90 protein-coding genes, 1 tRNA gene and 3 pseudogenes (1 of these 94 running past the window's edge) are annotated in these 93,734 nt (G+C 70.7%); 52 read left to right on the plus strand and 42 right to left on the minus strand.

All coding sequences use genetic code 11. From position 1 onward, the window contains the following. The 5 genes from MTDSW087_RS04250 to MTDSW087_RS04270 form a co-directional block, all read left to right on the plus strand. On the plus strand, positions 1-104 hold the 3' end of the coding sequence (locus MTDSW087_RS04250; RefSeq protein ID WP_144760550.1) for an aspartate kinase. 1,132 nt of this gene lie to the left of the window's left edge; 104 of the gene's 1,236 nt are visible here — the last part of the coding sequence; its start codon lies beyond the left edge, outside the window; its stop codon occupies positions 102-104. Positions 105-201: 97 nt separating this feature from the next. Further along, positions 202-2,466, plus strand: a complete 2,265-nt coding sequence (gene ptsP, locus MTDSW087_RS04255) for a phosphoenolpyruvate--protein phosphotransferase (RefSeq protein WP_144760553.1) — start codon at positions 202-204, stop codon at positions 2,464-2,466. 107 nt (positions 2,467-2,573) lie between these two features. Beyond that, positions 2,574-3,659: a peptide chain release factor 1 gene (gene prfA / locus MTDSW087_RS04260; RefSeq protein WP_144760556.1), complete on the plus strand. Its 1,086-nt coding sequence runs from the start codon at positions 2,574-2,576 to the stop codon at positions 3,657-3,659. A gap of 245 nt (positions 3,660-3,904) precedes the next feature. Further along, on the plus strand, positions 3,905-4,822 hold the full coding sequence (prmC, locus tag MTDSW087_RS04265; RefSeq protein ID WP_144760559.1) for a peptide chain release factor N(5)-glutamine methyltransferase: 918 nt from the start codon (positions 3,905-3,907) through the stop codon (positions 4,820-4,822). Positions 4,823-5,210: 388 nt separating this feature from the next. After that, positions 5,211-6,257: a DUF4167 domain-containing protein gene (locus MTDSW087_RS04270; protein ID WP_144760562.1), complete on the plus strand. Its 1,047-nt coding sequence runs from the start codon at positions 5,211-5,213 to the stop codon at positions 6,255-6,257. A gap of 51 nt (positions 6,258-6,308) precedes the next feature. On the opposite strand, the gene MTDSW087_RS04275 is transcribed toward MTDSW087_RS04270, so the two are convergent. From MTDSW087_RS04275 to MTDSW087_RS04290, 4 genes are all read right to left on the minus strand, one after another. Beyond that, positions 6,309-7,058, minus strand: coding sequence for a hypothetical protein (locus MTDSW087_RS04275; protein WP_144760565.1), 750 nt, complete (start codon positions 7,056-7,058; stop codon positions 6,309-6,311). A gap of 134 nt (positions 7,059-7,192) precedes the next feature. Continuing rightward, positions 7,193-7,921 carry an RlmE family RNA methyltransferase gene (locus MTDSW087_RS04280; RefSeq protein WP_144760567.1) on the minus strand — a complete coding sequence of 243 codons (729 nt, stop codon included), beginning with the start codon at positions 7,919-7,921 and terminating at the stop codon, positions 7,193-7,195. Then, positions 7,918-8,994 carry a Ppx/GppA phosphatase family protein gene (locus tag MTDSW087_RS04285; RefSeq protein WP_144760570.1) on the minus strand — a complete coding sequence of 359 codons (1,077 nt, stop codon included), beginning with the start codon at positions 8,992-8,994 and terminating at the stop codon, positions 7,918-7,920. Before MTDSW087_RS04285 ends, MTDSW087_RS04280 begins: the two co-directional genes overlap by 4 nt. Positions 8,995-9,161: 167 nt before the next feature. Continuing rightward, positions 9,162-9,635 (minus strand): response regulator, encoded by a 474-nt coding sequence (locus tag MTDSW087_RS04290; protein ID WP_144760573.1) that lies wholly within the window; start codon positions 9,633-9,635, stop codon positions 9,162-9,164. Between the two features lie 350 nt (positions 9,636-9,985). Here MTDSW087_RS04290 and MTDSW087_RS31175 point away from each other — a divergent pair, with 350 nt between their 5' ends. From MTDSW087_RS31175 to MTDSW087_RS04310, 4 genes are all read left to right on the plus strand, one after another. Then, positions 9,986-10,768 (plus strand): cold-shock protein, encoded by a 783-nt coding sequence (locus MTDSW087_RS31175; RefSeq protein ID WP_144760576.1) that lies wholly within the window; start codon positions 9,986-9,988, stop codon positions 10,766-10,768. A gap of 101 nt (positions 10,769-10,869) precedes the next feature. Beyond that, complete coding sequence (locus tag MTDSW087_RS04300) at positions 10,870-11,136, plus strand: hypothetical protein (RefSeq protein ID WP_186383726.1); 267 nt, start codon at positions 10,870-10,872, stop codon at positions 11,134-11,136. A 224-nt stretch (positions 11,137-11,360) separates the two neighbouring features. Then, positions 11,361-12,539 carry a L,D-transpeptidase family protein gene (locus tag MTDSW087_RS04305; RefSeq protein ID WP_144760578.1) on the plus strand — a complete coding sequence of 393 codons (1,179 nt, stop codon included), beginning with the start codon at positions 11,361-11,363 and terminating at the stop codon, positions 12,537-12,539. 229 nt (positions 12,540-12,768) lie between these two features. Further along, positions 12,769-13,665, plus strand: a complete 897-nt coding sequence (locus MTDSW087_RS04310) for an MBL fold metallo-hydrolase (protein WP_144760581.1) — start codon at positions 12,769-12,771, stop codon at positions 13,663-13,665. 13 nt (positions 13,666-13,678) lie between these two features. Here the strand turns inward: MTDSW087_RS04310 and MTDSW087_RS04315 are convergent, their stop codons facing one another. The 4 genes from MTDSW087_RS04315 to MTDSW087_RS04330 form a co-directional block, all read right to left on the minus strand. Beyond that, positions 13,679-15,148, minus strand: coding sequence for an amino acid permease (locus MTDSW087_RS04315; RefSeq protein ID WP_144760584.1), 1,470 nt, complete (start codon positions 15,146-15,148; stop codon positions 13,679-13,681). 112 nt (positions 15,149-15,260) lie between these two features. Next, entirely contained in the window at positions 15,261-15,941 is a 681-nt protein-coding gene (locus tag MTDSW087_RS04320) for a TenA family protein (protein WP_144760587.1), read from the minus strand. A gap of 148 nt (positions 15,942-16,089) precedes the next feature. Then, complete coding sequence (locus MTDSW087_RS04325) at positions 16,090-16,764, minus strand: response regulator (protein ID WP_144760590.1); 675 nt, start codon at positions 16,762-16,764, stop codon at positions 16,090-16,092. Continuing rightward, on the minus strand, positions 16,761-18,164 hold the full coding sequence (locus MTDSW087_RS04330) for an ATP-binding protein (RefSeq protein ID WP_144760792.1): 1,404 nt from the start codon (positions 18,162-18,164) through the stop codon (positions 16,761-16,763). Before MTDSW087_RS04330 ends, MTDSW087_RS04325 begins: the two co-directional genes overlap by 4 nt. A 115-nt stretch (positions 18,165-18,279) precedes the next feature. On the opposite strand from MTDSW087_RS04330, the gene MTDSW087_RS04335 reads away from it, so the two are divergent. After that, positions 18,280-19,203, plus strand: a complete 924-nt coding sequence (locus MTDSW087_RS04335; RefSeq protein WP_186383727.1) for a DUF6925 family protein — start codon at positions 18,280-18,282, stop codon at positions 19,201-19,203. 280 nt (positions 19,204-19,483) lie between these two features. Then, positions 19,484-20,428, plus strand: coding sequence for a hypothetical protein (locus MTDSW087_RS04340; protein WP_238179054.1), 945 nt, complete (start codon positions 19,484-19,486; stop codon positions 20,426-20,428). An 850-nt stretch (positions 20,429-21,278) separates the two neighbouring features. Here the strand turns inward: MTDSW087_RS04340 and MTDSW087_RS04345 are convergent. The 3 genes from MTDSW087_RS04345 to MTDSW087_RS04355 form a co-directional block, all read right to left on the minus strand. Beyond that, positions 21,279-23,036 (minus strand): DEAD/DEAH box helicase, encoded by a 1,758-nt coding sequence (locus tag MTDSW087_RS04345; RefSeq protein ID WP_144760596.1) that lies wholly within the window; start codon positions 23,034-23,036, stop codon positions 21,279-21,281. Between the two features lie 162 nt (positions 23,037-23,198). After that, positions 23,199-23,582, minus strand: coding sequence for a type II toxin-antitoxin system VapC family toxin (locus MTDSW087_RS04350; RefSeq protein ID WP_144760599.1), 384 nt, complete (start codon positions 23,580-23,582; stop codon positions 23,199-23,201). Further along, the gene (locus tag MTDSW087_RS04355) at positions 23,579-23,836 is read right to left on the minus strand and encodes a type II toxin-antitoxin system Phd/YefM family antitoxin (protein WP_186383732.1); all 258 of its coding nucleotides are present in this window, start codon (positions 23,834-23,836) and stop codon (positions 23,579-23,581) included. The genes MTDSW087_RS04350 and MTDSW087_RS04355 overlap by 4 nt, the downstream gene beginning before the upstream one ends. A gap of 128 nt (positions 23,837-23,964) precedes the next feature. Between MTDSW087_RS04355 and MTDSW087_RS04360 the strand changes: the two genes are divergently transcribed. Beyond that, positions 23,965-25,077, plus strand: a complete 1,113-nt coding sequence (locus MTDSW087_RS04360) for a calcium:cation antiporter (RefSeq protein WP_144760604.1) — start codon at positions 23,965-23,967, stop codon at positions 25,075-25,077. A 117-nt stretch (positions 25,078-25,194) separates the two neighbouring features. Here the strand turns inward: MTDSW087_RS04360 and MTDSW087_RS04365 are convergent, their stop codons facing one another. From MTDSW087_RS04365 to MTDSW087_RS31180, 4 genes are all read right to left on the minus strand, one after another. Continuing rightward, complete coding sequence (locus MTDSW087_RS04365) at positions 25,195-26,442, minus strand: glutamate carboxypeptidase (protein ID WP_144760607.1); 1,248 nt, start codon at positions 26,440-26,442, stop codon at positions 25,195-25,197. A gap of 98 nt (positions 26,443-26,540) precedes the next feature. Next, positions 26,541-27,257 (minus strand): FAD-binding oxidoreductase, encoded by a 717-nt coding sequence (locus MTDSW087_RS04370; protein ID WP_144760610.1) that lies wholly within the window; start codon positions 27,255-27,257, stop codon positions 26,541-26,543. A 6-nt stretch (positions 27,258-27,263) separates the two neighbouring features. After that, positions 27,264-27,869 carry a sulfite oxidase-like oxidoreductase gene (locus MTDSW087_RS04375; protein ID WP_144760613.1) on the minus strand — a complete coding sequence of 202 codons (606 nt, stop codon included), beginning with the start codon at positions 27,867-27,869 and terminating at the stop codon, positions 27,264-27,266. Positions 27,870-27,926: 57 nt separating this feature from the next. Further along, entirely contained in the window at positions 27,927-28,448 is a 522-nt protein-coding gene (locus MTDSW087_RS31180) for a TetR/AcrR family transcriptional regulator (protein ID WP_280525251.1), read from the minus strand. Positions 28,449-28,622: 174 nt separating this feature from the next. Here MTDSW087_RS31180 and MTDSW087_RS04385 point away from each other — a divergent pair, with 174 nt between their 5' ends. Both MTDSW087_RS04385 and MTDSW087_RS04395 read left to right on the plus strand, forming a co-directional pair. Then, a complete protein-coding gene (locus MTDSW087_RS04385) occupies positions 28,623-28,985 on the plus strand; it encodes a darcynin family protein (protein ID WP_238179057.1) in 363 nt (120 codons plus the stop codon). Positions 28,986-29,242: 257 nt separating this feature from the next. Beyond that, positions 29,243-29,548 carry a hypothetical protein gene (locus tag MTDSW087_RS04395; RefSeq protein WP_144760616.1) on the plus strand — a complete coding sequence of 102 codons (306 nt, stop codon included), beginning with the start codon at positions 29,243-29,245 and terminating at the stop codon, positions 29,546-29,548. 20 nt (positions 29,549-29,568) lie between these two features. Here the strand turns inward: MTDSW087_RS04395 and MTDSW087_RS04400 are convergent, their stop codons facing one another. From MTDSW087_RS04400 to MTDSW087_RS04425, 6 genes are all read right to left on the minus strand, one after another. Beyond that, positions 29,569-30,534, minus strand: a complete 966-nt coding sequence (locus tag MTDSW087_RS04400; protein WP_238179062.1) for a DMT family transporter — start codon at positions 30,532-30,534, stop codon at positions 29,569-29,571. Further along, positions 30,531-30,806 (minus strand): translation initiation factor IF-1, encoded by a 276-nt coding sequence (gene infA, locus MTDSW087_RS04405; protein WP_066922146.1) that lies wholly within the window; start codon positions 30,804-30,806, stop codon positions 30,531-30,533. Before infA ends, MTDSW087_RS04400 begins: the two co-directional genes overlap by 4 nt. A 286-nt stretch (positions 30,807-31,092) precedes the next feature. Beyond that, the gene (locus tag MTDSW087_RS04410; RefSeq protein ID WP_144760623.1) at positions 31,093-32,202 is read right to left on the minus strand and encodes a branched-chain amino acid ABC transporter substrate-binding protein; all 1,110 of its coding nucleotides are present in this window, start codon (positions 32,200-32,202) and stop codon (positions 31,093-31,095) included. After that, positions 32,199-33,545 carry a glycolate oxidase subunit GlcF gene (gene glcF / locus MTDSW087_RS04415; RefSeq protein WP_144760626.1) on the minus strand — a complete coding sequence of 449 codons (1,347 nt, stop codon included), beginning with the start codon at positions 33,543-33,545 and terminating at the stop codon, positions 32,199-32,201. The genes MTDSW087_RS04410 and glcF overlap by 4 nt, the downstream gene beginning before the upstream one ends. Before the next feature lie 47 nt (positions 33,546-33,592). Further along, positions 33,593-34,768 carry an FAD-binding protein gene (locus tag MTDSW087_RS04420; protein ID WP_144760629.1) on the minus strand — a complete coding sequence of 392 codons (1,176 nt, stop codon included), beginning with the start codon at positions 34,766-34,768 and terminating at the stop codon, positions 33,593-33,595. A 124-nt stretch (positions 34,769-34,892) separates the two neighbouring features. Next, positions 34,893-36,335, minus strand: coding sequence for a lipopolysaccharide biosynthesis protein (locus MTDSW087_RS04425; protein WP_144760632.1), 1,443 nt, complete (start codon positions 36,333-36,335; stop codon positions 34,893-34,895). Positions 36,336-36,594: 259 nt separating this feature from the next. Between MTDSW087_RS04425 and MTDSW087_RS04430 the strand changes: the two genes are divergently transcribed. Then, on the plus strand, positions 36,595-36,834 hold the full coding sequence (locus tag MTDSW087_RS04430; RefSeq protein WP_144760635.1) for a hypothetical protein: 240 nt from the start codon (positions 36,595-36,597) through the stop codon (positions 36,832-36,834). A 113-nt stretch (positions 36,835-36,947) separates the two neighbouring features. Here the strand turns inward: MTDSW087_RS04430 and MTDSW087_RS04435 are convergent, their stop codons facing one another. Further along, complete coding sequence (locus MTDSW087_RS04435; protein WP_144760638.1) at positions 36,948-37,514, minus strand: GNAT family N-acetyltransferase; 567 nt, start codon at positions 37,512-37,514, stop codon at positions 36,948-36,950. A gap of 706 nt (positions 37,515-38,220) precedes the next feature. Between MTDSW087_RS04435 and MTDSW087_RS04440 the strand changes: the two genes are divergently transcribed. The 4 genes from MTDSW087_RS04440 (at position 38,221) to MTDSW087_RS04455 (ending at position 44,753) form a co-directional block, all read left to right on the plus strand. Next, positions 38,221-39,387 carry a type III PLP-dependent enzyme gene (locus tag MTDSW087_RS04440; RefSeq protein ID WP_144760641.1) on the plus strand — a complete coding sequence of 389 codons (1,167 nt, stop codon included), beginning with the start codon at positions 38,221-38,223 and terminating at the stop codon, positions 39,385-39,387. Between the two features lie 94 nt (positions 39,388-39,481). Further along, positions 39,482-40,030: a GNAT family N-acetyltransferase gene (locus MTDSW087_RS04445; protein ID WP_144760644.1), complete on the plus strand. Its 549-nt coding sequence runs from the start codon at positions 39,482-39,484 to the stop codon at positions 40,028-40,030. 154 nt (positions 40,031-40,184) lie between these two features. Next, positions 40,185-41,153, plus strand: coding sequence for a CgeB family protein (locus MTDSW087_RS04450; protein ID WP_144760647.1), 969 nt, complete (start codon positions 40,185-40,187; stop codon positions 41,151-41,153). A 3-nt stretch (positions 41,154-41,156) separates the two neighbouring features. Continuing rightward, positions 41,157-44,753: a glycosyltransferase family protein gene (locus tag MTDSW087_RS04455; protein WP_238178751.1), complete on the plus strand. Its 3,597-nt coding sequence runs from the start codon at positions 41,157-41,159 to the stop codon at positions 44,751-44,753. A gap of 12 nt (positions 44,754-44,765) precedes the next feature. Here MTDSW087_RS04455 and MTDSW087_RS04460 read toward each other — a convergent pair whose 3' ends face one another. Then, positions 44,766-48,326: an AsmA family protein gene (locus MTDSW087_RS04460; RefSeq protein ID WP_144760650.1), complete on the minus strand. Its 3,561-nt coding sequence runs from the start codon at positions 48,324-48,326 to the stop codon at positions 44,766-44,768. Positions 48,327-48,603: 277 nt separating this feature from the next. Here MTDSW087_RS04460 and tmpT point away from each other — a divergent pair, with 277 nt between their 5' ends. Next, positions 48,604-49,248 (plus strand): thiopurine S-methyltransferase, encoded by a 645-nt coding sequence (gene tmpT, locus MTDSW087_RS04465; RefSeq protein WP_144760653.1) that lies wholly within the window; start codon positions 48,604-48,606, stop codon positions 49,246-49,248. 165 nt (positions 49,249-49,413) lie between these two features. On the opposite strand, the gene MTDSW087_RS04470 is transcribed toward tmpT, so the two are convergent. Next, a complete protein-coding gene (locus MTDSW087_RS04470) occupies positions 49,414-49,656 on the minus strand; it encodes a hypothetical protein (RefSeq protein ID WP_144760656.1) in 243 nt (80 codons plus the stop codon). A 165-nt stretch (positions 49,657-49,821) separates the two neighbouring features. On the opposite strand from MTDSW087_RS04470, the gene MTDSW087_RS04475 reads away from it, so the two are divergent. From MTDSW087_RS04475 to proC, 6 genes are all read left to right on the plus strand, one after another. Beyond that, positions 49,822-52,194 carry an ATP-dependent helicase gene (locus tag MTDSW087_RS04475; protein WP_144760658.1) on the plus strand — a complete coding sequence of 791 codons (2,373 nt, stop codon included), beginning with the start codon at positions 49,822-49,824 and terminating at the stop codon, positions 52,192-52,194. Between the two features lie 466 nt (positions 52,195-52,660). After that, entirely contained in the window at positions 52,661-53,377 is a 717-nt protein-coding gene (locus MTDSW087_RS04480; protein WP_144760661.1) for a PhoH family protein, read from the plus strand. A 134-nt stretch (positions 53,378-53,511) separates the two neighbouring features. Next, positions 53,512-53,751, plus strand: coding sequence for a hypothetical protein (locus MTDSW087_RS04485; protein WP_144760664.1), 240 nt, complete (start codon positions 53,512-53,514; stop codon positions 53,749-53,751). Positions 53,752-53,904: 153 nt separating this feature from the next. Next, on the plus strand, positions 53,905-54,198 hold the full coding sequence (locus tag MTDSW087_RS04490; protein WP_144760667.1) for an accessory factor UbiK family protein: 294 nt from the start codon (positions 53,905-53,907) through the stop codon (positions 54,196-54,198). A gap of 283 nt (positions 54,199-54,481) precedes the next feature. Beyond that, the gene (locus tag MTDSW087_RS04495) at positions 54,482-54,991 is read left to right on the plus strand and encodes a type III secretion system chaperone family protein (protein WP_144760670.1); all 510 of its coding nucleotides are present in this window, start codon (positions 54,482-54,484) and stop codon (positions 54,989-54,991) included. 4 nt (positions 54,992-54,995) lie between these two features. Then, a complete protein-coding gene (gene proC / locus MTDSW087_RS04500; protein ID WP_280525249.1) occupies positions 54,996-55,817 on the plus strand; it encodes a pyrroline-5-carboxylate reductase in 822 nt (273 codons plus the stop codon). 119 nt (positions 55,818-55,936) lie between these two features. On the opposite strand, the gene MTDSW087_RS29955 is transcribed toward proC, so the two are convergent. The 4 genes from MTDSW087_RS29955 to cysK form a co-directional block, all read right to left on the minus strand. After that, entirely contained in the window at positions 55,937-56,101 is a 165-nt protein-coding gene (locus MTDSW087_RS29955) for a hypothetical protein (protein WP_186383728.1), read from the minus strand. Further along, complete coding sequence (locus MTDSW087_RS04505; RefSeq protein ID WP_144760673.1) at positions 56,098-56,403, minus strand: hypothetical protein; 306 nt, start codon at positions 56,401-56,403, stop codon at positions 56,098-56,100. The genes MTDSW087_RS29955 and MTDSW087_RS04505 overlap by 4 nt, the downstream gene beginning before the upstream one ends. Continuing rightward, entirely contained in the window at positions 56,403-56,726 is a 324-nt protein-coding gene (locus tag MTDSW087_RS04510; RefSeq protein ID WP_144760676.1) for a hypothetical protein, read from the minus strand. Before MTDSW087_RS04510 ends, MTDSW087_RS04505 begins: the two co-directional genes overlap by 1 nt. Before the next feature lie 174 nt (positions 56,727-56,900). Then, complete coding sequence (gene cysK, locus MTDSW087_RS04515; RefSeq protein WP_144760679.1) at positions 56,901-57,878, minus strand: cysteine synthase A; 978 nt, start codon at positions 57,876-57,878, stop codon at positions 56,901-56,903. 345 nt (positions 57,879-58,223) lie between these two features. Between cysK and MTDSW087_RS04520 the strand changes: the two genes are divergently transcribed. The 7 genes from MTDSW087_RS04520 to MTDSW087_RS04550 all read left to right on the plus strand — a co-directional run bounded on the left by MTDSW087_RS04520 (position 58,224) and on the right by MTDSW087_RS04550 (position 64,033). Beyond that, entirely contained in the window at positions 58,224-59,117 is an 894-nt protein-coding gene (locus tag MTDSW087_RS04520; RefSeq protein WP_144760682.1) for a LysR family transcriptional regulator, read from the plus strand. Positions 59,118-59,205: 88 nt separating this feature from the next. Next, complete coding sequence (locus MTDSW087_RS04525) at positions 59,206-59,940, plus strand: succinate dehydrogenase/fumarate reductase iron-sulfur subunit (RefSeq protein ID WP_144760685.1); 735 nt, start codon at positions 59,206-59,208, stop codon at positions 59,938-59,940. Continuing rightward, positions 59,937-60,266 (plus strand): succinate dehydrogenase, encoded by a 330-nt coding sequence (locus tag MTDSW087_RS04530; protein ID WP_144760687.1) that lies wholly within the window; start codon positions 59,937-59,939, stop codon positions 60,264-60,266. Before MTDSW087_RS04525 ends, MTDSW087_RS04530 begins: the two co-directional genes overlap by 4 nt. Continuing rightward, a complete protein-coding gene (locus tag MTDSW087_RS04535; protein WP_238178749.1) occupies positions 60,263-60,646 on the plus strand; it encodes a succinate dehydrogenase/fumarate reductase transmembrane subunit in 384 nt (127 codons plus the stop codon). Before MTDSW087_RS04530 ends, MTDSW087_RS04535 begins: the two co-directional genes overlap by 4 nt. A gap of 6 nt (positions 60,647-60,652) precedes the next feature. Further along, entirely contained in the window at positions 60,653-62,389 is a 1,737-nt protein-coding gene (locus tag MTDSW087_RS04540) for an L-aspartate oxidase (protein WP_144760693.1), read from the plus strand. Between the two features lie 11 nt (positions 62,390-62,400). Continuing rightward, complete coding sequence (locus MTDSW087_RS04545) at positions 62,401-63,360, plus strand: fumarate hydratase (protein ID WP_144760696.1); 960 nt, start codon at positions 62,401-62,403, stop codon at positions 63,358-63,360. A gap of 4 nt (positions 63,361-63,364) precedes the next feature. After that, positions 63,365-64,033, plus strand: a complete 669-nt coding sequence (locus tag MTDSW087_RS04550; RefSeq protein ID WP_142584924.1) for a fumarate hydratase C-terminal domain-containing protein — start codon at positions 63,365-63,367, stop codon at positions 64,031-64,033. A gap of 242 nt (positions 64,034-64,275) precedes the next feature. Here MTDSW087_RS04550 and MTDSW087_RS29960 read toward each other — a convergent pair whose 3' ends face one another. Together MTDSW087_RS29960 and MTDSW087_RS04555 are read right to left on the minus strand one after the other, a co-directional pair. Continuing rightward, complete coding sequence (locus tag MTDSW087_RS29960; RefSeq protein WP_186383729.1) at positions 64,276-64,443, minus strand: hypothetical protein; 168 nt, start codon at positions 64,441-64,443, stop codon at positions 64,276-64,278. A 98-nt stretch (positions 64,444-64,541) separates the two neighbouring features. Continuing rightward, complete coding sequence (locus MTDSW087_RS04555) at positions 64,542-65,054, minus strand: META domain-containing protein (RefSeq protein ID WP_144760699.1); 513 nt, start codon at positions 65,052-65,054, stop codon at positions 64,542-64,544. A gap of 356 nt (positions 65,055-65,410) precedes the next feature. Between MTDSW087_RS04555 and MTDSW087_RS04560 the strand changes: the two genes are divergently transcribed. From MTDSW087_RS04560 to MTDSW087_RS04570, 3 genes are all read left to right on the plus strand, one after another. Then, the gene (locus MTDSW087_RS04560) at positions 65,411-65,683 is read left to right on the plus strand and encodes a helix-turn-helix domain-containing protein (protein ID WP_144760800.1); all 273 of its coding nucleotides are present in this window, start codon (positions 65,411-65,413) and stop codon (positions 65,681-65,683) included. Positions 65,684-65,765: 82 nt separating this feature from the next. Then, on the plus strand, positions 65,766-66,497 hold the full coding sequence (locus tag MTDSW087_RS04565; RefSeq protein ID WP_144760702.1) for a PIG-L deacetylase family protein: 732 nt from the start codon (positions 65,766-65,768) through the stop codon (positions 66,495-66,497). A gap of 6 nt (positions 66,498-66,503) precedes the next feature. After that, entirely contained in the window at positions 66,504-67,352 is an 849-nt protein-coding gene (locus MTDSW087_RS04570) for a glycosyltransferase family 2 protein (RefSeq protein ID WP_144760705.1), read from the plus strand. Between the two features lie 699 nt (positions 67,353-68,051). On the opposite strand, the gene MTDSW087_RS04575 is transcribed toward MTDSW087_RS04570, so the two are convergent. Then, positions 68,052-70,751: a bifunctional acetate--CoA ligase family protein/GNAT family N-acetyltransferase gene (locus MTDSW087_RS04575; protein ID WP_144760709.1), complete on the minus strand. Its 2,700-nt coding sequence runs from the start codon at positions 70,749-70,751 to the stop codon at positions 68,052-68,054. 322 nt (positions 70,752-71,073) lie between these two features. Between MTDSW087_RS04575 and MTDSW087_RS04580 the strand changes: the two genes are divergently transcribed. Both MTDSW087_RS04580 and MTDSW087_RS04585 read left to right on the plus strand, forming a co-directional pair. Next, positions 71,074-71,502, plus strand: a complete 429-nt coding sequence (locus MTDSW087_RS04580; RefSeq protein ID WP_144760712.1) for a Ros/MucR family transcriptional regulator — start codon at positions 71,074-71,076, stop codon at positions 71,500-71,502. Positions 71,503-71,712: 210 nt separating this feature from the next. Beyond that, positions 71,713-72,486: a restriction endonuclease gene (locus tag MTDSW087_RS04585; RefSeq protein ID WP_144760715.1), complete on the plus strand. Its 774-nt coding sequence runs from the start codon at positions 71,713-71,715 to the stop codon at positions 72,484-72,486. Positions 72,487-72,605: 119 nt separating this feature from the next. On the opposite strand, the gene MTDSW087_RS04590 is transcribed toward MTDSW087_RS04585, so the two are convergent. Next, positions 72,606-74,102: a D-alanyl-D-alanine carboxypeptidase family protein gene (locus tag MTDSW087_RS04590; RefSeq protein WP_144760718.1), complete on the minus strand. Its 1,497-nt coding sequence runs from the start codon at positions 74,100-74,102 to the stop codon at positions 72,606-72,608. A 246-nt stretch (positions 74,103-74,348) separates the two neighbouring features. On the opposite strand from MTDSW087_RS04590, the gene queE reads away from it, so the two are divergent. Further along, complete coding sequence (gene queE, locus MTDSW087_RS04595) at positions 74,349-74,981, plus strand: 7-carboxy-7-deazaguanine synthase (RefSeq protein ID WP_144760721.1); 633 nt, start codon at positions 74,349-74,351, stop codon at positions 74,979-74,981. A 14-nt stretch (positions 74,982-74,995) separates the two neighbouring features. Here queE and MTDSW087_RS04600 read toward each other — a convergent pair whose 3' ends face one another. Further along, positions 74,996-75,883, minus strand: coding sequence for a LysR family transcriptional regulator (locus tag MTDSW087_RS04600; RefSeq protein WP_144760724.1), 888 nt, complete (start codon positions 75,881-75,883; stop codon positions 74,996-74,998). A gap of 110 nt (positions 75,884-75,993) precedes the next feature. On the opposite strand from MTDSW087_RS04600, the gene MTDSW087_RS04605 reads away from it, so the two are divergent. Further along, positions 75,994-76,440: a DMT family transporter gene (locus tag MTDSW087_RS04605; RefSeq protein ID WP_144760727.1), complete on the plus strand. Its 447-nt coding sequence runs from the start codon at positions 75,994-75,996 to the stop codon at positions 76,438-76,440. A gap of 117 nt (positions 76,441-76,557) precedes the next feature. Here the strand turns inward: MTDSW087_RS04605 and MTDSW087_RS04610 are convergent, their stop codons facing one another. After that, positions 76,558-78,702 (minus strand): S9 family peptidase, encoded by a 2,145-nt coding sequence (locus tag MTDSW087_RS04610; RefSeq protein ID WP_144760730.1) that lies wholly within the window; start codon positions 78,700-78,702, stop codon positions 76,558-76,560. A 553-nt stretch (positions 78,703-79,255) separates the two neighbouring features. On the opposite strand from MTDSW087_RS04610, the gene MTDSW087_RS04615 reads away from it, so the two are divergent. Both MTDSW087_RS04615 and MTDSW087_RS04620 read left to right on the plus strand, forming a co-directional pair. Further along, positions 79,256-79,690 (plus strand): Ros/MucR family transcriptional regulator, encoded by a 435-nt coding sequence (locus tag MTDSW087_RS04615; protein WP_144760733.1) that lies wholly within the window; start codon positions 79,256-79,258, stop codon positions 79,688-79,690. Between the two features lie 185 nt (positions 79,691-79,875). Then, positions 79,876-80,712: a DUF6456 domain-containing protein gene (locus tag MTDSW087_RS04620; protein WP_144760736.1), complete on the plus strand. Its 837-nt coding sequence runs from the start codon at positions 79,876-79,878 to the stop codon at positions 80,710-80,712. Positions 80,713-80,715: 3 nt separating this feature from the next. Here the strand turns inward: MTDSW087_RS04620 and MTDSW087_RS04625 are convergent, their stop codons facing one another. After that, positions 80,716-81,138: a SufE family protein gene (locus MTDSW087_RS04625; protein WP_144760739.1), complete on the minus strand. Its 423-nt coding sequence runs from the start codon at positions 81,136-81,138 to the stop codon at positions 80,716-80,718. A 122-nt stretch (positions 81,139-81,260) separates the two neighbouring features. Between MTDSW087_RS04625 and MTDSW087_RS04630 the strand changes: the two genes are divergently transcribed. Continuing rightward, a tRNA-Arg gene (locus tag MTDSW087_RS04630) sits at positions 81,261-81,337 on the plus strand. Between the two features lie 95 nt (positions 81,338-81,432). Here MTDSW087_RS04630 and MTDSW087_RS04635 read toward each other — a convergent pair. Further along, a complete protein-coding gene (locus MTDSW087_RS04635; protein ID WP_280525250.1) occupies positions 81,433-81,810 on the minus strand; it encodes a pyocin activator PrtN family protein in 378 nt (125 codons plus the stop codon). Further along, complete coding sequence (locus tag MTDSW087_RS04640; protein ID WP_144760742.1) at positions 81,807-82,070, minus strand: pyocin activator PrtN family protein; 264 nt, start codon at positions 82,068-82,070, stop codon at positions 81,807-81,809. Before MTDSW087_RS04640 ends, MTDSW087_RS04635 begins: the two co-directional genes overlap by 4 nt. Before the next feature lie 367 nt (positions 82,071-82,437). On the opposite strand from MTDSW087_RS04640, the gene MTDSW087_RS04645 reads away from it, so the two are divergent. The 3 genes from MTDSW087_RS04645 to MTDSW087_RS04660 all read left to right on the plus strand — a co-directional run bounded on the left by MTDSW087_RS04645 (position 82,438) and on the right by MTDSW087_RS04660 (position 85,245). Further along, on the plus strand, positions 82,438-82,758 hold the full coding sequence (locus tag MTDSW087_RS04645; protein ID WP_144760745.1) for a hypothetical protein: 321 nt from the start codon (positions 82,438-82,440) through the stop codon (positions 82,756-82,758). Between the two features lie 73 nt (positions 82,759-82,831). Then, entirely contained in the window at positions 82,832-83,065 is a 234-nt protein-coding gene (locus tag MTDSW087_RS04650) for a hypothetical protein (RefSeq protein ID WP_144760748.1), read from the plus strand. A 1,466-nt stretch (positions 83,066-84,531) separates the two neighbouring features. Next, on the plus strand, positions 84,532-85,245 hold the full coding sequence (locus MTDSW087_RS04660; protein ID WP_144760755.1) for a hypothetical protein: 714 nt from the start codon (positions 84,532-84,534) through the stop codon (positions 85,243-85,245). 83 nt (positions 85,246-85,328) lie between these two features. Here the strand turns inward: MTDSW087_RS04660 and MTDSW087_RS29965 are convergent, their stop codons facing one another. Next, positions 85,329-85,493 carry a hypothetical protein gene (locus MTDSW087_RS29965; protein WP_186383730.1) on the minus strand — a complete coding sequence of 55 codons (165 nt, stop codon included), beginning with the start codon at positions 85,491-85,493 and terminating at the stop codon, positions 85,329-85,331. Between the two features lie 41 nt (positions 85,494-85,534). On the opposite strand from MTDSW087_RS29965, the gene MTDSW087_RS04665 reads away from it, so the two are divergent. From MTDSW087_RS04665 to MTDSW087_RS04680, 4 genes are all read left to right on the plus strand, one after another. After that, positions 85,535-85,912, plus strand: a complete 378-nt coding sequence (locus tag MTDSW087_RS04665; RefSeq protein WP_144760758.1) for a DUF4440 domain-containing protein — start codon at positions 85,535-85,537, stop codon at positions 85,910-85,912. A gap of 138 nt (positions 85,913-86,050) precedes the next feature. Continuing rightward, positions 86,051-86,479: a Ros/MucR family transcriptional regulator gene (locus MTDSW087_RS04670; RefSeq protein WP_144760806.1), complete on the plus strand. Its 429-nt coding sequence runs from the start codon at positions 86,051-86,053 to the stop codon at positions 86,477-86,479. A gap of 476 nt (positions 86,480-86,955) precedes the next feature. Further along, positions 86,956-87,459: a DUF6894 family protein gene (locus MTDSW087_RS04675; protein ID WP_144760761.1), complete on the plus strand. Its 504-nt coding sequence runs from the start codon at positions 86,956-86,958 to the stop codon at positions 87,457-87,459. Positions 87,460-87,621: 162 nt separating this feature from the next. Beyond that, positions 87,622-88,338, plus strand: coding sequence for a Crp/Fnr family transcriptional regulator (locus MTDSW087_RS04680; protein WP_144760809.1), 717 nt, complete (start codon positions 87,622-87,624; stop codon positions 88,336-88,338). Here the strand turns inward: MTDSW087_RS04680 and MTDSW087_RS31390 are convergent. After that, positions 88,280-88,570 carry a DUF6894 family protein gene (locus tag MTDSW087_RS31390; RefSeq protein WP_373321990.1) on the minus strand — a complete coding sequence of 97 codons (291 nt, stop codon included), beginning with the start codon at positions 88,568-88,570 and terminating at the stop codon, positions 88,280-88,282. The genes MTDSW087_RS04680 and MTDSW087_RS31390 overlap by 59 nt on opposite strands. A gap of 512 nt (positions 88,571-89,082) precedes the next feature. Here MTDSW087_RS31390 and MTDSW087_RS04685 point away from each other — a divergent pair. Then, entirely contained in the window at positions 89,083-89,346 is a 264-nt protein-coding gene (locus MTDSW087_RS04685; protein ID WP_144760764.1) for a hypothetical protein, read from the plus strand. 28 nt (positions 89,347-89,374) lie between these two features. Here MTDSW087_RS04685 and MTDSW087_RS04690 read toward each other — a convergent pair. The 3 genes and pseudogenes from MTDSW087_RS04690 to MTDSW087_RS04700 all read right to left on the minus strand — a co-directional run. Next, a pseudogene (locus tag MTDSW087_RS04690) lies at positions 89,375-89,827 on the minus strand (DUF4113 domain-containing protein); the annotation flags it as partial. A gap of 116 nt (positions 89,828-89,943) precedes the next feature. Continuing rightward, a pseudogene (locus tag MTDSW087_RS04695) lies at positions 89,944-90,338 on the minus strand (transposase); the annotation flags it as partial. A 510-nt stretch (positions 90,339-90,848) separates the two neighbouring features. Further along, on the minus strand, positions 90,849-92,963 hold the full coding sequence (locus MTDSW087_RS04700) for a caspase family protein (protein ID WP_144760767.1): 2,115 nt from the start codon (positions 92,961-92,963) through the stop codon (positions 90,849-90,851). Between the two features lie 265 nt (positions 92,964-93,228). On the opposite strand from MTDSW087_RS04700, the pseudogene MTDSW087_RS04705 reads away from it, so the two are divergent. Continuing rightward, positions 93,229-93,734 (plus strand): annotated as a pseudogene (locus tag MTDSW087_RS04705) (transposase); the annotation flags it as partial.

A 93,734-nucleotide genomic window follows, 5' to 3' on the forward strand; every position in this document is an offset into this window, starting at 1 on the left:
CCATCACCACCTCGGAGATCAAGTTCTCCGTCCTCATCGACGCGGCCTATACGGAGCTTGCCGTTCGCACGCTCCACTCGCTATACGGCCTCGATCAGGCCTGACCCTCGGGGAGGGCGCCAGGGGGCGAAGGCCGTCTGGCGTCAAGGTTGCAGGACTGACCGACGCCGCACCGGCCCCTGACGCTGGAATGACGAGACCATGCCCGCTGCGCCCGGAGGCCCGCGCCTGCTGCTGCGCCGCCTTCGCGAAGCGATGGCGGAGCCGGTCAGCCCCCAGGCGCGCCTCGACCGCATCGTCGTCCTGATCGCGGCCAACGTCGTCGCCGAGGTCTGCTCGGTCTACGTGCTGCGCGACGACAACGTCCTCGAGCTGTTCGCCACCGAAGGCCTGAACCGCGAGGCGGTCCACCTCACCCGCATGCGCGCGGACGAGGGCCTCGTCGGCCTGATCGCCAAGACGGCCGAGCCTTTGGCCCTCTCCGACGCGCAGCAGCACCCGGCCTTCTCCTACCGTCCGGAGACGGGGGAAGAGGCCTTCCACGCCTTCCTCGGCGTGCCGCTGCTGCGGGCCGGCAACACGCTCGGCGTGCTCACCGTCCAGAACAAGACCTACCGGGTCTATTCCGAGGAGGAGATCGAGGCGCTCCAGACCACCGCGATGGTGCTCTCGGAGATGATCGCCTCGGGCGAGCTGCAGGGCCTCGCCCCCGATGCCGGCACCGCGGCGCGGCGCGCCATCAGCGTGCGCGGCACCGTGCTCGCCGAGGGGATCGGCCTCGGCTACGTGGTGCTGCACGAGCCGCGCATCGTCGTGAAGACGCTGATCGCCGAGAACAGCGAGCGCGAGATGACGCGGCTGGAGACGGCGATCGAGAACGTGCGCTCGGCCATCGACGCCCTGGTCGAGCGCGGCGACAAGATGGGCACGGCCGAGTCCCGCGAGGTGCTGGAGACCGTGCGCATGTTCGCCCACGACAAGGGCTGGCTGCGCCGGATGCGCGAGGCGGTGGGCTCGGGCCTCACCGCCGAGGCCGCGGTGGAGCGGGTTCAGTCCGACAACCGCGCCCGGATGGTGCGCCAGAGCGACCCCTATCTGCGCGACCGCCTGCACGACCTCGACGACCTCGCCAACCGCGTGATGCGCGAGCTCGTCGGCCACGAGGCCGTGGGCCTGCCCGGGATGCTGCCCGAGAACGCGATCCTCGTCGCCCGCTCGATGGGCCCGGCCGCGCTGCTCGACTACGAGCCGGGCCGCCTGCGCGGCCTCGTGCTGGAGGAAGGCGGGCCGACGAGCCACGTCGCCATCGTCGCCCGGGCGCTCGGCATCCCGGCGGTGAGCGAGATCGAGAACGCGGCCGCGCTCTGCGATTCCGGCGACGCCATCATCGTGGACGGCGTGGGGGGCGAGGTGCATGTCCGCCCCGGCCCCGAGGTCGAGGCCTCCTATGCCGAGATGGTGCGCCTGCGCGCCCGCCGGCAGGAGCAGTACCGGGCGCTGCGCGACGTGCCGGCGATCACCCGGGACGGGGTGCGCATCGGCCTCCACCTCAATGCGGGGCTCCTCGTCGATCTCGGCCATCTCGTCGAGACGGGGGCGGAGGGCGTCGGCCTGTTCCGCACCGAATTGCAGTTCATGGTGGCGCAGCGCATGCCGTCGGCGGCCGAGCAGCAGGCGCTCTACCGCGCCGTGCTCACCGCCTCCGGCGACAAGCCCGTCACCATCCGGACGCTCGACATCGGCGGCGACAAGATCCTGCCCTACATGCCCAAGCTCGAGGAGGAGAACCCGGCCCTGGGCTGGCGGGCGATCCGGATCGGGCTCGACCGGCCGGCGCTCCTGCGCGTGCAGCTGCGCGCCCTGCTCAAGGCCTCGGACGGGCACCCGCTCAAGATCATGTTCCCCATGGTCGCCACGGTCGACGAGTTCGTGCGGGCGCGGGCCATCGTCGACCGCGAGAAGGCGCATCTGCGCCGCCACGGCTACACCCTGCCGGTGGATTGCCAGCTCGGCGCCATGGTCGAGGTGCCCTCGCTCCTGTTCCAGATCGACGAGATCGCCCGCGAGGCGGACTTCCTCTCGGTCGGCTCGAACGACCTGATGCAGTTCCTGTTCGCGGTCGACCGCGAGAACCGGCGCGTGGCCGACCGCTTCGACCCGCTCTCCGTGGCCGCGATGCGCGCCTTCCGGCTGATCGCCGAGCGGGGCGCGGCGGCCAATTGCCCGGTCACGGTCTGCGGCGAGATCGGCGGCCGCCCGCTCGACGCGATGGCCCTGGTCGGCCTGGGCTTCCGCAACTTCTCGATGTCGCCGGCCGCGATCGGCCCGGTGAAGGCGATGGTGCTCTCCATCGAGGCCGCGGCGGTCGCCGAGCTGATCGACACCGAGATGGCGCGGATGCACGACGGCGACAGCCTGCGCCCGGCGCTGGCGGCCTTCGCGAAGGCGCGCGGCGTCCCCATCTAGAGCCCCTGGTTCGACGCGCTCCCGCGCCGAAGAGGAGCGCCGACCGCACAGGGGCGGCATGCGGCGAAGCCCTTGCGCCGGAACACCTCTCGGAACACAGCACGGCGATGATCCCGATACCTCCCGAGCGCCTCGACGCGATCCTGACGCGCCACGACATCGTGACCGCGACGCTCGCCGCCGGCACCGTCGATTCCGAGAGCGTGGTGCAGCTCTCCCGCGAGCTCTCCGACCTCGACCCCGTGGTCGCCGCGATCCACGCCTACCGGGCGGCAGCGGCCAACCTCGCCGGCATCGAGGCGATGATCGACGAGCCGGGCTCCGACGCCGAGATGCGGGCGCTCGCCGCCGAGGAGAAGCCGGAGGCGGAAGGTGCCCTGCTCAAGGCCCATCGCGAGCTCCAGCTCATACTCCTGCCCAAGGACGCGGCCGACGAGAAGAGCGCGATCCTCGAGGTCCGCGCCGGCACCGGCGGCGACGAGGCGGCGCTCTTCGCGGGCGACCTGTTCCGGATGTACGCCAAATATGCCGAGTCGAAGGGCTGGCGCGTCGAGGTGATCTCGGAGAGCGAGGGCACGATGGGCGGCTACCGCGAGGTGGTGGCCGAGGTGAAGGGCCGCGGCGTGTTCGCGCGCCTCAAGTTCGAGAGCGGGGCGCACCGCGTCCAGCGCGTGCCCGAGACCGAGACGCAGGGGCGCATCCACACTTCCGCCGCCACCGTCGCGGTGCTGCCCGAGGCCGAGGAGGTCGACATCGCGGTCAACGAGGCCGACCTGAAGATCGACACCATGCGGGCACAGGGCGCGGGCGGCCAGCACGTCAACAAGACGGAATCGGCCATCCGCATCACGCACATGCCCTCCGGGATCGTAGTCTTCGTCCAGGAGGAGCGCTCGCAGCACAAGAACCGGGCCCGCGCCATGGCGCTGCTCCGGTCCAAGCTCTACGACGCCGAGCGCTCGGCCAAGGATTCCGCCCGCGCCGCCGACCGCAAGGCGCAGGTCGGCTCCGGCGACCGCTCGGAGCGCATCCGCACCTACAACTTCCCGCAGGGGCGCGTCACCGACCACCGCATCAACCTGACGCTGTACAAGCTGGAGGAGGTGCTCGCCGGCCCGGCCCTCGACGACCTCGTCGATGCCCTGGTGACCGAGCACCAGGCGGAGCTGCTGGCCGCCGAGGGGATGGCGTGAGCGGGGATCGGGAGCGAGGTGCGACGCTGCCGAACGAGGCGCGGGTCCCCTCTCCCGAGCGGGAGAGGGACAGGGTGAGGGTCGAGAACGGCCCGGATGAGACTCTCTATGAGCCGCCGCACCGTCGCGCCCACTCCGTAGAGTTCTCGACCCTCACCCCAGCCCTCTCCCGAACGGGAGAGGGGGCGCGTCACGGTTCCTGCGCGCATCCGGAAGCTGGGCCACCCTCCTCCGCGGAGCGGCGCATGCTGGAGCCCACCACATCCCGCCGCGCGGCCTTGCGCCACCTCACCGAAGCCCTCCAGGCCGCCGGCATCGACAATGCCGCGGGCGAGGCGCGCTTCCTCCTGCTGGACCTGCTCGCTCTCGAGCCCTTCGACCTCGTCGGCGGGGGCGAAAAGGCGGTCGGCGAGGCGGGCGCGGACCGCCTCGCCAGGGCGCTCGACCGGCGCCGGGCGGGCGAGCCGGTGGCGCGCATCCTCGGCGCCTGGGAGTTCTGGGGCCTGCCGTTCCGCCTCTCGCCCGAGACCCTGGTGCCGCGCCCGGACACCGAGACCCTGGTGGAGGCCGCCCTGCGCCTGCTGCCGGACAAGGCGGCCCCGGCGCGCATCCTCGACCTCGGCACCGGCAGCGGCTGCATCCTGGTGGCGCTGCTGAGCGAGCGCCCCGCCGCCTTCGGCCTCGGCATCGACCGCTCCGAGGGGGCGCTGCGCACCGCGCGGGAGAACGCGCGGCGGAACGGCGTCGGCGACCGCGCCGCCTTCCTGGCGGGCGATTGGTGCGATGGGCTGTCCGGCCCCCCTTTCGATCTGGTTGTGTCGAACCCACCTTACATCGCGAGCGGGGTGATCCCGGCTCTCGCCCGCGAGGTCCGGGAGCACGATCCGGCCGCCGCCCTCGATGGCGGCGCCGACGGCCTCGACGCCTATCGCCGGATCCTGGCCGGGCTCGGGCCGCATCTCGCGCCCGGCGCGCCGGTGCTGTTCGAGATCGGTTTCGATCAGGCCGGGGATCTGCGAAGACTTGGCCCGGAAGCGGGTTTCGCCCTGCACGAAGTCGTGCGCGACCTGGCCGGCCATGAACGCGTCACGATCCTGGCTCAGGACGTGAGCGAGCGCGGCCCGGCCGTCCATTCGCAGGGGACTGGGAAAAATGCTTGTTGAGTTTGGCGATCGCAGTTAAAGTCGGCTTGCAGATCGCGAACGTTTCGTTAAGACGGACGTCCGTAGGATCGTCGGCGTACATTCCGCCGAGCTGTTCGCCGATCTCTACACCACCGGACAAGCACGTGATCGACCCCGTGCAGAGGTCCGGTGCCACTCGAACCTGACAATCGAGCGGTGTTGCGACGCCGGCAACGGGCCCGGGCGATCGAGACAGGCAACCGACAGGTAGGCGCAGTGCCCGGATCGTCGCGGCGCGAGCTGCCGGACCGGGCCGCCGGAGCAAGCCGGGCCGGGACCAGGCTCGACCGGCCGATGCCGCAGACCAGACGCCTTTCGCGTGAACGAGGGTCATCTGAGACCGATGAGACCAAACCAGAATCGACGGATGCGCGGCCGCAACCGGCCGAAGGGACCCAACCCGCTAACCCGTTCGTACGAATCCAACGGCCCCGACGTTAAGATCCGCGGCACTGCTCAGCATATCGCCGACAAGTACGCCCAGCTCGCGCGCGACGCGCTGGCGGCTGGCGATCCTGTCGCCGCCGAGAACTACTTCCAGCACGGCGAGCACTATTTCCGCATCATTTCGAGCGCCCAGGACCAGAACCGGCCGCAGCCAGGTGCCGGCTATGCCCGCCAGCCCTTCGAGGACGAGCTCGAGGACGGCGAGGACGAGGGTCAGGGTCCCGGCCAGAACGGCCAGGGCTACGGCGCCTACGGCGACGAGTACGATCCCGGCCAGCAGCCGCAGCCCTACGAGAACCGCGGCGAGCCGCAGGACGGCCGCCGCAACGACCGGCGCGACCGCTTCCAGAACCGGAACGACCGCCCGCGCTTCGACAACCAGGGGCGCCAGGACAATCGTCAGGACGGCCGCCAGGAGAACCGGCAGGACCGGTTCGAGGGCCGGCAGGACTACCAGCCGCGCCAGGATTACCGCTCCGACAACCGCCAGGAGCGGGGCGACTACCCCCGGCAGGACCGGCAGGACCGCGGCGACCGGCCGGAGCGCCAGGATCGCGTCGAGCGCCAAGACCGCGTCGAGCGGCAAGATCGCGCTGAGCGGCAAGATCGCCCCGAACGCCAGGATCGTGTCGAGCGGCAGGAGCGCGCCGAGCGCCCGGACCGTCAGGAGCGGGCCGAGCAGCCGCGCCAGGAGCGAGAGAGCGGCTTCCGCCGCGAGCGCCGCCGCGAGGAGCGCCAGCCCGTCGAGGAGGCTCCTGCCGGCCTTCCCGCCTTCCTGATGACGCCGCCGCGCCCGGCCCCCGCGCCGGAGCCCGCCGCCCCGGCCGAGCCGGCCCCGCCGCCGGCCGAGGCCGCGGAGGAGGCACCCGCGCCGAAGCCGCGCCGCCGCCGCCGCCCGCGCTACGAGGGCCCCGAGGGTGAGGGCGGCGAGAAGGCAACCGCCGACACCGCCTCCTCGGCGGAGTAACGGCCTCCCAAGGATCACGAGCCGCCCCGGGAGCCTCCCGGGGCGGCTTTTTCATGCCCGGTCCACTGCCCGCCGCGCCGCCGCCCAGTCCGGATAGGCGCGGACGCGGTGGATCAGCCGCCGGTTCGCCGCGGCCTCGCCGAAGGGCGCGATTTCCCACTCCCAGGCGCGGAACGGCGCGGGCAGGCGCACCCCGTGCAGCAGGTCGAGCGTGTCGGTGATCCGGCCCGCCCGGTCCTCCTCGCGCTGGTCGGTATCGGTGATCAGGCAGACCCGGCCGGGCAGCGCGTCGAGGGCGGCGAGATGGGCGGAGACGATCTGGCCGCCGAGCCCCTCCGGTACGGCCGAGCCGCGCGCCTCGCAGCGGTCGAGCGGAACGATCGGCAGCTGCGAGAGGAGGTTCGCCGAGATCGTGAGGTCGGCCGGGCCGCAGAGCGCGGCGACCGCCTCCGCGACGAGGTCCACGGTGACGAGACGGACGTTTCCGTGGCGCCGCGCCGCGAGGCGGGCGCCGAGCGGATGCACCGCGTCGGCGAGGACCACGCTGCGGAACCGGGCCGCGAGTTCGGCGAGCGGCACGTCGGCGAGGCCGCCGGAGCCGAGCACTATCACGCTCTCGCGCCGGGGCAGGTCCGCGGCGGCCGCAAGCATCGCGGTCCGCGCCGCCGCGCAATGGGGCGCCCAGGCCCGGCGGCAGCGCCGGGCGCGGCTCGTCAGCAGGATGCTCTCGCGCACGTAGCCGAGGCGGCGGTGCCGCCAGGGCGCGGGCGTGACGAGATAGAGGGCGAGGTCGAGGAGCACGGACGTGTCGTCGGGTTCCGGGTTTCCAAAGGCCTCAGGCCTTTGGCGGGTCCAGGGCAGAGCCCTGGGGCTTCAGGCCAGGGCTCCGCCCCGGCCCCCCGCCAAAGGGATGATCCCTTCGGGATCCCGGACCTTCAGTCTTCGTCGGATTCCGCCACGGCGCGGCCGGCCGGGCCGCGATAGCCGGTGGCGAGCACGTAGAGCTCGCTCGAGTCGGCCCGGCTCGCCGGCGGCTTGATGTGCCGCACGGTCGCGAAATCGCGCTTGAGGTCGGTGAGGAGCGCGCCCTCGGTGCCGCCCTGCAGCACCTTGGCGAGGTAGGCGCCGCCGGGCGCGAGCACCTCGCGGGCGAACTCGGCCGCGGTCTCGGCGAGCCCGATGATGCGCAGGTGGTCGGTCTTCTTGTGGCCGGTGGCGTTGGCGGCCATGTCGGACATCACGAGGTCGGCCGGCCCGCCAAGCATCTCGGTCAGCCGGGCGGGCGCCGCGGGATCGAGGAAGTCGAGGGTGATGAACTCGACGCCGGCCATCGGCTCGATCTCGAGGAGGTCGATGCCGACGATGCGGCCCTCCGGCCCGACCGTGCGGGCGGCCACCTGCGACCAGCCGCCGGGGGCCGCGCCAAGATCCACGATGCGCTGGCCCGGCTTCAGGAGCTTGCAGCGCTCGTCGATCTCGATGAGCTTGTAGGCCGCGCGCGAGCGATAGCCCTCGCGCTTGGCCCGGGCCACGTAGGGGTCGTTGAGCTGGCGCTCCAGCCAGCGCTTCTGCGAGACGGTGCGCCCGCGGGCGGTCTTCACCCGCTGCTTCAGGTCGGCCCGCACGCCGCCGGTGGAATTCGAGCCGCCGCGTCGATCGCTCACCGCCAGCCCCCGCGGCGCCAGACGCCGTCCTCACGCATCATGTTCATCAGAAGGCCCTCGCGCAGGCCGCGGTCGGCGATGCGCAGGCGGTCGGACGGGAAGGCCCGGCGGATCGCCTCCAGGATGGCGCAGCCCGCGAGCACGAGGTCGGCCCGGTCGCGGCCGATGCAGGGGTTGTCGGCCCGCTGCTCGAGCCGCGTGTCGAGGAGGTCGCCGATGGCGCTCTCGACCTCGGCATCGCTCATCCACAGGCCATCGACCCGGCGCCGTTCGTAGCGCACGAGGCGCAGATGCATCGCCGCGATGGTGGTGACGGTGCCGGAGGTGCCGAGCAGGTGGAAATGCGGCGCGGTGGCGGCCGGGGCCGCGCGCAGGGCGAAGGCGGCGAGCTTGTCGACCACCTCCTCCACCATGCCCTCGAAGGAGAGCCGCGTGACCTCGCTGCCACCGTGGCGCTCGGCCAGCGTCACCACGCCGACGGGCAGCGAATCCCAGGCCCGGATCCGCCGGGTCGGGTCGGCGGAGGGGTTGGCCGCCGCACCGTCGAGCCAGGCGATCTCGGTGGAGCCGCCGCCGATGTCGAAGATCACCACCGATTCGGCGCGCGGGTCGGCGAGCGCCGCGCAGCCCGTGACCGCGAGATAGGCCTCGGTCTGCCGGTCCACGATCTCGAGGTCGAGGCCGACCTCCTCGCGCACCCGCTCGACGAAGGCGGCGCCGTTCACCGCGAGGCGGCAGGCCTCGGTGGCGATGATCTTGGCCCGGCGCACGCCGCGGGCCTGCATCTTGGCGCGGCAGACCCGCAGCGCCTCGACGGTGCGCTCGATCGCCGCCTCGCTGAGCCGGTCGGAGCTGCCGAGCCCCTCGCCGAGCCGCACGATCCGCGAGAAGGCGTCCACCACGCGGAAGCCGGCCCCCGTCGGCTCGGCGACGAGCAGGCGGCAATTGTTGGTGCCGAGATCCAGCGCCGCGTAGACGTTGCGCCGGCCGTCGCGGCCCGCCGCCCGCTCGCGCAGGCCCTCTGCACCGGCTGCGGGGCGGGCCGGCGCGGCAAAGGCGCTCTCGTCCCTCATCGGCGCAGTCGAACTCTCTCACTCGGACCGGGGTTCGGGCGCCCGGCCATCCATTCAGGGTTGAACCTACAGGGTCGGCCGCGAACTGCAAACGGCGGATATGGGGATGGAACGCCGCTGCCCGGGCGGATCCGGACGGCGCGGCGGCGCTCCGCCAGCGGCCGGTATCAGGCGATCGCCTTGCCGAGGCTCGCGGCGCGGGGCGTCGGGCGCAGCAGGCTCTTCACCTGCCCGTAGGGACGGGGCCGGTTGATCACCTCGTCGAGGCGCGACCACAGAGTCTTGGGCGAGAAGGGCTTTGCGATGATCTCGTTGACGCCGAGCGAGATCGCCCGGTCGACCACGTTGCGGCGGGGCTGGGCCAGCATGAGAATGATGGGGATCGTCGGGCAGGGCGAGGTCGTCGGGGTGCGGGCGAGGCGGATGAACTCCTCGCCCGAGAGGATGGCGAGGTCCCAGTCGATGATGCTGATGTCCGGCTTGCTCTCGGCGAGGACGCCGAGCGCCTCGGCCCCGTCCGGCGCCTCCAGGATGCGCTTGATGCCGACGCGCATGAGCATGTCGCGCACGATTCGGCGGATGTAGAGGCTCTCGTCCACGATGAGGGCCGAAAGGTCCGGGAATGTCGGGGTCGCGATCATCGGGGCGCGGCGGCGTCGTCTCGGCGGCGTGGCAGGCGGGGAAAGCCTAGCAAGCCACTGTTTGCACTTCGCTAACGCGCTCGCGCAGAGCGCAGGAACGGGTGGGGGGACCCGCCGGAGGCCCGGCTTCCAGCCCAGTTCGGCTCTAAAGTGCTGACGGAATTTTAATCGCCCCGTGCCCGGAACGCCACAAGGTCCTTGCAGTCAAAGCGGTATTGCGTCAGGACTGAGGCGTTGTTCTTGGTTACCGCGACCGGGAGTGATGCGAGAGTGCGGAGCGTGGGCTGTCCCGAGATGGCGCGCACGCGGTATTCGAGACGTGGGCGGCGGACGGTTTTTGCGAGCTTTCTATGGGACGTGGTCGTGATTTCAGGGGGCCGCAGAAGCGCGGCTTCGATGATGCAGGCGAGCCGCGGTGGCCGGATCAGGCCCCGCCGAGCGGGTACGGTGGTGGCGGCGACCGCTTCGGCGGCGGCGGTGGCTTCGGTGGGGGCGGCGGCGGTTTCGACCGTTCGGCGCGCGCGCCGGTTGCGCCCTCGGGCCCGGAGCGTGATGCCACGGTGAAGTGGTTCAACAAGGAGAAGGGCTTCGGTTTCGTCGAGCTCGGTGACGGCTCGGGCGATGCCTTCCTCCACATCCGCGCCGTCGAGGCCGCGGGCCATGACGACCTTCAGCCGGGCACCCGGCTGACGGTCCAGACCGCCCAGGGCCAGAAGGGTCCGCAGGTCACCAACGTGACCAGCGTCGACACCTCCACGGCCGAGGCCGCTCCTCCGCGTCGCGAGATGCGTCCCCGCTTCGGCGGCGGCGGTGATCGCTTCGGTGGTGGCGGCGACCGCTTCGGCGGTGGTGGCGATCGCTTCGGCGGCGGCGACCGCTTCGGCGGTGGCGGCGGCGGTGGCCGCTTCGCCTCCGGCCCGTCGGTCGAGATGAGCGGCACCGTGAAGTGGTACGACCCGGCCAAGGGCTTCGGCTTCGTCTCCGTCAACGACGGCGGCAAGGACGTGTTCGTGCACCGCTCCGCTCTGTCCCGCGCGGGCCTCGACTCGCTGGCCGAGGGCCAGCAGGTCACGCTCGGCGTGGTCGAGGGCCAGAAGGGCCGCGAGGCCCAGAGCATCACGGTCCACGACTGATCGGGAGCCGCGGCGGCCTCGCTTCCGCCGCGTTTCTCCAGCGACATCGAACGGCGGTCCGGGCACCCGGGCCGCCGTTCCCGTTTCGAGGCTTCCGCCCCATGCACCCCGTCGCGACCGCGTCCCTGCTGAGCCTCGCGCTCCTGGCGGCCGTGCCGGCCCGGGCCGAGGATTTCACCGGCTTCTATGCCGGGCTCAATGCCGGCTACGCCTTCGGCCGCGGCGGCGAGAGCCGCAGGGCCGCGCCCGGCCCGGGTTCTGCGACGGCTGCGGGCAGGACGGGCCCCGACCTGCCGCCCAGCGCCGCCGAGGCCGCGCGCCAGATGCGGGGCTCCGGCCGCGCGGAGCGCTGGGCGCTGCCGCGCTGACGGTCAGCCCCGCACAAGCCTCGGATGGGAGCCTAACCTCCGCCGCATTGCCGGGTATGAATCGGATCCCGTGCCCGCCCGACGACGCGCGGGCACCGCGACGCGCGTCGTGGTTCCACTCTCGCGGGCTCTTCATGCCGCCACCCTCCAGAGCGCCCTCTGCCGAGACGGCCGCCGCTTCGGCGAGCGCGCATGCGTCCCGGTACGGGCTGGAAGCGCTCCAGATGGCGATGCGGCCAGTATCTCCTCTGAGAGGCGCCCCCGCCTGCGCCGGCCTGCTGCTGCTGCTCGCCATAGCGCCCGCCCGCGCCCAGAACGCCAAGGCGGAGGCGCCGATCCCGGCGGCGACGCTTGCGCAGATGACGGCCAAGGGCACCGGCGCGGCGAGCCCGGTCCTGTTCCGCGCCTACAAGAAGGAATCGGAGATCGAGGTCTGGAAGCGGGGCCCGGCCGGCTACGTCCACATCAAGACCTTCCCGATCTGCCGCTGGTCCGGCCAGCTCGGCCCCAAGCGCGCGAACGGCGACCGACAGACGCCGGAAGGGTTCTACGCCGTCCCCAAGCGCCAGATGAACCCGAACTCGCGCTACTACCTGTCCTTCGACATCGGCTATCCGAACGCCTTCGACCGGGCGCATGGCGGCACCGGCTCGGCGGTGATGGTGCACGGCGTCTGCTCCTCCATGGGCTGCTTCGCCATGACCGACCGCGCGGCCGGCGAGCTCTACGCCATCGCCCGCGACGCCTTGAACGGCGGCCAGGCCGCCTTCCAGTTCCAGTCCTACCCGTTCCGGATGAGCGCCGAGAACATGGCCCGGCACCGGGCCGACCCGAACTACGCCTTCTGGCGCCAGCTCAAGGAGGGCTCGGACCGGTTCGAGGCGACGGGCGAGGAGTTGCAGGTCTCGGTCACGGGCGGGCGCTACGTCTTCGCCCCCTCGAAGGACCCGGTGAAGGAGGCGGCCGCGACCACCCGCCGGGCGGCCGAGGAGGCGCGCATCGCCGGCCTCGTCGAGGACGGCTCGCCGGCCGTGCGCACCACCTATTCGGATGGCGGCCAGCACGCCTTCTGGGCCTCGCTGATCACCAAGGGCGTGCCGGTGGGCGAGATCAGCCGGCCGGAGGCGCTGGCCTATGCCGGCCAGGAGGTGGTGGTGATCGCCGGCCATCGCCGCCCGGCCCCGATCCCGGAGGCGGTCTGGACCGCCTTCCTCGCGCCAGGCATGCCGATGGCGGACTGGCGGGTGGCCGGCTTCGTCCCCACCTACGCTCGTGCGCCGGACCGCTTCGGCTGGGCCGCCGCCTATGCCGACAGCCTGCCGCGCCTCGTCGCGGCCGAGCTGGCGAAGCGGGGCCGGACCGCGTCCGCGCCGGGCCTCCTCGCGGCCGCGGAGGGGCTCTGAGATGCCCGCGCCGCGGCGAAGCCACGATACCCGGGAAAACGCCAGCGTGGCCGGAGACCGTGTGCGGGCACGCACATCGCATGCAAGGTGGCCCCACCACCTAATTGCACATCACAGAGTGGCGGAGTGTCCGCCCGCTCCCCGTGGCCGGCCCGGGCGCATTGACGCCGGCCTGATGAAAGCGTCCTGATCCATGGATGGCCGGGACGGATGCCTGATTGACGATCCGATGACCCTATTGAACAGTCCTGCCTCGGATAATGCCCTGACCCTGCGTTTCTGGGGTGTGCGCGGCTCCACGCCGGTCTGCGGCCCCGATTACGCCGAGTTCGGCGGCTGCACCCCGTGCCTGGAGGTCCGCTGCGGCCAGCGCCTGTTCCTGATCGACGCGGGCTCGGGCCTGTTCAATTGCGGCCAGCATCACCGGACGGACCTGCCCAAGGAGATCGATCTCCTGTTCAGCCATCTCCATCTCGACCATGTCGGCGGGCTGCCCTTCTTCAAGCCGGCGGTGTTCGACGCGGAGCGCACCATCAACACCTATTGCGGAAACCTCGACGGCGAGTCCGCCGCGGCGGCCCTCGAGCGTCTCTACGCGCCGCCCCTGTTCCCGGTTACCCTCGACATCCTGCCCTGCCGCCTGCAGCATCACGGCTTCAAGGCCGGCGAGAGCCTGACCTTCCCGGACGGGATCCGCGTCGACACGGTGCTCCTCAACCATCCGCAGGGCTCGGTGGGCTATCGCTTCGACCATGGCGGCAAACGGCTCTGCGTGATCAGCGACGTCGAGCACACCGATCCCTGGCCGAGCCCGGAGCTGATGGACTTCGTCGCGGGCGCCGACCTCCTCGTCTACGACGGCATGTTCACGGATTGCGAGTATCCCGCCTGCCGCGGCTGGGGCCATTCCACCTGGCAGAAGGGCGTCGAGCTCGCCCACGCCGCCGGCGTGAAGGCGCTGGCGATCATCCACCTGCACCCGGCCCATACCGATGCGGTGCTGCGCGCGGCCGAGGCCGAGATGCAGGCCGAGATGCCCACCGCCTTCATCGCCCGCGAGCGCGCGCTGATCGATGTCGGCACGGTGGGCACCCCCCGCCCCCGGGTGGTCGCCCGGTTCGCCTGATCGGTTTGAGGTCTCACGCCCCCTGCTCGCGGCCGACGCGGCTGTGGCGGCGGCTCCAGCCGAAATAGATCGCCATGCCGATGGCGAGCCAGATCACGAGGCGCAGCCAGGTCTCGCCGTCGAGGGAGACCATCATCGCCGTGCAGGTGAGGATGCCGAGGATCGGCACCAGCGGCACCAGCGGCGCGCGATAGGCCCGCGGCGCGTCGGGATGGGTCCGGCGCAGGATGATCACGCCCAGGCAGACCAGCACGAAGGCCAGCAGCGTGCCGATGCTCGTCATGTGGCCGAGCTGGGTGATCGGCAGGAAGCCGCCGAGCGCGCCGGTGAAGACCATGAAGAACAGGTTCGAGCGGTAGGGCGTCTTCCAGGTCGGATGCACCCGCGAGAACAGGCCGGGCAGCAGCCGGTCCTGCGACATGGTGAAGAACACCCGGCTCTGGCCGAGCAGCAGCACCAGGATCACGGTGGAGAAGCCGGCGATGACGCCGAGCGTCACCAGCGATTTCAGCCAGGGGAAGGGCGTCTGGCCGATCGCGGTGTTCACCGGCGCGCCGTCGCCGCGCATGGCGTCGTAGTGGACGAGGCCGGTGAGCACGCCGGCGAAGAGGATGTAGATGACCGTGCAGATGGCGAGCGAGCCGAGGATGCCGATCATCATGTTGCGCTGGGGGTTCTTGGCCTCCTGCGCCGCGGTGGAGACCGCGTCGAAGCCGATATAGGCGAAGAAGACCACGCCCGCCGCGCGCATGATGCCGCTCCAGCCGTACTCGCCGAAGGTGCCGGTATTCTCGGGGATGAAGGGCACGTAGTTCTGTGCCTTCACGTAGAAGGCGCCGAGCCCGATCACGACCGCGACGACCGCGAGCTTGATCGCCACCACGATCGCGTTGACCCGGGCCGATTCGCGGATGCCGATCATCAGGAGCCAGGAGGCGGCGACGATGATGACGATGGCCGGCAGGTTGACGAGGCCGGTGCCCGTGCTGCCGTCGGCCAGCGTGTAGGTCTCGAAGGGCGAGTGCACGAGCCGCGCCGGCAGGTCGATGCCGAACTGGTGCAGGAAGCGCACCACGTATTGCGACCAGCTCACCGAGACGGTGGCCGCGCCGACCGCGTATTCGAGCACGAGGTCCCAGCCGATGATCCAGGCCACGAACTCGCCCATCGTGGCGTAGGCGTAGGTATAGGCCGAGCCCGCCACCGGGATCATGCCGGCGAGCTCGCTGTAGCACATGCCGGCGAAGCAGCAGCCGAGCGCCGCGATGGCGAAGGAGATGACGACGGCGGGCCCCGCATGCTGGGCGGCGGCGATGCCGGTGAGGGAGAACAGGCCGGCGCCGATCACCGCGCCGATGCCGAGCCCGATCAGGCTCCAGGGGCCGAGGGTGCGCTGGAGCGTGTGCTCGCCGGCCTCGGCATCGGCGTTGAGCCGCTCCAGCGATTTCGTGCGGAGCAGCGCGCTCCCGGCCCCTGCCGCCATGCCCGTCCCCGACCGTGTCACGAAACCGTCTTCGTCCGGGCAAAGCTAGGGGTAGAGGTTCTCCGCGCCAGGGGCGCCGCGCGAGAATTTTCCCAACGCCCCGGCCGGCGGATCAGACCGGCCAGCCGGCCTCGCGCCACGCGCCGTCCCAGAACATCCATTCGAGGCGCGTGGCATGGGTGAAGGCCCGGTGCATGCGCGCCACGAGCGTTGGCGAGGCCCCCGCCGCGGCCGCATCCGTCGCCGCGATCACCCGGTCGACGGCCGCCGCGAAATCCTCGCCGCCATAGGTGTCGATCCAGGCGCGGTAGGGGTTGTCCGGGGCGGCGCGGCCGAGGATGTCGCGGCCGACCTCGCGGTAGACCCAGAAGCAGGGCAGCAGCGCGGCGACCACGACCTCGTAGGGCTCGGCATAAGCCGTGGCGAGGAGATAGCTCAGATAGTGGTCGCAGGCCGGCGACAGGGGCGTGGCGGCGAAGGTCTCCGGCCCGATGCCGTAATTGCGGAAGAAACCCTCATGGAGGGCGCGCTCGACCACCACAGCCTCCTCGGCGGCGCGGGCGAAGAGCACGATCCCGTCCGGATCCGGCGCCTTGGCCGCGGCGAGCCCGAGCGCCCGGCCGAAGCCGACGAGGTAATGCGCGTCCTGCACGATGTAGTGGCGGAAGCGCGCGGCGCTCAGCGTGCCGGCGGCGAGCCCCGCGTTGAAGGGCATGGTGCGGATGGTCTCGTAGAGATCCGCGTTGGCCGCCCAGGCGTCGCCCGAGAACCGCTTCTCGACATCGTCGCTCATCGCCGCATCCGTCCTCGACCTCATCCTGAAGCGCCCCGGGCCAACGAGCCTCGCTCCGACGCCTCAGGATGAGGTCGAGGACGGGAGCAGCGTTGGCAGGGCCCGAATGTGTCCTTCGAGCAGGATCCGGAGCCGCGTCTTCCGCTCCTCACCCCTGCCGCTGCGCCTGCGTCACCGCAACGTGGATGAGTTCGGCCAGCGTGCGCACGCCGAGCTTCTGGCGCATCTGCGAGCAGGCGTTGGTCACCGTCTTGTAGCTCACCGAGAGGTCGGCCGCGATGGCGCCGTAGGACTTGCCCTGGGCGAGCCGCGACAGGATCTGCTGCTCGCGGGGGGTGAGCTGGGTCTCGGGGGTGCGGCGCGCGTCGCTGCGCAGCATCGCCACCTCGGTGGCGAGGCGCCGGTCGAGATAGACCTCGCCCGCGCGCACCCGTTCGAAGGCCTCGTAGAGCTCGGCCGAGGCGTGGTCCTTCAGCACGTAGCCGAGCGCCCCCGCCTCCAGCGCCCGCGAGACGATCACGGGGTCGTTGTGCATGCTGAAGACGAGGATGCGCGTCTCCGGCGCCACCGCGCGCATGCGGCGGATCAGGCCGAGGCCGGCGAGCCCGCTGCCCTGGAAGGTGAGGTCGCAGATCACGATCGGCGGGCGCAGCCGGTGGAAGATGCGGTAGCCGCCGACCACGGTGGTCGCCTCGGCCACCGTCTCGACGCCGGCATCCTCCAGCACGCGGCGACAGCCCTGCAGCACGATCGGGTGGTCGTCGATGACGAGGACCGGAAGACGCGTGCCGGCGATCCCGGACTTGGTGGCGATGGCGTTCATGGCGCTGCGACCGTGCTGGCGTCCTCGGATCCCTCGGAAACCGGGATGCTGATCCGGACAACAGCGCCCGGCCCGGCATTGTCAAGGGCAAAGCTTCCATCGAGGGCGCCGACCCGCTCGCGCATCCCCGAGAGACCGAGCCCGGTGCCGTGCCCGGGATCGAGCCCGGTGCCGTCGTCGCGCACCGAGAGGTGGAGCGCCCCGTCCGTCTCGCGCAAGTGGATGCGCACCGCGGATGCGGCACCGTGGCGCACGGCGTTGGTCATGCTCTCCTGCACGCAGCGGAACACGGTGAGATCGACGAGGTCGCCGTAGCCCCGCGCGAGGCCCTCGATATCGGCGGAGAACTGCGTAGCGGGGTGCCGCCGGGCGAAGTCGCGCAGCAGCAGGTTCAGGCAATCGGCGAGCGGCACCTGCCCGAGCCCGTGCGGGCGCAGGCGGTTGAGCAGGTCGCGGTTGCGGCCCTGGACCTGGCCGACGATCGCCGCGATGTCGGAGGCCCGCGTGGCGAGCTTGGTCCGGTCGGGCTCGGCCTCGCCCGCCGCGATGCGGGCGATCGAGGCGGCGTTGGCCTCGAGCGCGAACAGGCAGGGGCCGAACTCGTCGTGCAGCTCAAGGGCGATGCGGCGCCCCTCGTCGTCCTGGGCGGTGAGCAATTGCCGGTTGAGGCGGGCATTGGCGGCGCGCGCCTCGCCGAGCGCCTCCGCCACCTTGTTGAAGCGGGCAGCGATCACCGCCAGTTCCCGCGTATCCGGGGGCGTCAGGCGGGCGGTGTAGTCGTGCCGCTCGAGCTGGGTCAGGCCCTCGGCGAGTTCGGCGAGCGGCGCCAGCACCCGGCCGAGCACGAGCCAGAGGGCGGCCAGCATCGCGAGGTTGATGCAGAGGGTGGTGATCGAGAGCGCCCGGGCGTAGGTCCAGATCTCGTCGATCTCGTCCATCGGCTGCGTGGTGATGCGGGCCTGCCCGATCGTGTGGCCGCCGACGACGAGGGGCAGCGTGTGCTGCTGGATCGGCGGCGCGATCAGCTCGGCGAACCAGGCCGGCGCCGAGCGCTCGGTCCGGGGCCGGCCGGAGGGCGCGGCGATCACGTCGCCGTCCTCGTCGACCACGCTGACGCGGACATGGCGCAGCGCCTGGAAGCGCAGGTCGAGGGTCTGGAGCAGGGCGTCGGGCGAGGCGCCCTCGGCGAGCCGGATCGTGTCGGCCACGAGCGATTCGACGGTGGCCAGCGAGGCCCGGGTCTCGACCTTCACCGCATTGCGCGCGTTGAGCACGATCACGGCGCAGGAGACCAGGGCGGCGAGCAGGTCGATGGCGATCACCGCCGCGATCAGGCGCTGGCGCGTCGACCAGCCCGCCCAGGGCATGAGGCGGCGCGGCACGGGCGGCACCTCGGGCATCGGCGCGACGGTCGGCGGATGGGCGTTCACCCGCTGAGGGATGATCGAGGCGGCCCCGCGAGTCCAGGGCGCGCCGCCCTTGCCGCCCCGCTGGCCTGTGCGTAGCCAGGGGCCGATGCAGCCGCTGCGCGACCTCGTCAGCTCCGCCCTCGCCGACCCGGAGACGGGCTGGAGCCTCGGCACCTTCGGCGCTGCGGCCGAGTTCCGGCGCCGGCCCGACGAGCCGGCCGAGCCGCTGCGCGACGGCCGGCTCGGCCTCGCGACGCGGCGCGGCGGCATCGCCCTCGGCCTCCGTCCCGATCTCGTGCCGGTGGCCTACGAAACCGCGCTGCCCGGCGGCTGGAGCCACGCGGTCGCCCTGTGCCTGCCGGCCGATTCCCTGCGCGGGCCCGCCCGCCGGACCTGCACCGAGCTCGGGCCCGACCGGGCGGCCCTGCGCCCGGAGGCCTCGGGCCGGATCCTGTTCGATCTCGGCCTCGGCCTCGCACAGGTGGATGTCTGCCTGCGCAGCGACGCGCCCGAGGTGCTGGCCCGGATACGGCGGGCCGGCGGGCCGGTCGCGCTCGACGAAGGCATCCTCGCGGACTTGCGGGCCGGCCGGCTCGGCCTCGTCTTCGCCGGCTCCCTCGGGCGCATCGAGGTCGAGGCCCTCGGCGCACCGCCGGGGCCGCGCGCCTATGCGCCGGAAGCGGTGCTGCGGCTCGGGCGCAGCCACGCCGCGACCGCGCCGATCCCGCCGGGGCTCGTGCCCGTCGCCCATATCCATCCCGCCCATCCGCTGCGCGACGCGCTCGGGCGCCCGCGGCCCTTCGAGGCCCGGCACCATGCGGGCTTCCAGGCCCTGCTGGAGCGCTGGGGAGATCCCGACCTCCTCGCCTGGAAGCGGCACCGGCTCGGCCTCGGCCCGCGCCCCGGCCGCCCGCCCGACCGCCGGAGCCGGGGCGCCGAGCGGGTCGCCGCGATCCAGGCCGCCTGCGGGGCGTATCCCGAGGCGGCTCAGCAAGGAGAGGCGCCCGCAGCATCAGTCACCGATTCTTAATGCTGCGACCGCTACGACAGGGACACTGGCACGGATAGCTCGGCGAGGATGTCGATCCCGCCCGAACCGTCGCGGAACCTGCCGGCCGACATCTTTGTGCCGCATTATCCGCGATGAAATCTTCGGTACGATCCGCCTCGAACAACAGAGGCCGTCGGCCGGGTTCGGGGGAGCGGCCGTTTCGATCGGCGTCGCGTCGGAGTCCCCGTCCATGAACGACCTCGTCCTCGATCCGTCAGAGACCCGCCAGCCCCGCAGGGCCGCGCCCGGGGATGCCCCCATGGCCGCACCCGCGAAGGGCGGCGTCGGCCGGATCGCGCTCGTCGCGGGCCTCGGCCTCGCCGGGCTCGGCGCCTTCGCCGGGGCCACCAGCCTGATGTCGAGCCTCGTCGCCCCGAAGCCCGTCTCCGCGGTGGCGAGCCGGCTCAAGGCGGCCGATTGGCCGGACCTGAAGGACGGGCTGCCGTCGCTCGCCGGGACCCCGAGCTCCACGGGAACCGCGCAGGCGCGATTCTCCCTGCCCCCGGCCGAGCCGCCCGCGGCGGAGCCCCCTGCGGCGCTGGCCGCCGTCCCCGAGCCGCTCGCCCGTGGAACGGCAGACCTCAAGCCCGCCGAGATCAAGCCTGCCGCGGCTGCCCAGATCTCCGTGCCCCAAGCCGCTCCAATTCAAGCCGCCGCCCCCCAGGTCTCCACGCCCGCTCAGGCGGCGGCGCGGCCCGCGCCGCCCATCGAGAACGCGCCGGTGATCGGCCCCGTCCGGCAGGCCAGCACCCTCCCGCCGAGCCGCACCGCGGCGGTGCTGCCCGCGCGGGCCGCCGAGACCATGCGAGCCCGGACCGCCAGCACCACCTTCGCCGCCCTGCCGCCGGAGCACGCGGCCAAGCCGGAGCTGCCCAAGGCGGACCTGCCCAAGCCGGACCTGCCCAAAGCGGATCCGGTCAAGCCGGAGGCGGCGGCCCCCGCGGTGGAGCAGACGGCCGCGCCGGAGGCAAAGCCCGCCGCGCGCGGCGAGAAGCCGGACGCGAAACCGAAGGCGAAGCCCGTCCAGGCCCGCAAGCCCGCGGCAGCGCCGACGGCAGTCGCCGCCGCCACGGCGCCGGAGGAATCCGACGAGACCGAGGTGTTCGGCATCCGGATGCCGACCCTCTCCGCCACCGGCCGCAAGATCGGCGCCGGCGTCGAGGCCCTCGGCGACGCGGTGAAGAGCCTGCCCGACAAGTTCTGAGGACACGCGTCCGAGAAGATGCGCGATCGCGCGGGATCGCATGTCTCGCGCGCTTGACAATGTTCCTGTTTTGTGCTCATTTGCCGGGGCCTGCCGCGACGCGTCGTGAGATGCCTCGGGGCGCCGCCCCGGTCAGCCGCCGGGACAGCGTGCGACAGGCCGGTGCCTGCGTCTGCCGTCGGCTGCGGCAGCCCCGGGCGCGAGGACGCGCCACGACCCCCGGCTCGGGCTGGGCGACTTGCCCGGGGAGGAAATGCCCCGGGCCCGACCTTGTGGGCTTCGGCCCTGGACCTGGGCGGTGCGGAGGGAAGCTGCGGCGCCATCCACTACGGGATGGCGTGCGACGAAGGCTCGCTCGGAAGCGCCGAGGGCTCTGACCTCGGGACTGTCTTAGCGCCAGCGCGCGACCTCGCGTGACGGACACCGGACGCAAAATCGGATGATCGGCCGGGCGATCCGGCTCTCATCCGCGGGACGCCGGGGAGCCGGCTTTGTGCAACGTTGCGTCTTCGGGCTTCGCGGCGTCCCGCGTCACCCCGACTTTGGGCCATGCCCCCGGCGCACCAGCGCGCGGGGCCGAAAGCACGTGTGCTCTCCTCCGATGCCTGGATCCTCGCTTCCGGATGCTCACCGGACCCGCGACGCGCCCCCTCTCCCGATCGGGAGAGGGACAGGGTGAGGGATGAGAATGTTCCGGAGAGGTCGCGACGGCGATGCGGCTCGTGCTGAGCCCTGTCCGGACAGTTCTCGACCTTCACCCTGTCGCTCTCCCGATTGGGAGAGGGGATCCGCGCCTCAGCCGGAACCGTCGATCCCCGCTGCCGACCGCCTCATCGGCGCGCGCGTGCCCTCACTGGGCGGCTTGGTGCGGCTTGCCCTTGCGGTGGCCGCCCTTGGCGGGCTCCTTCGGCCCGTCGCCGATCCGGCGGGCATGCTTCATCCCGCGGGGGTTCTTCGGCTTCGGTCCGTGCGGCGGGGGCGCCTCGCCGACCAGGGCCTCGACCTGGATCTCGGGGGAACCGTTGCGCGCGAAGGCGGCGGCGAAGGCCTGGGCGGCGCCGCCGCGGATCTCGAACTTGGTCTCGCGCTCGAAGATGCGGATCGCGCCGATCATCTCGCGGTCGACCTTGCCGCGGCGGGTCAGCAGCGGCAGCAGGCGGCGGGGATCGGCGTTGTCGCGCCGGCCGAGATTGAGCCGGAACCACACCGCCGGGCCCATCGCGGCGATGCGCTCGGCATCCATCGGGTCGTAGGGCGCGCGGCTCGTGGCCGCCCCGCGCTTCTCGCCCGGATCGGTCACGTCCTCGGGCGCCGGCAGGCGGGAGCGGTAGACGCGGGCGAGGAGCGCCGCGAGATCGGCGGGCGAGCGCTCGGCCAGCAGCGTCTCGGCCAGCGTCACGTCCTCCTCCGCCAGCGGCTCGGTGAAGAGCGGGTCGGAGAGCATGCGCTCGCCGTCGAGACGGCGGATCTCGTCGGCCGAGGGTGGGCCCATCCATTCGGGCGTCACCTTGGCGATGGCCAGCATCTGCTCGGCCCGGCGGCGGCGGGCATTCGGCACGAGGAGCACGCTCACGCCCTTGCGGCCCGCGCGGCCGGTGCGGCCGGAGCGGTGCTGCATCACCTCGGCGTCGTGCGGCAGGTCGGCATGGATGACGAGGCTGAGCGTCGGCAGGTCGATGCCGCGGGCGGCGACGTCCGTGGCGACGCAGACCCGGGCGCGCCCGTCGCGGAGCGCCTGGAGCGCGGCGTTGCGCTCACCCTGGCCGAGCTCGCCCGATAGGGCGACCACCGAGAAGCCGCGCTCGGTCAGGCTCGCCTGGAGGTGGCGCACGGCGTTGCGGGTGTTGCAGAATACGATCGCGGTCGGCGCATCGGCCTCGCGCAGCACGTTGAGCACCACGTGCTCGATCTCGCGCGGCACCACCCGGATCGCCCGGTAGGCGATGTCGGCATGGCCCCGGGTCTCGCCCTTGATCGCGAGGCGCAGGGCGTCGCGCTGGTAGCGCTCGGCGAGCGCCTCGATGTCCCGCGGCAGGGTCGCGGAGAACAGCAGCGTCGAACGCTCGGCGGGCGTGGCCGAGAGGATGAACTCGATGTCCTCGCGGAAGCCCAGGTCGAGCATCTCGTCGGCCTCGTCGAGAACGACGGCGCGCAGCGCGTCCGGCACAAGGTTGCCGCGCTCCAGATGGTCGCGCAGGCGCCCCGGCGTGCCGACGACGATGTGCACGCCGTCATAGAGCATCCGGGCCTCGCGGCGCGGATCCATGCCGCCCACGCAGGAGACGATCCGGCCGCCGGCCGGGGCGTAGAGCCAGGACAATTCGCGCTGCACCTGCAGGGCGAGCTCACGCGTCGGCGCGATCACCAGGGCGAGCGGCGCGCCGGGCGGGGGCAGCGCCTCGGCCTCCCCCATGAGGGTGCCGGCCATGGCGAGGCCGTAGGCCACGGTCTTGCCGGAGCCGGTCTGGGCGGAGACGAGGAGGTCCCGGCCGGTGCCGGCCACCTCCAGCGTCGCCTCCAGGACGGCGCTCTGCACCGGGGTCGGCTCGGCATAGCCGCGCTCGTCGAGCGCCCGCGCGATGGCGGCGGGCAGGATGGGAAACGGCAAAGGTCAGGCTCTCACGGACCGGGAGGCCGGACGGGCGCGGACGGCGCGCTTCGCGTCGCGGGGCTGGCGGTCTCGAATCGGGTTGCGGAGCGTGCCTCTATAGCCGGTTCGCGCCGGATAGGCCACGGCCCGGACCGCATGGGGCGGTTGCGCGCGGCATCGTCAGAGGGCGCCGGCGATATCGGTCCGCGCGAAATCGTTGCCGACGAAGAGCAGCGGGCAGCTCCGCTCCTGCGCCGCCACGTAGGCGAAGCAGTCTCCGAAGTTGAGGGCGGCCGGGCTCACGCCCTTGCCCCAGCGCGCGTAGGCCGCCCCGACGCGGAGAGCCGTGTCCGCGGTGACGGGAGCGACTTCCAGCCCGAGCCCGTCGACGAGCCGCATCAGGTCCTCATGCAGGTTCCTGCGGCCCGCGACGATCAGGGCCTCGGCGAGCGTTCCGGCGGAGATCACGATGTCCGACTCGGCTTCCAGCACCGCGGCGCAGGCATCCGCCTGCGGCTCACCGAGGAGGATCGCCATCAGGGCCGAGGTGTCGACCGCGATCACGCCGGAAGGCCGTCGCCGCCGTAGAGGAAATCCTGGCTCCGCGCGGCTCCCGGCCCGTCCGTCGCCCTCGCGGCGGCCGAAGCCCGCACCGCCGCGATCAACGCCCGGCGCGATGCCCGGCCCGGGGAGACGGCCATCGGCGACAGGCGCGCGACCGCCCGGCCCTGTTCGGTGAGCACGACCTCGTCGCCGGCCTCCGCACGCCGGATCAGATCCGCCAGCTGGCCCTCGGCCTCCGTCACGGATACGCGCAGCATGGCATCCTCGCGAGCGCTTCGACCGCGGCCAGAGTGGCGATTCCGCCTATCGGCGGCAAGAGCGTGCGGATGCGACGCAACCTCTTGGCCGTCAAAAGCTTGACGGTCCGGACCGGGAGTGGGCGATGGGCGGGATGGTGCGGCTGGCGGTGGCGTGGTCGAGCGTGGGCGCCTTCGCGTGGTTCGGGAAGGGCTGGCTCGGCGATCTCGGGCAGCCGCTCTTCGCGAGCCTGCTGTTCGCGTGGCTTCTCGGCGTCATCCTCTGGGCAGCCTTCGGCGTGGTGCACGAGGCGGAGGAACTCGCCGAGATGCTGGGCGAGCCCTTCGGCACGCTGATCCTGACGCTCGCCATCGTGATCATCGAGGTGGCGCTGGTCTCGGCCGTGATGCTCTCGGCCAAGGACGCGCCGACGCTGGGGCGCGACACCATGTTCGCGGTGCTGATGATCGTGCTGAACGGCGTGGTCGGGCTCGGGCTGATCCTCGGCGGCCTGCGCCACCATCAGCAGAGCTACAACCTGCAGGGCGCCTCGGCCTTCCTGGCGGTGATCATCCCGCTCGCGACCCTGGCGCTCATCATCCCGACCTTCACGAGTTCCACCAGCGACGGCTCGCTGACGAAGCTTCAGGCGATCACCTTCTCGATCTTCACGGTGGCGCTCTACGGCGTGTTCCTGCTGATCCAGACGGGCCGCCACAGCGACTTCTTCAGGGATCCGCGGGCCCGGGCGGAGGCGGAGCGCACGGAGGCCGTGGAGGCGCCGGCCAAGCACCGGGCCTCGGCCGGCGTGGTGGTGCGGCACATCGTGCTGCTCGTCGCCAACATCCTGCCGATCGTGCTGCTCTCGAAGAGCCTCGCCACCATCCTCGACCACGGCATCGCGGTGCTCGGCGCGCCCTCCGCGCTCGGCGGCGTGCTGATCGCGGCGATCGTGTTCACGCCGGAGGGCATCTCCTCGCTCAAGGCCATCGCCCGCAACGAGCTGCAGCGGGCGATCAACCTGTGCCTGGGCGCGGCCACCTCGACCATCGGCCTCACCGTGCCGGCGGTGCTCGCCATCGGGCTGATCAGCGGCCAGACCGTCGTGCTCGGCCTCAGCCCGACCAGCATCACGCTGCTCGCCGTCACGCTGATCCTCAGCTCGCTCACCTTCTCCGGCCCCCGCACCACGGTGCTGGAGGGCGCGGTGCACCTGATCCTGTTCGGCGTCTATCTGGTGCTGATCTTCAGCCCGTGAGTGATCTTCTCGCCCCGCGCATCCCGACAAATCCCTCATCCTGAGGTGGGTGGGTCGGACGGACCGCACCCTGAGCGGCCATCGTCCTGACCGACCTCGATCGGGCTCCGGGGTGCTTCAGCGGCTCGCGCCGTCCTTCGAGAGCTCCATGACGAGGCGGGTGGCGAGGTAGAGACGCGGCGTCAGGCTGTCGAGCACGGCGAACTCGTCCGGGCTGTGGTAGCGGCCGCCGACCACGCCGAGGGATTCGAGCACCGCGGGCCGGTCGGGGCTCGCCGGCTGGAAGGCGTAGGCCGCGTCGGTGCCGCCGCCGATCTCCACGAGCTTCAGGTCGCCGCCGATCTCGCGGTAGATGCCCTGCGCCCGCTCGCCGAGCCGGCGCGTCGCCGGGTTCACGGGCAGCGGCGGCCGGCCCTGGTTCAGCTCGAAGGTCACCTGCGTGTCGGGCACGCGGTGGGTCTCGACGATCTTGCGGGCCTGGTTGAGCACCCGGTCGTATTCGCCGGGCTCGAAATAGCGCATGTCGCCCTCGGCCTTGGCGAGGTCGGGGATGATGTTCGGCTTGGTGCCGCCCGAGACCACCGTCCAGTTGAGGGTCGTGCCCTTCTGCTTGTCGCCGAGGTCCTGCAATTGCAGGAGCTGGTGGGCGAGCTCGGTCACCGCGTTGCGGCCCGCCTCCGGCGCGCCGCCGGCATGGGCCGAGCGGCCCTTCACGGTGAGGCTCGCGTAGTTGATGCCCTTGGTGGCGATGGTGGCCGCGTCGACGGCCTCGTCGGCGAAGGTCGGCTCGAAGGAGAGCACCGCGTCCTGGCCTGCCGCGACCTTGCGGATCTCGTCGCGGGAGCCGCGGGAGCCGCGCTCCTCGTCCGGGTTGAAGACTACGGTGATCTGCCCGTACGCCTTGAAGTCGAGGGCCTTCAGGGCGGCCAAGGTGTGCAGGATGAGGGCGAGGCCGGCCTTGGCATCGGCCACGCCCGGTCCGTAGGCGCGCCCGTCCCGCTCCGTATAGGGGCGCTTGCCCGCCTCGCCCTCGCCGAACACCGTGTCGTAGTGCACGAGGAGCATCAGCTTCGCCTGGCCGGAGCCCTTCAGCGTGCCGATCAGGGTGTTGCCGCCGTAGGCCGGGGCGGGCCGGGTCTCGACGCTGGCGCCGAGCGCCTCGAGGCGCTCACGCAGCAGAGCCTCGACCTTGGACAGGCCAGGCACCTGCCCGGTGCCGGTATCGACGTTGACGAGGGCGGCGAGCGTCTCGCGCAGCGGCCGGTCCTGCGCCTTCGCGGCAGCGAGCACCTTCGCATCGGGCTCGGCGGAGGCGGCGAGCGGCGCGAGCGCCAGCGCGGCGGCGAGGGCGAGCTTTCGGATCATCGGGCTTCCTCTTCGGTCGGGCGAGGCCGCACCGAACCTGCGACCGGGGCCCGGCGCAAGGCGGGAAGGACGGCGAGAGCGGGGATTCCCGCCCTCTGTCACCCGCCGAAGCGCTCGGTCCGGATCGTGGCGGGGGCGAGCCCCGCCGCCAGCAGCAGCGCCGAGGCGGCACCCACGAAGGGGTTCGAGCCGCAGACGAAGCAGCGCGCCGGGGTGCCGAGATCGGCGAGCGCCGCGGCCACCACGGCCCCGTCGATGCGCCGCCCCACGCCCTCCCGCGTGGTGAGGAGATGCAGGCCGAAGCCCGGCTCGTCGCCGGCGCGGGCCTCCAGCTCAGGCAGCGCGATCGCCTCGGCGCGGGTGCGCACGGAGTAGATCAGGCGGCAGGGGATGTCCGGCGCGACGCGCGCCCGGTGGCGCAGCATGGCGAGCAGCGGCACCACGCCGGAGCCGCCGCCGACGAGGAGGAGCGGGCCGCCATCCTCCGGCCCCCAGGCGAAGGAGCCGCCGATCGGCCCGCGCAGCTCGATCCGGTCGCCGACCTCCGCGACGTCGAGGAAGAAGCCCGAGACCTCGCCGCCGTCGAGCCCCTCGATCATCAGCTCGATCGTCCCGGACCCGTCCGGCGCCGAGGCGATGGAGTAGCTGCGCTGCGCCTGATAGCCGTCCTCCGCCGTCAGCCGCACGTCCACGTGCTGGCCCGGCCGGAAGTGGTCGAACCCGGCCGCCAGCACGAAGCGCTTCACGCGGGGCGTGACCGGCGCGATCCCGGTGATCACCGCCTCGCGCCAGAGGGTCCAGGACAGGTCGGTCACGGGCGATCAATCACCGGTGAAGCGCTGCTCGCGCCAGGGATCGCCGTACATGTGATAGCCGCGCAGCTCCCAGAAGCCGGCTTCGTCCCTGGCCGTGAAGCGCAGGCCCTTCACCCATTTGGCGCTCTTCCAGAAATAGAGATGCGGCACGAGGAGCCGGGCCGGACCGCCATGGTCGAGGGGGATCGGCTGCCCGTCATAGAGGGTCGCCACCATGGCCTTGCCGCCGGTCAGGTCCGCCACCGGCACGTTGGTGGTGTAGTCGTCGTAGCCCTCGGCCAGCAGGTAGTCGGTCGGGGCCGCGATCCCGGCATCGGCCAGGAGATCGTCGAAGCTCACGCCCTCCCAGGCCGTGTCGAACTTCGACCACTTGGTGACGCAGTGGATATCGCCGCCCCAGCGGGTGCGCGGCAGGGCCTGGAATGCGTCCCAGCTCCAGGATTTGAGCGGGCGGGCGCCCTCGCGCAGGGTGAAGCGCCAGGCCGCCAGATCGATCTGCGGGTTCGGCCCGATCTGGAGGACGGGGAAGTCGTCGGTGAGATACTGCCCCGGGGGCAGCCGCTCGCGGGTCGCCTCGGGCGGGCGGCGCCCGGTGAAGCCTCGTGTCGCCAAGCCGGCCTCCGTGGTCCTCAGATTCCGCAGCCGTTTCAGGCCGGCCGGGGCCTCACGTCAAGCGCGCTGCGCCCCGAGACCGAGATAGCCGAACACGGCGCGGCCGACGCGGCCCTGGAGCGGCTCGGCCTCGCGCTCGCCGCGCTCGCCGGCGGCATCGACCATGCCCTTGACGATGGCCAGGATATCGGCCGCCATCAGGTCCGGATCCGCCGGCGCGGGCCAGGGCATCCGACCGAGCAGGTCCCGGATCGCCTCCGCGAGGGCCGCGGAGACCCGGGCGACCGCCTCTTCGAGGGGCAGACGCCGCTCCTCGATGTCCAGGGCCCGGGCGAGGACGGGCCGCCGCATCTGGTGCATTACCGCGGCCCGGACGATTGCGGCGAGGCCGGCCTCGCCCGTCGGCGCCTGCCGGGCGGCGGCGACCTCGGCGAGCAGCGCCCCGGTCTCGCGCTCGACCAGGGCGGCGGTCAGCGCCTCCTTGCCCGGGAAGTACTGGTAGAGCGAGCCGATGCTGACCCCGGCCCGCTCGGCGACGGCGTTCTTGGTGTAGCCGGGGAATCCGCGCTCCTCGAGAATGCGAGCCGCCGCCTAGAGGATGATCCGCACCGTCTCGGCCGAGCGCGATTGTCTCGGTGTTTTCCGCGACTTGAGTGCGGGTCGGCGGCTGGCGGCAGGCATGCGGGATGCGAGTTTCGAGGGTCGTCGCGGGCCCTCATGATCGGGCCGTCCCACAGAGGAAGGCAACCACCCATGACGATGCCCGAAACCCCGGCCGCCGATACCCTGACGGTCTTCATGCTGGTGAAGACCGAGCCGGAATGGCTCGGCTTCCCCGTCGAGACCCGCTTCGCGAAGCTGCGCGAGCATGTCGAGCCGATCCTGCAGCGCCACGCCGCGGAGGTGCGCATGCGCTTCTACGACGCGGAGTTCTACACGGCCCGGATCACCGATCTCTGGGTCTGGGAGGCGAGCAGCCGCCACGCCTACGAGCTGGTGGTCGAGGCCTTGCGCGAGACGCCGTTCTGGGATCGCTATTTCCGGATCGTCGAGATCATCCCGGCGGTCGAGAACGCCTACGCCCGCAACTACGAGCAGGCGCCTCTCGCGGCCTGAGGATGGGGGCGGCGGAGGGAGGCACCATGCCGGGCACGCCCTTCAAGGACCACTTCTCCGCCTCTGCCGGCCTTCGCGGCGGCGCTCGCCGAGGCCTGGGGCGCGCCAGGCTCGCGGCGGCGCGTGCGCTGGCCGCTTTCCGTCCGGCTCACGAAGCTCTGATCGGACGCGCCGAAGATTTGCCCCAAAGCGGCGCTGTTGTCCCTTGACGAAGCTCCGCCCGGACAGCGAGGGGCGGACCACGCAGAGGACCCACGATGTTTCGCAGTCTCGCCATCGCCCTCGTCGCCGGAGGGCTCCTCGCGGCCCCGGCCGCCCAGGCCCGCGACGGGATCAGCCCCGGCGGCGCCGCGGCCCTCGGCGTGCTCGGCGGCCTCGCTGTCGGCGGCGCCATCGGGTCCGCCACGGCCGATCCCTACTACCCCGGCAAGCCGGTCTACCGTGCCCCGCGGCCGGTCTATGTCGAGGACGAGTATGTCGGCCCGGTCTGCCACTTCGAGCGCCGCCGCTACATCGATCCCTACGGCGACGTGTATTTCCGCCGCGTCCGCGTCTGCGAGTAGGCGAGACTCGCCGCCGGGGCTCAGCGCCCCGGCGGCGACGGCGTGACGATCTCCTCGGGCGGCAGGACAGGCGGAGCGGCGCGCGGGCGCAGCCGCTCGGCGCAGGCGATGCCGCCGAGCACCAGGGCGAGGGCGACCGCGTCGGACGTCTCGAAGGGCTCTCCCACCACCAGCACCGCGAGCCCGGCGCCGAAGACCGGCACGAGGTTGACGAAGAGCCCCGCCCGGTTCGGGCCGATCATCTCGACGGCCGACAGGAAGGTGAGCTGCGCCGCGAGCGACGGCCCGAGCGCCACGTAGGTCACGATCAGCCAGCCCGTCGCGGTCGGCCAGATCAGCCGGCCCGCGGCCCATTCGGCGAAGAGCGGCGGCAGCGAGGTGACGAGGGCCGCGGCGGCGAGCGCCGCGAAGAAGGACAGGCCGGAGGCTTTCGGCCGCGTCGCCAGCGCCACCGTGTAGGCGGCGTAGAGCAGGCAGGCCACGAGCATCAGCAGGTCGCCGCGGTTGAAGTCGAGCCTGCGCAGCACGTCGAGATCGCCGTGCGAGGCGGCCACGCCCGCCCCGACCAGCGTCACCGCCACACCGATGCCCTGCCCGAGGGAAACGGGCTGGCTGTAGGCGAGGTAGTTCAGGACGAGGACCAGGACCGGGATCGCCCCCTGCAGCAGGGCGATGTTGACCGCGCTCGTATAGGCGCCCGCGGCGTAGAACAGGCTCGCGTAGAGCGTGTAGCCCACCGTGGCCATGATCAGGATGCGCAGCCAGGAGCGGGCCAGCACCGTGCGGTCGGCCAGGATGCGCCGCCGCGCGATCACCGCGAGGATTGCGCAGGGGAAGGCCCAGCGCAGGGTCGTCAGGGCTTGAGGGGAGACCTGCCCCGGCGCCCATCGGGCGGCGACCACGTTGCCGGCCCAGACCAGCATCGTGAAGAGGAGGAGCAGGTAGGCGCGGCCCGCCCGGGGGCCGGCCGCGAGGGGCGCGCTCAGCGCCGGCGGAACTGGCCGCCGCGCATCGGCGGGCGCGGTCCGGAGGAGCGCTCGTCCTTGTGGCGGAACACGAGGCGGCCCTTCTCCAGGTCGTAGGGCGACATCTCGACGGTGACGCGGTCGCCCGCGAGCGTCTTGATGCGGTTCTTCTTCATCTTGCCGGCGGTGTAGGCGACGATCTCGTGGCCCTGGTCGAGCTGCACCCGGTAGCGCGCATCAGGCAGGATCTCGAGAACGAGACCGTCGAACTGCATCAATTCTTCTTTTGCCATTCACCCTCTCCAGTCGGACCGTCTGGAAACAGGCGTTCCGGCATACATGTCATCTCGTGCAAGTGCATAAAAACGCGGCAGCGCCCGTCCCGATCCCTGCCGGCAAGTCGCGGGCAAGGTGGGCTGGGCGCCGGAGCGTGCCCGGATTTAATCGCCGCCGCGCCTATCGGCAAGTCGTCGCCGCGCCGCGGGCTCCGCTCCTCGACAGGATTTCGGCACTCTGTCTGGTCAAAGCTTGATCAGGCAGGTTCCTGCAAGCCTCCCGCGAGCCGCCTCGGGCGGGATCTCAGGGCGCGTCGTTGCCGGCGAAGTCGAGGCGCCCGTCGGGCATCCGCTTCCAGACCCGCAGGGCCACGGCGCCGGGCCGCGGATCGCCCGCGGCGTCGAAGGCGACCGGGCCGATCGCGGTGCGGAAGCTGCCCGCGCGCACGGCCTCGGCGAGCTTCCGCCCATCCGGCACCCGCGCATTCCCCTGCGCGGCGAGCGCCTGGGCCAGCACCTCGACGGCGGCGTAGCCCACGCCCGCGACGAGGTCGGCCTCGGGCGTGCGGGGCGCCGCCTTGCCGCGCGGATCAGGGGGGCGACGCTCGGGCACGAGGGTCATCACCGTCCCCTCCCCGGCCGGACCGGCGGTGGCGGGGAAGGCCGGATCGAGGATGCCGTCGCTCGCCACCATGGGCCCGGTCAGCCCGGCCTCGCGCAGGGCCCGGGCGAGCAGGGCCGCCTCGGGGGCCAGGCCGCCGAAATAGACGGCGCGGGCACCAGCCGCCTTCAAGCGGCCGGCGACATCCGCCGCGTCGCGGCTGCCGCGGGGCAGGCTCTCGAAGGCCGCTTCGCGCAGGCCGCGGGCCCGCAGGGTGCGGGAAACCTCCTCGGCGAGGCCGCGGCCGAAGGTGGAGCGGTCGTGGACCAGCGCGACGCCCTCGGGAAAGCGCGCGGCGAGCCAGGCGCCCGCCGTCTGCGCCTGCTGCGCGTCGCCCGGCGACAGGCGGAACAGGTTCCAGAGGCCGCGGGCGGTGAGCGGCGGATAGGTCGCGGCGGGCGCGATCACCACGGTGCCGGCCTCCTCGTAGGCGGGCGCCGTCGCGGCGACGAGCGAGGATTGCAGCGGACCGACCACGAGGCGCACGCCCTCGGCCGCGAAGCGCCGCGCCACGCCCAAGGCCTGCTTCGTGTCGCCGGCATCGTCGGCCACGACGAGGACGAGGCGGCGCCCGCCGGCCCGGTTGAGATCGGCCACCGCCTGCTCGGCGCCGAGGCGCAGGCCCTGCCCGAAGGGCGCGTCCGGCCCGGTCAGTGGGGCAGAGAGCCCGATCTTCACCGGGGCGGGCGCCTGCGCCGCGGCGGGTGCCCCCCAGAGGCCGCCGAGGGCGAGGAGGGCAGCTACGATCCTCACTCGGCGGCCTGCAGGGCGGGCTTGCGCGCCACATGCTCCAGCGCCTCGGGGCGCGGGCCGCCGGTCGCCCAATCGAGCAGCTCCACCGTGTGCAGGATCGGGATCTCGGTGCCCTTCCCGATCTGCGTGGCGCAGCCGATATTGCCGGTGGCGATCAGGTCCGGCCGCATCCGCTCGATATTGGCGACCTTGCGGGCGCGCAGGCGCCCGGCGATCTCGGGCTGCAGGATGTTGTAGGTCCCGGCCGAGCCGCAGCAGATATGCCCCTCGGGCACGTCCTTCACGGTGAAGCCCGCCCGCTTGAGGAGCGCCTTCGGCTCGGTGCGGATGCCCTGGCCGTGCTGCATCGAGCAGGCGGAATGATAGGCCACCACGAGGTCGGTCTCGACCACCGGCTCCATCAGGCCGAGGGCGGCGACGTATTCGGTGACGTCCTTGGCGAGGGCCGAGACCCGAGCCGCCTTCTCGGCATAGGCCGGGTCGTCCCGGAACATGAAGCCGTAATCCTTGATGGTCGTGCCGCAGCCGGAGGCCGTCACCAGGATGGCATCGAGGCCGCCGCGCTCGATCTCCCGGGTCCAGGCGTCGATCGCCTGCTTGGCATGGGCGTGGGCGGAATGCTCCTTGCCCATGTGGTGGGTGAGCGCGCCGCAACAGCCCTCCGCCGCCTGCACCACCTCGACACCGTGGCGGTTGAGGAGGCGGATCGCCGCCTCGTTGAAATCCGGGCGCAGCACGCTCTGGGCGCAGCCGCGCAGCAGCGCCACCCGCCGGTGCGGGGCGTTGGCGGCGGCCGGCGCCGGGAAGGTGCCGGGCCGGTCGGTCGGGTTGCGTCCCGGAAGCCGGGCGGGCGCGAGGTCGAGCATCGCCGCGAGCCGGTTGCCGACCCGCGGCAGCCGGGCGACGAGCCCGCGGAACGGGCTGCCGAGCCAGGCCGCGAAGAGCGCGAGGCGGAAGCGGTTCGGATAGGGCAGCACGAAGGCGAGGAGCGCGCGCAGCAGGCGATCGTCGGCGCTCCGCCGGAAGGTCCGCTCGATATGCGTGCGGGCATGATCGACGAGGTGCATGTAGTGCACGCCCGAGGGGCAGGTCGTCATGCAGGACAGGCAGGTGAGGCAGCGGTCCACGTGACGCACCACCTCCGCCGAGGCCGCCTTGCCGCCCTCCAGCATGTCCTTGATCAGGTAGATGCGCCCGCGCGGGGAATCGAGCTCGTCCCCGAGCAGGAGATAGGTCGGGCAGGTCGCCGTGCAGAAGCCGCAATGCACGCAGGTGCGCAGGATCTTCTCCGAGGCCGCCATCGCCGGGTCGGCGAGCTGTGCGGGGCTGAAATTGGTTTGCACGGTCTTGTCCTCGGGCCCTTGGCCGTCTCGTTCCTTCCCGGCGGGCGCTACACGCCCGCATACATGCGGCCCGGGTTGAGCACCCCGGCCGGGTCGTGCGCCGCCTTGATGCCCAGGCTCACCCGCATCAGCGGCTCGGCGAGCGGCTCGAAGACGGGCACCGCCGCGCGCACGGCGTCGGGCGCCCGCACCAGCGTCGCGTGGCCGCCCTGCCCCTTCACCGCCGCGCGGATCACCGCGGCGCCGGCATCGCCCGCGGCCGAGGTCTCGAGCCAGATCAGGCCGCCGCCCCAATCGTAGTACCAGCGCGCCTGGAGCCCGCGGGCGATCTCGGCCGCGAGCGCCGGGCCCCGCATCGGCGCGGTGGAGATGCGCCAGACCGCCCCCTCCCCTGCCGCGAAGGGATGCACGTCGCGGACCGATTCCCAGAGGCCGGGCTCGTCCGAGACCTCCGGCGCGCCGAAGCGCTTGAGGAGCCGCGTCAACTCGCCGAGCCGGTAGGCGATCGAATCCGAGAAGCCCTCGACCCGCATCAGGGTGCGGGCCTCGGGGGCGCCGATCCCGGCCGGCAGGTGGGCGGCGCCGGTGAGTTCGAAGGGCGAGCCGAGGGCCGCCGCCAGGGCCTCGACCGCGCGGGCATCGTCGAGCCCCGTGAAGACCAGGGTCGAGACCCGCTCCTGCACGGGCAGCACCTTGAAGGTCACCTCGGTGAGGAGCCCGAGCGTGCCCCAGGAGCCGGCCATCAGCTTCACGAGGTCGAGGCCGGTGACGTTCTTCATCACGCGCCCGCCCGACTTGATCGCCTCGCCCCGCCCGTTGACGAATCGCACGCCGATCAGGCTGTCGCGGGCGGCGCCCGCATTGATGCGGCGCGGGCCCGAATTGTTGACCGCCGCCACCGCCCCGAAGGTCGGCTCGCCCGCGGAGCCGAGCAGCCGGCGATGGTCCATCGGCTCGAAGGGCAGCATCTGGCCGCGGGTGGCGAGCAGCGCCTGCACCTCGGCGAGCGGCGTGCCGGCGCGGGCACCCACCACCATCTCGGCGGGCTCGTAGAGGGTGATGCCGGAGAGCGCGGCCGCCGAGAGGGTCGCCTCGTCCTGGGCCGGACGGCCGAGCCGCGCCTTGGTGTCGCCGCCGACGAGGCGGAGCCGCTCGCCGCGGGCGGCCGCCTCGCGCACGAGTCCCGCCGCCTCGCCCTCGTCCCGGGGCTCGTATGACCGCATCGTTTCCTGCCCGAACGTGCCGGCATTCCGCCGTGCCGGCTCTCCTTATGGCAGGATCCTGCCGCTTTGCATCCGCGATTCAAGAGCGCGGCATGACGGCCGGCGGCATTGCTCTGTGACCGGGCTACTCGGCCGGGGCCGGGCAGACCGGGCGGAAGCGGGCGAGCACGTGGCCGCGCAGGCCGGCGATGTCGAAGATCCAGACCAGGATGCCGTAGAGGCCGATGCCGAGCGGCAGGCAGGTGGCGAGCGCGAGGCCCGGCGCAAGATGCCGGAACGGCGCCAGCGCCAGCCCCATGGCGAGGCAGGCGGCAGCCGAGGCCGCGATCTCGCGCCAGGGCAGGTGCAGGCGGTCGGGGCCGGGGAGCGCCCGCACCGCGAGCCAGAAGAAGGCCGCGACGAGGCCGAGGGTCTGGGCCAGCGCGATGCCGGCGCCGCCGAACATCGTGGGCAGGACGAGGAGCCCGGCCGCGTTCACCGCGAGCCCGACGCCCGCCGCGGCGATCACCGGCAGGGTGCGGCGGCGGATCTGGAAGATCGGGTTGATGGCGAAGAACATCATCGAGAGGCAGAACAGCCCCGGGATCAGCAGGCCCGCATAGAGGACGAAGGGCCCGCGATAGGCCTCCGGCACCACGATCTCCTGCAGGGCCGGCAGCACCGCCCAGAACCCGACCGCGCAGGGCAGGAGCAGGGCCACGACCACGCCCGCGTTCCGCCCGACCTGGGCCTCGGCGGCGGCGCGGCCCTCGAATTCCTCGGCCCGCACGGCGAGTTGGAACAGCAGCAGGTCGAGGGCGGTGCCGAGCGTCGTCAGGCTGCGTCCCGTCACGTCCGAAGCCAGCGCGAAATAGCCGGCCTCGGCGAGATCCGCATGGACCGCGATCACGCTGCGGTTGAGGAAGGGCATGAGCTGGTAGACGGCGTTCGCCGCGATGAGCGGCAGCCCGTAGGTCATGAACAGCCGCCAGGTCGTGCCCATGCGGTCCCGCGCCAGGGGTGTCGCCGGGTCGCGCAAGGGGCGGTGCAGGATCACGATCGAGAGCAGGCAGCTCAGGCCCGCGACAGCGAGCACCCAGGCCGGATGCGCGAGGTACCACGCGGCGGCGGCCATGCCGGCAAAGGCCAGCACGTTCTTCACCGCCACGAGGCCGAGATAGAGCCGGCCGTCGAACCGGGCGCGGGCGAGCGCGGCGTGATAGTCGAACACCCCGTTGCCGAGCGCCGCCAGCATGGTCCCGGCGAGCACCGCGCCGCGCCCCTCTGCGCCCGCGTCGCTGTCGACGAGGAGGCTGACCGCGGCGGCCGCGATCAGGCCGAGGCCGACCAGGGCGTAGGCCCGGTCGAGGCCGTGGCGGATCCAGGGCTCGTCGATGCGCACGCGGCCCGAATAGAAGCGCGTCGCCGACAGGCGCAGCCACTCGAACAGCACGGTGTTGAGCACGATGGCGCCCGCCGTCGCCAGGGCGAACAGCCCGAAATCGGCCGGGCCCAGGAGCTTGGCGAGGATCAGGCCGAGGACGAAGTTCAGGCCGGCGTTCAGGACGAATGCGGCGATCACGGCCATGGAGCAGCCTTCGACAGTCGCGCCCCGCAGCGGGGGCCGGGCTCACGCACCGGGCAGGATCCGGGCCGTTCGCGGAACCGCCCCGCCGGGGCGGCGCACCGAGCCTGCTGCATAGCGGAGGAGCGCGTAAGAATTCCCTAATCCGACGTGCGCGATCCGACGCCCCGCGCCGGGAGCGGGCCGCCCGGAACCCTCCGGCCGCGCTTGCCGTTGGTCGCCCCGAAGACGTCCGCAACGACGTTCACACCGGAGAGCTGCCATGCGCCTCATCATCCCCGCCGCCGCGGCCCTGCTGACCGCCCTCACCGTCCAGGCCGCCACCGCCGAGACCACGGTGATCCGCCGCGACGGCCCCGACACCGTGGTGGTCGACCGCCCGGAGGTCGAGCACAAGACCGTGACGACCCGGGACAGCGGCGACGGCTGCTCCTCGAAGACCGTGACCAAGACGAACGAGTACGGCGATCGCAAGACCGTCCATAAGGAGACCTGCGACTGAGGCCGATCGGGCCAACGCCTTTCGTGCCTCGATCCCGACGCAGGGTCGGGATCGAGGCGCCCGGCGGACGACCGCCGCCGCGCCGTCGCGCGGGCAGGCGTCGATGAGCACGGTCATCGACGCCTGGTATGAGGCGAGCTCTTGGACGACGCCTTGCCGCGCGGCGGAGCCTCCTGCCGCGCGGGAGGCGCGAGCGCCTTCTCGTAGCGCCACGCCTCCATCCCGTCCTCATAATAGTCCGGGCGCACGGCGAAGCGGCTGTAGCCGCGCCGCTCGTAGAGACGGATGCCGGCCCCGTTATCGGCCCGCACCTCCAGGCGCAGCCGGTCGCAGCCGCGGGACAGTGCCTCGTCCTCCGCCGCTGCGAGCAGGCGCCCGCCGATGCCGAGCCCGTTGCGGCCCGGTGCCACCGCGATCGAGGAGAGACGGGCGATGCGGCTGGCGCGCCGCCGCTCCAGCACCGCGGCGCCGACGAGAACCTCCGCGCGGCCGTCCTCCACCAGAGCCACGATCACGTCCATGGTCGCCGAATCGACCGCGTGGCGGATCGCGCGGCGCTCGGCCCGGTCGGTGACGAAGGCGGCGTGCTCCAGGGCGACGAGGGCGTCGATGTCGGCGCGGCTTGCGGCCCGCAGGGCGAGGCGCGCCTCGGGCGGGGGCAGGACCGCTGCTGCGCTCACGGACGGCACGGGGACATCTTACCTCGAAGGCCTGATCGCGATGCCGAGCCGGCATCCGCTTCGGCAGGGCGCATCTAGGAGATGCCCGCTCGCACGGTCTTTGGGAAGCCCGGCCGGCCTCGGCGCGGCGATTCTGCAACAGCGGCGCCGGAGCCGTCGATTTTCCGGGGGCAAGCCGGGAATATCCCTTGTCGCCCCGGGCCGCCGCTCGTATATCCGCCTCGCCCAATTTCGCACGTGCCTGTGGCCGCGTGCCGGTTGGTGGGCATCCGGTCAACTGCCGGACAGCCGCCAGGGGTCTTAAAGGATCGATGGTCGCAAGGGTGGATCCCTACGGCCGGCATCCGGGTGGCGACACCAGACCCTAACAACAACCGGCAGCCGGAGGCGAAACCGGCGAACCCCGCTCTCCACGGGGGACGCAGCTTAAAGCAACGACGAACGGGCTTTTTTGGTCTCGTTGGCCCTCCACAGGCCGACACCGAAGAGGCTTGTTTCTCTTTGCCCGGCGTGCGGTTGGGGTTTCCCCATACCAATCCACGGCAGCTTCCGGGTGCTCTGCGCCCGTGTCCGTCCGCGCGTCTCCAACGCGTGCGGACGACGCGACGCATCGCCCCCTGACGCCGACGGCCGCGCAAGGCCGTCAGATCGCGACATCGTGTGCCCGATGGGATCGGGCGCCGCCGACCTGTGCTGGGGATCGTCCATGACCGACCGTATCCGCGACTTCCTGCGCGTGCGCCGCGACCTCGGCCAGGACGAGGGCCCCGTGATGGTGCTCGACCTCGACGTGGTGCGCGACAACTACACCGCCTTCGCCCGCTCGCTCCCCGACACCCGCGTCTTCTACGCCGTGAAGGCGAACCCGGCGCCCGAGGTGCTGAGCCTGCTCGCCGAGATGGGCTCCTGCTTCGACACCGCCTCGGTGCCCGAGATCGAGATGGCGCTCGCCGCCGGCGCCACCGCCGACCGCATCTCCTTCGGCAACACCATCAAGAAGGAGCGCGACGTGGTGCGCGCACTGAAGCTCGGCATCCGGCTCTTCGCCGTCGACTGCCAGGCCGAGGCCGACAAGATCGCCCGCGCCGCCGCCGAGGCCGGCGTGGCCACGGCCGACGTGCAGGTCTTCTGCCGCATCCTCTGCGACGGCGCCGGCGCCGACTGGCCGCTCTCGCGCAAGTTCGGCTGCGTGCCGGAGATGGCCGTCGACGTGCTGGAGCACGCCCACGTGCAGGGGCTCCATGCCTACGGCGTGTCCTTCCATGTCGGCTCGCAGCAGGCCAACACCGAGGCCTGGGACGGCGCGCTGGCCTCGGCCGCGATGATCTTCCGCGAGTGCGCCCTGCGCGGCATCGGCCTGTCGATGGTCAATCTCGGCGGTGGCTTCCCGACCCAGTACCTCAAGGCGGTGCCGGGCGTGGAGAGCTACGGCGACGCGATCTTCCGCGCGCTCACCAAGCATTTTGGCAACCAGATCCCCGAGACCATCATCGAGCCGGGCCGCGGCATGGTCGGCAATGCCGGCATGATCGAGGCCGAGGTGGTGCTGGTCTCCAAGAAGTCGACCGCCGAGGACGAGGTGCGCTGGGTATATCTCGACATCGGCAAGTTCGGTGGCCTCGCCGAGACGATGGACGAGTCGATCCGCTACCGCATCCGCACCGAGCACGACGAGGACCGCATGAGCCCCTGCGTCATCGCCGGGCCGACCTGCGATTCGGTCGACGTGCTCTACGAGAAGCAGCACTACCCGCTGCCGGTCTCCCTCTCGATCGGCGACAAGGTGCTGATCGAGGGCGCGGGCGCCTACACCACGACCTACGCCGCGGTGGCCTTCAATGGCTTCCCCCCCCTGCGCCAGATCGTGATCTGACGCCCCGCCACCGATGCAGATCCCGCCCGGCCGCGCACGGCCCGGGCGGCCTCGTGTCCACGCCCCATTCATCTGTCCCCGGGGATGATCGGTCATGATCGCGATCCGCACCGAGCACGCCGCCGACCTCGCCCAGCGCGAGCGCCTGCTCGACGCCTGCTTCGGGCCGAACCGCTTCGCCAAGACCTCCGAGCGCCTGCGCGAGGGCCGTCTGCCGGCCCGCGGCCTCGCCTTCTCGGCGATGCGCGGCGGCCGGCTCGTGGGCACCGTGCGCCTGTGGAACGTCGATGCCGGCGGGCGGCCCGCCCTGCTGCTCGGGCCGCTCGCGGTCGATCCGGCGATCCAGCGCCAGGGCCTCGGCAGCGTGCTGATGCACGCGGCCCTCGGCCGGGCCGAGGCGCTCGGCCACGGCGCAGTGCTGCTCGTGGGCGACGCGCCCTACTACGCCCGCTTCGGCTTCGACGGCGCGGTGGCGGTCGACCTCGCCATGCCCGGCCCGTTCGAGCGCGCGCGCTTCCTCGGGCTGGAGCTGCGCGCCGACGCGCTGGCCGGTGCCGCGGGCATCCTGCGGCCGACCGGCGCGCTCGCGCCGGACGAGGCTGTGCCGGCCTTCGCGGCGGCGGCGCGACGACGCGCGGCCTGAGCGTTGACGAGCGGGCCCGGCACCGCCGGAGCCCAGCCTGAGTGGACAGGCCGGAGCGGCCTGTCCTATGCACCCCGCGCGACCGGACGGCCCGGCCGCACGGGAGAGCCGAGCCAGTGATCGGACCAGCCCCCGCCCCGGAAGGCGGACGCCGATGAGCGCGCCGCGGGTCCTGATCACCAGCACGTTCCGCGACAGCATCAATACCAATGCTGCCATCCGGACCTACCTCGCGGACGGGTTCGCGGAGGTGCTGGGGGTGGATGCGGTGGCGGTCCGGCCGCTGGAGCTGGCTCCGGAAGCGGTTCTCAGCCTGCGTCCGGATCTCGTGATCGCGGTCGGCAGCCTCGTGCCCGACGACACCGACCTGCGGGGTCTGCGCCGGGCTGTCGATACGGCGGGCGGGCGCCTCGCCCTCTGGCTGCACGACGACCCCTACGAGTTCGACTACGCCTTCAAGGCCGGCCCGCTCGCCGACATCCTGTTCTCGAACGACAGCTGGTCGGTGCCGCATTACCGGCACGGGAACGTCCACCACCTGCCGCTCGCGGGCGCGCCGCGGATCCATCTGCGCGGCCTCAAGCCGATGGAGGCGCGCGGGACCGCCCTGTTCTTCTGCGGCGTCGCCTACGACAACCGGATCGACCTGATCCGGCGGGCCGACGCGCTACTCGCGCGCCATCCCGTGGCGATCCTCGGCAGCGGGTGGCCGGAGGACATACACAGCGCAACCAACCGTCGCCTCGACGCCCTGCAGATGGCCGACCATGCGGCGAATGCGCGGCTTACCCTGAATATCGGCCGCGACCTGGACATCGCCAACCGCCGCTACGGCCTGCCCGCGGCCACGCCGGGGCCCCGCACCTTCGAAGTGGCGCTCTCCGGCTCGGCCCAGCTCTACGTCGTCTCGGGGCTCGAGATCTGCACCCTGTTCGAGCCGGACGAGGAGATCCTGCTCGTCGATTCCGTGCGCGACATCGAGCGGGCGATCGAGCGGGCCTATGATGATCCTCAGAGCATTCTCGCGATCGCGCGGGCCGCGCAGGGGCGGGCGCTCAGGGACCACACCTACGCCGCCCGCGCGCGGCGAATCCTCGACCTCTGCGGCCTCGCCGGGGACTAGGCCATGGCACCCTACGCGATCCTGCTGCTCGATACCGAGCCGCTCACCCGCAATGCCTACATCACGCTCGCCATCGCCGATGCTCTGCGCCGCGATCCGCGCGTGGCGCGGGTCGTGGTGGCCGACCACGGCGACGCCATCGCTCGGTTCCAGGCGGAGGGGCTCGACACCGTCATCGCCTTCGGCGGCGCCCGGACGCATGCGCCGCTGCTGACGCGGCTCGCCGCGCTCGCGAAGCTCAGCATCCTCTGGACCACCGAGGACCCCTACGAGGTCGACGGCAACCTCCGCTTCTCGACCGCCTTCGACATCGTCTTCACCAACGAGCGCTCCGTGGTGGAAGCCTATGGCGGTCGCGCGCACCACCTGCCGCTCGCGGCCTCGCCCCTGTTCCAGGACCTGCCGGTGCAGCGCGACGACGCGCGCTACCGCTACGACCTGCTCTTCATCGGCACCGCCTGGCCGAACCGGGTGCGGAGCCTCAACGCGATCCTCGCCAGGGCGCCGCGGCAGCTCAAGGTGAAGCTCGCCCTGCCCTACAACGCCTTCATCGGGAAGCCCGTCCTCGACGATCCTTCCCTGCTCGTCGACTGGCGCTGCGGCAATGCCGACTTCGCCCGCTTCGCCAATGCGAGCCGCGTGGTGCTGACCCTGCCGCGGGCCTTCTCGAACGCCTCCACCGACCGCGCCTCCGGGACGACGCCGCCGCCGCGCCTGTTCGAGACCGCGCTCGCGGGCGGCTTCCAGGTGATGGTCTCGGCCGAGCCGGAGACGGGCGATTACTACGCCGACGGCAGCGAGATCCGACTCTGCGCCGACGACGACGCGGCGCTCGCGGCGATCACCGAGGCCCTGGCCGAGCCCGAGCGGCGCATCGCCATGGCCGAGTCCGCCCGCGCGCGGACGCTCGCCGAGCATCTCTACGACCACCGCGTCGCGCGGATGCTCGACCTTGCGGCGGCGCCCGCGGCGCGCCCGTCGCTACCCGCAAAGCGCAGGACCGTGCTCTGCCTCACCCACAAGCGGGGCGGCCACCGCCGCGGCGGCGTCGAGGTCTACCAGGAGATGCTGACGGGGCTGGCGCCGGACTACGCAGTGCTGTTCCTCCATCCCGTGGCCGTAGGGGGTGAGTACGAGCTGCGGCTCGAGGGCCGGGGAGTCGACGAGACCTATGCGGCAGCGCCCGCGACGGACGAGGTCCTGACCGATCCCGGCATCGAGCGGACCTTCGAGGAGATCCTGTTCCGGCACAGGGTCGACCTCGTGCACGTCCACCACCTGATCGACCTGCCGCTGAGCCTGCCGCTGATCGCCAGGGCTTGCGGCGTTCCGGTCGTCTACCACCTACACGACCACTACCTGATCTGCGAGCGGCACCTCCTGCTCGACCGGACCGGCCGCTTCTGCGACGTGGTCGGCCGCGGCCGGGAGCAATGTGACGCCTGCCTGCTCGTCGCGGACAGGTATCCTCCCGGCTCGAAGGCGCGGCGCGACCTGTTCATGGCGCGTGTCGTGGCGGGGATCGACGCCTTCGTGACCAGCACGCTCTTCACCGGACGGTATCTCCGCGGCTTCTATCCCGAGATCCCGGCCGCGAAGGTCGTGACGCTGGAGATGCCGACTCCAGGCGAGTCCGCGATGCCGCTCGCGGAGCCGACAGAATCCGATCGGCTCACCGTGGCCGTCATCGGCAACTTCGTGCGCCACAAGGGCGCGGAAACGGTCCTGACCCTGATCCGCCTCGCGCAGGATTATCCGATCCGCTTCAAGCTGCTCGGCGATGTCGACCCGCGCTACCGCGCCCGGCTCGCCGAACTTCCGGCGGAAAGGGTCGTGCAGGTGGGCGCCTACGATCAGGCGGACATCGTCGGGCTGCTCGCGGGCTGCGACGTCTCGCTCCATCTCTCGACCTGGCCCGAGACCTTCATGATCTCCCTGAGCGAGGCCTGGACGGCCGGCCTCGTGCCGATCGTCACCGATCTCGGCGCCCTGCCCGAGCGGGTCGGCGATGGGATCGACGGGTTCGTGGTGCCGCCCGACGCACCGGGCGCGGTGATGCAGCGCCTCCTCGCCCTGCATCTCAACCGCGACCGGCTCGCCCGGATGAAGGCCGCCGTCGCGGCGAAGCGCTTCATAACCCCGGAATCCCATCTCGCCGCACTGGCCGGCCTCTATGCCCGGCTGATCGCCGCCCGGCCCTGCCCGCATGACGGCGCCCCCGAACGGATGCGCGGCACATACGCGCTGACCCTGTCCGATACCGGCATCCGCGTGAACGCCCGGCGCTGGACCTCCGGGGACATCGCCTGGGATTCGCGCTATCCGGCGGCCCTGGCCGCCGAGGCCGAGGCGGCGCGGGTGCCCGTGGCGGACGCCCTGCCGCCGGAACACGCCGCCCTGCCGGAAGCCCTCCTCGACCTGGCGGGGCTCGGCGCCAGCACCGACTGGTATCTCGACCGGCTCCGCCTCGACCGGCGGACGGTGACGGGATCGCCCGACGGCACGGTGGTGCTGCGCGACATGTCCCTGCGCGGCTGGCTGCGCCCGATCCGCGGCAAAGCCCCGGAGGCGACCTATCTGCGCCTGTCCGGGCCGGACGGGACCCGTTACGCCCGGCTGGCCCGCGAGAACCGCGAGGACTTGGTGCGCGGTGCGGAGGACCGGGCCTCGGCCGAGACCGGATTCACCGGCCGCATCCCCATCGAGGGACTGCCGAGCGGGCCCTATACGGCTGATCTCGTGCAGATAATCGACGGACAGCGGCTCGCGAGCCGGGACTTCTTCCGGGTCTACCTCGCCTCGAATGTCGGAGCCGAGCAGCCCTCCACCTGGCAGGCGGGCTGGAGCTGGACCCAGCCGGCCGCTTCCGGGACGGTCCGGGCCATCCGCCAGAACCTGCCGGAGGCGGCCGGTCCCCTGGTGGCCCTCGGCTGCGACGTCTGGGCCTTCGAGGCGGAGACGGATCTGACAGCCCCCGAGGCGGTCTTCGCCCTGTTGATCCCGGTCGCGGACGGGGCGCCGTCCTGGCTGCGCGCCTCTGGGCAGGCGCTGTCCGGCGGGAGTCGGCTCGCCTTCGCCGCGGCGATGGATTCGCTCGAACCGGGCGCCTACGCGTTGCGCTTCGTCCTCGGCGAGGGGCCGGATGCCCGCCTGCTCGCCACGGAGACCGACCTCGTGCGCGCACCGGGCGGCGCGCGGGCACGCCTCGCCTCGGCGCCCCCCGCCTGCTTCCGCCCGCTCTTCCCCAAGCGGGTCAAATCCGGCGGATCGCTCGACCGGGCAGAGCTGGAAGACGATGATGCGCGCATGATCCGCTGCGTCGGCTGGGCCTTCCAGCCGGGCTACGGTGCGCCGCTCGCCACCTTCGCCGCCTGGCGGGAGGGCGGCCGCGCCCGCTACGCGATCTCGACCGCAGTGACGCGGCCGGACGCTGCCGCCCATCTGTCCGATCCGGCGGCCGCGGCCGCGGGCTACGACCTCGCGGTGCCCGAGGCGGCCGTGCGGGCCGGCGGCGTCAGGCTCTACCAGTGCTACGCGCGCCGCACGGTGGAGTTCGGCGGCTTCCAGGCCAAGCTGCGGGCGCAGCTCGGGATCGGCTGACGGGCGATGCCCTCAGGGCTGCGCCTCCGCCGGCGCGGCCTCCTGCGGCGGGTGCTCGGACGGGCGGACGCGCCGCGCCGCCTCCTCGGCCTCGCGCGCCCGGGCCTGACGGGCGGCCTCCTCGGCGGCGGCCTGCTGCGCCTTGATCCGGACCTGACGCTGGGCCTCCTCCTCGGCCGCCCGGTCGGCGGCGGCCTTCTCGGCAGCCGCCTTCTCCGCCGCGGCCTTTTCCGCAGCAGCCTTCTCGGCAGCCGCCTTGATCGCCGCGACACGGGCCCGGTCCATCTCGATGCGGGCGCGGCGGCGCTGGCGCTCCACCTGATCCGCTTCGATGAGCTCGATGCGCTCCAATTCCCGCTGCAGCACGACCGCCGCGAGGCCGGTCGCGAGGGCGCCGGTGTCGAGGCTTCGTTCGGGCGCGTCGAGGCCGCCGGCGAGGCCGAGCTGGACCGAGGGCGCGCCGGCGTTCCAGCCGCGCGGAACCGCGCCCCCGGCGAGCAGGCCGCGGGCGTCGAGGCGCCCGCGGGCCAAGTCGTAGGTGAGGCTGCCGGTCCAGCGGGCGGCGCCGAGGTCGAGTTCGAGCGGCCCGGCGCGCAGCACGCCGCCGACGATGGTCGCCGGGGCGGAGACGGATCCGCGCGCCTGCGCCGCCGCCTTGCCGAGTTCCTCGCCGACGATCTGGGGCAGCCGTCCCTCGCGCAGCGGATCGTCGATCTCCAGCGCGCGGGCGAGCGCCCGGCCGAGCGCCGCGGGATCGGCCTCCGGCACCGCGAGGTCGGTGAGGGTGAGGGTGCCGCTTCCGGCGAGGTTGGCGGCCAGCGCCGCCGCGTCCGGCCCGCTCGCCCCGAAGCGCAGCTTGGCCGAGAGCCGTCCGCTGAGCGGGCCGCCATCGGCCAACGCCGCGAGCGCCGCGTCCGCGAGCGTGCCCTCCCCCGACACCGAGAGCGTGGAGCCGCGGCGCGCGATCGCGGCCGAGCCCTCGATCCGGCCCTCGGCGAGCTTGCCGCCGAGGTCGCGCAGGCTCAGGGCGCCGTCGTCGAGGCCGAGGCGGAAGGCGGCGCCCGTCGCCGTCTGCCCGCGGCCGAGTTCGAGCGCCCCCACCTTGAGGTCGAGGAGCACCGGCCCGCGCGGGCGCAGCGGCGTGGGCCGGCTCCGGGCCGTCTCGGGGGGCACGAGGGCGGCGGCGACCTGCGGCAGGGCGAGCCGCGCGAGGCTCAGCGCGCCGCCGACCGTGCCGTCCATCCCGATCCGCAGGCGGCCGTCGAGGGCGGCGCCCGCCACCTGCCCCCCGAGATCGGCGCGCAGATCGCCCGCCTCGCGCCCGAAGCCCACCGTGAGGGCGGCCGGCCATGCGCCGGGCGCGAGGTTCGCGAGGCCCGACAGCGTCATGTAGGGGCCGAGATCGGCGGTCTCGGCGCGGATCTCGCCGGAGGCCGGCAGCCCGTCCTCCGGCGCGATCCGGAGGGGCTTGGCCGTCGCGAGCCTCAGCCCGGCGACCGTCCCGCCGAGCTGGAGGTCGAGGCCGCCCTCCGCCGCGCGCTCGGCCTGGAGCGTCAGGGCCGCCGGCCCCTGGAGCCCGGGCAGGTCGGAGCGCCCGAACCAGGATCCGGCCCGGGCGTTGGCGAGCCTCACCGCGGCCCGTTCCAGGCGCCCCGCCCGGCTCGTCAGCGTGAGGTCGAGATCGCCGCCGCCCGCGCGGCCCTTGGCCGTGGCGCGCAGGGCCTCCGCGGCGCCGGCATCCCGCTCCAGCGTGAGCCCGAGGTCGAGGGCGCCGGTCCGGAGGAAATCCGGCACGAACCGGCTCTCGCCGGTCCAGACCCGGTCGAGCAGGGCGAGGAGCGGGGCTGCCGCGGGCGCCGAGAGGCGCCCGGCGATCCGGCCCGCCCCGTCCGGGCTGATCCGGCCGGCCAGCGCCGCGTTCGCGCCCGCGAGGTTCGTCACCTCCAGGCTGTCGACCACGAGGCTCGGCCCGTCCGACTGGATGCGCGCCGCGATGGTGCCGGTATCGGCGGCCCCGTAGCGCACGTCGCGCGCCTCCAGGGTCAGGCCGAGATCGTGGCCCTCCAGGGCGGCGAAGGCGCTGTTGAGCGGGGGCAAAGCCGCGACGTCGAGGCCGCGCGCGGCGATCTGCGCCTCGAACCGGCCGCGCGCCGACCCCTGTGGCGCGGTGTAGCGGGCATTGCCGGTGATCCGCGCCGGACCGAGGGCGAGGCGCAGGCTGCGCAGGTCGAGGCTCGGCAGGGCGGCGGCGACGTCGGCGCTCGCGTCCACCGGGCGCCCGTCGAGCACGGCCACGGCCGGCCCGGTGAGCCCGAGCCGGCGGAGATAGCGGCCGAACCCCTCCGAGCGCTGCGCCGAGAGGCTGACCGGCCCGTTGAAATGGAGCGTCGGCGCGGTCTCGATGGCGCCGCTCGCGCCGATCACCGCACCGCCCGGAGCGGTGGCGCGCAAGGATCTCAGCACGAGGCCGCCGCCGCGGTCGAGGGTGGCGGCGAAGGCGAGGTCCGACCATTCGGCCGCGCCGAGGGCGAGGCTCTCGACGGAGAGGTCGAGGTCGAGCAGCACGGGCAGGCGGCTGCCGTCCTTCGGCAGCCCCCGCGCGAGGAGGGCCTGCCCCTCGGGCGACGCGAGGAAGCCGTCGAGGTCGAGCCGGCGCGCCTGCAGGTTCAGGGCCGCCCGCCACTGGCGCAGGTTGAGCTCCCCGCTGCCCGCGAGCCGCAGCGGGCGCCCACCCGGATCGACCTCCGCGGTGACCGTCTCGAAATGGACCTGCGAGCCGGTGGCCTTGAAGCGCCCGGAGAGTGCGAGCGGCAGATAGGTCCCCGCGACCTGGCTCGGCGGCCCGACGACGAGGCGGCCGGTGCCCTCGGCCTGCACCGTCCGGCCCTGGCGGCCCCCGCGGCTCGGCACGAGGCCGAGCTTCGCATCGGCCTCGAAGCGGGGATGGTCGTCGCCGCCGCCGGAGAGCTTGACGGCGACGCCGTCCTCGGCGAGCGCGCCGCTGGTCAGCCGGAACGGCACGCCGCCGCTCGTGCCCTCCACCCGCCAGGGCCCGACGAGCGCCGGGGCCTGGAGGCGCAGGTCCTGCGCGTAGAGCTGGTCGGTGCGGCCCGTCACCGGGACGAGGGTGGTGAGCAGGAACTGCTGGATCTGCAGGTCCTCGATGGCGAGGTCCCGGCCCGAGAACGCCGCCGGCAGATCGGCGGGGACGAGCAGCGCCTCGTTGCCCGTCACCGGAAGCCGCAGCTCGGCCCGGCCGATCCGGGTCTCGGTGAAGCGGAACTCGCCGCTCAGAAGCGGGAAGAGCGCCACCTCGGCCTTCACGAAGCGGGCGTCGAGGTTCGGACTCTCCGTCCCCTCGCCGAGATGCAGCCGGTCGAGGCGCAGGCGCGGCGAGGGCAGGAGCCGCACCTCCAGCCGTCCCTCGCTGCGGACGGGCAGGCCGAGCGAGCGCGAGACCGCCCGGTCCACCACGCCGCGATAGGCCGTCCAGTCGATCAGCGGCGGCACGGCGAGCGCCGCCGCGAGGAGGAGGATGACGGCGCCCGCGAGCGCGGTCAGGAGGTCACGCACCGTTCACGTTCCGCATGCGGCCCGCCCGCCGGGGACGGACTTCTTGGAGGCGGGCGCTGCCGCGGATCGCGCACGATCGTTCAGCCCCCGAGCGACATAGCATGCCGGGGGCCGTCCCGCGCCAGGGCCCCCGCGAGAGGGCTGTGTTCAGGGCCTTGCGGCGGCTCGGGCCCGTCCGGGCGGGGCGAGACCGTCGCCGGCGGGGTAGCGTCTACCGCGCAGGCGCGCGCCGTGGCACGCTCGCCGCGTGGATGGCGGACGAATCGGAGGGCGTCGCGTGGAACCCGACTTCTGGCACAGGAAATGGCAGCGGAACGAGATCGCCTTCCATGAAGGCAGGCCGAACGCGCTGCTCGTGCGCCATATCGACCGCCTGTCCCTGAAGGCCGGATCGCACGTCTTCGTGCCCCTGTGCGGGAAGTCGACGGATCTCGGCTGGCTGATGGCGCGGGGCCTGCGCGTATCCGGCGCCGAGCTGAGCCGGGACGCGGTCGATCAGCTCTTCGCCGACCTGGGGCTGGAGCCCGCCGTGACGCAGACGGGCAGCCTCACGCATTACCGCGCGCCGGGGATCGACATCCATGTCGGGGACGTGTTCGCCCTGTCGGCGGACATGCTCGGCCGCGTCGACGCGGTCTACGACAGGGCCGCGCTGGTCGCCCTGCCGGCCGCGATGCGCGCGCGCTATGCCGGCCACCTGACCCGCATCACGGGGACGGCCGCCCAGCTGCTGATCTGCTTCGAGTACGACCAGTCCCTGATGGACGGGCCGCCCTTCTCGGTCGATGCGGAGGAGGTCCGGTCGCTCTATGACCGCGACTACGCGCTTTCCCGGCTCGAACGGGTCGAGGTCGCCGGCCGCCTGAAGGGCACCGTCGAGGCAACCGAAAGCGTCTGGCTGCTGGAGCGACGCCAGGCCTGACGGCGGCCGGCAGGATCCGGGCCGCGGAGGCGGCTTCGCAGGGGGATCGCGCAGTCCTGCCGGATCCCCCTCGACCTCATCCTGAGGCGCCGCGTGTCTGCACGGAAACCGGCCGGCCGATCTCCCCGAGCAATCTCCGCCCACGGCTCCCCCGTGACCGGACGATCAGCGCCGCGGCACGGCGACGCCGCCACCGGGGGGCGGGGCCTGGGGCGCGGTCTGGCTGCGCTGGATGTCCATGCGCGTGGTGTTGTTCTGGGTGGTGATGTCCTGCTGCACGCCGCGACTCTCGCTCTGACGGCTGAACGAATCGTTGGCCGCGTTGGGGTTGCCGGAGCGCACCTGCGCGGTTGCCGGCGCGGCGAGGCCGACCAGGCCGGCGGCGAGGATGATCTGTGCGAGGCGCATGGCGTCGGGTTCCGATTCTCTTACCTGGAGCAACGACGCCCGGACGGGCCGGCCGGTTCCGCGGCGGCTCCCGCATCGCCCGGGCGGTGGCCGTGGACGGCCCGACACGACGCCCGCGCCCGCGCGGCCCTCGACGCCGTTCGCGTTATGGTCCAGGGATGGCGGATGCAGACCCTACCGCAACCCGCCTTCGGAGCCCCCGAATCCGGCAGCGCCGCCGGCCCGATCTCGGCCCGCGCCATGGGGGCGCTCCGCCCGGCGGCGGCCTATCTCGACGGGCTCAATGCCGAGCAGCGCCGCGCCGTCGAGACGACCGAGGGCCCGATCCTCGTGCTCGCGGGCGCCGGCACCGGCAAGACCCGGGTGCTGACCACCCGCATCGCCCACCTCATCTCCACCGGCCGGGCGCGGCCCTACGACATCCTCGCGGTGACCTTCACCAACAAGGCCGCCCGCGAGATGAAGCACCGCATCGGCACGCTGGTCGGCCCGGCGGGCGAGGGCATGCCCTGGCTCGGCACCTTCCACGCCATCGGCACCAAGATCCTGCGCCGGCACGCCGAGCTCGTCGGGTTGAAATCCGACTTCACCATCCTCGGCACCGACGACCAGCTCCGGCTGATGAAGCAGGTCATCGCCGACCAGAACGTGGACGAGAAGCGCTGGCCGGCCCGCGCGCTCAGCCACGCCATCGACGGCTGGAAGAACCGCGGCCTCGCCCCCGAGCAGGTGCCGCCGGGGGAGGCCTCGGCCTTCGCCTTCGGCAAGGGCGGCGCCCTCTACACCGCCTACCAGGCCCGGCTCGCGACGCTGAACGCCGTCGATTTCGGCGACCTGCTGCTGCTCTGCCTCAAGCTCTGGCGCGAGAACCCGGACGTGCTCGCGAACTACCAGAACCGCTTCCGCTACATCCTGGTGGACGAGTACCAGGACACCAACGTCGCCCAGTATCTCTGGCTGCGCCTGCTGGCGCAGGGCCACCGCAACGTCGCCTGCGTCGGCGACGACGACCAGTCGATCTACGGCTGGCGCGGCGCCGAGGTCGACAACATCCTGCGCTTCGAGCACGACTTCCCCGGCGCCACCGTGGTGCGGCTGGAGCGCAACTACCGCTCCACCGGGCACATCCTCGCCGCCGCCTCCGGGCTGATCGCGAAGAACGAGGGCCGCCTCGGCAAGACCCTGCGCACCGACGACGAGGCGGGCGAGCGCGTCACCGTGAGCGGCGCCTGGGATTCCGAGGAGGAGGCGCGCCTCATCGCCGAGGCGATCGAGCGACTGCAGGGCAAGAAGCACCCGCTCTCCGAGATCGCGGTGCTGGTGCGCATCTCCGCCCAGATGCGCGAGATCGAGGACCGCTTCGTCCAGCTCGGCCTGCCCTACCGGGTGATCGGCGGCCCGCGCTTCTACGAGCGGGCCGAGATCCGCGACGCGCTCGCCTATCTGCGCGTCACCGCCAACCCCGCCGACGACCTCGCCTTCGAGCGCATCGTCAACACGCCGAAGCGCGGCCTGGGGGACGCGACCCTGCAGCAGCTCCACACCTACGCCCGCGCCGAGCGGGTACCGCTGCTGCTCGCCGCCCGCCGCCTCTGCGAGACCGACGAGTTGAAGCCGCGCGTGCGCTCGACCCTGCGGGCGCTCACCGAGAGCTTCTCGCGCTGGGCGCGCAGCGTGGAGAGCCAGCCGCATTCCGAGGTGGCGCAGACCATCCTGGAGGAATCCGGCTACACCGAGATGTGGCAGAAGGAGCGCTCGGCGGATGCGGCCGGGCGCCTGGAGAACCTGAAGGAGTTCGTGCGCTCCATGGAGGAGTTCCCGGACCTCGCAGGGTTCCTCGAGCACGTCTCCCTCGTCATGGAGGCCTCGGAGGCGGAAGGGGCGGAGCGCGTCTCCCTGATGACGCTGCACGCCGCCAAGGGGCTCGAATTCGACACCGTGTTCCTGCCCGGCTGGGAGGACGGCCTCTTCCCCAACCAGCGCGCCCTCGACGAGAGCGGGCGCGCCGGGCTGGAGGAGGAGCGGCGCCTCGCCCATGTCGGCCTGACGCGGGCGCGCAAGCGCGCCAAGCTCTCCTTCGCCGTCAACCGGCGCATCCACGGCCTGTGGTCCTCGACCATCCCATCGCGCTTCATCGACGAGCTGCCGGAAGCCTCGGTCGACGTGGTCGAGGCCCCGGCGCATTTCTCGGCCGGCGCCTCGCGCTTCGACCGCAACCCCACGCCCTTCGGCTCCTCCTACGGCACGCCCGGCTGGCAGCGGGCGCAGGCCGCGACGCAGGGGCGCGGCGCGAGCGGCCCCGGGCGCAGCACCGGCGGCTTCGGGGCGGGCGCGCGCTCCGGCGGCCCGCGCCAGATCGAGGGCGAGCTCATCGCCAAGTCGACCGGGTCGGCTTCAGCCTATAGCGGTGGACAAAGGGTCTTCCACACCAAGTTCGGGCCAGGAACGGTCGCAGGGGTCGACGGCAACAAGCTGACCGTTGACTTCGATAAGGCCGGCCGGAAGATGGTTCTCGACAGCTTCGTCCAGCCGGGCTGAGCTGTCCCGCCGGCCAAGCCCGGACTTCGGGGCGGCAAGGCCGGCCGGAATCGCTCCCCCGGGAGCGAGACAGGATCGCGGGCGTGCCGGATGCCTCGTCATCCCGAACCCACCCGGCGCCACGGCGGCGCCCGGCTCGATCCGCTTCCGTAAATCGATGCCGGACTCGACCCGACTCGGGTCGCCCGTTGCGCGCGGGCCACAGCGCGAATCGTCTTTCGAACCACCGCGGAAATCGTCTCCGAAATGCAACATCCGCCGTGCAGGCTCCCCCTGCACGACCGGTTGGTGCGGTCGTTGCTTTCTCCTGGAAACGGTTTGCACAGCCGATTCGAACCGTGATGGAACCCGGAAAGCCTGTTCATCATTGGGGTGCATGATGTGATGAAAGGTCTAAGGTCGAGGTAAAAAGAATAAAGGCGCAGTGACAGGTCCAGATTGGCAAGTCCAAGTGGAGTGTTGATCGATGAAAAGACGGCGCGCACGACTTGAACTGGTGGAAGATCGAGCAGTTCGGCTGCACAGGACCCGGTTCGACGAGGAACGTTGTTTAAGCCCGATCCAACCACTGACAGAACGACAAGGTGAATATCTCGATGCTCTCGCCCGGAACGACCAAGTCATCGTTCTAGGCCCCGCCGGAACCGGAAAGACCTTCATCGCCGGCACCCGCGCCGCGGATCAGCTTCGCCAGCGCCGCATCGCCAAAGTCGTGATCACCCGGCCCAACGTGCCCTCCGGCCGCTCCCTCGGCTTCTTCCCCGGAACCCTCGAGGACAAGATCGCTCCCTGGGTCGCCCCGCTCACCGAGGCGATGAAGGAGCGCATGGGCCAAGCCGCCTTCGAGATCGCGCTGAAGACCGGCGACATCGAGATCGTGCCCTTCGAGGTGATGCGCGGGCGCACCTTCAAGAACTGCCTCGTGATCCTCGACGAGGCGCAGAACACCACCACGGCCGAGATCAAGATGTTCCTCACCCGCATCGGCGACGATTGCCAGGTGATCATCAACGGCGACGTGTCGCAGACGGACCTGCGCGAAACCTCCGGCCTGCGCACCGTGATCCACCTGATCAAGAGCCGGATGATGCCGGTGCCGATCGTGGAATTCACCCGCGACGACATCGTCCGCTCCGGCATCTGCGCGGAGTGGGTGAAGGCTTTCGAGGAAACCAATCTCTGATTGCACGGTTGGGCACGACGGGCCTCAAGCGGCGGCCCGTCGTGCCTGCGAAGGCACGAGACTCTGCTCCGAACCTCTCGCCCGAGAGGACGAACCGGGTGCCGCACCCGGAATTTCGAGACGAGGAATCTCTCGTGAGGAAACTGACCTTCGCCTTCGCCGTGCTCGCCTCGCTCGGCGCCGCCGCTGTCTCCGCCCCCGCCTCCGCGGCCCCCGGCATGCCGATGGGCGTGACCGCCGCCGACACCGTCAGCACGGTGCAGATGACCCGGCGGGAGCACCGGATGATGCATCGGCGCATGCACCACCGCCGCATGATGCATCACCGCATGCACCATCGCCGCATGGTGCATCGGCGCATGCACCGCATGTGAGCGGGCGCGGCACGGACGGATCGGGGCCCTGCGGGGCCCCTTTTCATGTCGGAGCCTGTGGATGCGGGCACATTGCCGCGCGATCCCGGGATTCCCATCTCGGCCCCGCGCGTGCGAGAGGCCGGACGCGCCCTGCCCTCTCGGGAGACGACGATGCCCCCCTCCAACCGCCTGTTCGACGATTTCGCCCGGCTGATGACCGACGCCGCCGGCGCGGCCCAGGGGGTGCGCCGCGAGGCCGAGACCGTGGTCAAGGCCCAGATCGAGCGCCTGATCCGCGACATGGACATCGCCTCCCGCGAGGAGGTGGACGTGCTGCGCGACCTCGTCACCACCCTGCGCACGCAGAACGAGGCGCTCGCCGCCCGCGTCGCGGCGCTGGAGGCGAAGGCCGGCACGGCGTCCGGCGGCGAGACCGGCACGATGGGCGCGAGCGAGATCGCCTGATTCGGGACGCCTGAGCTTTTGCACAGGGAAGCGCCGCCGCCGCGGCCTTTCCTGTTCACCGCCGGGGCGGCCCGCTTTGTGTCGCGACTCCCGCCCGGTCTATAGTCGGTCCTGTGCTGATTCGCCCGAGACCGCCGATGACCGCGAGCAGTTGAGTCCCCGCAGACGTGTGTTTGACCGCGAGAGGTCAAGCTTAACCACGTCGTGGCACGCCTTCCCGTTCCGGCTTCACTTCCAACATCACGCAGCGGCGGCCGATGGCCGGTCGCCAGCCCGGATTGTCATGCCCCAGCTTAACATCGACATTGAAGACCACGACCGGATCGAGCACCCGCTCGACGTCGTCGAGCGTCTGGCCTCCCTGCGGGACTGGATCTTCGACCGGGCCGAGGCCGACGAGATGTCGGTGACCAGTCCCGGGCGCTGGACCGACTACCACATCGCCTTCACCTGGATCGAGGACATGGAGGCGCTGCACGTCGCCTGCGCCTTCGACCTGAAGGTGCCGGAGCGCCAGCGCATCGAGGTGCTGCGCCTGATCTCGCTCGTGAACGAGCAGCTCTGGATCGGGCATTTCGACCTCTGGTCGAGCGACAGCGTGGTGATGTTCCGCCACTCGCTCCTGCTCGCCGGCGGCGTGATCCCGACGCACGCCCAGTGCGGAAAGATGCACAAGACCGCGGTCGAGGCCTGCGAGCGCTACTACCAGGCCTTCCAGTTCGTGCTCTGGGCCGGCAAGACGGCGCGCGAGGCGCTGGACGCCGTGCTGTTCGAGACCGAGGGCGAGGCCTGAGGCCGTGGCCCGCTCCACGGGGTTGCCCGCCTCCCTGACCCTCGTCGGCGCCGGCAAGATGGGCGGCGCCATGCTGGCGGGCTGGTTGGAGGCCGGCCTCGACCCGGCGACCACCGCGGTGATCGATCCGGCGCCGGCGCCCGAGATCGCAGCGCTCTGCGCCGAGCGCGGCCTGCGCCTCAACCCACAGACGCCCGAGCCCGCCGAGGTCGTGATCCTCGCGATCAAGCCGCAGGGGCTGGAGGCCGCCGCCCCCGGCATCGCTCCCTGCCTCGGCGAGACGAGCCTCCTCGTCTCGATCCTGGCCGGCAAGACGGTCGCGAACCTGCGCGACCGCCTGCCAGGCGCGCGCGCCATCGTGCGGGCCATGCCGAACCTGCCCGCCTCGATCGGGCGCGGGGCCACCGGCGCGGCCGCGAGCCCCGAGGTCACGCCCGCGCAGCGGGCGATGGCCGGGGCGCTGCTGGCCGCCTCCGGTCATGTCGAATGGCTGGAGAGCGAGGCGATGATCGATGCGGTCACCGCCGTCTCGGGCTCGGGGCCGGCCTACGTCTTCCACATGGTCGAGGCCCTGGCCGAGGCCGGTGTCGCGGCGGGCCTCCCCGCGGATGTGGCCGCGCGTCTCGCCCGGGCCACGGTCTCGGGTGCCGGCGCGCTGCTCGATGCGAGCCCGCTCGAGGCGGCGGAACTGCGCCGCAACGTCACCTCGCCCGGCGGCACCACGGCCGCCGCCCTCGACGTGCTGATGCGCGACGAAGGACTGCCCGCGCTGATGCGCGAGGCGGTGGCCGCCGCCAAGCGCCGCGCGGGCGAATTGTCCGGCTGAATCCGGGTGTCGAGAGGGATCATCCCTCTCGCGGGTCCAGGGCGAAGCCCTGGGAATACATCAGGGCTTCGCCCCGATACCCCACCAAAGGGATGATCCCTTTGGGATCCCGGATCGCCTCAACTGCCGCCGGGATCGGTCTCGCCGCGCTGCCGGCCGCCGCCAGCCGGCCCTTCGCCCGGCTTGCCCCCGGTCTTCTCGTTCGGATCCTTGACCGCGTCGGGCGCGATGTTGGCCGGCTTCTTCGGCGGCTCTTCCGTACCGGGCTTCTGGTCGTCGCTCATCGCTTCGCCTCGCGCCGCTCGGGCTGGGACAGGCCACCGCCCACCTTGCGGTCGGCCGCCGGTCCGCCTGCCGCCTTCTGGTCGGAATGACCGCCCGACGAGCCGCCGAGCGCCGGGGGCGCGCGGCCGGGCTCGCCGGCCTTCCAGTCGCCGCCGCGCTCGGCATCGGAGCGGCCGGAGCCGCCCATATCGGTGATCGCGGCCTGTTCCGGCGTCTGCCGGCCGCCCCCGACGGCGGGGCCGCCGGGAGTGCCGACATCGGCGTCGGGCTTGCGGGTGACGGTCTCGGGTTCGCGGGGCATCAGCGCTTCTCGTCGTCCTGGCCGATCGCGGCGGTGGCGCACTCGATCGCCTCCGCGGCGGCACCGTCACTCTCGCCGCGCAGGCGGCGCAGGTTCTCGGGCGGCGTCTCGGCCTCGGTCGCGTCCGTGGCGTCCTGGCGCGGGGTGCCGGAGGCGAGCCGCGCCGTCTCGGCCTGGCCCTGGGGATCGCTCTTCAGATCGGCCTGGGTGCGGGCGGGGATGCCGACGTCGCGGGCCGAATCCTGGCCCATGTCCTGACCGTTGCGGTCGGCATAGGCATCGAACTCCTTCAGCGACGGGCGCTGGCGGCTGTCCTGGGTCATGCTGGCTTCCTTCTCTGGCCGGACAACACCTGCGCGGGAGCGAGGTTGCGTCCGAGGCCGGATGCCCGGCCGGAGAAGGGGGCGCCCCGATGAGCCGGAGCGCCCTTAAAGCCCTTGTAGTGACGCGCTCTCCGCCGAACCGGTATCTACTTCGGCGGGGAGCGCTCTCGGATGTTACTGCCCGATGCCCTCGAACAGCGCCGAGGAGATGTAGCGCTCGGCGAACGAGCAGGCGACGGTGACGATGCGCTTGCCCTTGAATTCGGGCCGGCTCGCCAGCTCCAGCGCGGCGGCGACGTTGCCGCCCGTCGAGATGCCGCCCGGGATGCCTTCCAGGCGGGCCAGCGCGCGCGCCGTCTCGAAGGCGGTCTGGTTCGAGACCTTGAGCACGCCGTCGAGGATGTCGGTGTGCAGGTTCTCGGGGATGAAGCCGGCGCCGATGCCCTGGATCTTGTGCGGGCCGGGCTGGCCGCCGGAGATGACCGGGGAATCCTCCGGCTCCACGGCGAAGACCTTGAGGCTCGGCAGGCGCGGCTTGATCACCTCGGCCACGCCCGTCACCGTGCCGCCGGTGCCGACGCCCGCCACGAAGGCGTCGAGCTGGCCGCCCGTGTCGGCCCAGATCTCCTCCGCCGTGGTGCGGCGGTGGATGTCCGGGTTGGCCGGGTTCGAGAATTGCTGCGGCATCACCGCGCCGGGGATCTCGTTGAGGAGCTCCTCGGCCTTGGCGATGGCGCCCTTCATGCCCTGCGGGCCGGGGGTGAGGGCCAGCTCGGCGCCGAGGAAGGCGAGCATCTTGCGCCGCTCCAGGGACATCGTCTCCGGCATCACCAGGATCAGGCGGTAGCCGCGCGCGGCTGCCACGAAGGCGAGCGCGATGCCGGTATTGCCCGAGGTCGGCTCGACCAGGGTGCCGCCGGGCTTCAGCTTGCCCGAGGCCTCCAGCGCGTCGATCATGTTGACGCCGATACGGTCCTTCACGCTCGAGATCGGGTTGAAGAACTCGAGCTTGAGCAGGATCTCGGCATCGATGCCGCGCTCCTTGGGCAGCCGGTTCAGGCGCACCAGCGGGGTGTTGCCGATCGTCTCGGTGATCGAGCCGTAGACGCGGCCGTGGCCGACCTGGCGCGCGCCCTCTGTCTGTCCTGCCATCGCGGTCTCCTCTGAACGGTCTCTTGACGGTCTCTTGCGGACCGGGCAGCCCGGAAGCCTATCGTAGCCGCCCGCCTCGAAGGGAGCGGATATCGCGTCGTCCGGCCCTGAGCAATCGACCTAAGCGCAGGATTCGACAGATCTTTTCCCAAATCTGTCAGAAGCTCGGCCGGCGGGGAACGACTCTATCATTGTAAGTGCTGGATCTGGAATTTTCTTCTCCGCGCACGTATTCGCCGGTTCCGTAATCCCCCGCCATCCATCCCCGGCCGTCCGGCCACGCTTGAAGCCGCCGCGGGCCGCCGGGAGGATGGGGGCCGCAGACCCGTCCCGCCAGGAGGACCCGTGCCGATCCGCGAACTCCGCACCTTCCTGGCGGTCGCCGAGGGCGGCTCCTTCGCCGCCGCAGCGCGGAAGGTCGGGCGCACGCAATCGGCGGTCACCGTGCAGATGCAGGCGCTGGAGGAGGAGTTCGGCGCCGTGCTGTTCGACCGCTCGCGCCGCCCGCCCGGCCTCTCGGCCGCGGGCCGCGCCTTCCTGCCCCACGCCGTCGATGCAGTGGCGGCCTATGACCGGCTCTACCGGGTGATCTCGGACACGCTGGTCGAGGGGCATCTGCGCCTGGGCGTGGTGCCGAGCGTCATCACCGGCATCATGCCGCGGGCACTGGCGGCCCTGCGCGAGCGCTACCCGGCGCTGCATGTGGAACTCGCCATGGGCCTGTCGAAGGAGCTCGTCGGCCGCGTCCAGGCGCACACCCTCGACGCGGCCGTGGTCAGCGATTTCCGCCTCGGCGCGGCGGACCTGCGCTGGTCGCCCGTGATGCAGGAACCCCTCGTCCTGATCGCGCCGCCGGACGCGCCGGCCCGCAAGGCCGAGGAGTTGCTCGCGAGCTATCCGTTCATCCGCTACTCGCGCCAGGCCTGGGTCGGCGAGCTGATCGACGACTTCCTCCGGCGGCGCGACCTCGCGGTGCGCGAGACCATGATGCTCGACACCCTGGAGGCGATCCGCGCCATGGTCCATCACGGCCTCGGCGTCTCGGTGGTGCCGCAGCGGGCGGGCGACGCCGCGGGCGATCTCGCCGTGCGCACCCTGCGCTTCTCGGGCGCCGCCCCGAAGCGGGTCGTCGGCATCGTGCAGATGGAGGAGCACGGCAAGGCGGCGCTCGTCGACGTGCTGCTCGACGTGCTGCGCCAGGAGGCCGGCGGGACCACCCGGGGGCCGCGGCCTTCTTGAGAAAAACCGAATCTATGCTTGAACCCTATTCGATTGTGATGAACCTCCGCCGGATTTAGAACCGCTCCCAAGAGGAGTGGAGGGAGCGATGACCGAGGCCGCTGCCGGCGATCTGTCCGTCTCGATCTGGCGGGGCGGCGAGGACGGGAGCTTCACGACCTACCGGGTCCCCGCCCGTGCGAGCCAGACCGTGCTCGACGTGGTCACCCACGTGCAGCGCCACATCGATCCGACCCTGTCCTATCGCTTCGCCTGCCGCGTCGGCATGTGCGGCTCCTGTGCCATGACGGTGAACGGGCGCCCGCGCTGGACCTGCCGCACCCATGTGTCGAAGGTCGCGGAGGGCGGAAAACTGGAGATCGCGCCGCTGGCGAACCTCCCCGTCATCAAGGACCTCGCCGCCGACATGAGCCCCTTCTTCGAGAAGTGGCAGGCGGCGGGCGGCGCCTTCGCGCCGACGCTCACCCGCGCCGATCCGGTCGAGCCGATCCGGCCGAGCGAGCCGGACCGCGTCGTCGCGGATGCGGGCATCGAATGCATCAATTGCGGCGTCTGCTACGCCGGTTGCGACACGGTGCGCTGGAACGCCGATTATGTCGGTCCGGCCGCGCTGAACCGGGCCTGGACCCTGATGAACGACCGGCGCGACGGTGCGCAGCGCGAGCGCCTCGCGGCGGTGGCGGCCGATGGCGGCTGCCACGCCTGCCACAGCCATCAAACCTGCCAGGATTTCTGCCCGCAATCCCTGAGCCCCACCGGCGCGATCTCGGGCCTCAAGCGCATGGCCACGCGCGCCTATCTCCGCGGGGAGTTGAAGCCGTGAACGTGCGCCTCTATCTCTGGCAGCGCGGCACCGCCGCGCTGATGGCGCCCCTGGTGCTGATCCACGTGGCGGTGGTGTTCTACGCCACCCGACAGGGGCTCAGCGCCGCCGACATCCTCGGCCGCACCCGCGGCAGCGTGGCCTGGGGCCTGTTCTATACGGCCTTCGTGGCGGCGGCCGCGATCCATGCCGGGATCGGCCTCCGCACCATCCTCGCCGAATGGACGCCGCTCGGCGCGCGCGGCGCGGCGCTCACGGCCACCGCCTTCGCCCTCCTCCTCGCCGGGCTCGGCGCCCGCGCCGTGATCGCCGTGGTGATGCCGTGAGCGCCGCCCCGACCATCGCCGCGCGGCGGAGCGCCCGCGGCCCCCGCGCCTATCGCCGCAACGCCCTCTGGCTCGCCGCGATGGTGCACCGGGTCTCGGGCCTCGGGCTCGCGATCTTCCTGCCCTTCCACTTCCTGGTGCTGGCCCTGTCGCTGCGCGGCGAGGCGGCCCTCGACGGCTTCCTGCGCTGGACCGACGCGCCCGCGGTGAAGCTCGCCGAGGGCGGCCTCGTCTTCCTGCTCGTGGTCCACCTCCTCGGGGGCTTGCGCGTGCTGCTCGTCGAGAATCTCGACTGGCGCGCCAACCAGACCCGGGCGGCCTTGGCGGCGGGCGCGGTCGCGGCGCTGGTCGCCTTCGCCTTCCTCGTCCGGGTGCTGTGAGGCCTCATGCAGATCGAGCGGATCCGCACCGACATCCTGATCCTCGGCTCCGGCGGAGCCGGGCTGTTCGCGGCGCTCCACGCCCATGACCGGAACCCCGACCTCTCGGTGACGATCGCCACCAAGGGGCTTCTCGGCAAATGCGGCTGCACCCGCATGGTCCAGGGCGGCTACAACGTCTCGCTGCATGCGGGCGACTCGGTCGAGCGCCACTTCATGGACACGATCGAGGGCGGCAAGTGGCTGCCCGACCAGGAGCTGGCCTGGACGCTGGTCTCCACCGCCCCCGAGCGGGTGCGCGAATTGGAGAACGAGGTCGGCTGCTTCTTCGACCGCAACCCGGACGGCTCGCTCCACGGCAAGGCCTTCGCCGGCCAGACCTTCGACCGCACGGTGCACAAGGGCGACCTCACCGGCATCGAGATCATCAACCGGCTGATGGAGCAGGTCTGGAAGCGCCGGGGCGTCGGGAAGCTCGAGGAGCACCGGGCGCTGGCGCTGATCCCGACGCCTGCCGGCGACGCGCTCTCCGGCGTGCTGATGGCCGACATCCGCACCGGGCGTCTCCGCTTCGTGCAGGCCCGGGCCGTGCTGATGGCGACGGGCGGCGGGCCGACCATGTACCGCTACCACACGCCGTCGGGCGACAAGAGCATGGACGGGCTCGCCATGGCGCTCCGCGCGGGCCTGCCCTTGCGCGACATGGAGATGGTGCAGTTCCACCCGACCGGCCTGCTCGCCGGGCCCGACACCCGCATGACCGGCACCGTGCTGGAGGAGGGCCTGCGCGGCGCGGGCGGCCACCTCCTCGACGGCGCCATGCGCCGCTTCATGGCCGATTACGATCCGAAGCTCGAACGCGCGACCCGGGACGTGGTCAGCCGCGCGATCTATGCCGAGATGAAGGCCGGGCGCACCACGCCGAACGGCGGCGTCTACATCCGCATGAGCCATCTCGGTCCCGCGGATGTGGCCAAGAGGTTCAAGGGCATGGTCGACCGCTGCCGCGATTGCGGCTTCGACCTCGCCGGCGGCCTCGTCGAGGTGGTGCCGACGGCCCATTACTTCATGGGCGGCGTGGTCTGCCGGCCCGATACCGCGACCGAGCTGCCCGGCCTGTTCGTGGCGGGCGAGGACGCCTCGGGCATGCACGGGGCGAACCGGCTGGGCGGCAACGGGGTCGCCAACTCCACCGTGTTCGGCGGCATCGCCGGGGACCGGATGCCGGGCTTCATTGCCGAGAGCGGCAGCTTCCGCGAGCCGGACGAGGGCCTGATGAGCGCCGAGGCCGCGCGCTGCCTGCACCCGTTCCACGCGAAGCCCGGCGACGTGAACGCCCTGCGCGAGCGGCTGATGGACCTGATGTGGGACGAGGTCGGCGTGGTCCGCGACGCGGCGGGTCTCAGGCGCGGCCTCGCCGGGCTCGACGCGATCGAGGCCGAGCTTCTGGAGACCGGCATCGCGGACGGCGCGCGCGCCTTCAACCTGACCTGGCACGACTGGCTGAACCTGCGCTCGCTGGTCGAGACCAGCCGGGTGATCGCGCTCGCCGCCGAGCGCCGCGAGAATTCCCGCGGCGCCCATTACCGCGCGGATTTCCCCGAGCCCGGGGATCTCGCCACCTCCACCTTCACGGTGGTGCGCCGGGCCGGCGAGAGCCTCGCGATCACCGACGAGCCCGTGCGTTTCACCCGAGTAAAACCCGGTGAATCGCTCCTCGAACCGCAGATGGCCGCCGAGTAGCGGAACCCGCCATGATCCCCCTCTCGACCATCCAGAGCACCGCCGAATCCCTGATGGCCAAGGCCGCCATCGAGATCCCGGAGGATTATCTCGGGGGCCTCCGTGCCTGCGCGAATACCGAGACGGGGGACCTGTCCTCCTTCGTGATCCAGGCGATGCTGGAGAACTACGAGGCGGCGAAGGAGGATCGCCGGGCCATGTGCGGCGATACCGGCGTGCCGCGCTGGTACGTGAAGTACGGCAACGAGGCCCGTCCCGAGGGCGGCCCGGTCGCCGTCGAGCGGGCCTTGCGGCAGGCGACCGCGAGCGCCACCCGCTCGGTTCCGCTGCGGCCGAACCGCGTCCACCCCCTCTGGCGCACCGATCACGACAACAATGTCGGCATCAACGCGCCCGAGATCGAGTACGCCTTCCACCCCGACGCCGAGTGGATCGACCTGACCACCGTGCACAAGGGCGGGCTGTTCGGCTCGGATTACCGGATGCTGTTCCCCGGCGACGGGATGCAGGGCATCCGCCGCTTCTTCCTCGACACGCTGGTCGGCTTCGGCAAGCGGGGGCTGGCCTGCCAGCCGGCCATCGTCGGCATCGGGCTCGGCGGCTCGAAGGATGCCTGCATGGTGCTGGGCAAGCAGGCCTCCTGCCTGCGCACGGTGGGCAGCCGCAACCCGGATCCGAAGATCGCCGCGATGGAGGAGGAGTTCCGCGAGCTCGGCAACTCCATCGGCATGGGCGCCATGGGCTTCATGGGCTCGTCCATGGTGGTCGCCTGCAACATCGAGGTCGGCTACTGCCACACCGGCGGCATGCCCATGAGCGTGCACATGTTCTGCCTGTCCTCGCGCCGGGCCACCGCCCGCATCCACGGCGACGGGCGGGTCGAGTACCGCACCGATCCCGAATGGTTCACCCCCTATTCGCGGCGCGAGACGGTCGCCTGGGGCGAGCCCGTCTCGGTCGCGGCGGAGTAGACGCATGGCTGCGCTCAAGACCGTCGAGCTGAAGCTGCCGGCCTCCACCGAGGACCTGCGCGCCCTCGAGATCGGCACCGTGGTCTACCTCACCGGCCGCCTCTTCACGGCGCGCGAGGGCGTCTACAAGCGGGCGATCGAGGACGGGGCCGGCATGCCGGCCGCCAATGTCGATCTCGGCACGGCGAACTTCCACTGCTCGCCCGCCGCGACGATCGAGCCGGACGGGCGCTTCAACGTCGGCGCCGTGACGGCGACCGCCTCCTTCCGCTTCGCCAAGTGGCTCGACGGCTGGTTCAAGCTCTCGGGCTGCAACATCATCATCGGCAAGGGCGGCATGACCTCGGAGATCTACCGGGACGTGTTCGTGCCGAACAACGCCATCTACCTCACCACGGTCGGCTACGGCACCGGGGCGCTGCTGGGCCGCGGCATCCGCGACGTGCCGGGCGTGTACTGGCGCCAGGAGCTCGGCCTCGCCCAGGCGGTCTGGGTGCTCGACGTGGAGCGCTTCGGGCCCTTCATCGTGGAAAGCGACCTCGACGGCGCCTCGCTGTTCGAGCGCGAGAACGCGAAGATCGCCCCCGGCCTCGCCCGGCTCTACGAGGGCACCAAGCCGGCGACGCTACGCCGCTACGGCGAGACCGACGACAAGGCGGATGAGGTGATCTGACGGCCGTTTCCGGAGGTGGTCGTTCACGGATCGGACTTCCCCTCCCCCCTTGCGGAGGGGGCAGGGGTGGGGGTGGTGCAGAAGGCACCGTGACGCTCGATCCTGCACCACCCCCACCTCCGGCTCCTCCCCATCCAGATCAGGCCTGCCTGATCTGGACAGGCAAGGGCAGATCTCGGGCAAGCCCGAGATCTGTGGGGAGGAGAGGCCCAGTGCCCCAAAGCGACCAACCGGAATCCACCCTACCCCGCGAAGCGCACGGCGAGCAGCATCAGCGTGGCGGTGAGCGGCGCGGCGAAGGCGAGCCAGAGCGCGCCGGTATGCAGGCTGCGCGGGGCGACGAAGCGGTGGGACCGGTCCGTCTCCGATTGCGGGGGCAAGGCCTGCCCGAGCCCGATCCTGCCAGCCATGCGCAACTCCGCCCGCGAACCGGGACGGAATCAGCGCCCCGCCTCCTCAAGGGCGGGTGAACGCCGCGCGGGGACCGCGCGGCATGGTCAACGCGGCCTTAAAGGGCGCGGTCGAAGCGCAGCTCGCCGTTCGGGCTCTTCAGCACGAGCTGCGAGCCCACCATGTCCCACTGCGCGGCGGTGCGGAGCGCCACGAAATAAGCCTGCTCCACCGCGGCGAGACCCTTGTCGCAGGCCTTCTTGGTCAGCGCGAGCGGGCCGACCGCGAGGTGCTGCTCGCGCAGCGGGAAGGCGGTGGCCGCGAAGGTGTTGCAGCCGCCGTAGCCGCGGGCGCGGTACTGCTTGTCGATGATGAAGCTCGGCCGATCGGCGCCGCTGAAGGGCTTGCCGTTGAGGCTCACCGCCGTCCAGGTCGAATCGAGCGGGAAGACCTTCTCGGTCGGCTTCTCGGACGGGATGTACTGGGGCTTCTTCTCTTCCTCGCCGCCCGGCCGGCGGTTGCCGCGGCCAAAGCCCGAGATGTTGGGGCTCTGCGCCCCGGCCTCGATCACCATGGCCAGATCCGCGGCCAGGACCGCGCAGGCCAGCGCGGCGACATGCATCGCTCTCATCGTTCACGCCCCTCCCGCATCACAGCGGCACGTGGTTTCGCCTCCGGGGCGCCCACGCGGCGCGCCCGCCTGCACGCCGCGGCATCCTTCGGGTCGGATCCTCTGCCGGAGCGGTCTCCGGGACGTGCGGGAGCGCCAATGCGATAGGATTCCAGCACAATTATGGTCAAGACGGCGCGCGCCTTGCGACGCGCGATCCCCGGGGATTTACCGGGGGGCTTTGCTGCCTTCGCTTCCCCGCACGCGAACCGAAGCCCAGCCTCGGCCGTTGTTACCCGGCAGCAACGACGCATCCGGGGAGCAGGAACGTGGTCGGATCCGACGAGGGCGGTCAGAGCGGTACGGTCGGCCTGCCGATGAGCCCGGCCCAGTCGCGGGCGGCGCGCGGCCTGCTCGGCTGGTCCGAGGGGGAGCTGGCGCGCAAGGTCGGCCTCGACGAGCGCTTCGTGCGCGATTTCGAGGCGGGCCACGGCGATCCGCCTGCGGGCCGGATCGAGGCCCTGCGCAGCGCCCTGATGTCGGCGGGCGCCGTCTTCACCGATTCGCCCTTCCCCGGCGTGCGGCTCGAACCGCAGGGCCAGGGCGAGGGCACGCGCCTCGACGACCTCACCACCGAGAACGATCGCTGACTGGAACGATCGCTGACCGGACGGCCCGGACCGGTCCGCAAACCCCTAGCGCAGCGCCCGCCGCTCTGGCAGGACTGAGGCCATGCGCGTCGCCGATTTCCTCCCCGCGGCCGATCAACTGCCGCTCGCCGATCTGCCGACCCTCGCCGGGGATGGCGGCCTCGTCGTGGTCGCGCCGCATCCCGACGACGAAAGCCTCGGCTGCGGTGGCCTGATCGCCGAGGCGCGCCGGCTCGGGCGCGCGGTGCGCCTCGTCGTGGTCAGCGACGGCTGCGGCTCGCACACCCATTCGAAGACCCATCCGCCGGAGCGCCTGCGGCGTTTACGCGAGGAGGAGACCCTGCGCGCGGTGGCCCTGCTCGGCCTCGCCGCGGGCGACGTCCGCTTCCTGCGCCTGCCCGACGCGCATGTGCCGAGCGCCGGGCCGGAGGCCGAGGCGGCGGCGCAAGCCGTGGCCGAGGCCGCGCGCGATTGCGCGGCGAGCGCCGTCTTCGTGACTTGGCGCCACGACCCGCATTGCGACCATCAGGCCTCCGCCGCGATCGTGCGGCTCGCCCGGCCGAAGCTCGGCCCGGCGCGGGTCTACGAATACCCGGTCTGGGGCTGGACCCTGCCGCCCGACACCGATGTCGGACCGGCACCGCAGGGCTACCGCCTCGACGTCTCCGCCCATCAGACGGCGAAACGCGAGGCCGTCTACGCCCACGCCTCGCAGACCACCGACCTGATCCAGGACGATCCCACCGGCTTCCGCCTGGAATCCGCGATGATCGATCGCCTGTGCGGGCCGTTCGAGCGCTTCGTCACCGTCTAGAGCCTCATGAGCACCAGCGTCATCACCCTGAACAAGGGGCGCCGCGCGCATCTCCTGCGCGTGATCGAGGGACTGTCCCGAGGCGAAGCGCCGGACGAGCTCGTCGTGGTCGAGATGGGGGGCGACGACGCGCCCCTGCCGGAGCCCGGCTTTCCCGTAAGGCGGATCTTCCTCGACCGGGGCGACCTGCCGCTCGCCGCCGCCCGCAATGCCGGCCGGCAGGCGGCGCGGGGGGACATCCTCGTCTATCTCGACGTGGACTGCATCCCCTCCCCCGACCTCGTCGCGGGCCTGACGGCGAGCGCCGCGGCACATGACGGGCTGATCTGCTGCGCCGTCTCCTACCTGCCCGCGGGCGCCGTACGGGACGGCTGGCGCGCGGCGGATCTCGACGCGGCCGGCCGGCTCCACCCGGTCCGGCACTTCCCCGAGCATGGCGTCGTGCCCGCGCCGCAGCCCGGCCTGTTCTGGTCGCTCGCCTTCGCGGTGCGGGCCGCGACCTGGGACCGGCTCGGCGGCTTCGACGAGAGCTTCGACGGCTACGGCGCCGAGGATACCGACTTCGCCTTCCGCGCCGCCGCGGCCGGCGTGCCGATCCTGTTCGCGGGCGGCGCCCATGCCTGGCACCAGCACCACCCGGCCTACGACCCGCCGCTGCAGCACTTCGCCGACATCGTGCGCAACGCCGCCCGCTTCCGGGACCGCCACGGCTTCTGGCCGATGGACGGCTGGCTCGACGCCTTCGCCCGCCTCGGCCTGGTCGAGCCCGACCGCGCGGCCGGCCTCACGGTGCGCCGCCAGCCGACCCCGGAGGAGATCGCCGCGGCCCGCCTCCCCGACGACCGGCCGTTCTGAGGGACAGGGTGAGGGATGAGAATTGTCAGGATGGGGCGTCGATCGACCCGCTTCACCGTTGCGCCTTCTCCGCTGAGTTCTCGACCCTCACCCCAACCCTCTCCCGAACGGGAGAGGGGGCCTGTCGCGGTTTGCACGCATCCGAGGACAGCACACGTGCTTTCGGCCCCGCGCGGATTGTCCGCCGGGGGCATGGCTGGCGCGGTCGGGGTGACGCGGGACGCCGCGGAGCCCTGAACGCAACGTTGCAAAGCCGGCTCCCCGGCGTCCCGCGGATGAGGGCCGATCGCTCGGTGTCCCATCCGTCTTGTCGTCGCGGTGTCTGTCCCGGCGTGATCCGACCTCGCTGACTGCCGCTGGCCGGATCCGGGTCCTGGATCAGGACTGAGCCCCGTGCACGCTGACATACGCCCGTTCGGCGCGAGGCCCGCCTCGTAGTGGGTCGGGCCGGCGAGACTCTGGCGGTCGCCCAGGCCGGGGTCGGGGCGGGAGCATTTCCTCAGCCCGCCGCGCGCCCCTGTCCGAGCCGACCTTGCGTCGGCACGCCGCCTGGGGCACCGGCCGGAACCGAGGCCGGCGACGCGGGCACCGCCCCGCCGTCCGCGCCCGCTCCGGTCGGTCCCCGGTGCAGGCCCCCGTGAGACACCGTTCGGTGCCGGGCGGCAGGTGCGGGCAAATGAGCACAAAACAGGAACATTGTCAAGGCGCGGCCTGCGCCGGCTCGGTCTTCAGCGTCAGGCGCACCGTGACCATGCCGGCATCCTCCGGGTCCGGCCGCTGCACGAAGCCGAGGCGGCGGCAGACGGAGAGCATCGGCCGGTTCTCGGCGAGCACGGAGCCCTCGACGCGGGCGATCCCTTGCGCGCGCGCCCAGTCGATCATCAGCCGCATCAGCGCGTAGGCGAGACCGGTGCCGCGGGCCTCGGAGCGGACGAGGATCGCGAACTCGCCCGATTCACCGTTGGCGTCGGCATGGAGGCGCACGGCGCCGAGCATGCGGCGGCCCTCCTCCATCTCCGTCTCGTCGAGGGCGACGAAGGCGATGGCGCGGGCGTAGTCGAGCTGGGTGAGCCGGGCGAGGAAGGCGTGGCTGAACTCGCGCACGGGCGCGAAGAAGCGCAGGCGCACATCCTCCGGATCGACGGTGGCGAAGAAGGCGCGGAACAGCGGCTCGTCCTCGGGCCGGACCGGGCGCACCTGGATGGTGCGGCCCTTGAACGTCAGGCTGCGCACCCATTCCGTCGGATAGGGGCGGATGGCGAAGCGCGGATGGCCACGGCCGCTGCGCCCCTCCGGATAGCCGCGCCCGATCCGCACCCGCGCGTCGAGGGCGACGACGCCGGTCTCGTCGGCGAGCAGCGGGTTGATGTCGAGCTCGCGCACCTGCGGCAGGTCGGCGGCGAGCTGGGCGAGCTTGACCAGGGTCAGCGCCACGGCACGCATGTCCACGGCCGGCACGTCGCGATAGGCGGAGAGGCGGCGCGACACGCGCGTGCGGCCGATCAGGTCCTCGGCGAGGGCGAGGTCGAGGGGCGGCAGGCCGAGCGCCCGGTCGTCGATCACCTCGACCGCGGTGCCGCCGCGCCCGAACACCACCACCGGCCCGAAGGTCGGATCCTCGGCGAGCCCCGCGATCAGCTCGCGGCGGCGCCCCTTGCGCACCATCGGCTGCACGGCGAAGCCCGTGATGCGGGCGTCCGGCCGCTCGCGCCGGGCGCGGGCGAGGATGCTCTGGGCGGCGGCGCGCACGTCGATCTCGCTGGTGAGGTCGAGATGCACGCCGCCGATATCGGATTTGTGCACCACGTCCGGCGAGACGACCTTGAGCGCCACCGCCCCGCCCCCGGCGATGACCGGCCAGGCAGCGGCGGCGGCCGCGTCGATGTCGGGGGCGAGGGTGAGGGGCACCGAGGCGATGTCGTAGGCCTCGAGCAGCTCCATCACCGCGATCGGGTCGAGCCAGGCCGCGCCCTGCCGCAGGGCCCGGGCGACGATGCCGCGCGCGGCCTGGACGTCGGCATGGAAGTCCCGCGGCAGCGAATCGGGCGTGCGCATCAGGTCGTCCTGCGCCTCGCGGTAATGCACGAGGTGGAGGAAGCCCTCGATCGCCTCCGAATCCGTGGAGAAGCGCGGGATGCCGGCCTCGGCGAGCACCTCGCCCGCGGCGACGTCGTCCCCGAGCGAGATGGCGAAGACCGGCTTGCGGCGGGTCTGCCCGGCGCGGACGCGCTTGGCCGTCTCGGCGATGGCGGCGGCGACGGAGGCCGCCCCCGAGCGGGCGGTCGGCACGTGGATCGCGAGCACCGCGTCGTTGGCCTTGTCGAGGAGCAGGGGCTCAAGGGCCGCGGCATAGGCCGGCCCGTCCGCCTCGATGCCGAGGTCGATCGGGTTCTCGGCCGGAAAGCCGTCGACGGGGGTGACGCCGGCGAGCGTCCCGCCCCGGTCGGCCAGGCGGTCGGCGGCGAGCTGGCCGACGCCGTCGCCGTTGGCCAGGATCGCGAGGCGGCGGCCCGGGAAGGGCCGCTGCCGGCCCAGCGTCTCGACGGCGGCGAACATCTCGTCGAGGTTCTGCACGGCGAGGAGGCCCGCCCGCCGGAAGGCCGCGGCGTAGACCGCGTCGGGCTTGGCGAGCGCGCCCGTATGGGTGACGGTCTCGCGCCGGTCCGGCCGGTGGCGCCCGCTGCGCAGCACCACCACGGGCTTGGCGCGGGCGGCGGCCCGGGCGGCCGACATGAAGCGGCGCGCCTCCGCGATCTCGTCGAGGCAGAGCAGGATCGCCCGGGTGCGGAAATCGCCCGCGAAATGGTCGAGGCAATCGGCCACGTCCACGTCGCAGGCGCTGCCGAGCGCCAGCGCCGCCGAGAGGCCGATCCCGTGCCCGCGCGCCCATTCCACGATCGCCGCCGCCACCGTGCCGGAGGTGGAGACCAGGGCGAGGTCGCCGGGCGCCGGCATGTGCGCGAACAGGCTGGCATTGAGCTTCAGCGCCGGCACCACCAGCCCCGCGCTGTCGGGCCCGAGCAGGCGCAGGCCGTGGCGGCGGGCGGCGGCCCGGGCGAGCGGCCCCGGATCCTCCGGGCCGGTGCCGAGCCCGGCGGTGAGGATCAGGCCTGCGCGGGCCCCGACCCGGCCGGCATCCGCGACGATCCCCGGCACCGCCGCGGGCGGGGCGGCGATCACCACGAGGTCCGGCGGCTCGGCGAGGTCCGAGACCTGGGCGACGCAGGGGTAGCCTGCGACCGCGTCATGGCTCGGGTTCACCGGCAGGACCGGCCCGGCGAATCCGGCCGCGCGCAGGTTCTCCAGGACGGCGCGCCCGAGGGAGCCCTCGCGCGCGCCGGCCCCGACCAGGGCAACGGACCGCGGCGCCAGAAGCGCGTCGAACCGGTATGTGCTCACGCCCGTCCCTCCTCGCCCGCGCGGCGCCCGCGCAGCCCGTGCCGGATGCCGGGCCCGGCCGGCGGACCCGGCGGGAAGATGGGTCGCAAGGCGGCCCGCGTCACCCGGATCGGCGCGGTTTAAACCCCCGCCGCCGGGGCGGTGCTGCAGCGCATCAACAGTCGATGCGGATTGGGAGATCTATCAGTTTTATCTATTGCTAAAAGATAGCGGACATCATAGTAGCTCGCAATCGACAACCTTGAATGTGCCGCGCATCGCAGGGCATCCATCCCGGCCTGCGCGTCGTCATGTGTTATGGGTATCGGGGGGAAAATTGCAGATGTCCGACGACAGCGGCTTTGCGCCGGACTACATCGCGCTCGCGTCAGAGATCGTGTCGGCCTTCGTCGCCAACAACTCAGTTCCTGTCGCCGAGCTGCCCGGGCTCATCGCCTCGGTCCACGCAACCCTGAGTGGCCTCGACAATCCCACCGCCGAGCCCGCCGCGCTGACGCCGGCCGTCTCGATCAAGCGCTCGATCACGCCCGACTACCTCGTCTGCCTGGAGGACGGGAAGAAGTTCAAGTCGCTGAAGCGGCACCTGCGCAGCCGCTACGGCCTGTCGCCGGAGGAGTACCGCGCGCGCTGGAACCTCGCGCCCGACTACCCGATGGTCGCGCCGAACTACGCCGCCGCCCGCTCCGAGCTCGCCCGCACGATGGGCCTCGGCCAGCAGCGCCGAAAGCGCCGGACCGGCACCGAGGACTGATCCTCGGCGCGATCCACAGGCAAGGCGGCCACGCCGCGGATGGGGCCAGGGCCGGCAAAGGCCCGACCGCTCAAGGATTTGCAGGCACTTCGAGCCGGCGGCGCGGTCCGCGCCCGGCGGGCCCGTTAGAGAACGGGCAAGCATCGGCTGCGATCACCGCTTGCGTGCCCGCTCCCCGGACGGGGGCGGCCCCCGTCGCGAGCGCGCTGCATGAAGCGGTCCGAAGCCCGCCCTCCCAATCTCGTCGCCCGGCTGTTCTGGACGAGCGTCGTCGCCTGCCCCGTGGCCTTCGCCTACGGGCCGCCCGGGCTCGCCGCGGCGGGGGCGGCGTTCGGGCTCGTGCTCCTGCGCCATGTCGACCGGCCCCGCCGCTTCCGGGCCCGGGTCCGGCGCGTCGCCCGGGCCCATGCGCGCACGCTGGCGCTGCGGCGGCGGCAGGAATGCTTCGTGGACGCCTACGGCAACGAGATCCGCGACGGCTGGCTGCGCGAGTGCGACTACTTCCTCGACCGCACGGTGCTGCCCCAGCTCGCGCCGGCCTTCCCCGATTACGTGGAGGCCCGCCGGGCGGAGGCGCTCGCCGTGGTCGAGGCGGTGGCGGGCTCCGTCGCGCTGCCCGACGAGACGACGATGCCCGAGGACGGGATCGGCTACGAGCGCTTCTGCCTCGCCCGGCTGCGCGCGGCCGGCTGGCGGGTGCACCCGACGCCCGCGAGCGGCGACCAGGGCGCCGACATCGTGGCGAGCCGTGGCGGGTTGCGCCTCGTCCTGCAATGCAAGCGCTACGGCAAGCCGGTCGGCAACGCCGCGGTGCAGGAGGCGGCGGCGGCCCGCGGCTACTGGGAGGCGGATGCGGCGGCGGTGGTCTCGAATGCGGGCTTCACGCCCGCCGCCCGCAAGCTCGCCGCGGCCACCGGCGTGGCGCTCCTGCACCACGACGACCTCGACGACCTGCACGAACAGGATCTCCCCGCCGAGGCGTGAAGGTCCTGGGATCCCAAAGGGATCATCCCTTTGGTGGGGTGTCGGGGCGAAGCCCTGATGGGAAACCTCAGGGCTTCGCCCTGGACCCGCGAGAGGGATGATCCCTCTCGACTCCCGGATCACTCGTCGGCCTGGGCCTTCTTGGCGGCCGGCTTGGCGGGCTTCTGCGCCGGCTTGGCGGCTGCCTTCGCGGCCGGCTTGGCAGCAGGCTTGGCGGCAGGCTTTGCCCCCGGCATCGCCGGCGCCTCGACCGAGGTATAGGCCGTCGCGCTCTGCGGCAGGGCGCCCTGCGGCTTCTTCGGCGCGGGCTTGGCCGCCGCGCGGGTGGCGGCCGGCTTCTCGGCCTTGCCCGCCGCCTTGGCCTGGGCGGCCTTCTCGGCCCGGGCCGCCTGCACCTGGCGGGCGGCCTCCTTGGCGGCCTCGCGCTTGGCCTTGGCGGCCTCGAGCTTGGCCTGGCGCGCCTCGGCGGCGGCGGTCTTGGCCGCATTCTCCTGCTGGGCGAGCAGCGCCTCGCCCTCCGCCGGATCGCGCCCGATCCAGACCGCGATCGGCTGCAGCGGCGCGCGCGGCGGCAGGGTCCGGTTGCGGAGCGCGGTGCTGCTGAAGGCGGCCATGGCGGCGGCCGGCGAGGAGGCGGCGGTGGCGCCCATGAACTGGGCCACCGCCCCGTCGGCGCCGCTGGCCGCGATCGCCCCCGGACCCTCGTCGATCGGCGGCGCTTTCTTGCCCCCGCAGATATAGGGGCGCATGTCGGGCGGGGCGGGGCTCGCCGAGGGACTCAAGGATTCGAGGCTCTGGCTCGTCCAGCTGGGCCCCTGCGTGAAGGCGTAGTCGAACAGGTCCGCGGTCTTGAGGTCGCGCTCGCGCGCGCTCGGCTGGCCCATCACCACGGCGACGATCCGGCGGCCGTTGCGGGTGGCGCTCGCCACCACGTTGAAGCCGCCCGAGCAGATGAAGCCGGTCTTCATGCCGTCGGCGCCCGCGTAGCGCCCGAGCAGGCCGTTGTGGTTGGCCATCACCGCCTTGCCGAACTGGATCGCCGAGATCGAGAACAGGTCGCGCGAGTCGGGGAAGTCGCGCATCAGGGCGCGGGCGAGCACGGCCATGTCGCGGGCCGAGGTCCATTGCTGGGCGTCGGGCAGGCCGTTCGGGTTGGTCCAGCGGCTCTCGCGCATGCCGATGCGCTGGCCGGTCTCGTTCATCATCGCGGCAAAGTTCTCGACCGAGCCGCCGAGGCTCTCGCCGATCGCCCAGGCCACGTCGTTGGCCGACTTGACCATGATGATCTTGAGGGCGTTGTCGAGGGTGAGCTGCGTGCCCGGCCGGAACCCCATCTTCGAGGGCGGCTCGGCGGCGGCAGCGGGCGAGATGGTGATCAGGCTGCCCAGCGAGGCCCGGCCCTGCCGCACCATGTCGAGGGCGACGTAGGCGGTCATCAGCTTGGTGATCGAGGCCGGGTACCAGGGATCGGTCGCCGCCTGCCCGTAGATCACCTTGCCGGAATCCACGTCCACGACCAGGATCGGCGCTGGCGCGGCCTGCGCCGCACCCGCGGCGACGAGGCCCGCGAGCGCCGCGAACGCGCCGGTGAGACGCCTCAGGATTCGGTTCGACATCAGGCCTGACTCTGAGATGCTACGCCGGGGACCGGGAGTTCCGCCGCGCCGCCGAAGGCTGAGGTAGGACGACGGACACGGCCCGGCGAGCCCGGCCGGATCCGCGCCCCGCCCCGTTTCAACGCGGGCACCGTGGCGAGAGCATGGCAGGCGGGCTTTTGTCCCCCGGCCGGCCGGAGTGGCGCGAGGCCGGTCCGGCGCTTATGTGCGGTGCGAGAGAGGGCCAGCCGGCCCCACGGCGACGTCATGGCATACGCGGTCAAGGAACTGTTCCACACCCTCCAGGGCGAGGGCGCCCAGGCCGGGCGCGCCGCCGTGTTCTGCCGCTTCGCCGGTTGCAACCTCTGGTCCGGCCGCGAGGAGGACCGCGAGACGGCGGCCTGCCGTTTCTGCGACACCGATTTCGTGGGGCTCGACGGGCCAGGCGGCGGCCGCTTCGCCGATGCGGACCGGCTGGCCGCGGCGATCGCCGCGACCTGGGAGGGCGGCGCGCATAACCGCTACGTGGTCTTCACCGGGGGCGAGCCCCTGCTCCAGCTCGATGCGGCGCTGATCGAGGCGGTCCATGCCCGCGGCTTCGAGATCGCGGTGGAGACCAACGGGACGATCGCCGCGCCCGCGGGCATCGACTGGATCTGCGTCAGCCCCAAGGCCGGCAACCCGCTGGTGCAGCGCTCGGGCAGCGAGCTGAAGCTCGTCTTCCCACAGGCGGGCCTCGATCCCGAGACCTTCGCCGGGCTCGATTTCCGCCACCGCTTCCTGCAGCCGATGGACGGGCCGGACCGGGCCGCCCATACCGGCGCGGCGGTCGCCTATTGCCGGACGGATGCGCGCTGGCGCCTCTCGCTCCAGACCCACAAGATTCTCGACATCCCGTGAGCTGAGGGGCGTCCTCAGACCAGGGCGTCGCGCTCCGCCTTCAGAAACCGGACGAGACGCTCGGCGAGGCTGCCCGCCGGGCGCCCGGCCGGGCGCAGCAGCATCGTCTCGATCGGCAATTCGGGCCGGAACGGCCGCAGCGCGATCGGGAGGCCGGAGAGCTCGCGGGCCGGCAGCGGATCGACGATGGCGAGGCCCAGCCCCTCGGCGACGAGGCCGCAGCGCGCGGCCGTGTACTGCGCCATGAGGGCGAAGCGGGGCGCGACGCCGGCCGCGGCGAAGGCCGCCTCGACCGCCTGCTGGAACGGGCCGGCGCCGCCCGAGATCAGCGGCTCGCCCGCGAGATCGCGTGGCCCGAGGCTGCGCCGGCGCGCGAGCGGGTGCCGCCGCGGCAGCGCGCAGACGGCACTCATGGTCAGGAACGGCTCGGCCTCGACGCCCGCATGGCCGGGGCGCGGCCGCGCCAGACCGAGGTCGCACTGGCCGGAGGCGGCCCAGGACCAGATCGTGTCCGGGCTCGGCACGTGGACCGAGACGCGCACGCCCGGGCATTCCGCGTCGAGCCGCCGGATGGCACGGGGCAGCAGCCGCGCGGCCAGCGACGGCTGGCAGGCGACGCGCAGGGCGCCGGTACCGCGCTCCCGGATCGCGCGGGCGGCCTGACGCAGCTGGTCGAGCCCGGCATAGGTCTGCTCGACCTCGTGGGCGAAGGCCGCGCCTTCCGGGGTCGGGAGCGCGCTGCCATGGCCGCGCAGGAAGAGCGCGAAGCCGAGATCGGCCTCGAGCTGCGCGATGGCCCGGCTGACATGCGGCTGCCCGATGCCGAGGGCGGCGGCCGCCCGGGTCATGCCGCCGTGCCGGATCACCGCCCGGAAGAGATCGAGATGGGCCGGGTTGATCATGCCTCATCCGCATGGAAACAGGCAGGAAGCGCATTTGACGGCATGGGCCGCGGATGGTTGTCAAGGCGCGACGGGGCAGCGCCCCGGGTCATGCGACGGGTCCGCCGCCGATGCTCAACCTTCTCCTGCCCGCAGGCCTCGCGATGCTCGCAGGCGTAAGCCTCGTCGTGCAGCAATTGCTCAACGCGAACCTGCGCGCCGCCCTGAATTCGGCCGCGTGGTCGGGCTTCGTCAGCTATCTCGCCGGGCTCGCCTGCATGGCGCTCCTCGCCGCCGCCTTGCGCGATCCCGTGCCGGCCGCGAGCGTGGCGGCACGTCTGCCCTGGTGGGCCTGGAGCGGCGGCGTGTTCGGCGCGCTGTTCGTGGGCCTCGCCATCTACCTCGTGCCGCAACTGGGCGCGGCGACCTTCATCGCCCTGCTCGTGGCGGGGCAGATGCTCGGCTCGATGGCGGCCGACCATGTCGGCCTGCTCGGGCTGGCGCAGCGGCCGGTCGACCTCCCGCGCCTCGTCGGCGCCGCCCTGCTCGTCGGCGGCGTCGTGCTGATCCGGCGGTAGATCCCGGGCTTCCAAAGGGATCATCCCTTTGGCGGGGTGCCGGGGCAGAGCCCCGGCGTTCTCCAGGGCTTTGCCCTGGACCCACGAAAGGGATGATCCCTTTCGAACCCCCCGATCTCAGGCCTTGCCGACGGCCCGCAGCGCGAAGCCGTAGATCAGGCCGACCTCCTCCAGGCGGTCGAAGCGGCCGGCGGCGCCGCCATGGCCGGCCTCCATGTTGATGCGCAGCAGCACCGGCCCGCCGCCCGTCATGGTGGCGCGGAGCTTCGCCACCCATTTCGCCGGCTCCCAATAGGTCACGCGCGGGTCGGTGAGGCCGCCGAGCGCCAGGATCGCCGGATAGTCCTTGGCCGCCACGTTGTCGTAGGGCGAGTAGGACAGGATGGTCTCGAAGGCCGTCTCGCTCTCGGCCGGGTTGCCCCATTCGGGCCATTCGGGCGGGGTCAGCGGCAGGTCGCCGTCGAGCATGGTGTTGAGCACGTCGACGAAGGGCACGTCGGCGACGATGCCGGCGAACAGCTCCGGCGCGAGGTTGGCCACCGCCCCCATCAGCATGCCGCCGGCGCTGCCGCCATGGGCCACGATGCGCTTCGGCGCGGTGTAGCCCGCCCCGATCAGGGCCTGGGCGCAGGCCACGAAATCGCTGAAGGTGTTGGGCTTCTTCTCGCGCTTGCCGTCGAGGTACCAGCGCCAGCCCTTCTCCGTGCCGCCGCGGACATGGGCGATGGCGTAGACGAAGCCGCGGTCCACCAGCGAGAGCAGGTTGGTGCGGAAGCCCGCCGGCATCAGCGTGCCGTAGGAGCCGTAGCCGTAGAGGAGCAGCGGCGCCGTGCCGTCGATCGGGCAGTCGCGCCGGTGCAGGAGCGAGATCGGCACCTGCTCGCCGTCGGGCGCGGTCGCGAACAGGCGCCGCGTGACGTAGGCCGCCGGATCGTGCCCGCTCGGCACGGCCTGGCGCTTGCGCAGGGTCCGCTCGCGGCTGACGCAATCGTAGTCCCAGGTCTCGGCCGGCGTCGTCATCGAGGAATAGACGAAGCGGATCGTTGCCGTGTCGAAGGCGTGACCCGGCTGCAGGCCGAGGGAATAGGCCTCCTCCGCGAAGGCGACGGGGTGCTCCTCCCCCGTGCCGAGGTCGCGCACGATGATGCGCGGCCGGGCGTTCTCGATCTCGAGGCGCACGAGGTGGTTCGCGATCGGGTGCAGGTGGCGGATCATCACGCCCGCGCGGTGGGGCACGAGATCGCGCCAATGCGCGCGGCCAGGCGTGGCGAGCGGCGCGGTGACGATCTTGAAGTCCTCGGCCCCGTCCGCGTTGGTGAGGATGTAGAGGTCCCCGCTCCGGTGCTCGACGGAGTAGATCAGCAGCGGCTCGCGCGGCTGCACCACCGTGAGCTTGGCCGCTGGGTCGTGCCGGTCGAGGAGGTGGATTTCCGCCGTCTCGTGGTCGCTCGCGGTGACGGCGAGGAAGGCGCCGGACTGCGTCTCGCCGATATGCACGAAGAAGCCGGCATCGCGCTCCACGTAGACGGTCTCGTCCGCGTCCTGCCCGGTGCCGACCCGGTGGCGCATCACCTTGGCCGGTCGGTGGTTGGCGTCCACCGCGACGTACCAGAAGCTCTGCCCGTCGCCCGCCCAGATCGCCTCGCCCGAGGTCGCCTCGACCCGGTCGTCGAGGTCGGCGCCGGTGGCGAGGTCGCGCACGCGGATCGTGTAGAGCTCGGAGCCCTTGGTATCGACGCTCCAGGCGAGGCGGCCGTGGTCGTCGGCATGGACCGCCGCGGCGATCTCGAAGAAGGCGAGGCCCTCGCCCTCCCGGTCGCCGTCGATCAGGATCTGCTCGGCCGCCTCGTCGCCGAGGTCGTCGGGGGCGCCGGGCGCGCGCGACTCGCTCCGCGGCCGGCGGCAGACGAGCGGGTGCTGCCCGCCCTCGCGGTGGCGCGTGTAGTAGGCGAAGGGCCCGTCGGGCTCCGGCACGCCGCTGTCGTCCTCGCGGATGCGCCCGCGCATCTCGGCCACCAGGGTCTTGCGCAGGGCGGCGTCGCCCGCGAGCGCGGCCTCCGCATAGGCGTTCTCCGCGCGCAGATAGGCGGCGATGTCCTCGGGCAGCGCGGCCGGGTCCTTCAGCACCGCCTGCCAGTTCTCGGCCTTCAACCAGGCGTAGTCATCGCCGAGCTGCCGCCCGCGAACCGTGAAGGCGTGCGGCCGGATCTCGGCGACCGGCGGATCGGAGGGGCGGGGAAAGGCTGCGGGGTCTGACGCCATCACACTCGTCTTCCGAAAGCTCTGGAACGGGCTCTTAGAGCCGTTCCCGATCGCGTTGCAATCGGCACCAGCTCCAAGCTCTTCCCCGAGCTCCGTTGTAACGCGCTCTCCTTCACCGAACCGGCCTCCACCTTGGCTTTAAGAGCGCTCCAGGTTCGCGTGGCGGCTGCGCCGAAGATGTCCGCCCAGACCGGCCCCCCGCGGCCGCCGCGGGGCAGGATCCGGTCGCCGGATCGCGCCGCCGGCCGGCTGCCGGCTTCAACCTTGGATACACACCAATAAGTTGTGAAACGATTTCAGATAGATATACGAAATCGATGCAAGAGGCCAGCAAGTCCACAGAACGTATCCGATTGAAGCTCAATGGTCTTGCGACCGCAATTTGGATGTCATAGAGAAATGTCGTGGCGTGAGGGGCGCCACACAATGAAAAGCAATCAGCGGGCGCGATCGGCGCGACGCATCGCGGCGGCGCGACGTACAGACCTGGCCGGCCTCGACAGCCGGAACCGGGCGATTCCGCCCGCCTCGCGTCTAGAGGACCTGCATCGTCATGACCGAACATCACAGTGCGGCCGAGTACATAGAGCTCGCGGCCGAGATCGTCTCGGCCTACATCAGCAACAACCCCGTCCCGCCCGGCGAGGTCGCGCCCCTGATCGGCCGCGTGCACGCGGCCCTGGCGGGGCTCGGGAGCACCCAGCCGGAGGCGAAGGCCCCGGCCGAGCCGCAGCAGCCGGCGGTGCCGATCAAGAAATCCGTTACGGCCGAATACATCGTCTGCCTGGAAGATGGGCGGAGCTTCAAGTCGCTCAAGCGCCATCTGCGGGCGAAGTACGACATGAGCCCCGAGCAGTACCGCGCCAAGTGGGGCCTGCCCTCCGACTACCCGATGGTGGCGCCGAACTACGCCAAGGCGCGCTCCGACCTCGCCAAGGCGATCGGCCTCGGCCAGGTCCGCGGCGGCGCCTACGACGCGGCGGCCTGAGCGCCCCCGGGACCGTGCCCGGTCGCAGGATCGGGCACGGCTGGCGCGGCCGGCGCCCGGAACTGCCCCGCCCCATACTCTCGGTGCAGCGGGACGGTGGATAACTCGGATGCGTCAAGTCTTGACATAGGATCATTTTCTGGAAACCTATGATGGTAGACTGCGCGCCCGTTTCGGAACAAATCATGAACAAACCTCTGCGCCACCCGCTCCGCACCCCGACCGCGCCGGCGGAGGCCGTCCTCGGCCGGGCGGCGGAGCGCCTGCTCGCCGGCCTCGGCCGCGACGGCGCCTACGCCCTCGCCGATCCCCTCGACCGGGCGACGCTGATCCTGCGGGCCGGAGCGGACGGCCTCTCGCTGGGGGCGGGCCGCTTCCCGGCCGAGGCGGGCCGCAGCCTCGTCGCCGCCGACCTCGCCGAGGAGCGCGGGCCGCGGCGCCATCTCGTCCTCAGCGCGGCCGGTCGCGCCCGGCTGCGCCGCCGCGGCGCGGGGCCGGAGACCGGCTACCTGGCCCAGCACCTGGAGCTGACGGAGGAGAGCGACGGCCCGGTGCGCCGGTTGCGCGATGCCGCCGAGAGCCCGATCGCCTGGATGGCGCGCCGGCGCGGCAGCGACGGGCAGCCGCTCCTCGATGCCGCCTCCTTCGAGGCGGGCGAGCGCCTGCGGCGCGACCTGACCACGGCGCAGATGACCCCGCGCATGGGCGTGGACTGGGGCGCGGTGCGGGTGGACGGCTCGGGCCCGCGCGATCCGGCGAGCGCCTCCGACGCGGTGATCGCCGCGCGCCAGCGCGTGCGCGCGGCCCTCGACGCGGTCGGCGGCGAGCTCAGCGGCCTGCTGATCGACCTGTGCGGCCACCTGATGGGCCTGGAGCGCATCGAGGCGGAGCGGCGCTGGCCGGCCCGCTCGGCCAAGGTGGTGGCGCGCATCGCGCTCGCCCGCCTCGCCGCGCATTACGGCCTGGAGCGGCAGGCGACCGGCCCGGAGAGCGCGCGGATGCGCCTGTGGCGGGACAGCTGAAGTCTAGGCCGCGAGCCGCACCGCGTCCCGATGGATGCGGTCGGCCATGGCGCGCACGCCGTTCGAGCGCTGCGGCGTCAGGTGCTCGCCGAGGCCGAGCCGGGTGTAGAGGGCGAAGGCGTCGGTCTCGGCGGCATCCTTCGGGGTCTTGCCGTCGAACAGCGCGATCATCAGCGCGACGAGGCCGCGCACGATATGCGCGTCGCTGTCGCCGCGCAGGTGCAGGCGCGGATCCGGCCCGGACCGGTCGACGGAGAGATCGAGCCAGACCTGGCTGGCGCAGCCCTGGACCTTGTTGGCCTCGGCATGCAGCGCCGCATCGGCCGGCGGCAGGGCGCGCCCGAGCTCGATCAGGTAGCGGTAACGCTCTTCCCAATCCTCGATGAACTCGAAATTCTCGATGATGGTCGCAATGGGGGGAAGCATGCCGGGGCTTTTCGGATCTTGTGCGGAATCAACGCCGATATAGGCGCTCGGTCCCGCCGAAGCGACCCGGGGGCGCCCCACCCTTGACCGCAGCCGGCCCGCATGGCTTCTGGTCCCCGCCCGGCCCCGTAGCTCAGCTGGATAGAGCAGCCGCCTTCTAAGCGGCAGGTCGTAGGTTCGAGCCCTACCGGGGTCGCCAGCAATTAGCCCGCCCAGTCAATGACTTGGCGGGTTTTTCATTGCCCAAAACGTGTTCCAGCCGGCTTGCGACACGTTGCAATACGCCCTCTGCTTTTACAATGAGTCACGCCAGGGCCTCGGCGGCTCCGTGCAACACGGATCGAACACGGGACGGCCCTGAAGTTCGGACAGCCTGACCTCGATCCGAGCCTCTTCTGCGCGATCATCGATCCACCTCGCGAGGTCGACCAGAGCGACGTGCTTGGCGCACCGGGGACTCGCATCAATCCGCACAAGCGGCAGGGTGATGCGGCCCGCTGAGATTAGCCGCACGAGCTTCTCTGCCGTGTGGTGCGAGAAGAAGTCCCGGGCGACCCGCTCGATCGGCAGCAGCGGGCGGAAGCCATAGAGGGCGACCAGCAAGAAGGTGGTGCGAACCATCGGCGCGTCGCGCGGCTCGGCGGCCGCCTCCGCACGCTGTGCCTGCCTCATCCGCACAGCTGCTGGCATTCCTTTCGGGCGGCCTCTATGCGTCGATCCAGATACGCTGCCAGATCGACCAGCGCGACGCCCTTGGCGCATCGTGGGTTCTTGTCCATCCGGACCAACGGTAGGTCGAGTTCGCCGGCCGATATCTTGCGGACGAGATTTTCGGGCGAAAGGTGCGAGAAGAAGTCCCTGGCGACCCACTCTACCGGAATCAGCGGCCGGGCCTCGTACATCGCCATGAGCAGGAAGCTGGTTTGGACCATCTGCCTCGTCCTTTGATGGAACGCATCTCCCTGGCGCCATCCGGCAGCAAATCGGAGCCCGGCCGCGCCAAGGCCGAAGGCGCGGGCGATCCTTCCACTGACACATTCAAGGGAAGGGCCCAATCCAACACACCATTGCAGCCCCGGCGAGCCCCTCATCTGGCTCGCCCAATCCCGGACTGTTGCCTCGTCGTTCTAGGCAGGCTCTGGCCGGATCGGCGACACCATCGCCATGCAGACGCCGCTGGATGGGACGCGGAACGAGCACTGAGGGAGCTGCAATTCTGGCCATCCGCGAGGCTTTCTCAGAGCACCTGAAAGCGAAGGGCTATCTGAAGTGAGCGACGAGGCTAGCGTCTCTGAGCGCATGCCTGAGGTGCTGCGTCTCAGCGAGGCGTTGTCTCACCGAGTGCTCAATTCCTACCTTGCCGACGAGCCGATCCCCAAGGATCAGGCAACCGCGCCGATCAAAGCGGCGCAACTCTTACGCGATACTGAAGTGCCCTGGCCTCCTATCCTTGAGCAGGCGCTGCACGAGGTGGTTGATCACGCGCGCCGGGCCAGGGCAGCTGCAGAAGCGCACGAGCATGAAGATGTAGAGGGCCAGGCAGGGCATGAAGGCTCAGCCAGCCTACTCCACTCGCTTCCGGTTCTGGGCAGATTGCTCGGCGGCGGTAAGCCGGATTGATAACCTGCCTGCTCCGGTACCCGAATGCGAAAGGCGACCTAAAGTGACGGATGCGAGCGCGCAGCCTGACAAGATGGCTGAGGTCGCCGGGCTGGCGTCGGCGATTGCCGATCACATCTTGGCGCAGAACGCTGCAGGGACGCGGATCCCACCAGAGCAGTTCACGATGCTCGTACGAGCCGCCCGCATGCTCCTCGACAATGGCGTGCTCTGGCCGCCCAATGTGGAGCACCTGATCATGGAGGTCGCCGAGCGGGTCGGGCAGGCCAAGGCGGCCTCAGAGGGCACTGTGGTCAGCGCAGAATGAGGATCGTCGTCGCGCGGGCACTGTCGCTGGCCGCAGCCCTCCTCGTCCTTGGCGCTGTGGAGTTCCTGAAGGAAATCAGGTGCCCTTACCCGGTTGAGGACTGTCTCCTCGCTGCGGTTGCCGCGACTGCCGTCATGATGCTGGCCGGCTCGTCAGCATGAAGAAGCACGGGCCAGAGACCTGCGAGGTGAAGGTCGGTGAGACTTGGCGCACAGCCACTCTCACTGAAGCCCAAGGTGTCTACGGGTACGCACCGAAGAGATGTCCAGCCTGCCACGGTCCGGTGTACGTCCTCGGCAGCTATGGGACCCGTCAGCAACTCCGGCTCACGCATCGCAGGTCGCACAGCGGATGCCCACTCTTGCCGCGATCCTTCTCTGGTACGGCCTCGACACACCTGGATGCTGTATCATAGGCCCAAGATCATACTTGGGGTTTGCCCATCGAGGGTTGCCGGCGACCACTGAGGATGTAAGCAGGGCCCCCAACGCTAGCTGTTGCGGCGAAACAACAGCCACCCAAAGTAAAATTCGATTTGAAAATTACGTCGACATACGAAGCTGAGCCGTATAAACATTTTTGATACCCAACAAACATCACACATTTAATTCAATTTTGACTTAGTATTAACACATATTAAGAATGAAGACTCTCTCTTGTACAGTCAAACATTTTCATTATAAGGACGATCGCCTCACATGGAGGAATTGATGCGCATTATCATTTCTAGTTTCGTTGTCTCAATGCTTGCGATGTCTAGTGGAGCGCACGCCCAATCATGCGCTTCAAGCATGCGTGCCAACATGTCTCAAATGGCGGCCAACGCGATACAGTGTGGTGAGTCTGCCGATCTTCTGAGTTCCATTCAACGCGGCGGGTCTGGGCGCACAAGTATCGCAGAACTGGCCTCGTCCTGCGAGCGTGGCCGATCTGTGACGAGTCAACTGAGTGCGTTCAATGAATGCTCGCGCACTTATATATGTGCAACTTTGGCTTACTCCTACGCGCTAGAAAATCTAAGCAGCTTTGGAGGTGATTGCACTGCTGCGGCTAACGCTGGTCTAAGCAAATTCCCAGTTCGTTAATCGAAATGATCAGGTTGTTGCTTGCTGCCATAACCGTGATACCTATGACGCTCGGCACTGCGCGCGCCGAGTCTCTGTCAAGTTGTGATCAAATTAAACGAACGCAAGGTGTACAGGCGTGGCTAACCTGTGTTGCTCGCCAAGCTAAAGACAATTACTTACCGGGTGCAGGAGCAGCTCCTGGTATGGCCATGGATGAGATGGACAATCAAATCAATCGTGAACTATGCACAGGTATGTGCGAAGGGCGCGACTCCGGCGCTAAAATCGGCGACTGCACCTGCAAATGAAATTGCGATCTTTTTTGATCTGATAAGCGCACCCTGCAGCCAAGCGGTTGCAGGGTGTTCTGCCTAGTGTCCGGTTCCGCGATTTCCAAACATGAAATTTCTTGCGAACTACGAGCGCCGCTTTCTGACCGGCATCTCAAAAGCAATGGGCGGCGTCGCCAGCTATGCTTGGAGTGTATCATCCTGGGCCGATTACAGGATCAAAGATGCGCTACGCAATGAAACCCACCCAAGCGATCAAGCCGCCATAGACGCCATGATCGGTGTCTACAAAGACCAGCGTTTCAAGGCCATGCCCCCAGATCCCCGCGCAATCGATCCCGCGCAGGCCCGCAGCATCCGCGAGCGCTTGGAAGACAAGTATTACTATCAGTGGCGAGCGACTCGGGCAGATGCACAACTAATTGACGCGCTTTATGCAGGGTGCGCACAATCAAACGGCGATCGATATACACTCTGTGTCGAAACAATTTTCTTGGACGACAAGGGACACAGCCCGCCATTGAGGTGGCGGCCATGGGGCTCCTGCGATGAGTTCAAGCGTTACTACTACGTGACAGCATGCAGCGTGACTGTGCGGCCGTTCATCACCTCATACGATGATGCGGTCCGGTTGCTCGGCAGCCTCCTGCCGGGATGGGGATACAGTCTGCGATACGCGGCCGGACGCAGCGCGGTACGGCTTGAGCGAGGAAGCGAAACCGGTCCATGGAAGGAGGGGTATCCTGCTCTGGCCTTGGTCACGGCGATCCTTGATCGCTTAGAGAAATTCCCAGAGGAGGCGCCAGATTGGCGTTCGATCTGACGGCGCATCTACGATCGCAAGCCCGGGACACGAACTGTCCGTTTGTCGTCCTCCGCCCTGTCTAGGAAGAGCTAAAGCGACGGTTACGTCGCCGCCTCCGGCTGGGCAGCGGTCGCCCCCGCCCCATACCAGCCGCCATTCTCCTTCGCGTTCTGCGCCCGGACGTTGAAGGCGTTCTCGTTCATAAATTCGATCGTCGTGTCGCCCGCCCCCTTGGCCGTCGGCCACGTCTCAGGAACGATCATCACCGAGCGGGTTTCTCCCGAGCACACAAGCCCAGGAGAGCAGCATGGACGACGACCGCGTTTGGTCCTTCGAGCAGAGCCTATGGACCGGTGACGCAGATCACTACCGCGAGCTGGTCGACGACGAGTGCCTGATGGTTCTGCCGCAGCCGCCCTTCGTCATGAGCGGTTCGCAGGCGATCGAGGCCGTTGCGAGCACGCCGCGCTGGTCTGAGGTCGAGATCTCCAAGGGGCAGATCTCACGGCCGCAGGAAGGGCTGATTGTCATCGCCTACCATGCCAAGGCATCGCGCGATGATGAGCATTATGAAGCTCATTGCACGTCCACCTATAGACGGCTTGAGCACGAGGTATGGCGGGTCGTGCAGCACCAGCAGACGCCGCCGCTTGTCACCTCCCCAGCGACCGAAAGTGGCGAATAGGTCTATACTGAGGGGATGGGTGAGCGAAGCTGCTCATCCCCTCAGCTGCCTCACGCATTGTCCGCTCACGGATGAGCCGACAGTTCAACCCATTCATGCCATCGCCCTCAAGCGCGCCACCGTGGCGCGCCGCGCGATATCATTGAACTCGCTGGCAGCGTCGTTGCTGTCTACGTCTCCAAGAACCCAGTTCCCGCCAGCGACCTCCTGACCCTGATCGCGAGCATCCACGCCGCGCTGACCGGCATCGCCTCTGGCGCGACGGCTGCGCCAGCGGTCGAGGAGGTCGAGAAGCCGACGCCTGCCCAGATCCGGAAGAATATCACACCGGACGGGCTGATCAGCTTCATCGACGGTAAGTCCTACAAGACGCTGAAGCGGCACCTGACCGCGCAGGGCCTCGAGCCGCGGGCCTACCGCGAGCGCTTCGGTCTGCCGGCCGACTACCCGATGGTGGCGCCGAACTACGCGGCCCCGCGCTCGGCGTTGGCCAAGCAGATCGGCCTCGGCCGGCCTGGGGCTGCCGCTGAGCGGGAGCAACCCCGCGGGCGCCGGAAGGCCGCCTGAAAAGGCATGCGCCTATTGAAGGCGTCGATGGCCTCAATCGCGCGAGTGGACAGGGCTCCTCCCTAGGGGCGATGGGGATGAGTGTCTGGACTTACTGCCCAACACGGCCCAACATGCTGCGATCACCAGCTGGTCTCGAACCGTAGGCACTGGTGGCTGAGAGAGACGTGTGCTCCCGCCTGCATCGCGTGGAGCATCGTCATGGACAGGCCCATCGATCGGTCGCGCTCGTCTGCCGAGTATGACCGGCGGCTCGTCCAGAACACCAACGAGATCATTCGGCAGTCCCGCGAGCTGCTGGACAGGACCAAGCCCTTCCTGTCTGCGCGTCTGGGTGTGAGTGCGGCAGATCGGGAACCGACACCGTTAGTTTCGAGCCCTGCGCTCTGAGCGCTTATCGGCGCATCGCTTTTACTTTTGTAGATGCGCCCGCGTCTGCGGCAGCTCAGAAGAGGCGCCGATTAGGGAGAAGGCGCGTGCCGAGTTTCTATGTTGATCTACGGGCGCCGGGATGGGCTGAGCCGAATGACATCCCGATCGAGTTCGACAGCTTGGAGGCGGCCTATCTCGACGCCTGCGCCTCGATCCCTGGCGTTATCAACGATCTCCTGAGCGAGAAGCGTGACCTAACCGGATGCGCATTCGAGATCCGGGCCGGAACCGGCGAACTCCTGATGAAGGTGCCCTTCACAGAACCCGTTCCCTGGCGGCCCCGGCCAGCTGCAGGCGTTGACACGCCTCGTGCCGTGAAACCTTCACCGCAGCCTGAGTTCCGGGAGGCGCATAGCACGCCCGAAGCAGTCAGCCACCTAGTTGAAGCGCTTGAGGCTCAATGCCGCGCACTCCAGATGCAGATCGAAGTTCAGAGAGATCTCGACGCGCAGGCTCGAAGCCGATCTGTAGAAGCGTTGGCACGATCCTATGAGCTATTGCGGGTGCCGGTTTACCGACTATTCGGCGAAATCGCTTCCAAGAGCTGAGCACGCATCTGGCGCCGAACTAACTTATGAGAGCAGGAACCATTCACATAGGTTTCCTCTTTTGTAGGCAGCGGCTTGGTTCACACAGAGCCTAGTGGCCGGAGACGCCAGCGCTCCTGCCTGTACGACGAGGTGTGCGTGTTCTCTTCCGATCCCAATGCCATGGGAATGCTCATCCGCAAGCTAGAGAGCATCGCTTTCCTCTCCGAGGAGGAGCGGCAGGCTATCCAGAACCTTCCGATCAGGGTGCAGGCGCTGCGCGCGCGTCAGGACATCGTGCGCGACGGCGACAGGCCCTCGCAGTGCTGCCTCGTGCTCGAAGGCTGGGCCGTCCGCTACAAGCTGCTCAGCGAGGGCCGGCGGCAGATCCTGTCGTTCCACATCCCCGGCGACATTCCGGACCTGCAGGGCCTGCATCTTCATACGATGGATCACAGTCTGGCCACGCTGACCAAGGCAACGGTTGCCTTCATCCCGCATGAGAGCCTGCTCGATCTCACGACCCGCTACCCCACTCTCGCCGGCATCTTCTGGCGCGAGACGCTGATCGATGCGGCCATCTTCCGTGAGTGGGTCACCAGCATGGGCCGACGCTCGGCGTGCGAGCGGATCGCGCACCTGTTCTGCGAGCTTTATCTCCGGCTTGAAGCCGTCGGCCTCGCCAGTGAGCACCGTTGCGAAATGCTCGTGACGCAGATCGAACTCAGCGACGCACTCGGTCTCACGAGTGTGCACATCAACCGCGTTCTCAAGGACTTGCGCCAGCGCGAGCTGATCACGCTCAAGAGCCGCAATCTGACCATTGAGGCGTGGAACGAGCTTACCCGAACCTCGGACTTTGACCCGACGTATCTGCATCAGCGGCGGCCGGTTGCGTGATGTGCCAGCGTCCTTCCAGGGTCAGCGTCGCCGTGTAAACCTCCTGGCCGCGCTCATCGCGAACAACGGCCTTGAAGACGCGGTGATCGCCGTCTGGCATGACGTCCTGAGCCATGCCGCTCAGAACCTTATGCGCTTCTTCCTGCGCCTCCTGGATAGATGCGAAGGATACGCTTGGAGCACCCGAAACGAAGTCTCCATTATCGTCCGTGTCAATCGTGTAGGGTGGCATCACTGATCTCGAAGCCGAGTAACATTTGATGCTCTGAAAACCAGCGGTGAGCAATCCGGTTCTCCCTCTATTTGGGCGCCAACGCACCCCGCACAGGATCCAGCTGCTCCCCGGCCACCTCCGGTCAACGGTGCCACACCTTGGTGAAGGCCCAGCCCTGCCCGAGCCGGGCGAACTTTACGAAGCCACCGACCTGGCAGGTGCCGTTGGCAGGATCGTTATAGATCTACCGGCGCGGCAAGCCCGGCCTCCCGCAGGGAGGACCGATTTGGGCGGTAAAGGGCAGAGCAGGTAGGCTCGCGCCATGAGCGACAACATCCGCATCGCAGCCTTTGTCCTGATCTGGATGGGGTGCTGGTTTGGCGGCTGGGTCGCTGGCGGCCTCCTATTCCCAGCATACGAGACGCCAGCCGGTATCGGGGCTTTCGTTGGGTTTTGGGGAGGACTCCTCGTCGGGATCTGGCTCACGCGTATAGACCGTCTAAGCTCAAGCTGACCTGGTGCCCCTGGACATGCCCGACACCCCCACCACCGGCGAACTCGTGAAGGCGACGGCGATCACGCTCGACGAAGTGAGCGAGTTGATCGCCGCCTACGGCGCGAAGCCCGGCGCCGGCCCGCTGCCGCTTGGTGAGAGCTACAAGCTCGACGTGGACGCAGCGATCGACGCACATCCATTCTCGGCAGCAGCCCTGGCGGATGGGAAGGCCTCGATCCGCCGTAGGCGCTCCGCCGTCGAAGCCGCGATCCTGCTGGCGCGGCCAGTGAAGGCGTGAGCCGCCCGCTCGGCGCCCAGCCCTGTCCTCACGCCACCGCCACTGGCAACTCGTCGATCTGCGTCGTGTAGCGCGGCGTGCGCATTTCGAACTTCGTGCTCCAGGCGCGCCGGTCCGCAACCCCAGCCCGCGCCGGCACCACGGCGCCCCGCCCCCAGCGCGCGTTGCAGGCATCGATCGCGGCCATCAGCGGGCCAGAGCGCTCCCGATCCATCTGCCCGATCAGCGCACGCGGACTGTCCTCCAGCCGCATCAGGTCCGTGGTGACCACGCCAGCCTTCGAATAGCGCCAGGGCCGGTCGCCCGGTTCGCGCCAGGTCCGGGCCACGCCGTGCAGCGCCGCCTTGATCAGCGCCAGCGTGTCGTTCGTGGCCTCCGGCAGCGTCACGGTTGTCGAGATCGAGCGCATCGGCTCGCCCCGGTCATGCTGGCTGGTGTGGTAGAAGACGCTGACGTGGTTGGTGGCCAGCCCGCCCCGCCGCCCCTCACAGCAGCGTCGCCAGCCCCACCACGACGCCCCCGCCCGCGATCAGCACCACCGCCGTAAGGGTCTCGCCAGCTCGCCGATTTTCATCGCAGAGCTAGAGCCGTTCCCGCTCATGTGGCGACGGTCAAGTCGTCGTCGTACCCGGCCGCTGTGATGAAGTTGCGGCATTCGCACGGGGTAAAGTGAGTGAAGGCGTTCCGAATGGCGTCCCGCAGGTCCGGGCCCGTACGGGCGGCTGCGGTGCGCAGCAACGCCTTCAGCTTCGCAAAGGCATTCTCGATCGGGTTGAGACCTGGGCTGTAGGGCAGAAGGTAGAGCCGCCGCGCCTCTGCTGCCCCGACCGCCTCGCGCACGCCTGTCACCTCGTGGGCCCCGAGGTCGTCGAGGATGACCGTATCGCCGGTCCGCAGGACCGGGTGAGCGTGTCGCGGACATAGTCGCGGAAGCGCTCCCCGTTTGTCGCCCCATCCAACAACGCAAGAGCGCACGGGCCGCTGGTGCGCAGTCCTCGATCGGCCCCAATCGTGCCAATTAACGCCGTCATCGCTTTGTTCGCGTTAGTGTCCCCTCAAAGTCGCAGGACGTGCCATGCCAGAACATGCACCCGTCCTCTGACATCTTAGCGGACCTAAAGTTGGGATCGAACTTCACACGGATGCGGCAGGTGCCACCTACCTCATCCTTCTTCGTGAAAAGGATTTCGGTAGAGTTTACCGAGCGGCCGGTCATCCCAACCTCGCCGACGCATCCAGAGGTGCTGGTGTAGAAGGAGCCGGCGAACTGGTCTGGAGCGGCAGTGAAGGCGATTTTAGCCCGTTGCGAGTAGACACCCTTCCGTTGGTAAGTGCCCGCAGCTAGGGAGCCTGAGCTTGCTGCTGCAGTGAGATCGACCGTGGCGGGGATGAGGAACGGCAGGAGGAGTAGGACGTAGCGCATGGTATTGCCCTCGAAAAACATGCAGCGCTATTGCGAGGACCGCAAAAAATACAAGATCAAGATGTTGTGCTACATGTGATCAATTTGCAACTAAGTCAGATGGTATCCTATCTACGGCAATTTCTTCTTGCAATTCATCCGGCAGCACGGCCATCGCTTCCTCCGCGAGAAATGATGATCCATACTGTTTTGGCCATAGTTCAACATGATCGAAACCAATCGACGCGCCAGAGCGCGATCCCGAATGATCGTATAAGCCGGGCATCTTTGGAGCGTACCGCAGATCGGCTACGCTATGTGACCGAGTCAACCCGGTGGGTCCATGCTGATAATTAATTGTAGATCCATCGAAAGTCGCTATCTCATTGCTATCTTCGTCAAAGTACAACTCCATACCAGACCAGTTTGATATCGGAAAATTGTAAGTTCTGACAGCATCGCCGTTCGTTTGAACAACTCTCAAAACAAACTCATTTCTTTTCACAGAGTAATAAGAATTCAATATCAATCCCCTATGCGCCCCGCATATAAACGAGGACTCAATCTCACCATCAAAGCCGTCCAATATCTCTATCCTATCAGAGGATTTCATCTTTACGCCAAGCTTTACGAACCTTGTCACGCCATCGTTCGAATTTGATGCATGCACACAGACATTACCATCATCGTCAACGTCGAGATACAGATTCCGGCTTCCGAAAATCTTCGCTTGCTTCATCCAGTTAATTGCTGGAGCATTTGCGAAATTCACATATATGGACTGAGTTTCTGCCGACCAAGCAAGCGGCGGCGCATTAGATAAGCCAATAATCAAAAATTTTGATCTCGGAGTGAATCTAAGACTGATATAGTCAGTTGTAAACTTGTAGTCAGCAACGACCTTGAGCGTCTCAGTGCTCCAAATCCGTGTGCGGCCTCCTACGATATGAGCAGCCACATAACGACCATCGCCTGATATGCGCGCAATCCCTGATCCAGGCTTCTCAACGCGGACCTCATCAAGCACGGAAACCAACTTCTGCGTCGCGACAGACCAAAGCTCAACTCGCTCGATGCCGCCGCGTTCTTGAGGTTTAAAACGCCGCAGAACAGCAAACTGACGGTCCAGCGATATGGACGCGAACATTACATTCTCGATGTCTGGTAAGCGAAACCTGCTCGAGAAGTAGGCGGTAGCCAGCGCCCTATAAGCTTCTGCGAACTGTGGAGGAGGTGAGTTTCCAGTCCCAGGCGGCAATCCCTTGATCGCCGCAGCGATTGCTTCTTGCTGATTGCCTTTGTCTAGTAATTCATCAGAGCGTCTAGCCCATAACTCCGATATACTCTGCAGTTCGCCTATCGTGTAGCGGCCATTAAGTCTGACCTCATGGGTGAGAGAAGATTTTATCCATGGCGTCTGAGCCCACATAGTGGCCTCGCCTACATTCCTCGTTACATCACTCATTATGCGTTGTATCGAGTACCCGGGAATTAAGATTGATTTCAAAAATCCTGCTGTGAAAGGACTTAACTCCCCGGTGCCGTCGAGAGCGAGGGCGTTTGGTGAGGTCGCATAGGCGACGAGTAGGCCCCGACTCTGCATATGCGTCTCGGGTGTTGGCTGCGCAGCGTCAGGTCCAATGACTCTCTTGAGATTGCGGCTCGTCGAAACTGACAGCCCGGGGCGCCCGGTTTCTGCGAACGGATTGTTCCGACAAGCATCAAGGAAGACGAGTGTCGCTGCTGCACGCTTCTGTAGCTCGTCGACGAGGGGCTGTACGGGTACGAACCCTTTCAGAGCGGGAGTAATGGTCTCGACATTGACTCCTACCAGATAATTCTCGTCCTGGATCTGGATGCCGTGACCAGAATAATACATCAGCGCCACATCGGCCTTCTCTAAGACCTTTACTGCGTCAGAAAAGCAGGCTTTTAGACCGTCGTCCGTTGCGTTAGTTGCGAGGAAAACAGTGAAACCAAGTTTTTTTAGAGAAGATGAAACCTCGCGAGCGTCGTTGATTGGATTAGGAAGCGATCCTATCGTATCGTTGTAAGCACCATTGCCAATGACTATCGCGACCCGCTTGGTAGGCGAGCTTGCGGCGGGCTCCAGGCGATCGCAGGAAGATGCCTTAGAAGCGGATGGCTGCTCTATCGCGAAGGAGGCCTGGATTGACAGGCAAAGACCGGCTGCAATCACGAGAGCCTTCAGCATCTCATTCCTCCGGCCGCTACTGCTCACAAGCTAAATCGAATACGTGCTATATGGCAAGTGAGTGGCATCTCGGCAGCAAAAAACCGCATGTCAACGGTCAGACGGAAAGCCCCATCAGTCCTGCAGAATTTAACGCATACCTTCAGCAGGCTCATCAGCAATCGCTCACCAGAGATCGCTGCGACCGCCGTCAGCACTCCTGAGACAGATTGAGGGTCTTCACGAACGGAGGATGGCTGGTTCATCGTAGCCCCCAGGAGCGAAGATGAAACAGACGTCCGGGCCGGCGCGGAAGCCGGCAGAAGCCGTGATCAAGGACATCCGACGCGCCACGCGCCGGCAGTTCTCGGCCGAGGAGAAGATCCGCATCGTGCTGGAAGGGCTGCGCGGTGAGGACAGCATCGCCGAGCTGTGCCGGCGCGAAGGCATCGCCAGCTCGATGTACTATGGCTGGTCCAAGGAGTTCCTGGAAGCCGGCAAGAAGCGGCTGGCCGGCGACACGGCCCGTGCCGCGACCGCCGACGAGGTCCAGGACCTGCGTCGCGAGGCGGGTGCGCTGAAAGAGGTCGTGGCCGATCTCGTCCTGGAAAACCGCCTGCTGAAAAAAAGTATGACCGGGGCTGGGGACGACGAGGCATGAGGTACCCGGCCTCTGAGAAGCTGGAGATCATCCGGCTGGTCGAGCAATCCCACCTGCCGGTGCGCGCTACCCTGGAGAAGCTCGCCATCCCGCGCGCCACCTTCTACCGCTGGTACGACGCTTTCCAGCGC

Origin of the sequence: Methylobacterium dankookense (assembly GCF_902141855.1) — a bacterium.
GTDB classification, from domain to species: Bacteria; Pseudomonadota; Alphaproteobacteria; order Rhizobiales; family Beijerinckiaceae; genus Methylobacterium; species Methylobacterium dankookense.

What these genes read in the sequence shown, in the direction of transcription:
- ptsP (WP_144760553.1), top strand. Translation starts at nt 202, where the DNA reads ATGCCCGCTGCGCCCGGAGGCCCGCGCCTGCTGCTGCGCCGCCTTCGC.
- prfA (WP_144760556.1), top strand. Translation starts at nt 2,574, where the DNA reads ATGATCCCGATACCTCCCGAGCGCCTCGACGCGATCCTGACGCGCCAC.
- prmC (WP_144760559.1), top strand. Translation starts at nt 3,905, where the DNA reads ATGCTGGAGCCCACCACATCCCGCCGCGCGGCCTTGCGCCACCTCACC.
- MTDSW087_RS04270 (WP_144760562.1), top strand. Translation starts at nt 5,211, where the DNA reads ATGCGCGGCCGCAACCGGCCGAAGGGACCCAACCCGCTAACCCGTTCG.
- MTDSW087_RS04285 (WP_144760570.1), bottom strand. Translation starts at nt 8,994, where the DNA reads ATGAGGGACGAGAGCGCCTTTGCCGCGCCGGCCCGCCCCGCAGCCGGT.
- MTDSW087_RS04290 (WP_144760573.1), bottom strand. Translation starts at nt 9,635, where the DNA reads ATGATCGCGACCCCGACATTCCCGGACCTTTCGGCCCTCATCGTGGAC.
- MTDSW087_RS31175 (WP_144760576.1), top strand. Translation starts at nt 9,986, where the DNA reads ATGGGACGTGGTCGTGATTTCAGGGGGCCGCAGAAGCGCGGCTTCGAT.
- MTDSW087_RS04300 (WP_186383726.1), top strand. Translation starts at nt 10,870, where the DNA reads ATGCACCCCGTCGCGACCGCGTCCCTGCTGAGCCTCGCGCTCCTGGCG.
- MTDSW087_RS04305 (WP_144760578.1), top strand. Translation starts at nt 11,361, where the DNA reads ATGGCGATGCGGCCAGTATCTCCTCTGAGAGGCGCCCCCGCCTGCGCC.
- MTDSW087_RS04310 (WP_144760581.1), top strand. Translation starts at nt 12,769, where the DNA reads ATGACCCTATTGAACAGTCCTGCCTCGGATAATGCCCTGACCCTGCGT.
- MTDSW087_RS04315 (WP_144760584.1), bottom strand. Translation starts at nt 15,148, where the DNA reads ATGGCGGCAGGGGCCGGGAGCGCGCTGCTCCGCACGAAATCGCTGGAG.
- MTDSW087_RS04320 (WP_144760587.1), bottom strand. Translation starts at nt 15,941, where the DNA reads ATGAGCGACGATGTCGAGAAGCGGTTCTCGGGCGACGCCTGGGCGGCC.
- MTDSW087_RS04325 (WP_144760590.1), bottom strand. Translation starts at nt 16,764, where the DNA reads ATGAACGCCATCGCCACCAAGTCCGGGATCGCCGGCACGCGTCTTCCG.
- MTDSW087_RS04330 (WP_144760792.1), bottom strand. Translation starts at nt 18,164, where the DNA reads ATGCCCGAGGTGCCGCCCGTGCCGCGCCGCCTCATGCCCTGGGCGGGC.
- MTDSW087_RS04335 (WP_186383727.1), top strand. Translation starts at nt 18,280, where the DNA reads ATGCAGCCGCTGCGCGACCTCGTCAGCTCCGCCCTCGCCGACCCGGAG.
- MTDSW087_RS04340 (WP_238179054.1), top strand. Translation starts at nt 19,484, where the DNA reads ATGGCCGCACCCGCGAAGGGCGGCGTCGGCCGGATCGCGCTCGTCGCG.
- MTDSW087_RS04360 (WP_144760604.1), top strand. Translation starts at nt 23,965, where the DNA reads ATGGGCGGGATGGTGCGGCTGGCGGTGGCGTGGTCGAGCGTGGGCGCC.
- MTDSW087_RS04365 (WP_144760607.1), bottom strand. Translation starts at nt 26,442, where the DNA reads ATGATCCGAAAGCTCGCCCTCGCCGCCGCGCTGGCGCTCGCGCCGCTC.
- MTDSW087_RS04385 (WP_238179057.1), top strand. Translation starts at nt 28,623, where the DNA reads ATGACGATGCCCGAAACCCCGGCCGCCGATACCCTGACGGTCTTCATG.
- MTDSW087_RS04395 (WP_144760616.1), top strand. Translation starts at nt 29,243, where the DNA reads ATGTTTCGCAGTCTCGCCATCGCCCTCGTCGCCGGAGGGCTCCTCGCG.
- infA (WP_066922146.1), bottom strand. Translation starts at nt 30,806, where the DNA reads ATGGCAAAAGAAGAATTGATGCAGTTCGACGGTCTCGTTCTCGAGATC.
- MTDSW087_RS04420 (WP_144760629.1), bottom strand. Translation starts at nt 34,768, where the DNA reads ATGCGGTCATACGAGCCCCGGGACGAGGGCGAGGCGGCGGGACTCGTG.
- MTDSW087_RS04425 (WP_144760632.1), bottom strand. Translation starts at nt 36,335, where the DNA reads ATGGCCGTGATCGCCGCATTCGTCCTGAACGCCGGCCTGAACTTCGTC.
- MTDSW087_RS04430 (WP_144760635.1), top strand. Translation starts at nt 36,595, where the DNA reads ATGCGCCTCATCATCCCCGCCGCCGCGGCCCTGCTGACCGCCCTCACC.
- MTDSW087_RS04440 (WP_144760641.1), top strand. Translation starts at nt 38,221, where the DNA reads ATGACCGACCGTATCCGCGACTTCCTGCGCGTGCGCCGCGACCTCGGC.
- MTDSW087_RS04445 (WP_144760644.1), top strand. Translation starts at nt 39,482, where the DNA reads ATGATCGCGATCCGCACCGAGCACGCCGCCGACCTCGCCCAGCGCGAG.
- MTDSW087_RS04450 (WP_144760647.1), top strand. Translation starts at nt 40,185, where the DNA reads ATGAGCGCGCCGCGGGTCCTGATCACCAGCACGTTCCGCGACAGCATC.
- MTDSW087_RS04455 (WP_238178751.1), top strand. Translation starts at nt 41,157, where the DNA reads ATGGCACCCTACGCGATCCTGCTGCTCGATACCGAGCCGCTCACCCGC.
- MTDSW087_RS04470 (WP_144760656.1), bottom strand. Translation starts at nt 49,656, where the DNA reads ATGCGCCTCGCACAGATCATCCTCGCCGCCGGCCTGGTCGGCCTCGCC.
- MTDSW087_RS04475 (WP_144760658.1), top strand. Translation starts at nt 49,822, where the DNA reads ATGCAGACCCTACCGCAACCCGCCTTCGGAGCCCCCGAATCCGGCAGC.
- MTDSW087_RS04480 (WP_144760661.1), top strand. Translation starts at nt 52,661, where the DNA reads ATGAAAAGACGGCGCGCACGACTTGAACTGGTGGAAGATCGAGCAGTT.
- MTDSW087_RS04490 (WP_144760667.1), top strand. Translation starts at nt 53,905, where the DNA reads ATGCCCCCCTCCAACCGCCTGTTCGACGATTTCGCCCGGCTGATGACC.
- MTDSW087_RS04495 (WP_144760670.1), top strand. Translation starts at nt 54,482, where the DNA reads ATGCCCCAGCTTAACATCGACATTGAAGACCACGACCGGATCGAGCAC.
- MTDSW087_RS29955 (WP_186383728.1), bottom strand. Translation starts at nt 56,101, where the DNA reads ATGAGCGACGACCAGAAGCCCGGTACGGAAGAGCCGCCGAAGAAGCCG.
- MTDSW087_RS04505 (WP_144760673.1), bottom strand. Translation starts at nt 56,403, where the DNA reads ATGCCCCGCGAACCCGAGACCGTCACCCGCAAGCCCGACGCCGATGTC.
- MTDSW087_RS04510 (WP_144760676.1), bottom strand. Translation starts at nt 56,726, where the DNA reads ATGACCCAGGACAGCCGCCAGCGCCCGTCGCTGAAGGAGTTCGATGCC.
- cysK (WP_144760679.1), bottom strand. Translation starts at nt 57,878, where the DNA reads ATGGCAGGACAGACAGAGGGCGCGCGCCAGGTCGGCCACGGCCGCGTC.
- MTDSW087_RS04525 (WP_144760685.1), top strand. Translation starts at nt 59,206, where the DNA reads ATGACCGAGGCCGCTGCCGGCGATCTGTCCGTCTCGATCTGGCGGGGC.
- MTDSW087_RS04540 (WP_144760693.1), top strand. Translation starts at nt 60,653, where the DNA reads ATGCAGATCGAGCGGATCCGCACCGACATCCTGATCCTCGGCTCCGGC.
- MTDSW087_RS04545 (WP_144760696.1), top strand. Translation starts at nt 62,401, where the DNA reads ATGATCCCCCTCTCGACCATCCAGAGCACCGCCGAATCCCTGATGGCC.
- MTDSW087_RS04550 (WP_142584924.1), top strand. Translation starts at nt 63,365, where the DNA reads ATGGCTGCGCTCAAGACCGTCGAGCTGAAGCTGCCGGCCTCCACCGAG.
- MTDSW087_RS29960 (WP_186383729.1), bottom strand. Translation starts at nt 64,443, where the DNA reads ATGGCTGGCAGGATCGGGCTCGGGCAGGCCTTGCCCCCGCAATCGGAG.
- MTDSW087_RS04555 (WP_144760699.1), bottom strand. Translation starts at nt 65,054, where the DNA reads ATGAGAGCGATGCATGTCGCCGCGCTGGCCTGCGCGGTCCTGGCCGCG.
- MTDSW087_RS04560 (WP_144760800.1), top strand. Translation starts at nt 65,411, where the DNA reads ATGAGCCCGGCCCAGTCGCGGGCGGCGCGCGGCCTGCTCGGCTGGTCC.
- MTDSW087_RS04565 (WP_144760702.1), top strand. Translation starts at nt 65,766, where the DNA reads ATGCGCGTCGCCGATTTCCTCCCCGCGGCCGATCAACTGCCGCTCGCC.
- MTDSW087_RS04570 (WP_144760705.1), top strand. Translation starts at nt 66,504, where the DNA reads ATGAGCACCAGCGTCATCACCCTGAACAAGGGGCGCCGCGCGCATCTC.
- MTDSW087_RS04580 (WP_144760712.1), top strand. Translation starts at nt 71,074, where the DNA reads ATGTCCGACGACAGCGGCTTTGCGCCGGACTACATCGCGCTCGCGTCA.
- MTDSW087_RS04585 (WP_144760715.1), top strand. Translation starts at nt 71,713, where the DNA reads ATGAAGCGGTCCGAAGCCCGCCCTCCCAATCTCGTCGCCCGGCTGTTC.
- MTDSW087_RS04590 (WP_144760718.1), bottom strand. Translation starts at nt 74,102, where the DNA reads ATGTCGAACCGAATCCTGAGGCGTCTCACCGGCGCGTTCGCGGCGCTC.
- queE (WP_144760721.1), top strand. Translation starts at nt 74,349, where the DNA reads ATGGCATACGCGGTCAAGGAACTGTTCCACACCCTCCAGGGCGAGGGC.
- MTDSW087_RS04600 (WP_144760724.1), bottom strand. Translation starts at nt 75,883, where the DNA reads ATGATCAACCCGGCCCATCTCGATCTCTTCCGGGCGGTGATCCGGCAC.
- MTDSW087_RS04605 (WP_144760727.1), top strand. Translation starts at nt 75,994, where the DNA reads ATGCTCAACCTTCTCCTGCCCGCAGGCCTCGCGATGCTCGCAGGCGTA.
- MTDSW087_RS04610 (WP_144760730.1), bottom strand. Translation starts at nt 78,702, where the DNA reads ATGGCGTCAGACCCCGCAGCCTTTCCCCGCCCCTCCGATCCGCCGGTC.
- MTDSW087_RS04615 (WP_144760733.1), top strand. Translation starts at nt 79,256, where the DNA reads ATGACCGAACATCACAGTGCGGCCGAGTACATAGAGCTCGCGGCCGAG.
- MTDSW087_RS04620 (WP_144760736.1), top strand. Translation starts at nt 79,876, where the DNA reads ATGAACAAACCTCTGCGCCACCCGCTCCGCACCCCGACCGCGCCGGCG.
- MTDSW087_RS04625 (WP_144760739.1), bottom strand. Translation starts at nt 81,138, where the DNA reads ATGCTTCCCCCCATTGCGACCATCATCGAGAATTTCGAGTTCATCGAG.
- MTDSW087_RS04635 (WP_280525250.1), bottom strand. Translation starts at nt 81,810, where the DNA reads ATGAGGCAGGCACAGCGTGCGGAGGCGGCCGCCGAGCCGCGCGACGCG.
- MTDSW087_RS04640 (WP_144760742.1), bottom strand. Translation starts at nt 82,070, where the DNA reads ATGGTCCAAACCAGCTTCCTGCTCATGGCGATGTACGAGGCCCGGCCG.
- MTDSW087_RS04645 (WP_144760745.1), top strand. Translation starts at nt 82,438, where the DNA reads ATGCCTGAGGTGCTGCGTCTCAGCGAGGCGTTGTCTCACCGAGTGCTC.
- MTDSW087_RS04650 (WP_144760748.1), top strand. Translation starts at nt 82,832, where the DNA reads ATGGCTGAGGTCGCCGGGCTGGCGTCGGCGATTGCCGATCACATCTTG.
- MTDSW087_RS04660 (WP_144760755.1), top strand. Translation starts at nt 84,532, where the DNA reads ATGAAATTTCTTGCGAACTACGAGCGCCGCTTTCTGACCGGCATCTCA.
- MTDSW087_RS04665 (WP_144760758.1), top strand. Translation starts at nt 85,535, where the DNA reads ATGGACGACGACCGCGTTTGGTCCTTCGAGCAGAGCCTATGGACCGGT.
- MTDSW087_RS04680 (WP_144760809.1), top strand. Translation starts at nt 87,622, where the DNA reads ATGGGAATGCTCATCCGCAAGCTAGAGAGCATCGCTTTCCTCTCCGAG.
- MTDSW087_RS31390 (WP_373321990.1), bottom strand. Translation starts at nt 88,570, where the DNA reads ATGCCACCCTACACGATTGACACGGACGATAATGGAGACTTCGTTTCG.
- MTDSW087_RS04685 (WP_144760764.1), top strand. Translation starts at nt 89,083, where the DNA reads ATGCCCGACACCCCCACCACCGGCGAACTCGTGAAGGCGACGGCGATC.
- MTDSW087_RS04700 (WP_144760767.1), bottom strand. Translation starts at nt 92,963, where the DNA reads ATGCTGAAGGCTCTCGTGATTGCAGCCGGTCTTTGCCTGTCAATCCAG.